Genomic DNA, 115,343 nt, shown 5'->3' with positions numbered 1-115,343 from the left:
ACTGGAATTTTAAGTCAAAAAGAAATTTCAATTTTAATGAAATCTTCACTGGCTTTTGTTCAGCATTCAATTACAGCTCCAAATGGGGACATGGAAGGTTCTCCTGTCAGTATTATGGAAGCTGCATCTTCCGGTCTACCAATAGTAAGCACAAAACACGCAGGCATCAAAGAACTTGTTGTTCATAATAAAACTGGTTTTTTGGTCGATGAAAAAGACATAAATAAAATGGCAGAATACATGACCGAATTATGTAATAATTTTCAGTTAGCTAAATCTATGGGGATGGCAGGAAGAAACCATATGGAACAGCATTATGAACAAAAAAGACAAATAGGCAAGCTTTACGATTTAGCCAAGGATATAGTTTCATCTAAAAAATAAAACATTTTAAACGCTGATTATACCATATGACCGAAGAAATCAATAATTGTAACCGAGTTCTGCAAGAAGGCGGGCTCATCCTCTACCCTACCGATACGGTTTGGGGCATAGGTTGCGATGCCACCAATCCCGAGGCCGTAAAAAAGGTATACGCCCTAAAAAAAAGAGAGGACTCCAAAGCACTGATATGTTTGGTTGCCAACCAAGCCATGCTGGAACGACATGTAAAACAGGTGCCCGAGGTCGCGTACGATATTATGGATCTGGCCACAAAACCCACCACCATAGTTTTTGACGACCCTATAGGCATTGCCGACAACCTGGTTGCTGCGGACAACACCCTGGCCATTCGGGTTGCATCGGACAAATTTTGCCAATACCTCATCAATAAATTCAGAAAACCCATTGTGTCAACTTCGGCCAATATTTCTGGTAATCCTACCCCAAAACAATTCAAGGATATTGATCAAGAAATTTTAAAAGGAGTGGACTATGTGGTAAATTTGCAGAACGAAAACAAAAACCCTTCTCCTTCTTCCATAATTAAGTTAAGTAACAACGGTAAGGTGAAGGTCATCCGGGAATAAGAATGACGAAGGAATTCCATACAGCCGCAATACAGCACCCTATTTTTAAACTTATTGGCGAAGCTTCTGATGAGCTCGGAACAGATTCCTATGTGATCGGTGGGTATGTCCGTGACTATTTTTTAGAACGAAATACCCCAAAAGATATCGATATTGTTGCCATTGGCAGCGGCATTGAATTGGCCAAAAAAGTGGCTTCCAAATTAAAGGGCAAACCGGATATTTCCGTTTTTAAAAATTTCGGTACGGCCATGATAAAATACAAAGACCTGGAACTGGAATTTGTGGGCGCCCGAAAAGAAAGCTACAACCGAGACAGCCGTAAACCCATTGTCGAAGATGGCACGCTCGAAGATGACCAAAACCGTCGCGACTTTACCATAAACGCCATGGCATTGGCACTGAACCAATCCAATTTTGGTCAACTTTTAGATCCTTTTGATGGTTTGGCGGATTTGGCCAAACAACTTATCCGCACGCCCTTGGAGCCGGGCATCACATACTCGGACGATCCATTGAGGATGATGCGAGCCATACGATTTGCCTCACAATTGCGCTTTACCATCGAATTGCCATCTCTCCAGGCCATTGCAGAGCACAAGGATCGAATAAAAATTGTATCCAAGGAACGTATTGTGGACGAACTCAACAAAATATTGATGAGTTCCCAACCGTCGCTAGGCTTTACACTGATGCACAAAACCGGACTTCTTCCTTTAATTCTACCTGAACTAACGGCCTTACAAGGCATCGAAGAAATAGAGGGACAACGCCATAAGGACAATTTTTGGCACACATTGGAGGTAGTGGACAATATTGCACAAACAACGGACAATCTTTGGCTGCGTTGGGCGGCACTGCTTCACGATATTGGAAAGGCACCTACCAAGAAATTCCATAAAAAAATAGGTTGGACCTTCCATGCCCATGAGTTTGTCGGTGCTAAAATGGTCTATAAACTTTTTAAAAGACTACGAATGCCATTGAACGATAAAATGAAATTCGTTCAAAAAATGGTATTGATGAGCTCACGGCCCATTATACTGTCCGAAGACCATGTAACCGATTCTGCGGTAAGGCGATTGGTGTTCGATGCCGGTGATCACGTCGAAGACCTAATGACCCTTTGCGAAGCGGACATTACCACCAAGAACCCCAAAAAACAAAAAAAATACAAGAACAATTTTAAGATCGTTCGCCAAAAAATAGTCGAAGTCGAAGAACGGGATCACATCCGAAACTTTCAACCTCCGGTTTCCGGCGAAGAGATCATGAAAACCTTCAACCTAAAACCATCCAAAGAAATAGGCATTATTAAAGACGCGATCAAAGAAGCAATCTTAGAGGGAGAAATCCCCAACGAATATGAAGCGGCCTACAACTTTATGTTAAAAAAGGGCGAAAAAATGAATCTAAAAGTCCATTCCGAATGAAAAAGAACAAATATGTAGTGTATTGGTTGTTAACTGGATGTTTTCTCATTTTTGTCATGGTTTTGGTGGGAGGCATCACCCGACTTACCCACTCGGGGCTGTCCATTTCCGATTATAAACTTATTCAAGGTACAATCCCCCCCATGAACGAACAAGAATGGGAAGAAGCCTTTGAACTCTACAAGCAATATCCCGAGTACCAAAAACTCAACTATCATTTTGGAATCGAGGAATTCAAGGACATTTACTTTTGGGAATGGCTGCACAGGGTCATTGGACGATTTATCGGAATCGTTTTTATTTTACCGTTTATTTACTTTTTGATAGCCAAGAAGCTGGATAGACCTACCATTAAAAAAAGTTTGATTCTGCTCTTTATGGGCGGGTTTCAAGGTTTTTTGGGCTGGTATATGGTAAAAAGCGGCCTTGTGGACCGTCCGGATGTATCGCACTACAGGTTGGCAGCCCATTTGACCACTGCATTCTTAACGTTCGCTTATAGTTTTTGGGTGGCCTTGGACCTAATCTATCCAAATCGAAAAGAAGTCGACACCAAAATAAGGAACTTGATCCGCGTAGGCCTGGTGGTCTTGTTGCTTCAAATAGTATGGGGTGCCTTTGTTGCAGGTTTGGATGCCGGCTTTATTCACAACCACTGGCCTCTGATGAACGAGGGCAAACTAATGCACGAAACCGTTTATATAGAACAACAGCCCGTAATAAAGAACTTTTACGAAGGAAAAAGCGGCGTACAGTTTGTACATCGGTACCTGGCTTACATTGTGGTCGCTTTGATTGGGGTGATTTGGTACCGAACACGAAAAATATCCAAAACCGCCCTCCAGGAAAAAGGACTAAAAACTTTGTTGGCCCTAGTTTTTGTTCAATTTATATTGGGTGTGCTCACATTGATTTATGCCGTGCCACTTTGGCTGGGCATCGTGCATCAAATTGGCGCTTTTTTCCTTTTGGCCGCGATGACGTTTACCTTGCACAGGTTCACCAAATAACTGCTATTTATTGTACCTTTGTGCCCACTCTAAAATTTGATGGATGATTTATAAAATCAGGATAATACTTGATGCTGAGGAAGATATCTTTCGGGATATCGAAATTGAGGACCAAAGTAACTTGGAGGATTTCCACAACGCCATTACCCAAGCTTTTGGCTTTGAGGGAAGTGAAATGGCCTCATTTTATACTTGTGACGAAGAATGGAATCAAGATGAAGAAATCGCTCTTTTTGATATGAGTGAAAATGGCTCCGATATTCGCCTGATGAACGAAACCTCGTTGGACGATATTCTGACCAAGGACAGCCCCAAACTGATTTACGTGTACGACTTTTTTAGCATGTGGACCTTTTTTGTGGAGCTTGCCGATATTGTGGAAAAAGAAGATGGCCGTGTTTATCCCAATGTATTGTTCACCTTTGGCGAATTACCGGATGCCCCACCGGAAAAACAATTCGAAGCAAAGCCCAACGATGATGGAGGAAATTTTGACGACCTTCTGGACAGTTACGACGATATGGACTTTGACGAAAACTGGAACTAAAATAGCACCGCCTAAATTTTAACCAATAATCCCCGATCCAAATAATGCTGAACTTATATTCCGCCCAAATTGAAAGTATATCGCTTCACCGAGTTGGCAACAAGAGCAAAAACGAATCTGCTTTTTTATCCGCAGAGCCTTTTTCCCTGAACGATGAAATGGCAGGCTTATTAAAGGAATACTTTTTTAAGCCCTTTCGCGAAAAGGAAGAAAACTATTATAAGTTTAGCCACGAAGTGGATTTGGAATTCAATGAGGTGTGTACGGCGGTTACCGAGATTTTCGACAACCCCTCCGATAACCATCGATTATCCAAAAAAATAACCACGCATCTGTTTGAGCAATCCAACCACCCTCACATTAAAAGCGGGGAGGTTTATGTGGTGCATTTCTCCGATATGGTAATCGACAATAAAAAAACGGATGCCGTAGGTATTTTTAAGAGTGAGCTAAAGCACGACTTTCTTCAGTTCGAGGAAAACGAACGCAACTTGGAAATTTTAATACGCCAGGGAATCAATATCAATAAATTGGATAAGGGGTGCATAGTTTTTAACGTGGACCGAGAAGAAGGTTTTAGGATATTATCTGTGGACAGCAACCGATATGACGCCAAATATTGGCTGGAAAACTTTTTGGGAGTTTCGCCTTTAACGGATGAGAACTTTTACACAAAAAACTACCTTAAGTTCTGCCAGAACTTTGCCAAGGATGTTGTTTTGCCCGCAGAGGACAAACAGCAAGAGGTATTGTTCATGAACCGCGCTGTAAACCACTTTGCCAAAAACGACAACTTTGAGGAGACCTCCTTTTTGAACGAGGTAATGGAAAATCCCGACTTAATTCCAGAGTTTAAGCATTATAAAGTAGAAAAAGGACCCAAGTACAGCATTGAGGACGTTTCTAATTTTGACATTGCCAACAAAGCGGTGAGCGATGCCCGTAAAAAAATCAAGAACGTAATCAATCTGGACACCAATATTCAGATCAAGATGGATTTCATCAACCCTGATTCGGCAGAGAAGTTTGTGGAAAAAGGTTGGGACGAGGAACGACAGATGTACTATTACCTCGTGTATTTTAACAAGGAACAGAAAAGTTAGAATTTTTTTTCAATAATCTGTTTCATACTCACATCCTCATAGTTACGTTTCACAAAATCCAAGGCGTGGGTCAAAATTTCGCCCATGTTCTTGCTGTCCCTAAAATTAATATCGCCCGTAAGGTCCTGCAATTGGTTTTTTAGCATTTCTATGTTTTCCGGTGGAGCAATGGTATCCAATGCGCAAACATCCAACAAGCGTTTAAGGCGGCGCCCCCAACTAAGTATCCGTTTTGCGATTATGGAACGCTCCTCTACAATATATTGGTTAACGGAATCTATGGTCAATTTACCTTGCACCAAATCCACCATGGTCTTGTTCTCTTTAAAAAACTGGGGGCGATATACCTTTATATTGCCTTCATAGCATTGTTGATCAAAATCTATGGCCCTTATTTTATAGACTACACTATCAAAATCGTGAGTGGGAACAATTACGTAATTATAAGAACGCATGTCCCCTAAGAGCCGGATCATGCTCCTTTCGTTGAACTTAACAAACTCCTTGGCAATCTGCGATTTTTCGAATTCGGTACATTCGGGCAGGTTGTTCTTCATAAAAACATCTCCGGGAATACCAACAATATGCTCTTCGATAAGTGTATTCTCATAGATCACAAAGTTTAAATTATAAGGGGAGAGCATATGCTCCAATTCCAAACCATATACTCTAGAAGCGTCTGTTTTTTTAACATAGAACAAGGTATAGTTATCGTTAAGGATGTTCCGGACCTTGATTCGAAAAGGCTTGGAGTTTCCAAAAGTGCAATAGTCCACATAATCCACGTTCAAATATTGAAAAATGGAATCACTGCCATCGGAAACAAAACTGGAATACACTCTTTTTAGGGCCAGGTCTATTTCATCCCTATCGAACTCCGGATAAAACACGCGCACCCAAAGTGTATCCTCATCCTTGGCATCGTAAACGGCAACGCTTCCTGAAAAGCGCAACAAGTCATCATAATGGATCGGAATTTCGATTTTTCTATTGTAATAATCCAAATATTCATCCAGCTCCTTACTTATGGGATAGGCAGGTTTCTTTTTCGACATTAATTTTTCTTCCGACATTGTGTTCGATTATTTTGTAACAATTTGCAAATAATATCGTCAAGTTAGTATAAACCATTCAAAAAACGATAGCATCTTTTGGAAACAATACTTACCGTAAACCATCTTACAAAAAAATTTGGTTACCTAACAGCCGTAAAAGATCTTTCTTTTACAATAGAAAAAGGTAACGTTTATGGCATTTTAGGACCCAATGGGAGTGGCAAATCCACCACATTGGGAATTATCCTGAACGTTGTGAACCGAACCTCGGGCGATTTTAATTGGTTCGATGGCAACACCACCACCCATGACGCCCTAAAAAAGGTCGGGGCCATAATTGAACGTCCCAACTTTTATCCGTACATGAACGCGATTCAAAATTTAAGGTTGGTCTGTAAGATCAAAGATGTACCCGAATCCAAAATTCAGGAAAAACTGGAATTGGTAGGTCTGTGGGACCGCAGGAACAGTAAGTTCAAAACCTATTCGCTGGGGATGAAACAGCGCATGGCCATTGCCTCTGCCCTGCTCAACGACCCCGAAATACTCATCTTGGACGAACCTACCAATGGCCTGGACCCCCAAGGAATCCATCAAATACGGGAGATCATCAAAAAAATTGCGAGCCAAGGCACAACCATTTTATTGGCTTCTCATTTATTGGACGAAGTTGAAAAAGTATGTTCCCATGTCATCATTCTTAGAAAAGGAGAGAATTTATATTCCGGGCCGGTAGATAGTATGCTGGCCAGTCATGGTTTTTTTGAATTGAAGTGCGAAAATCTAGAGCAATTGCAAGAGCTGCTCGAAAAAAGTGCCAGCTTCGGGAAAATCGAAAACTTTAACGGTACGCTTACGGCCTATTTAAAGGAAGAAATGGATGCCGAAAGCTTAAACAAAATGCTGTTTGACCAGGGTATTGTCCTATCTCACCTCGTAAAACGGAAAGAAAGTCTCGAAGAACAATTTTTAACCTTGACCAAAAATCAATAAACGAATGTTACGTCTCCTACAAATAGAATTTATAAAATTATGGAACAATAGGGCCAGCAAGGTGCTTATTATCTCCTATTTTGTGCTTTTAACTTCCATTGCGCTCATCGCGGCCATTAAATTTGATATTGGCCCGGTACAATTTCATCTGGCGGATCAAGGGATATTCAATTTTCCCTATATCTGGCACTTTAACACCTTTGTCACCGCCCTTTTTAAACTATTTTTGGCCATTGTAATCGTTTCCATGATGTCCAACGAATACAGCAACAAGACCATAAAACAAAACCTGATAGATGGCCTTTCCAAAAAAGAGTTTATCCTTTCCAAAGTCCTTACCGTAATCAGTTTTGCGCTTATTTCCACCATATTTGTGTTTGTGGTTTCCATGGTCCTTGGCCTGATCTATTCCGATTACGACGAAATGTCCATTATTTTTTCGGACATGGAGTTTTTACCAGCGTTCTTCTTTAAACTGGTCGGCTTTTTCTCTTTTTGCCTGTTCTTGGGAATATTGGTCAAGCGTTCGGCCTTTGCACTGGGGTTCTTAATTTTATGGACTATTTTGGAGCAAGTAGTTTTTGGTTTGCTCGGTTGGAAAGTTATGAGCTGGGAAGCGGCCAAGACCATAAAACAATTTTTTCCATTGCAATCCATGTCCAATTTAATAAAAGAACCCTTCACAAGGTTATCGGCCGTACAGAATATTGGTCAACAGATAGGAGAGGATATGAGATTCGATTACCATGTATATTGGTATGAGTTTTTGGTAGTCATCCTTTGGACAGTGATTTTTATCTACTTATCCTACGCATTATTAAAAAAACGTGATTTGTAGTATCTTGTAGGATGCACAGAATCATGTAATGCTGAACAGAATATTAATTTTATGGGCACTCCTGGCCAACCATTCCTTTTGGGCCCAGGATTGCCCTAATCCGGTTTACCCTGCCAATGGAGCTACAAATGTTCCTTTGGACGCCACAATTGATTGGGAATCGGTAGATGGAGTTCCCTCCTACAATATAACCATGGGAACAACACCCGGGGGCGACGACATCCTGAGCACACAATTTGCCAGTGGATCTTCCTATGTACCGCCACTTGGACTACCTGCCAATACCACTATTTATGTAACGATAACCCTTTTCTTTTTTGACCAGCCCAATATTACCTGTCCAAGCTACAGTTTTACCACAGAACCCATTTCCACAGTTCCAGAATGTACCGAAATAACCAATCCATTGAACAACGCTGTGGACATAAATCCAAATACCAACATATCCTGGTCCTATGTGTACGCTGCAACGGGCTACAATCTTAGTTTGGGCACAACACCTGGAGGCACGGAACTTCTGAATAATTTTGATGTTGGCAACACCCTTACCTATAACCCAATAACCGATCTACCCCCGGAGACCCCTATTTACGCATCAATTGTACCATACAACGCATTGGGAACGGCAATGGGCTGTACCTATCAACAATTTACAACACGGGCCGAATCCGAAATACCCGATTGCACCAATATTATTTATCCGCTGAACGGAGAAACCAATGTACCGCTATCTCCTGTATTGGAATGGCATGCCGTACCCGATGCAACAGGATACATCGTTACCATTGGCACAACACCTACGGGCACGGACATTCTTGACGGCTCCACATTTTATAGCAATTCCACCCCGGTCGTTAATTTTGAATCAAATAAAACTTTTTTTATCACAATTGTTCCTTTTAACGATGCAGGGGCAGCAGAAGGGTGCACCCAGACCAGTTTTACCACCTTGTTGGGATGTGGCCCCTTTTTGGATTTTGATACTGGGGAATACGTTATTGTAAACCCGGAAATAGATTTTCCCGCTACCATATCCTCTTGCGATAACAATGGCCCACTAATCATCAATTCAACCGACATTGCAGAAGGTTACCGGTGGTTTCGGATAGATCAATTTGAAAATGAGTCCCTAATCTCGGACACCAGTGACGTTACCATCACTGAAAACGGCAGGTACAGGTACGAAGCCTACAATACGATCAATCAAAATGGCAATACCATTGAATGTCCCTCGAGTCAAGTATTCGAGGTCGTTTCATCGGAAATGGCAACCATAGAAAATATAATGGCCGAGACTCTGGTCTCCTCACTTCGAATAACCGTAGTTGCATCAGGTAACGGAGATTACGAATATGCCATAGATGATATAGATGGCCCATATTTGGACAGCAATGTTTTTAACAATGTGGCACCCGGAAGCCACATCTTCTATGTTAGGGACAAGAACGGTTGTGGCATTGCCCAGCAAAAATTCGCCCAGGACTTGACCGTGGAGGGATTTCCAAAATTCTTTACGCCCAATGGGGACAACATAAACGATTATTGGCAGTTTATACAGCCAACAGGGACGCAAGAAATTGTTTTTAAAAGTATCCGAATCTTTGATCGCTACGGTACATTTATAAAACAAATTTCGCAATATTCCCTGGGTTGGGACGGAAATTTGGCCGGGCGCAGCTTACCCGCCGGAGATTATTGGTACATGGCCATTGATGATTCGGACCGGGAGTTCAAAGGGCATTTTTCCTTAAAAAGATAATATCCCTTTTTACTTCCTTTTAGGAACATCCTTTAGTATTTTTACAGCATGAAATTTCAGGTAGTTTCCGATTTTAAACCTACCGGCGATCAGCCGCAGGCGATAAAACAATTGGTCGAGGGCATTGAGTCCAAAACAGCACACCAAACCTTGCTCGGCGTAACCGGATCGGGAAAAACATTTACCGTGGCCAACGTTGTGGAATCCGTTCAACGGCCTACTCTGGTTTTGGCACACAACAAAACTTTGGCGGCACAACTATATTCAGAGTTCAAACAATTTTTTCCGAACAATGCGGTCGAATATTTCGTGTCCTACTATGATTATTATCAACCTGAAGCCTATATCCCGACCAGTGGACTTTATATAGAAAAAGACCTTTCCATAAACGAGGATATCGAGAAATTGCGTTTAAGTGCCACCTCCTCTCTCTTATCCGGAAGAAGGGACGTCCTGGTTGTAGCGTCGGTATCCTGTTTGTACGGTATCGGAAATCCGATAGAATTTCAAAAAAACGTTATCACCATTCATAGGGATCAAGTTATTTCTAGGACCAAGTTTTTAAAACAGTTGGTACAGAGCCTGTACGCAAGGACCACTGCAGATTTCAGAAATGGAAATTTTAGGGTAAAAGGAGATGTGGTCGATGTTTTTCCAGGATATGCCGACCATGCGTTCCGTATCCATTTTTTTGGTGATGAAATTGAGGAAATCGAAGCATTGGACCCGTACAACAATAACGTTATAGAGGTTTACGACACCTTGAACATTTATCCCGCAAATATGTTTGTTACCTCCCCGGATGTATTACAAAATGCAATTCGCGAGATTCAGGACGATTTGGTAAAACAAGTGGATTATTTTAAGGAAATCGGCAGGCCTTTAGAGGCCAAACGTTTGGAGGAACGCACCAATTTTGATTTGGAAATGATTCGCGAACTAGGCTATTGTTCAGGAATCGAGAACTACTCTCGGTACCTTGACGGCAGAAAACCGGGCACCAGACCTTTCTGTTTGCTGGATTATTTTCCAGATGATTATTTAATGGTGATCGATGAAAGCCATGTTACCATACCGCAAGTACATGCCATGTATGGCGGCGACCGATCTAGAAAGGAAAACTTGGTGGAATATGGATTCCGGTTACCGGCGGCAATGGACAACCGTCCGTTAAAGTTTGAAGAATTTGAAGCCCTACAAAATCAAGTACTATACGTTAGTGCCACTCCCGCTGACTACGAACTGGAATTGAGCGAAGGTATTTATGTGGAACAGATTATCCGACCAACGGGGTTGCTGGACCCTATAATCGAAGTTCGCCCCAGCGAAAACCAGATCGATGACCTTGTTGAAGAAATCCAACAACGTGTAGAATTGGATGAACGTACCTTGGTCACGACACTGACCAAGCGTATGGCCGAGGAGCTCACCAAATATTTAACCAGAATTGATGTTCGCTGTCGATACATTCACAGTGATGTGGACACTTTGGAAAGGGTGGAGATCATTCAAGACCTGCGCAAGGGACTTTTTGATGTCTTGATCGGAGTAAACCTTTTGCGAGAAGGATTGGATCTACCGGAAGTTTCCCTAGTTGCCATACTGGATGCCGATAAGGAAGGTTTTTTAAGAAGTAACCGCTCGCTCACCCAAACCGTAGGGCGTGCTGCAAGAAACTTGAACGGGAAAGCCATTATGTATGCCGACAAGATTACGGAAAGCATGCAAAAAACCATAGACGAAACCAATTATCGCAGGGAAAAGCAAATTACCTACAATAAAGAAAATAACATAACCCCTACCGCACTCAAGAAAAACCTGGACAGTGCACTTGCCAAAAACTCGGTATCCACCTACCACTTTCAAAAAGAAGAGTTACGTGCCGCCGAGCCAGATCTAAACTATATTACGGAAGATCAAAAAGAAAAACTGATTCGCGAAAAAAGAAAGGCCATGGAAAAAGCTGCCAAAGAACTCAACTTTATGGAAGCCGCCAAATTAAGGGACGAAATAAAAATGTTGCAAGAAAAAAAATAAAAAACGCGCTCCAGCAAATGCCGGAGCGCGCCTCAACTAACCAACTAATCCAACCATCATGAAACACCTTTAGTTGGTGTTCTAGTGCCTTATCCTATTTCAATCAGTCTTTTGGGTTTTGGCAATGCCTCTTGCTTTTTGGGCAACATCAGTTTTAGTATCCCATCTTCGTACTTCGCATCTATTTTAGATCCATCTACGGTTTCCGGCAATGTGAATGCCCTTTTGAACGATGTGAACGAGAACTCCTTTCTTGTGTAGTTGTCCTTATTTTCTTCATTTTCAGTTTTTACTTCACTGGCAATGGTAAGTACATCGTTATCGATTTCTACGGTAAAGTCTTCTTTTTTCATACCAGGAACAGCAAGTTCCAATTCAAAACCTTCTGTATTGTCCTTTATATTTACTGCAGGTACGGAAGTATTCCACTTCTCTGTTCCACCGAACCAATCAGGACCCATAAAATCATTCATCAATGATGGAAAAAACAGGTTATTTCTTTTTACTATACTCATGGCGATTCAATTTTAGTTAAACATCTAAATCAACCAGTAAAAAGCAAAACCTGTACCAACACAAAATCTATGTCATTTTGACGTGTTTGAGGGTGAAAAAAATGTCATTTTGACATTAATTATAATACGCCTTAAAGATATTGATCAGCACATCGGGCGGTACAATATTGTCCGGATAACGGTGCATAACCTCCAAAACCTGACTGATAGCCGCCGGCGGGAGCCCCATTTTTAGTCCGATATTATAGAGTTTGTCTATTTCCTTCCTATGTTGTTCCTTGTCGATATTCATAAGAAGGATAAGTCTATGGAATTGTACTATGCGCTCTGCTTGGGTCTTTAAGCGGACCTTAGGGGATTTTTCCTTAAGAAGCCCTTCGAAGATATCTTTACCAATGCCGAGGGTATGTGCCACCTGAAGCAAAAAATCGTACTCTGACTGCTTTATCGAATGATCTACCCTGGCAAAGGCGATCATTTGCGAAAGAATGCTCAATTTTTCTTTGTGAGTACCCATAAAGCTTGGTTTTGGTTATCGATCCTACTGTAGATAACTTCAAAACCATACTTTTTAGTACAAAAAAGCCCTGAAATTCAGGGCTTTTTTCTAACTAACTCAAACAATTCCCGTGTATTACGCGGTAATTTTTACTGGAAGCTCATATACTCTTCCGGGAGCAACATTTGTTAATTCCACCTTTTGGTAATTTAAACGACTCTTAACAAAGCCCTCCAAAACATCGTTTTTGGTTTCAACAGAGAGAACCAACAATTCGCCTTTTTCTGTTACGATAAAACGAACCTCGGCAGTCAAATCCTTATGATCTGCGTTGAATTGATTATCCTTCAACATTTCATAAATCTGACCGGAAAGATTGTTCTCCTTGGTCGCTTTTTTTCCTTTTGTTGCAAATGCGCTCATGGTTGCCATAAGTGCCAACGCTACTGAAACAGTTCTTAATTTTTTCATGATTTTTGTTTTTTGATTAAAATTGAATGATTAATGATTTGCTAAAAACAAGTCCCGATTAAGGTCCTTTTTTTAAGACACCACAAAAATAAGACGATTTAAAAAGTAAATTATTACACTTTTTATCGATTTAACAAATGTTTAATGTCCTTAACGTTGGGCAAATACTCTTTATAAACCCAAAAATGAACTTTAAAAAATCGTTCTAAATCAAAACAGGCTCATAATTAATGAGATAAGAATTTCGGGCAAAAACGACACTGATGCATCGGATATCCACTACAAAAAACAAAAAGGGCAATGTTTTGTTAACATTGCCCTTTTTGGATATTTTTAAATGGTCAAGACTAGCTCAGAACCTCCTCGACCTTATCTGCCGCTTCTTTAAACTGTACCGCGGAATGCACGGCCAACCCTGAGTTGTCTATAATTTCTTTGGCCAACTCTGCATTGGTCCCTTGCAATCTTACAATAATCGGCACTTGAATGGCATCACCCATGTTCTTGTACGCATCAACCACACCTTGGGCAACACGGTCACAACGAACAATACCACCAAAAATATTGATCAAGATAGCTTTTACGTTAGGATCCTTCAGGATAATACGGAAAGCTTCTTCCACCCTTTTGGCATCGGCGGTCCCACCTACATCCAAAAAGTTCGCCGGTTCTCCTCCGGCCATTTTGATCAAATCCATAGTGGCCATGGCCAAACCGGCCCCATTTACCATACAGCCTACATTACCATCCAAATCCACATAATTCAAACCAACTTCACGAGCTTCTACTTCGATCGGATTCTCTTCGCGCAGATCACGCATCTCTGCGTAAGCCTTTCTTCTGTACAGCGCATTATCGTCTATGGTAACTTTGGCATCTACCGCCATAATCTTATCGTCCGATGTTTTCAAAACCGGATTGATCTCAAAAAGACTGGAATCACTTTCCACATATGCCTTATAGAGCGACATCACGAACTTTACCATTTCTTTGAACGCAGTACCGGACAGGCCAAGGTTAAAGGCAATTCTTCTCGCCTGGAACGGCAACAGGCCCAAACCAGGATCAACTTCTTCGGTAAAAATAAGGTGCGGCGTTTTTTCCGCCACTTCTTCTATATCCATCCCACCTTCAGTGGAATACATGATCATGTTTCTACCCGTACCTCTATTTAAAAGAACGGACATATAAAACTCGCTGGTCTCACTATCGCCGGGATAATACACATCCTCAGCTACCAAAACCTGATGTACTTTTTTCCCTTCTGCCGATGTTTGCGGGGTAACCAGGTTCATCCCGATAATACTTCCTGCCAATTCTTCTACTTCTTTCAAGTTTTTGGCCAGTTTAACTCCTCCGCCCTTTCCACGGCCACCTGCATGAACCTGCGCTTTGATAACGTGCCATCCGGTTCCGGTTTCCTGTGTAAGTTGTTTTGCGGCATCTACCGCTTCCTTGGCGTTGTGAGCAACTATCCCTCTTTGGATCCTAACACCAAAACTGGCTAAAATCTCTTTTCCTTGATATTCGTGAAGATTCATCTGTGAATTTACTTTTGTTTGCTGACAAAAATAGAAAACAACGCTGACAAATTGAAGTTGTTAAATGAATAATTGATACCCAAGTATAAATTATGGGCTTTTTATTGATTCCACGGATGGCTACAATGTAAAATCTTGAAAATCGAGCGGATCAAAGTTTTTGAAGTGCCCGTTCATCTCGATAACCTCTTTGGCACGGTTCACTTCGGTAAGTATACTGGTCGCAGCCTCCAAATGTGTTTTTATAAAGTTTAATCGATCGGTTTCCTTCTTAATAAGCAATAACTCATATTCTTGCTCAAAAGAAAGCCCCATTTTATGGGCTAGGGAGTAGCTGTTGAATTGTTTGGGCGATGTTTTGGTAAAGGGAACGTCCATAATATCGTAGAGCGCCTCAACCTTTTGAATCACTTCCTCCCTTAGACGATCATTTGCGTCATTTTCCGTTTCCAAAAACTCCACTTCGCCTCCAGCGTATAGCTTTCCTTCCAATTGTTTTTCAAAACTCAACACTTTAAAAACCTGACGCGCCACACATACCACGTCCATTTCACCGGATTCATAGGTATTTACAACTTCCACCAATTGCACTTCAGTTCCATAGTTGATGGCATTGTTGATATAGACCGGGATACCAAAAGTGAGCGCCTCATTCCTACAATCGTTGATCAATTGCTTATAACGATCCTCAAAAATGTGAAGTGGCACTGTTTCTCCAGGAAAAAAAACGGATTGTAGTGGAAATAAGGGTAGCTTCATAATTCCAATTTCCTCTAAAAATACAGATCAGAATCCAAAAGAACAACCTTATTTAAGTTTTGATGTTTTATTTAAAACATTTTGTTATATATTTATATTTTGAAATTTCTTTTTTGCGTAACCCACCTACAAAACCTAGTTTTGCTCAAAATATGTAATTAACATGAACTCTAAGGAATTACTTCAACTTACCGAACAATTTGGTGCACCATTATACGTGTACGATGCCGATAAAATCACATCGCAATATAAAAAGCTGACCAACGCTTTTAAAGGAGTGCCAAAGCTAAAGTTGAACTATGCTGCGAAAGCCCTTTCCAATATAAGCGTCCTTAGATTATTAAATAGTTTGGGTAGCGGTTTGGACACCGTATCCATACAAGAGGTCAATTTGGGCCTTTTGGCAGGCTTTAAACCAGAGTCCATTATTTTTACGCCAAACGGGGTTTCCCTGGAGGAAATAGAGGAAGCGGCCGCCCTTGGCGTTCAAATCAATATAGACAACCTCTCCATTTTGGAGCAATTCGGCAGCAAGCATCCAGACATTCCTGTATGTATCCGAATAAATCCGCACGTAATGGCTGGAGGAAATTCCAAGATTTCTGTTGGCCATATCGATTCAAAATTTGGCATCAGTATCCACCAAATACCGCATCTATTGCGTATTGTGGAGGTTACCAACATGAACATCAATGGCATACACATGCACACGGGAAGCGATATTTTGGATATTGATGTATTCCTCTATGCCTCTGAAATTTTGTTCGAAACGGCTAAAAATTTCAAAGATTTAGAGTTTATCGATTTTGGCAGTGGATTTAAAGTGCCATATAAAGCAGGGGACATTGAGACCAACGTTGATGAGTTGGGCAAAAAACTGACCAAAAAGTTCAATGCATTTTGCAAGGATTATGGCCGCGAACTGACACTTGCCTTTGAACCAGGAAAATTTTTGGTAAGCGAAGCCGGCTATTTCTTGGCCAAAGTGAATGTAGTGAAGCAAACCACTTCAACCGTTTTTGCAAGTGTCGATTCTGGTTTCAATCACTTGATTCGTCCAATGCTATATGGATCTAATCACGAAATAATCAACATATCCAATCCAAAAGGCAGGGAACGCTACTATTCTGTGGTAGGTTACATTTGTGAAACGGATACTTTTGGGAGTAACCGCAGGATCAACGAAATCTCGGAGGGCGATATACTTTGCTTTAGAAATGCCGGTGCGTATTGCTTTACCATGGCAAGCAACTACAACTCCAGATACCGCCCCGCTGAAGTACTTTGGTACCAAGGCAAGGCACATTTAATACGAAAAAGAGAAACTTTTGATGATATCCTGCGCAACCAAGTGGACATCAAGGATGTTTTTAATGTTCCGCAAGAGCAACCGGTAAAATAGAAGTAAGCCCTATCAAGCTGTTAAAATCAATACTTTTTTGGCATAATTTTCGTTAGTTTTGTAGAGATAAGACGACAATTGCGTCAAAAATAACGACTATGCGCTCAATTTTTACCCAAATCAGTTTACTTTTTATAGTATTGATAGGCTTTAACGCCCAAGCTCAAGAAATTAATTGGATTTCTTGGGATGAAGCCGTCCAGTTATCCAAAACGGATGCAAGCCCTAAAAAAATCTTTGTTGATGTGTATACCGATTGGTGTGGATGGTGCAAGAAAATGGACAAGAATACATTTCAAAACCCTGAGGTTTCCAAATATATGCAGGATAATTTCTATATGGTAAAAATGGATGCTGAAGGCAAAGACCCTATTGAATATCAGGGAAAAACCTTTAAGTACATACCTTCGGGCAGAAGAGGCTATCACGAGTTGGCAGCGGCGCTGTTGCAAGGGCGCATGAGCTACCCCACTGTAGTCTTCTTGGACGAAAAACTAAATATGCTTTCACCCGTGCCCGGTTATCAACAAGTGGAACCTTTTATGCAGATCGCCAAGTATTTTGGCGAGAACATCTATAAAGATCAAGACTGGAAAAGCTACGCTGGGAAGTAATTGCCCCCCAGCGTTTCAATATTTATCTACTATAATTTGGACTTTCTTTCGTAATAGTCACATCGTGCGGATGACTTTCGTGAATGCCGCTCGAAGTAATTTTTACAAATCGACCACTCTCTTTTAAAGTTTCGATATCTTTTGCGCCACAATACCCCATTCCAGCGCGCAGACCACCAATAAATTGGTGCATACTTTCCATTAACTCACCTTTGTAAGGTACGCGACCTACAATTCCTTCGGGAACCAGTTTTTTAATATCGTCCTCCACATCTTGAAAGTATCGGTCCTTGCTACCTTGCTTCATTGCCTCAACAGAGCCCATGCCACGGTAAGATTTAAATTTACGTCCCTCGTAAATTATCGTCTCGCCAGGCGATTCTTTTGTTCCTGCCAACAACGAACCCAACATTACTGTATCTGCTCCAGCTGCTATAGCCTTGGGAATGTCTCCGGTATACCGAATTCCACCATCGGCAATTACCGGAACCCCGGTTCCTTTTAGTGCAGCGGCAACCTCTAAAACTGCTGAAAACTGTGGGAAACCGACACCTGCCACCACGCGTGTGGTACAGATAGATCCTGGTCCAATACCTACCTTAACAGCATCCGCACCCGCTTCCACCAAATATCTTGCAGCTTCGGCCGTAGCAATATTACCTACCACGACATCCAATTCGGGGAAGGATTTCTTGACTTCCTTAAGTATACCCACCACACCTTTGGTATGCCCATGTGCCGTATCTATAATAATAGCATCGACCCCGGCTTTTACCAATGCACCGGCACGATCAACAGCATCTCCCGTTACTCCAATGGCAGCGGCTACGCGTAAACGCCCATATTGGTCCTTGTTCGCAATGGGTTTTTGGGTAAGTTTGGTAATGTCCCTAAAAGTGATCAGACCGACCAGTTCCTCCTTTTGATTGACCACAGGAAGTTTTTCGATCTTGTTTTCCTGAAGAATTACTTCGGCCTGTTGTAAAGAGGTGCCCTCTCCCACGGTCACCAAATTTTCAGAGGTCATTACCTCTGAAATAGGGCGACCATCGTTCTTTTCGAATCGGAGATCACGATTGGTTACGATACCGATCAATTTTTTTTCTGCGTCAACAATGGGAATACCACCAATACTATGCTCTTTCATGCTGGCTTTAGCGTCTCGTACAGTTGAATCCAACGGAAGTGTAACTGGATCCATGATCATTCCACTTTCCGCACGTTTCACTTTTCTGACCTTTAGCGCCTGGTCTTCTATGGTCATGTTTTTGTGAAGAACGCCAATACCACCCTCCCTTGCCATGGCAATTGCCATTCGGGATTCGGTCACAGTATCCATGGCCGCAGAAACAATGGGCACATTTATGGTAATGTTTTTGGTAAATCTTGATTGAATGTTGACTTCTCGGGGAAGTATTTCGGAATATGCCGGCACAAGAAGAACGTCATCATAAGTAAGTCCTTCGCCAACAATTTTGTTTAGGTGAGCTTCCATTGCAATTACGGATTAATTGCGTGCAAATATACCACTATTTTAAACAACGTCGAACCTACTAACACTTTATGTTTTTACATTTTTGATTTGGTCTTGCAGTATGTTGGTAGACTACCCAAAAATGTTAAATGCTCTGTCGTTAAATTTATTTATTCCAAATAAGCTTTGCTTTACCTAAAGTTAGTAGTAATTTTGCGCCGATTTTTTTATTTAAACTCAGTCTTAATTAACACAATGTATCGACTAACTACAATCATCGCATTTTTTTGTATCCTGCTTGTTTCCGGGCAACAGGCATCCAACAGTGATTCCACACTAATAGAATTGAACGAAGTGGTGCTATCCGCCAAAGTTATTTTTGGGAGCAAATTTGTCGCAAAAAACAGAACGGGTTCATCATACTACGTTTCTCCCGAGGAAATCAAAAAGTTTAATTATACCGATGTAAACCGAGTACTGCGTGCAGTTCCCGGCGTAAATATTTATGAAGAAGATGGCTTTGGGCTACGTCCCAACATCAGTTTAAGAGGAACTTCTCCCGAACGAAGCTCTAAAATAACCTTAATGGAAGATGGTGTCCTTATAGCTCCGGCACCCTACAGCGCACCCTCTGCCTATTATTTCCCCACCATTGCAAGGATGCAGGCCGTTGAAATTTTAAAGGGAAGCAGTCAGGTTCAATTTGGACCCTACACCACTGGAGGTGCCATAAATATGATCTCTACAGAAATTCCCGATAACTTCGGAATTTTTCTGAACAGTAGCTACGGAAGCTTTGATACTGGTAGAGTACATGCTCAACTTGGTGATAGTTACAAAAATTTTGGGTACTCTGTTGAATACCTCAACTACAATTCAAATGGATTTAAAAACCTTCGGAATGATGATAATACAGGGTTTGACAAGAATGATCTAGTTGCCAAGGTTAGGCTCAATACCAATGCAGAAGCTAAGCTTGGACAAGAGTTTGAGCTCAAATTTCAATACTCTGATGAAACTTCCCATGAGACTTACCTAGGACTTACTCAAGAAGATTTTAACGCCAATCCTTTCGACCGTTATGCTGGCTCCCAAAATGATGAAATGAATGCGGAACATTTTCAGGTAATGGGAACATACGCTTTAAAGTTCAATAATCAATTCAGGATTACCACAACCGGTTATTACAACGATTTTAGCAGAAACTGGTATAAGGTAGATTACGTTACCATTGATGGTGAACGGGAAGGTATCGGTACTATTTTTAACGACCCCAATACCTACGAACCCTACCTCGACCTGGTTAAAGGTTCATCAAACAGCGGTGCGAACGATTTCCTTAACTCCAGAAACAACAACCGTGATTATTTATCCACCGGTGTTCAAACCAAATTGGACTATCACTGGAGCGGAGCAAACACCTACCATGATCTGGAAATTGGATTGCGCTACCATTACGACGAAGAAGATCGCTTTCAATGGATAGACGATTACGCCATGGTAAACGGAAACATGGAATTGGTAAATGCCGGTATTCCCGGAACCAATGCCAACCGCATCAGCAGTGCCAAGGCTTTCGCATCATACGCCATGTACAAACTAAAAATAAACAACTTGACCTTGACCCCTGGTCTTCGTTACGAGAACATTTCATTGGAAAGATTGAATTACGGTACAGACGATGTACAACGTGCCGGCACCGATATTTCTGAAAGACGCAACAATGTTGATGTATTTATTCCCGGTATTGGTTTCAACTATAACTTTAATGACCTATCCGTTTTTGGTGGTATCCACAAAGGATTTTCCCCTCCAAGCAACCAACCCGGTGAAGACCCGGAAGAGAGCGTAAATTCTGAGCTGGGAACCCGATTCTCATTCTTAGGGATTTCTGGAGAAATTGTTGGTTTTTATAACGATTACAGTAACCTTTTGGGAAGTGATCTGGCCGCCACGGGCGGAACTGGTTCACTAGATCAGTTTAATGCCGGTGAGGTAAATGTACAAGGTGTGGAACTTTTGCTCAACTACAACATCTTGGAGAACAACCCAAATTTTCAATTGCCCCTCACGTTTGGATACACGTTCACCGATACAGAATTCATGAACGATTTTGGAAGCAATAACGACATTTGGGGTGAGGTTTCTTCAGGGGATGAGCTACCTTATATTTCCAAGCATCAGTTCAACACCTCTTTATCATTGGAGCACGATAAATTTGAGATAAACCTTAGCGGCAGATACAACGGAGCATTCCGAACTTTGGCGGGCTCAGGTCCCATACCTGCCAACGAGAAGGTAAGTTCAAATTTTATTATGGACTTTGGAGGCCGGTATAAATTCAACGACCACATAGCCCTTACTGCCAACATGATCAATCTATTGGATGAAAAATATGCAGTTGCCAGAGTTCCTGCCGGACTACGGCCTGGACATCCATTTGGGATCTATGCAGGAATAGAGCTCAAATATTAATTAATAGTTTGCTCAAAAGAAATAGAAGGCAATCCTTATGGGTTGCCTTTTTTAATGATATTCGGAAAACAATTCTGTCGCCTTATTGTAAGCAGCCTCAAAGACCATCCAGTTAACACCCGTATCAGCCTTTTCCGTCGTAAAATAGGAAAGCATTTTTTCCGTGGGCATGTTTCCGGTAAGCTCGTCCTTGGCCATGGGGCAACCACCAAAACCTTGAACGGCCCCATCAAAACGACGACAGCCTGCTTTGTAGGCTGCATCCACTTTCTCGTGCCATTTGGTCGGTGTGGTGTGCAAATGGGCCCCGAATTCGATTTCCGGGAATTTTGGAATCAGGTTGGAAAACAAATAGTCGATTACTTCGGGCGTGGAACTCCCAATGGTATCCGATAACGAAAGTATGCGGGCTCCCATTGCTGCTAATTTTTCCGTCCACTCGCCTACAATATCCACATCCCAAGGATCACCATAAGGATTCCCGAATCCCATAGAAATATAGGTGACCACTTCTTTATTGTGGGTGTCGGCCAATTCCAATATCCCTTTTAGGGTTTCCACGGACTGATCGATCGTCTTGTGGGTATTACGCATTTGAAAGTTTTCCGAAATAGAGAATGGAAAACCCAAATAATCAATGGCTGCGTGCTTACAGGCATCTTCCGCCCCTCTCACATTGGCAACGATCGATAGGAGCTTACTCTGTGTCCGCGACAAATCCAAACTGGCCAAAACCTCAGCAGTATCCCTCATCTGCGGAATAGCTTTTGGGGATACAAAACTTCCAAAATCGATGGTATCAAAACCACAACCCAACAAGGACTGGATGTATTTTACCTTTTCCTGCGTTGGAATAAAGGTTTTTATCCCCTGCATGGCATCCCGTGGACATTCTATGAGTTTTACTTTTGACATATGTATCCGTAAAAATACTACTTATTTATCCGATAGAAATAGATAAACCGCAATACCCATAAACACAATTATCTGCACCCATTTTAGGTATATCCCCGCTTTTTTATTCCCGGTCAAATAATTGGAAATACTACCGGCCAAAAAAGCTATTGTACCAAAGACCAATAAGGCCGAAAGCATGAAAAGTAGTCCAAGAGCGTAAAACTGAATCACGGTATCAAGTATATCACTGAATAAAAAACCTGGAAAAAATGCCAAGAAGAAAATGGTGACCTTAGGATTCAGGACATTCATGGTAAATCCCGTCCAAAAAAGATTCCTTGGTGATTTAGCAGGCTGCCCTTCTTTGTCGAGCATAATAGAGGCATCACTTTGATACACTTTATAGGCCAGAAACAACAGATACACGGCACCGAACAGCTTAATGGCAAAAAACAATGCATCGCTCCGTTTTATGATTTCAGAAACCCCAAATGCCAACAAGGTAGTGTGCACCAAACAACCGGACACCAAACCAAAAACTGTGGCCATTCCCGCTTTTGTACCGTTGCTGATACTTTGTGCCAACACAAAAATATTATCTGGACCCGGCGACAGGGCAAGGGCAATTGAGGACACCAAAAAACCGATCAATATGGGATAATTGATAGTTTCCAGAAACAAAACGAGACTTTGCATATAATTTTAGCCCATTTTTTCCAAAATGGCCTTGTTTATTTTTTTGATAAGCCCAGGACCCTCATAAATAAATCCGGTGTACAACTGTACCAAATCCGCTCCCGCCTCCAATTTTTCCATTGCATCTTCCGGGGAGTGGATACCGCCCACGCCAATAATCGGGAATGCCTTATTGCTTTTTTCCGACAAAAAGCGAATAACCGCTGTACTCCTTTGAGTCAAAGGTTTGCCACTCAGGCCACCTTTTTCTTCGGTTAAAATAAGGTGCGACTTCAACCCCTTTCTTTCTATGGTCGTATTGGTGGCGATCACCCCTTCTATTTGTGTATCCGTTACGATCGAAATAATATCCAGCAGTTGGTCATCTGTTAAATCCGGCGCAATTTTTAATAAAATTGGCTTTTCTTTCTTATTCAACTTTTTGGCCAGTTTACCATTGTGGATCTTTAGTTTTTTCAACAATTTGGTCAACGGTTCCTTATCCTGTAGCTCTCTGAGCCCGGGCGTGTTGGGTGAACTTACATTGACCACAAAATAATCCACATGTTCGAACAGGGCTTCAAAACATATCAGATAATCCTTGATCGCATCTTGGTTCGCAGTAATTTTGTTCTTCCCAATATTTCCCCCAACAATTACGCGATGTTTTTTCTTTAATTGTTCGACCGCTTCGAAAACCCCATTATTATTAAAACCCATTCGGTTAATAATGGCTTTGTCATCGAGCAGACGGAACAAGCGCTTTTTAGGATTTCCCGGCTGCGGTTTTGGTGTTACCGTTCCAATTTCCACAAAGCCAAAACCAAAATCGGAGAATTCGTTGTACAATTTGGCATCCTTATCAAAGCCAGCTGCCAATCCTACCGGATTTTTAAACTTGACCCCAAAAACCTCGCGCTCCAACCTAGGATCGTCCATGGCAAAAACACTCCTAAAAAGCCCGCCAAAACCAAGTTTGGAGAATAACTTAATTGCCGAAAAGGAAAAATGGTGCGCAGCCTCAGCATCAAGCAAAAAAAGTACCGGGCGGATCAAAAATTTATACATGCAAAATGGGATTTTGGACAAAAATAAAAACTCTTAAAACAGTTCTGGACAAATCGATCAATTTTCGTTGACCGACCTATTTATGTAGATAGGGCGTAAAGTTAGTTGATCGCACATTTTTACATATTTGTCATACTGGGATTCGGTAAACGTACTGAGCAGCCGTTTATCCATCATTCGAATATTCTGCCGCATGCTGTCCATTATCGTTGCATATTTTTTACTGACCGCCAGCAACACCTCCGGAGAGCTTTCTTCGTTCTTTTTCATTAAGAACTTAGCCTTGTCCTCCAAAATATCGTTACGCACTTTTAGCTCGGCACTCCAGTTTTTCAGGTTTTCACGCTGGACTTCCGTTAGCTCAAAAACTTTGGCAATGGTCTCATTATCACGCCCTCCAACACCCAAAATACAGTCCATTTGGGCAAAGCTGAAAACGCCGTAAAGTAAAAAAAGAGATGCTATTACAAATTTCAATGGTGGGTGCAATTATTTGGTTTCTGAAAGATAGGCATTAATGCCGATGATTTCTAAAATTGCATTTGAATAAGCATTATTTTTGATGAAAATGCCCAACGAACATGGATAAATTATTAGCTCGATTCTTGGAATATGTGACCACGGATACCCAAAGTGACCCCTACTCCAAAACCACCCCTAGCACCGAAAAACAATGGGACCTCGCCAAAAAACTGGTGATGGAGCTCCATCAAATTGGTATGCAAGAGGTGTCTATTGATGAGAATGCCTACATCATGGCCACCCTGCCGAGCAATGTTGAAAAAAAAGTACCGACCATTGGTTTTATTTCACATTTTGATACCTCTCCCGATTTTTCTGGAAGGAATGTGAAGCCACAGATCATTGAGAATTACGATGGGAAGGACATTGTATTGAACAAATTAAAAAATATTGTTTTATCTCCCGATTATTTTGAGGACCTAAAAGCATACGAAGGTCAAACTTTGATTACCACGGACGGAACCACATTGCTTGGAGCGGACGATAAAGCCGGTATTGCTGAAATAATCACGGCTATGGAATACCTGATCCAACACCCCGAAATAAAACACGGCACTATCCGGATAGCTTTCACGCCCGACGAAGAAATAGGTCGCGGAGCCCATAAATTCGATGTGGAAAAATTTGGTGCCGAATGGGCCTACACTATGGACGGCAGTCAAGTAGGTGAACTGGAATACGAGAACTTTAATGCGGCCAAAGCAAAAATTTTGATTACCGGGAAGAGTGTGCATCCTGGGTATGCCAAGAACAAAATGATTAATGCCATTGGCATTGCCAACGACTTTTTAACGCACTTACCACCGAGCGAAGTGCCGGAACACACTACAGGTCGGGAAGGTTTTTTTCATGTACATAAAATTAAGGGTGAAATTGAGAAAGCAGAAATAGAGCTGATAATCCGGGATCACGATGCAGTTCATTTTCAGGCAAGAAAAGACCTCCTAGTGGATATACAGGCCAAACTCAACAAAAAACATGGGGAATACATAGAATTGAGCATAGAAGACCAATACAAAAACATGAGGGAGAAAGTAGAGCCTGTCTTCCATATTGTGGAAATCGCCGAAGAGGCCATGAAATCACTACAAATAGAACCGATCATAAAACCGATTCGAGGGGGAACGGACGGTTCCCAACTAAGCTTTATGGGACTACCCTGCCCCAATATTTTTGCTGGCGGCCATAATTTTCATGGCAAGTACGAGTACGTTCCATTGGAAAGCATGGAAAAAGCGGTAAAGGTCATCGTAAAAATTTGCGAACTTACAGCAAGTCAAATCAAGTGAGAATGGACAAATCCGAAAAAATAAAAGGTTATTATGAGAAGGAGCATCCCTTTAGGGATGGTATTGCCCTATTAAGGGAATTGGCCTTAAAATCTGGCGCTGAGGAGGATTTTAAATGGAGTATTCCCGTGTATACTTGTAAGGGTAAAAATGTTTTCGGCATCAGCAAGTTCAAGAACTATTTTGGGGTATGGTTCTTTAACGGAGCATACTTAAAAGACCCAAAAAATGTACTGGAAAATGCACAGGAAGGCAAAACCAAAGGCATGCGCCATTGGAAGTTCCACGATTTAGATGAAGTGGACAAAAAAACCGTGTTGGATTACATGAAAGAGGCCTTGGAAAACCAAAAAAAAGGTTTAGAGATCAAACCTGAAAAATCCAAAAAGGTTGTTATTCCCGAGTTATTGTTATCCGAATTGACCAAAAATCCACAATTACAGGTTGATTTTGAGAAGTTTACGCCCTACAAGCAAAAGGAATTCTGTGAATATATTGCCGAGGCCAAACAGGAGAAAACGAAACTACGAAGATTGGAAAAGATTATCCCTATGATCAAGGACGGGGTCGGGCTGAACGACAAATACCGCTAAGCAACATCCCGGTTATTTAAATTCTGTTTTTCGGTACCAACCATTTACCTACCCCATAGTTCACTTTTAATCTTTCTTCGGGAAGGGTCCTAGTACATCCATAGCAAAAAAAAACGTCCCTTGAAATTTTAACTTCCAAGGGACGCCTTAATATGTATATCTTAAAAATACGCTTACTTTTTTTCTGCGGGTTTGTTCAACTTTTGGCTCATTTCCATGGAAATGGCGGAACGGTCGAATTTTAATCGGCCAGCCATGGTTTCGATAACACAGGAAAAATCCTTGTCGTTCAGTTCCACTATTTTGCCGTGCAATCCACTTTTAGTGATAATTTTATCACCCTTTTTCAATTCTGAAGCGAATTTTTTCTCATCCTTCTGACGCTTGATCTGTGGGCGAATCATAAAAAAATAGGCCACTGCAAAAATCAATATCAGAGGTAAAAATTGTCCTAGGTTTTCCATTGAGGTCTTTTAATTATTTAACAGGACCCGCTGGAACTGCTCCAGGCGCCTGTACAAAAGCTTTGATTCTTAATAGCTCCGAACCTTTGGCCGTATTTGCTGTTACCGTAATGGTCTTTGTAACCTGATTTTGACCAGAACCATTGAACCTTACAGTAAGCTCACCGGTCTCTCCCGGTGCAATAGGTTCTTTTGGCGGATTTGGAACTGTACAACCGCAGCTACTCTTGGCATCGGTAATAATTAGTGGGGCATTACCCGTGTTGGTGAAAGTAAAAACAGTTTCTTGAGCTGCACCCCTTTCTATGGTACCAAAATCGTGCTCGGTCTTTTCAAAAGTCATTACCGGCACCATTTTATCTGCTTCATCTCTGTTAACGGCGCTTTCAACATTGTCAGCAACTATTTTTTCAGATGCTTTGTCCTTGCATGATACGCTGGTTAGGGCAACCACCATGATCAAACTAAAAATTGTTGTTATTTTTTTCATGATTAAAATTTGTTTTTCCAAAATTAAGGAATAATTGTTTACTGTAGACCCCTTCCTATTTTTTGCAGTCTTCCATCGGTTTTGTATTCCTTGGCCAATTTATCCAAAACCCCATTTATAAATATGCTGCTCTTGGGAGTGGAATACTCCTTGGCTATCTCCAAGTACTCGTTCAGGGTTACTTTTTCGGGAATCGATGGGAAATTGAGCAGCTCGCAAATTGCCATTTTTAGGATGATGGAGTCAATCTCCGCGATTCTGTCGTTGTCCCAGTTCGGTGTTTTTCCCTCGATTTCTTTTTCCCATTTGGCATCGTTGAGCAAGGTCTTGGTCAACAGGTCGTTTGCAAAGTCCATATCCTGTTGATCTTTTAACAATGCCGGTAAAAAGAAACGGTCACCGGAATCTGGTTTGGCCTTCTTTAAACGTTTTACCAAAAATGTATTTACAATTGGAAAATCGTCTACCCAGGTCAATTTATCATCTTCAAAATAATCGTAGATTTTTTCGTTAGGGGCAATAATTTCCTTGAACAGTTGTATCACCAACTTACGGTCGTCCGAATAACTGTCGTCTCCGCTCAACATGTATTCCTTGTAAATGTCACTGGTCACGATCGCTTTGTGTATGATCTTCACATACTCATCGTTCAAATACCAATTGTTCAATTTGCGATCGGACAGTTCGCTCTTCAATGCTTCGTTGTTCACCAATTGCAACAACAGTCGGTTTTTTACAAATTTTCGGGGATCGGGGTATGTATCTTCTTCCGTGGCCACATATTTTTTGGATGCATGGTTCACATGTTTTTCCGCCAAACGGTGAAGTTCGGCCAAGAGGCTTAAAATCAAAAGATACAGAACGTACATATTGTCTATACTTACTCGCAGGAACTTTTCTTGTTTTTGCAAAGAATCGTCCTTGGATTGCACCAATGCATATATGCACTGCATAACTTTTACTCTAATGTGCCTTCTGGTGAGCATGTTTAAAGAACTTTTAAAGTGATTGTTCGGCTTTCACACGGCAAAAGTAATCTTATATTTGAATCTTACCTACCAAAGTTGTTTTCTTATCAGTTTTATAACATTTACTTTGTACGGTATGGTATATCTTTGCGGGATTGTCCGCAAATTTGGAAGCTAAAATTGCCTTTCTCCAATATGAAGGAACTTAAACACCTAAATAAATACTTTAAAAAATACTGGCTCAAATTGTTACTGGGGATTTTGATCACCATTATTGCCCGTGTTTTTTCCCTCATCATGCCATCGTATGTGAACAAATCCATACAGGCTGTCGAGGATTTTGCCTCAAACGCAATCAACTTATCGGAAGCAAAAGGATTGTTGTTGCAATATATTTTGGTTATCGTCGGAGCCGCAATTTTATCAGGTCTCTTTACTTTTTTAATGAGACAGACCATTATAAATGTATCCCGATATATCGAATACGATCTTAAAAATGAGGTTTTTGATCATTACCAACTGCTCAGCCTTAACTTTTATAAAAAAAATAGGATCGGGGATTTAATGAACCGGATAAGCGAAGATATCAACCAGGTTCGATTATATGGTGGCCCTGCCATAATGTACGGCATCCAAACCCTAACACTATTTGTCTGTTTGATACCCTTAATGTTTATAAAAGCACCCACGCTTGCAGCATACACCTTACTGCCACTCCCCATTCTATCCGTTCTGATCTACCAGATCAGTAAAATAATACACAAAAGGAGCACCAAGGTACAAGAGTATCTTTCCACACTTTCCACGTTTACCCAGGAATCGTTTTCAGGAATATCCGTGATCAAGGCCTACAGTATTGAGCCAAGGATAAATAGCGAATTAAGGGAGCTGGCACAAGAAGGCAAGGATACCAGTATGGCACTTGCAAAGGTAAATGCCTGGTTTTTTCCTTTAATGATCCTATTGATCGGAATAAGCAATGTTTTTGTAATCTATATTGGCGGGCAACAGTACATAAATGGCGAAATTGAAACCATAGGGATCATCGCAGAATTTATTCTTTACGTTAACATGCTTACGTGGCCCGTTGCCATAGTAGGTTGGCTTACTTCTATAGTACAAAGGGCTGAAGCCTCTCAAAAGCGTATCAACGAGTTTTTAAAGGAAGAACCCTCCATTCTGAACAAAGTGAAGTCCCCGACCCCGATTGTGGGCAATATCGAATTCAAAAATGTAACCTTTACCTACGAGGATACAAATATTACTGCATTGAAAAATGTATCCTTCTCCATAAAAGCAGGAGAAACTGTTGCTATTTTAGGCAAAACAGGCTCGGGAAAATCCACCATATTGGATTTGGTCGCACGTTTGTACGATACTTCCTCCGGTGAGGTGTTGATCGATGGAGTTCCCGTCCAAGACCTTAATTTGGACAGCCTTCGCAGTTCCATTGGTGCCGTGCCACAGGATGCATTCCTGTTTTCGGATACTATTGAGAACAATATCCGTTTTGGTAACGAAAATGCATCACACAACGACATTGTGGAGGTTGCAAAAAAAGCTGTGGTACACAAAAATATTGAAGGATTTGCCAAAAAGTACCATACAATTTTAGGGGAACGTGGAATTACATTGAGCGGTGGTCAAAAACAACGGGTATCCATTGCCCGGGCATTGTTAAAAGACCCCAAGATCTATCTTTTTGATGACTGCCTCTCCGCAGTGGATACCGAAACCGAAGAAGAAATCTTGAACAACCTAAAAAGGGTTTCCGAGAGCAAAACTACGCTGATCGTTAGCCATAGGGTATCTTCTGCCAAGAACGCCGACAAGATCATTGTGCTCGACAAAGGAAAGATTATTCAACAGGGCACCCACGAGGAACTGAACAATACCGAAGGGTATTATAAAGAGCTCTATATTGACCAACTCTCTGGTAAAGAATCATAAAAAAGTTGCTGAATTAGCTTTTTTTTCACATTTTTGGTACTAGAATTCAACATAGTACCAAATACACTATACCATATGGGCCAGAAAGATACAATGGATCAGGAAGAGATTTATTCGAAAGTCTTAAGAGCAGGGAGAAGAACCTACTTTTTTGATGTAAGAAGTACCAAGGCCGGAGATTATTACCTTACCATCACAGAAAGTAAAAAGTTTACGCACGATGATGGTTCTTTCCATTACAAAAAGCACAAAATCTATCTTTATAAAGAAGATTTTAGCGCTTTTCGGGAAATAATGGAAGAGATGATGGATTACATTATCGATGAAAAAGGTACCGAAGTAATTTCCGAACGCCACCAGAAAGATTTTAAAAAGGAGGAAGAAAGCTTCAGCGAAAACGGAAGCCCTTCCGAGAACAACTTTACCGATGTAAGTTTCGACGACATCTAAAAAAGTTATTCCCTTTAAAATTAAAACGACCTGTTTTTCTGCAGGTCGTTTTTTATTTTTGTACTGCTCGTAATTTTTGCAACATAAAACCCAGGAAACATGGCACGCACTCCTAGCAATATGCTTCCCCTAGGCACACAAGCCCCCGATTTTGAACTGTGGGACACCGTATCGGCACAAACCCTTTCTTTAGTAGATATGAAAGGGGAAAAAGGCACTGTGGTCATGTTTATATGCAACCACTGTCCTTTTGTGGTCCATGTAAATTCCATGCTGGTCAAACTGGCCCAAACATATCAGCAAAAAGGCATTAACTTTATTGCCATCTCCAGCAACGATGTGGAAAACTATCCGCAAGATGCCCCCCATTTAATGACGGTGAAAGCCAAGGAAGAAGGCTATCCTTTTCCATATCTGTACGACAAGACCCAGCAGGTCGCCAAGGCATATGATGCTGCCTGCACACCCGATTTTTATCTTTTTAATTCGGATATGAGACTAGTTTATAGAGGTCAGTTAGATGATTCCAGACCTGGAAACAACATACCCTTGTCCGGTACCGACCTAAAAAATGCAATGGATGCCGTTCTGGAAAACAAGGAGGTATTTCGGGATCAAAAACCCAGTTTGGGCTGTAATATTAAATGGTCGACCTACTAAATTGCGTTATGGATTCCGCTGCTCTAACCATACAACCAACAGACAGCTATAATCTTGGCACTTATTTAGAGGTTGCAATAGCATCCTACAGTGAGCATTATTGTCATTTATGGCAGCACAACGACCCTTCACCTTATATTTCGAAATGGTTAACGAAAGAAGTGGTCTTTGAAGAACTACAGGACCCCGATACATTGAATTACATCGTATACCATAATACTGTAGCTGTCGGTATCCTAAAATTGATAATAAACTGCGGAATCGATGAAATTCCTGATACGGACGCCATAAAAGCGGAAAAAATCTATCTACTCAAAAAACACTCAGGTAAGGGAATTGGCAAACAATTGCTTCTTATTATTGAGGAGATGGCTGTAAAATTAAATAAAAAAGTGGTTTGGTTGGATACCATGAAAAAGGGAAATCCTATTCATTTTTATAAAAACAATGGCTACTCCATTAAAAGAGAAAGCGAAGTTGTGCTTCCGAATGTAAAGCCCTCGGAAAAGCACATGTGGATTTTGACCAAAACCCTTTAGCCTACCAACCCTCCCGTTCAATTAAATTTTTTATTTGGGTATAATGATGCGTTCCATGCCATGCATATCGTCCAATATTTTCCTTGAGGGTGGATTGCAGGTTTCCATCGGGGTGAACAAATGATCGCTGTAGATCCTCCTCGGACAAACCCTTTATCAAAAAAACTAGTTTTGCGTGTACTGCTTTTAAATGATCCAACGACATTTGAACCGGAGCGGTACGGCTATCAAAAAGTTCTGCCCACTCTTTTTCATTGTATGGCTTTATAACAGGCGTATTTTCCGTTAAGGCCCATTTAAACCGAATATAGCTATTGTGGTGGCTATCGGAAATATGATGCACCAGTTGCCTAACCGTCCATCCTCCGGGGCGGTAAGGAGTTTCCAATTGATCGGTCGAAAGTGCGGAGACCAAATCGCTCAACTTCCCCGGTAATTCTTCCAAAACGGCTATCCATCCCTCCAAATGGCTACTCGAAATGGTTTTCGGCACTTCGAATTTACCAATCGGATATTTTAATTGTTCCAAAGTTTCTTTTTCCATGCCTTAAAAATAAGAATCTTCGTTTAGCTAAAGCTAGCATCCCAAGGGATTCTTTCTAAGATTTTAATACAGTTTTAACTGATACATAATAATTTGACCAAATAATCTAGTAATTTTGTAGAGTACTTTTTATAAACTTTAAAATCTAAAATATATGGCAACTTTAAGATTAGGGGATACCGCTCCGGATTTTACCGCGGTTACCTCCCAAGGAACACTTAATTTTTATGAATATTTAGGAGATAGCTGGGGCATCCTGTTTTCGCACCCTGCGGATTTTACCCCTGTCTGCACCACGGAATTAGGCACTGCCGCCAAGTTTAAGGACGAATTCGACAAAAGAAACGTAAAAATGATGGCCCTAAGTGTAGATGGTGCCGCATCGCACATGGATTGGATAAAGGACATAAACGAAACCCAGAATACCGAAGTCAACTTTCCCATAGTGGCCGATGTGGAAAGAAAAGTATCCGACTTGTACGACATGATTCACCCAAATGCTGATGACACCCTTACTGTTCGCTCCGTATTTATTATAGATCCCGATAAAAAAATTAAACTTACCCTAACCTATCCGGCCTCCACAGGACGTAATTTTTACGAACTGTTGCGAGTAATCGATTCTTTGCAATTGACCGCAAACCACAAAGTAGCCACTCCTGCCAACTGGAAAAATGGCGAAAAAGTGGTGGTAAGCCCAGCAATTCCAACGGAAGAGGCCAAGGGAATCTTTACCAAAGGGGTCGAGGAAATTAAGCCATATTTACGATTGACGCCGGACCCTACAAATTAATTTTAATTAATATTTGAAAAAAAACCTGATACCCAATAAATTAAACGTACCTTTGGAGCCAATTAATTTTTTTCAATTTATATTATGAGTAAAGGAACAGTAAAATTCTTCAATGATTCTAAAGGTTACGGATTTATCACTGAAGATGGTTCAAACACAGATCACTTCGTACACATTTCAGGTTTGATCGATGAAATTAGAGAAGGTGATGTTGTAGAATTCGAACTACAACAAGGTAAAAAAGGATTAAACGCCGTTAATGTACAAGTTGCGGAATAAGTTATAGCATACTTTTTTATAGTTAAGGCCCGAGCAATGCTCGGGCCTTTTTTATTTTTTTAAATCCCTACGCAACCATTTTCTTTTTTGCTATCTATTGGGTAAACAAGCTTTGTTCCCCACAACCATTAAACCTATAGCAATGAACACCTTTTTTGGAGTACTCACCTTCCTTTTGATCGTAAATGCGTTACTATTGGCCTGGAGTGTAAACGGTTCTAAAAAGTAGCTTAATTTTTAACACGGACAATAGGTAGGGTTTTTTAACGTTGAATTGTTACGGAATAAACACTTACAACCATGACCACTTTTTTTAGCGTACTATTAGTTCTGCTTGCCCTTAATTTTTGTTTATTGCTATTGAGCGTAAACCGGGCCAAATAAAAAAGCTTCCATTTCTGGAAGCTTCACCTATATAATCTAAGAAGGATTATTTTATTTTACATTCATTAACTCCACGTCAAAAATCAGTGTAGCATTGGGAGGAATTACCCCTCCGGCTCCTGCGCTACCATAAGCCAAATGGGATGGAATCACAAATCTGGCCTTATCCCCTACTTGCAATAGTCCAATACCCTCGTCCCATCCGGGAATTACTTGCCCTACACCAAGAGCAAAATCTATGGGTTGATTTCTTTTGTAGGATGAATCAAAAACCTGACCGTTGGCCAATGCACCTTCATAATGTACGGACACGGTTTTACCTTTTTCCGCTTTAGAACCGCTTCCCTTTTGGATAATTTGGTAACGTAGTCCACTATCGGTCTTTCCAAAACCTGCAGCCAATTTTTCCATTTCCGCCTCGGCTTGAGCCTTTTGCTCGGCTATACGTTTTTCCCTGGCTCCCTCGAACGTTCGAAAAGCCTCAATGGCATTCCATTTTTTGGCCTCTTCACCAACTCGTACAATTTCCAAAGTTTCTATAGCGTCCCCTTGTGCAATGGCATCTACAATATCCTGACCTTCCGCCACCTTTCCAAACACTGTGTGCTTGTTGTCCAACCAAGGTGTGGCCACATGGGTAATAAAAAACTGGCTTCCATTGGTTCCGGGTCCGGCATTGGCCATTGAAAGTACACCGGGACCATCATGTATAAGGTCGGGATGGAACTCATCATCAAACTTATAACCAGGGTCCCCGGTCCCTGTTCCTGTTGGGCATCCGCCCTGTATCATAAAATCGGCGATTACTCTATGGAACTTTAAGCCATCGTAATATGGTTTGCCCTGTGGTTTTACGCTGTTCTCCATATTTCCTTCTGCCAGTGCAACAAAATTGCCCACGGTCCCCGGTGTTTTATCGTGAGTAAGTTTTACCAAAATTTCACCTTTGGTGGTATTGAATTTTGCGTAGATTCCGTCTTGCATTGTATCTTGATTAATAGATTATTAGAATACGTGGTTCTCGGATTTTTCCAAGGCTGCAAAGATAGGGCTTTATGCTTTAGGTCAAAAAACGGGAGTGTAGATTCAATGTACCATCGACCATTACAATAAAAGCTTTTGGGATGTCACATTGACCATTTTATGCTCTATTGATCGGTGAATCCATACAAAATATTTTTTTTTGAAATGAGAAAGTAAATTGAAACAACCAATATTCTCAATTAGGCGCTTACCTTCCGGCAAAAGAAAAAAGGTATATCTTTGACCCACAATTAACTGGTTGCCATTACAGTTAATTCTATATCTGGTAACATAAAAAATTTACGCAATACCAGATAAAACAAATACTGGTTCAACCTCAGCATGTTTGTGAGTATCCCAATTGCACTCCAAGCTAAACTTTATACTTTAATTAAATCAAAAATGAGGAAAACAGGTATTGTTCTATTGTATGTTTCGAGCATTTTAATGTTTATTGGAGGTCTAGGAGATCAGTTTATTACCCATTATTTGGATGTCCATCTAAATTATCTTGGAAATCCAGAGGACTCCGAACTATTTAGAAAAGCAGAAAGTTTATCAATGCTAATGCTACATTCCGCAGGTGGAGGATTAATGTCTGCGGGAACATCCATGTTCGCTTTAACGCACTTTGGAATCAGAAAAAATTTATCCTGGTCCACTTGGACCTACCTTTTTGTGGCTCTAATTGCGCAGGGCATAAATGGTTATGGAATGTATTCGGCCGGATCTCATTTTTGGTATCCTATAATTGTCTTGTTTTTAGCTATTTTGGGGATACTTTTAACACTATTATTTTCTACCACCAATGGATAAGGTAAAAATTGAATTCGAAATGGAGCCGTTAAACGGCGAACTCCCCTACAGATTACTGTTGTTGGCCGACGAATCGAAAGCGGTAATTGACACCTACATAAACCATTGTGAAGTTTTTATCCTTGAACAAAACCATAAAACCATAGCAGTAGTCGCCATTGAACAACTTAATAAATCGGTGATCGAGATAAAAAATATTGCTGTTGACAAAGCATATCAAAATAAAGGCATTGGCAAAAACATTATAAATTGGGTAAAGCGATATTATCAAAAAACGGGGAAGCAGGAAATTTTGGTAGGCACAGGAGATGCATCTGTTTTACAACTATTATTTTACCTAAAATGTGGTTTCGAAATGGACTCAATTAGGAAGTCGTTCTTTTTAAAAAATTACGATATGCCCATTTACGAAAACGGAATTCGATTAAAAGATATGATAGTGCTCAAATTAGTCCTTTAAAACACTACGCGACAATTAAACTGTAATTTTTGCACATCTTTTTGTTGGATATAACACAAATCCGATAAGCCTTCTTTCTCCTCATCCCATAAAATTTGTGGAACTTTGCATTTAAAACCATAGCAACATGAAAGAGAATACATATCCCAAGTCCTTTTCCCATATCGGAATAACGGTTCCAGACATTAAAAAAGCTGTTGAATTTTACGAAAACGTTATGGGTTGGTATGTTATAATGCCTCCATCCACAGTAAAGAAAGAGACCGACACCGCCATTGGACAAATGTGCATAGATGTTTTTGGAGAGGATTGGGAAGAATTTGAAATTGCCCACATGTCCACTTCGGATGGTATTGGAATTGAACTGTTCGCCTTTTCACACGGAAAAAAAGAAGCTCCCGAGTTTAATCCATTCAATACTGGACTTTTTCACTTTTGCGTGCAAGATCCGGATATTGAAAATTTAACCAAAAAAATAGTCGAGGCCGGCGGTAAACAGAGAATGCCCATTAGGGAATATTATCCCAATGAAAAACCGTATAAAATGGTCTATGTGGAAGATCCTTTTGGGATTGTCTTTGAAATCTACACCCATAGCTACGAATTGACCTATTCTTCTGGGGCTTATCAAAAATAAGGTTCGGTAATTCGTTATATTTATGGTAAAATAATCGGGACAAACCATTTTTGCCATAATCAAAATGCGCCAATTAATCGACAAACCTTATCTCTATTTTTTGCTCGCCATACCCTTATTCTTGGTAATTGGGTTATGGCATGGGGATGATGTTTTGGATGTAGGCCTTTACGACACTTATTACGTTGCCTCCTTTTGGGACCTTGCCATTCTTGCCTGCATACTTTTTGGAATTATGGGCTTGGGGTATGCATTGATGAAAGAGGCCGTAAGGAAACAATTAAATCGTTTGATTTGGATCCATGTAGGCTTCACTTTTGGAGGGATTCTACTGGTCTGGATATTGAGCGGATTTTATCGGACCGATATTATGGAATATAAATTCAATAACTATCTAAGTGCCGTCATATCGGTCCTGGTCTTGCTAATACTTTTAGTTCAATTCATATTTCCGATCAATATAGTTTATGGGTTAACGAGAGCTAAATCAAAATAAAGGCTTCCAATATGGATTCAAAAACAAGTATAAACACATCATTGCGCTAACGTGCAGTATCCGGAACACAAGACATGTGGTCTTTACGAGTGCCCAACAATTATATTTCCATTTAGCAACACACAAGAACCTGATTTTTTACTACTTTTAATGTAAGCACCTCCAAAATTGAAGATAAAATACAGAAATAGACACTTGAACATAAACCTAGCTTTGGGCATGTTGTGGTTATTGTGGTTTATCACTAATTACTTTTCTTCCGAAGGAACTGATTGGCATGATTACGGTTTAGGCTTATTTTCCATGATCTATTTTGGTTTGTATTTGTATCAAAGACAAAACAAATACCTCACCATCTCGGACGGTTGGATCAAAAAGAATTCACCTTTTGGAAAAAAAGTAAAGCTTGGGGAGGTTGATCGTATCAGAAAATTTGCGGGCGACTATATCCTAAAAACAGATTCGAAAGAATTTGTAATAAACACTTTGATCATAGCTCCCGAATCCATCAAAGATTTGGATGGAGAACTACAAAAACTGGATGTTGTATGGTACTAAATACTGTTTACAATGGTACATTCCTCTAAACTTCCATTTCCACCATGTTAATCAGCAAAAGACAGATTTTTATTCTTTTTTCGATTGCAGTTTTGTTGGCCGTACCCTTTGTGGCCATGCAGTTCTCATCCGAAGTAAATTGGTCGTTATTCGATTTTATCGGCGCCGGCATTCTACTTTCGATCATAGGTTTTACCATTGATTTTGTACACCGCAAAACCCGATCTCGCAATAAAAGGTCCCTTATTCTTTTAGCCATATTTATTTTGTTTTTATTGGTTTGGATCGAATTGGCCGTAGGTCTATTTAACACTCCCTTTGCCGGCAATTGATGTCCTGTGCCATATACTTTCCATAGCGAGCGCAACATTCTAAAATTTTTGTTAAATGCACTCTTTTTGGTTAAATCGGAGACAGAACCGCTCTCGGATTTGATAAATTTTGTAGATATTTAAGGTTTTTAATAGGCAGGAATGGGCAAAAGGAAGAAGCAGGCCAAAGTATTACGAATCTTTCGAAAAGTACATAGAACCACAGGAGCTTTACTATTTATATTTTTCTTTATTATCTCGATCTCTGGACTTCTTTTAGGGTGGAAGAAGAATTCCAACGGTTATATTCTCCCGGAAACACAAGAAGGAACCTCCACCAATTTAAAGGAATGGCTTTCCATGGACAGCCTGCACACCATTGCATGCAACACCCTACATAGCAAGGTCTCCAAAGATTTAGATTTGGCTTTGGACCGAATAGATCTTAGACAGGAAAAAGGCTCCGTTAAATTTGTTTTTATTGATTCTTTTTACGAAATCCAATTGGACGGGGCAAACGGGAACGTTCTTTCCATCGGCCAAAGAAGATCCGACTTTTTAGAAGCCGTACACGATGGGTCTTTACTAGACGATTACCTATCCACCGATGGCTATATTAAACTCGGGTATACCACTGTAATGGGAACCTCACTCTTGGTTTTTACCATAACTGGATTTTGGTTGTGGTATGGCCCAAAGCGGATGAGAAAAGAAAAAAAATCTTAATTCCATAAAAAAACCGTCCCTATTTTGGGTAAGGACGGCATCTACCTGTTAATTTTAATAGATTACCCTTTGATTTTCGTGGGGGGAACAGTACCGTATTTGTCTATAAGATAAACCAAACTTGCCATTGTTGCCGCGCCAAGTTCCAACTCTCGTTTATTTACATGTTCAAAAGTGTCGGTTTCTGCGTGGTGATGATCAAAATAACGTTGCGAATCGGGTCGTAAACCTGCAAGTACAATTCCATCGTTTTTTAAAGGGCCAATATCGGCACCACTGCCTCCTTCTTGAAAGAGATGAATCAAATATGGTTCAAACAAACTTCTCCAGCCCTGGATCTGTTTAAGGTTTTCCGGGTCGGCATCTATGGAAAAACCCCGTGGCGTAAATCCTCCGGAATCACTCTCAAGTGCAAAAATATGCTTCTCCTTTTTACTCTGGGCCACTTTGGCATATTCCTTACCGCCTCGCAAGCCGTTCTCTTCATTCATAAACAATACAACACGTAGGGTTCGTTTGGGTTTATAACCGGTTTCCTTCAACAGCCGTAACACATCCATACTTTGTACGCATCCGGCCCCATCATCATGTGAGCCATCCCCCAAATCCCAGGAATCCAGATGCCCACCAACCAGCATAATTTCATCGGGATAAATACTGCCCGTTATTTCTCCTATCACGTTATAGGACATAACATCGTCCAATTGCTTGCAATTTTGTTTAAAATAAAATTTTGCATCCGGATTTAGCTTTAGAGTGGTACTTAAAAGCTCGGCTCCCTTGGTGCTTATGGCCGCCGCTGGAATCCTCTGGTTTACCGGAATATTTCCATAGGCCATAGATCCTGTGTGCGGGTAATCGTCCAATCTAAGGTTCAAGGAGCGTACAATAACTCCCACTGCCCCATATTTAGATGCTTCTGCTGCTCCAGAATAGCGTTGGTCCGCACAACTGGCATACGCAGAAAAGGTGTTTATTTTAGTTGGATCCATGGGGCGGTTGTAAAAGACTATTTTGCCCTGTATGGCTTCTTTGCCCAATTTCTCAAGGTCTTCTATCCCCTGTACTTCGACCACGCTGGCCTTTAAACCTCCATCCGGTGTAGCAACCGAACCACCGAGCGCACAAATGGGTACATTGGTGGTTAAGCCTGGCTTGGTCTCCAAATAAGCAAATTCAGGTATGCCCCTAACCCATTTTGGCACCATTACAGGTTGCAACCAAACTTTGTCCAATCCGAGCAGTTCTAGTTGGGCCTTGGTGTAATCTACAGCTTGTTGTGCCTGCACGGACCCGGATAACCTCCCTCCTATTTGATTGGACAAGTGATTGAGCCAATCATAAGCTTTACCGTTGGTCAAGGCTTTGTCATAGATTGCCTTGATTTGTTTTTCATCTTCGTTCTGAGAAAAAAATGGTGTACTGACGAGAAAAATGGTCAAAAATAAGATTGTTCTCATGGGGTTTCTTTTTCCAGTTGTTGTTTAAACATTTCCAAGTTAGCTTTTATTTCATCGTCAAGCTCGGGTTCGCGAATATCTTTGTACTTTTTTAACGCTTCCAACATAATGGTGGCCACTATTAACCTTGCCGCTTTTTTATTGTCCGCAGGAATTACATACCAAGGTGCGTGTTCTTTAGCTGTTTTGTTCAGAGCCTCTTCGTAGCATGCCTCGTACGTGTCCCAAAGCTTTCTTTCCTCAAGATCGGCAGGGGAAAATTTCCAATTTTTTCGCTTAAGCTCCAATCTTCTCAACAAACGTTGGCGCTGTTCTTCTTTGGACAGGTGCAGGAAAAATTTAAAAATAATGGTTCCGTTCTCCGCAATGTGCCTTTCAAAATCATTGATTTGCCTGTAGCGTTTGGCCCAAAACTCATCGTCAATATCATTCACGGTTTGAACGTTGGGTAGATTTTCGCCCAAAATATATTCTGGATGCACCTTTGTGACCAACACATTCTCGTAATGTGTCCTATTAAAGACCGAGAACTTTCCCCTTTCGGGCAGTGCAATATAATGTCGCCAAATATAGTCGTGCTTTTTTTCTTTTGCAGAGGGCACCTTAAAACTGTGAACTACAACGCCACGAGCATTAAAATCCTTAAATACTTCGCGAATTAGACTATCCTTCCCTGCTGTATCTATTCCCTGTAAACAAACCAGCACCCCATATTTGCCGTGGGCATATAACGTATCCTGGAACTCTCCCAAGTCTTTACGGACTTCCCCCAGTTTCTCCTTTAACTCTTTGTCGGATAGGTCGAAATCTTCATGGGTCGCTAATTCAGAGAGTTTAATAGTATCCTTTATCCTATATTCTTCTGTTCTGATTTTTTTCATGGGAATGAATATAATTCTTTTTGCTTATACCTTCAACTGTAACCCAATCAGTGTATTTCATCGATATTTTGACCTCTTGTACCCAAAGTTGGTTATTTAATCGATCTAATTCCCCGTTTAGGTGCTGTGCATGTAACTTTAGAAAAATCAGTGACGCAAAGTCCCAAATCTAAAAGCGTTATGAAAAGGAAGAACCTACTTCTACTAATAGTCTTTGCTATTGGTTTAATAGTTCTTTTACTATTGAGCTCCTTTAGCAAACCCACCAATGCTTGCCAGTATGCAAGTTCCAATCTGGAATACATCAAAAGTAAAATAGAAGATGCTGCAATGTCCAAGAACCTGAACATGGCCAGGTACCACGCTTACAAGGCATTGAACGGAATCGAGAAGACCAAGGATAATTTTTTGGATTGTGGTTGTGAAGGTGCCATTGAAAGTCTTGAAACCACACTTTCCATGTTAAAATCGGCGACCAAGGCCAGTGATCTTAACAACTCAAAATTGGAATTGCACAAAGCTTTAGAGACTACGATCATCGGCATTAAAGTCCTAAAGGATTTCGAAAAAGAAACCTCCAGTGAGTACGGAAGCAACGTATTGGTAATGAACACTTCGGATGTCCTGGATTTTGACGATGGCATGATGTTGACACAAGGCTCCACGGTAAAAAAACAGGTCCACCAATGTCTTTTGGGCTTTGAGTCTTCATTGAACAAAGTGGTGTCCGATGTAGATTGTGAAGATGCCCGAAGGTTTATTACGAATATTTATGAGGAATCACGGTTAATATTGCTCAATACCAAACTATCCCAACATAAAAAAGAATACCACCAACGCGTAAAAACTTTAACAAAAGAGGCCCTAGCGGAATTGGAGAATTGCCAGTAAATTACTTGCTGGCAAATAACTTCACATCCTCTTCGGATACCTCCTTACCACCTAAAATGATCAAACGCTCCACTACATTTCTGAGTTCCCGCACATTGCCCGTCCAGTCATAACTTTTGAGCAGGTCTATCGCCTTTTTGGAGAACGTTTTTTGCCCGGTTCCTTGTTCGGATGCTATTTTATTGGAAAAATGCTCTATGAGCAATGGTATATCATCACGCCTATCATTAAGGGCCGGTACTTTGATCAAGATTACCGCTAAACGATGATAAAGATCTTCCCGGAATTTTCCTTCCTCGATCTCTTTTTTTAAATCTTTATTGGTAGCCGCCAGCACGCGAACATCCACCTTTATATCCTTATCGGAACCTACACGGCTTATCTTGTTCTCTTGGAGGGCACGCAAGACTTTTGCCTGTGCGGAAAGGCTCATATCCCCGATTTCGTCCAAAAAAATGGTCCCCTTGTTGGCTGCTTCAAATTTTCCTGCCCTGTCCTTTACCGCAGAGGTAAATGCACCTTTCACGTGCCCAAAGAGTTCACTCTCTATCAATTCGGACGGAATCGCCGCACAATTGACCTCTACAAATGGCGAAGAAGAACGCGGGCTTTTTTCGTGCAGCCAGTGTGCCACCAATTCCTTTCCGGTACCATTGGAGCCCGTAATAAGCACTCTTGCATCGGTCGGGGCCACTTTTTCGATCATCTCCTTTATTGATCCAATTTCATTGCTCTCACCGATCATTTCATAATTTTTGGATATTTTTTTCTTGAGCACTTTGTTCTCGACCACCAGCTCTTTTCTATCCAAGGCATTCCTAACCGTAGTAAGCAATCGATTAAGGTCCGGTGGTTTGGAAATATAATCATAGGCACCCAATCTCATGGTATTCACGGCGGTATCCAGATCACCGTGGCCGGAAATCATTATAAATGGTATTTCGGGCTTAATTTTTTTAGCGGCCTCCAAAACTTCGACACCGTCCATTTTTGGCATTTTAATATCGCAAAGTACAAGGTCGAAATCTTCTTTTTTAATCAGATCGATCCCTGCTTTGCCATCCTCGGCCTCCACTACATTATAATCATCGCTCTCTTCTGCCAATATTTTCACCAGTACTCTTCTAATTGCCGATTCATCTTCGATCACCAAAATTTTAGACATATGCTACGTTTTAAAAAATTCCAATTTTGAAACCAGTCCTAATATAAAAATTTGACTCGTCATTCAATAAATAAACCTTGCCTTGATCATCATTTCTTAACATTCCTTCTTGAACAATGGTTTTCCCCAACATGGCAAAAATGGACATCCGCTTGGAAATATTGTACTGATACACCAAAGTTCCCAGTAAAGAGGTCAACGATATTTTTGAAGCCACCTGACCATTCTCCAGTTCAATTCCGTTCTGAAGATTTATGAAGTAACCATCCAATAATAATGCCATTTCCAAAGAGTGCCTGTTGTTGATGTGATGCTTAATACTGGATTTAGGTATCCCGAAGGTAAACGACCAATTAGGATGAAATTTTCTATAGTAATTCACCAATGGCAATGGTACCGGCAATCCTGTTGTGCTGTTGTAGGTTAAACCAAGTACAATACGGTAAGGTTTATCCGCATCGGCCCGTTCCTTCCAAAAAGTAGCGGTTGCGTTCATAAAAAAATCGTCTGTAATGGTACCGCTAACAAAATTAGAGGCAAATCGAGGTGTAAGTATGGTCACCAAGTTCCAATTTTCGTTCCATTTGGTTATAAACCCCAGGTTCAAATCAAGAACATGAAATCGAATCAACTCGCTTTTATCGAACGGCAGATCGGCGGAATATCCCATATCGAAACGGTTATATTCCAATCCTGTGATCAGGTAATCTTTTTTCTCGTTGAGTTTTATGGGCAAATTTATCAACGCTTTGTACCGCTGTGTCTTTATCCCTGTATCATTTTCAGGAATATTCAGATACTCCACCCTCAAAATATCCGTGCTCTGCGCGCAAAGATTGGAACTGCTTAGTGTTACAATGAAAGCGAACCACTTCCAGATTGTACTATGATGAACTATGGTTTTTATGTCTATTTATTGTTTAGGCTGAATAATATGTATATCGCGCTGCGGAAAAGGAATACTAATGTTGCTCTCCTTGAACTTGGCATTGATCTTATATCTCATCTCACTTTTTATCCGTGGATCCCTAAAGGTATCATTGGTAAAGAAATACACGGAGAACATAAGTGCGGAATCCCCAAAATCCTCGAATAAAACAAAGGGTTTGGGGTTTTTGAGTACCTGTCGTTGATTATGGGCCACTTCTTCCAATATTTTGGTCACCAAATCCACATCGCTCCCATATGCCACACCCACACTAACCTTTTCGCGAGTGGTTTTATGGTTTTGGGTGTAGTTGTAGACAATATCACTTATAAACTTATGGTTGGGGAGAATAAGAACTTTGTCGTCGCGGGTAATGGCCCTAGTGGTTCTTAATTTGATCTCGAACACCTTTCCCACTTTACCGTCCACCTCTACTACATCGCCTACTTGGAGCGATTTGTCCACGATTATAAATATTCCGCCAAGGATATCCTTGAACAACTCCTGCAATGCAAGGCCAAGCCCTACAAAAAGTGCCGCCGATGCCGTAATGATCAGGGTGATATCCACCCCGGCCGCGCTCAATGTTACAAGCACGGCCACCAGATAAATCACATAATTGATAAATTTAAAAACGCTGGAGAATTTTTGTTTGTCCTCTTGTTCCATCTTCCTGGTAAAGATGTTGCGCAACCATTTAAGGATAAACTTTGTGGCGATCAATGTCACCGTTAACAGTAGGAGCAGACCTATGGTAAGGTCAATGGATTTTTCACCTTCACCAAGATGGAACCCCAAGTCGAGGAAATCCTTAATGGTCCCCCAAACATCCTCCTTAATAATTTCTTTTATGTCCTCTGCGCCTTCTTGCATAAGATCCTAATATCTTAACCATTTAATCAATTCCTTGTAGGTAGGTTTTTTACCGTACATTAAAATACCTGTTCTATAAATCTTGGCCGCCAACGATACAATACCAAAAAAGGTAATGACCAACAACAAAATCGAGGTGATAAACTGCCATAAAGGTACGCCGCCCTCACCAATCCCGCCCGGTAATCGCATCAACATTACAATGGGCGATGTTAATGGAAACAATGAAAACCCAACTGCAATGGGCCCGTGAGGATTGCTAAAAACAGAAAAGAATCCCACATAAATAGCCAACATTAAAGGTAATATAATAGGAAAGATAAATTGCTGTGTATCCGTCTCATTATCCACTGCTGCACCGATCGCCGCATAAATGGAACTATATATAAGGTAACCGAGAATAAAGTAGATAAAAAAGGACACAATGAGCAACCCCCAAGGAATATCGTAGATTTCCTTGGCATACAGCATCATTTCGGTATCCATTGCCCCCAATTGCGACATGCTTCCCATCGGCCCTGTAGGCATTGCCGATTCCCCGGAAAGTGCCGAGAGATCTATCCCAAAAATTAGAACAGCGACAAACATTAATGCCGATGCAGAGACGATCCAAATGGAAAACTGTGTAATCCCTGCCAAAGAATTGCCTATTATTTTTCCCAGCATCAACTGAAATGGTTTTACCGAAGATATGATCACTTCTATGATCCGGCTGGTTTTCTCTTCGATCACGCTCCGCATAACGAACCCACCGTAAATGATAATGAACATCATAATCGCATAACCAAAACCACCTCCTATAAATGCCTTGATCTCATTGATTCCCTTGATACTTTTTTCGCCTTCAAATGTTGACAGGTTGATCTCAAAGGATTTTTCCACGCTCGAGAACTGTTCTGCCGATACCCCGAGCTTTTGCAAACGATCTTGTCTTAATTTTTTTTGAAAAACGGCTTCCAATTCTTTTGTTATGGATGTATTGGGATTGTCCTTGGTAAACAGATAACTATTTTTGGCAGCTTCTTCCACCGAAGGCAGATTGGGTATGTACAACAATCCATAATACTCCAAAGTATTGGTAGAATCTTTGGCTTGCTGCAAGGTTAAATCATCAAAATAAACGTAGGAGGTACTTTTTGAAGGCTTTAATTCATCCAGAAAAAATGCACTTTCGTTAAGAACCGACACGACCCTTGTTTCATCATCATTGATCTTTGCCAAATAAGCGATTAGCACGATCATCCCAACAATTAGAAGTGGACTCAATATCGTCATCACTATAAAGGAACGATTTCGGACCTTGGCCAAATATTCCCGTTTTATGATCAGTCCAAGCTTACTTGCCATTATCCTTGCTATTTACGGTTTGTATAAAAATATCGTTGGCCGAAGGAATGGTTTCTTCAAACCTATTTATGTTCGTAGTTTTGGAAAGTTCTGTCAAAATTTCGCCTGTTTGGGACGACGGTAACTGCACCTTAAAATTAACCTGTTGCTCAACCTCATCAATATCCGAGGAAAGTATATTGAATTTTTCCTTTAGTGTTTGCAGGAATATAACAACGTCCGATTCCAATTGTACGCCCACATTAAAAATATTGTTCTTGTATGCCTTTTTGATGTCGGATAGCTTCCCATCCAATATTTTCTCGGATTTATGGATCAAGGCAATGTGCTCGCAAAGTTCTTCGACCGATTCCATCCGGTGCGTAGAGAAAATGATCGAAGTTCCATTTTCCTTTAATTGCAGAATTTCGTCTTTTATGATGTTTGCGTTTATTGGATCGAAACCACTAAAAGGTTCATCAAAAATCAACAACTTTGGCTCGTGCAATACCGTTACAATAAATTGAATCTTCTGGGCCATGCCTTTAGAGAGTTCCTGAATCTTTTTATCCCACCAATCCCCAATATCCAATCTATCGAACCAATATTTTAATCGAGTCTTGGCCTCGCTCTTGGACAGCCCTTTTAACTGTGCCAAATAAAGGGCCTGCTCCCCTACCTTCATGCTTTTGTACAAGCCTCTTTCCTCGGGCAAGTACCCTATGGAAGCGATATGCTTTGGCGCCAACGGCTCTCCATTTAAAAAAATTTCTCCGGAATCTTGGTGCGTAATCTGATTAATAATTCTTATGAACGAGGTTTTGCCCGCACCATTGGGACCCAATAGTCCGTATATGCAGTTCTTGGGTATTTGAAGAGATATGTTGCTCAAGGCAGTATAGTTGCCGTACGATTTGGTCACATTTTCGGCAACAAGGATATGATCCATGTATAGTATTTTTTCAAAGATATGTATTTGCAGATAACCTGCATTTTCTATAAAAACAAAAACCCACCCTTAAAAAAATCAAGGATGGGAAAAAAATTGCTATGAAAAAGAAAATTAGATATCGGTCACCCAACATCAGTTTCAAATATACGTTTTTTATTTAAACAGAAGGTTTTTATTCTTAAGAGAACATGTCTTTTACCTTTTCAAAAAAGGATTTATCCGATTTTTCGGGACTTGGGGCAAAGTTGTCGTCGCCCTGCATACGTTCAAAAAACTCCTTCTGCTCTTTATTTATGTTTTTAGGGGTCCAAACGTTTACATGCACCAGCAAATCACCACTGCCATAGCCATTTAGGCTATTGATTCCCTTTCCTCGGAGTCTCAAAATTTTTCCCGACTGAATACCGGATTCCAATTTTATACGAACCTTTCCGCCAATGGCATCTATTTCTTTGGAACTTCCAAGAACTGCTTCTGGCATACTTATATAAAGGTCGTAATGTAAATTGTCTCCTTCGCGCTTTAGCGTTTCGTGTTCAAGGGTTTCAATGGCTACCAAGAGGTCACCTGCGATTCCGTTTCCGGGAGTATCATTACCCTTGCCGGATACTTTTAATTGCATACCGTCCTCTACACCTGGTGGAATTTTAATGGAAACTGTTTCTTCTTCCACAATTAATCCCTGTGCATCTGCTCCTGCAGGCTTTTTATCAATAGTTTGTCCGGCGCCGCCACAAGTGGTACATGTGGTCGCCGTTTGCATTCTACCCAATATCGTATTGGTGATCTTGGTAATCTGTCCGGTTCCATTACAAGTGGGGCAGGTTTTATAGGTAACTCCCTCTGCTTGTCGCTTGCGTCTTACTTTTACCTTTTTCTCTACTCCATTGGCAACTTCCTCTAGGGTGAGTTTTACACGGATGCGCAAATTGCTCCCTTTGGTTCTTCGCTGTCCACCGCCAAAACCGCCAAAACCACTGAATCCACCTCCACCAAAAGCACCGCCAAAAATATCACCGAACTGACTGAAGATATCGTCCATGTTCATACCTCCGCCACCAAAGCCTCCACTGCCATCGAACGCGGCATGGCCAAACTGGTCGTATTTTGCCCTTTTGTCCGGATTTCCCAATACCTCGTATGCTTCGGCAGATTTTTTGAACATTTCTTCTGCTTTGGCATCGCCTGGGTTTTTATCCGGGTGGTACTCGATTGCCTTTTTCCTGTAGGCTTTTTTTATTTCTGCGGCCGAAGCTCCTTTGGATACTCCTAATATTTCGTAATAATCCTCCTTCATACACTCTTAGTTTCCTACTACTACTTTTGGGTGTCTAATGATACGATCTCCGAGCTTGAACCCTTTTTCGACCACATCGATTATTTTCCCTTTCATTTTTTTGTCCGGTGCAGGAATTTGGGTTATGGCATCGTGCACTTCCGCATCAAAAGTATCCCCAGGTTCGGCCTGTACAGGCTCCAATCCTTTGTTTTTCAGGGTCTCTTTAAATTTATTGCTGATAAGTTCCACACCTTTGAACATTTCCTTGTCCTGGGATTTGGAGAGTTCTTTCAAAGCTCGATCAAAGTCGTCCAAAATGGGCAACAATGCCACCATGACTTCTTGTCCTGCCGTTTTGAAAAGATCCATACGTTCTTTGGACGTCCTGCGCTTGTAATTTTCAAATTCGGCAAAGAGTCTTAAAAATTTTTCCTTCTCTTTGGCCAAATCTTCACGTAGTTTTTCTTCCTCGGACAATTCTTCATTGTTTTCTTCCGTGTCGCTGGTTTCTATATGATCATCGTTCAGCTCAGTACTCTCTTCGGTTTGCCCTTTTTTAGGCTCATCTTCTATTTCCTCAACCTTACTTTTATTGCTCATGTTCAATTGTTTTATTCGAATTTGAAGTGGCAAAAGTACTGCCAATTGTCCAAAAATGTCAAAATGTCACCGCAAATCATAAAAAAAGCCGCCTAAGCGGACTTTTCTAATCAATATCGTCATAAAATTAAATATGTCTATGCCTCTACAGAAGCTGGAACATCCGAGGCTTCTGAACTGTACAAGCTCCTTAATGCTTGGCAAATGTTCACGTATTGAAATGTGAAACCTTCTTCCTCGATTTTTTTACTGCTCACCCTTTGGCTGGACAATACCAAGGCGGACATTTTACCCAAAATTGCCTTCAATAAAAATGCCGGTATGTTTGGCAACCATAAAGGCCTGTCCAATATTTTTGCCAATTCCTTGGTCATTTTGGTATTGGTAACCGGATTTGGTGCAACCCCGTTATAAATTCCTTTGAGGTTGTTCTCCACGGCAAACACGAACATTTGTGCCAAATCTTCGATATGGATCCAAGATTGCCATTGATCACCACTGCCCAAGGGCGCCCCAACAAAGTTCTTGACCGGTTGCGACATTTTGGGCAAAGCTCCTTCATCTTTGTCCAATACGATTCCAATTCTTATTTTGGCCACATCTATGTCCAACTGTTGAAACGAGTCGGCCTCCGCCTCCCACTTTTGGACCACATCGCCCAAAAAACCGTCGTCAACTTTGGTCTCGGTCTCGTCGTAAAAGTCACTTATGGAATCTGGGTATATCCCGACCGCCGATGCAGAAATTAGGCATTCAACTTCCTTATTATTGGATTGCTCCAATCCATTTTTTAAGGTTTGCAGACTATTAATTCGGCTTAGGAGAACTTTTTTTCTGTGATTTGGCGTCCAACGTTTAGCAATGGTGGTACCTGCCAAGTTTATTATTGCTTGAACATTTTTAAAGCAATCCAAATCTATTTCTCCCTTGGAAGGATTCCAATAATAACCTTGAAAATCCTCTTGGGAGGTAATCTTGTTTTTACTTGTGGTCAAATAATTTACGGGTATTCCTTTATCGTGAAGTACCTTAACAATGGCCTGCCCGACCAAACCCGTAGCTCCTGTTATCAACACCTTCATAGCAACATTTTGTACAAATTTACAGGTTTAATCGTCTGTTGATCAGACCTTAATTTAGGTTTAACATATTTGTTTAAACTTTAGTGCCAAACAGCCCTGTAAAGCACCATGGGTTAACAAATTGTTAGGAATCACATCTTTATAGCCCTTAACATTTCTCTTTTTCCGGGTGGTCCAGGCAACCTTTCCACGGTAAATCCAACAGCCTGCATCGCCCTTCTTACACTACCTTTTGCCGCATACGTGACCAATACGCCCTCTTTCTTGAGTGCATTGTGCATGATCGAGAAAATTTCTTCGGTCCACAGGTCGGGTTGCACACGTGCCCCGAATGCATCAAAATAAACAAGATCGACAAGGTTTTCCTCGTCGATCTGCCTAAAATCCTTTTTTTGTTTGAGCAACGAAAAATCCGGTGTTATAGCTACCTCTTCTTCCCAGTTGGAACTATGCATTTTATTAAAAGATGCTTCAACATTATCTGCACCCAACTGCCTACAATAATCCAGAACGCATATTTCATCCACAGAAACAGGAAATGCCTCTACTCCAATATAATCGACCGTTAGTTGTTGTTTGGCAGCCTCCAATAATGTAATAAGAGCATTAAGCCCTGTACCGAAACCAACTTCCAGTATGGTAATGGATCTATTGTTGAACAACCGTAGCCCGTGTTCAATAAATACATGGTAAGCTTCTTGCACCGCACCATGTTTGGAATGGTATTGTTCGTTCCAATCCTCTATTTGAATGGTCTTGGAACCATCCCCTGTCGTGATTATTCTTCGTTTCAAGGCTGGTTTGCAATCAAAACACCATCAGCTTCGAACCTAAGTGTTCTTTTCGGGGCGGTGATCTGGGCCAATTCTTCTTCAGAAGCACCCTCATCCTCAGCATAGTGTTTTTGGTCTTCTACGGACATTTCTTCTAAAAATGCGGCGCCGTTCATCACAACTTTCTTACCCGCAGCATCCTTGGGCACAAAAAAGCCATAATCCTTAAACCGGACAAACACTTCTTCATCGGATTCAAGTTTAACCTTCATCCAACATCCTTTTGCCTGGCAAACTTCTTTGATTTCACCGATCATTTGGGTCTGAAGCGAATCTTTCTCTGAAATTTGATCAAAAGGTGCAGCGGTTTTGGACGCTTTTCCAGAAACCTGGAATTCCTGACCGAAATAATCCCCTTGTATCGTTTCTTGTTTACAGGAGACAAAAAGAACTCCTACTAAAAATACAGTAGCAATTGTGTTAAAATATCTCATTTTTGATAACATTTAAGTAAATGTAGATTAAGTATAACATTTAGATTTGTGAATCGTCCAAAACTAACAATAAATAGCTAATTTTAACACTGTAAATGTAAGTGATATGGAAACAATGGCTAACAAAATTGCTATAGAAAAGACTAAATCTTCAAAAATCCAAGATATTGATTTTGACAATCTTTCCTTTGGAAGTGTCTATTCGGACCATATGTTGGTTTGCGACTATAAAAATGGCGAGTGGAACACTCCAAAAGTGGTTCCTTACCAACCTATTACGCTGGATCCTTCGGCCAAAATCTTCCATTACGGACAGTCCATTTTTGAGGGAATGAAAGCCTACAAGGATGAGAACGGGAAGGTTTGGCTCTTTAGACCTTTGGACAATTGCAAAAGATTGAACAAATCAGCACAACGTTTGGCGATTCCGGAAATACCGGAAGCCTATTTTATGGAAGGACTACAAACCTTGATCCAATTGGAAAAAGATTGGATTCCTCAAAATCCCGGAAGCTCTTTATACATTAGACCGTTCGTTTTTGCATCTGGCAATGGTTTCCATGCATCTCCTGCGGACGAGTACAAATTTATAATTGCCTGTGCGCCTTCTGGATCTTATTTTTCAGGTAAAGTAAAAGTATTGATCGAGGAGACCTATTCCAGGGCAGCAAACGGCGGTGTTGGCTACGCCAAGGCGGGCGGCAACTATGCCGGGCAGTTTTACCCTACCAAACTTGCGGCCGACAAGGGTTACCAGCAAGTAATCTGGACAGACGACAATACCCATGAATTTATTGAAGAAGCGGGAGCTATGAATGTTTTTGTGCGGATCAACGATACATTGATGACAGCACCTACAAGTGATCGTATTTTGGATGGTATCACAAGAAAGAGCATTTTAAAAATTGCAGAGGATGAAGGTATAAAAACCGAAGTCCGCAAAATCTCGGTACATGAACTTGTTGAAGCTGCAGAGAACGGATCCCTAAAAGAAATGTTCGGAGCAGGTACCGCAGCTGTAGTATCTCCTATTTCTGGATTCGGTTACCATGGAAAGGATTACGAACTTCCCGAAGTGGATAACAGCTACGCGTCCTTGTTGAAAAAAAGAATCACGGATATTCAATATAACCGATCAGAAGATAAATTTGGATGGCGACACGAAGTCATCTAACAAAAAAGGCGCCGTTTCGGCGCCTTTTTTATTTATCCATTATCGTTTGAATATCCGGTCTGGTATAGTTTGGCCCTTTGAGCACTTTCCCATCTTCCCTATAAATAGGTTTACCATCCGCACCAAGCTTGCTCATATTGCTTCGCTGTATTTCCTCGAACACCTCTTCAATTTTGTATTGCATGCCATGTTCCAAGATCGTCCCACATAAAATATACAACATATCCCCCAAGGCATCGGCCACTTCCACCAAATCGTTATTATTGGCCGCTTCCAAGTATTCCCGATTCTCTTCGTCCATTAAACTAAATCGCAGTAGATTTTTTTCTTCTCCCAAATTGGCTTTTGGCTGTTGGGAAACTCCAAGCCCAAAAGAATTGTGGAATAATTCCACGGCTTTTATTTTACTTTCCATTATCTAATTTTGATTTAGCTTTGCATAAAAATATAAAATATGTTCAGTACAGGACAGATTGTTTTTGCAGCTTTGTTTTTTATTGCTTTTGTGGCAATTATCTCCCTTTCTTATCGAAAAGACAAAAAATTACACAAAAAAAATTATAAAGGTGTTATCTGGATTCTTGTTTCTTTTCTGATTTTCATAGTTACACTGTTCCTTATTAAATTTTTTCTCAAAAATTAACAGATTAATTGCAATCGCAACAAAAATCCTCATTTTCACAACATTAACAGCCCTTGGATTTCGTTCTTATAGGAAAACCCGTACTTTTGTTTAACAATATTTTAGCACCTAACCTAAATGACTGTTTTTCTTAGTATACTTTTCGTATTGCTTACCATTAACGCCATTCTTTTGATTTTCAGCGTAAATGGCGCCAAGGAGACATTTACAAAACCGATTCGTAAAATTTCCGAATCTACCACTACCAAGCTTTTTCCTCGGGAGTCTTTAGAAACCGAATACAAAAAAGCGGTTTAGTTTGTAACTTTGAGGCATGAAACAGGCCTTACTTGTTTTTTTAGGAGGAGGATTTGGCAGCGTATTGCGCTATCTAGTATCAAAACCCCTCAATTCCATTTCGCAGAATTTCTTTATCGGTACTTTTACAGTTAATATTTTGGGCTGTCTTATCATCGGGCTTGTTTTAGGTTTTTCCGCTAAAGGCGATATACTCTCCGAGAACAACAGCCTATTATTGGCCACAGGTTTTTGTGGTGGCTTTACCACTTTCTCCGCATTCGCTTTTGAAAAGCATACATTTTTAAAAAGTGGCGATTACCTTAATTTCGCTATTTATATGATGGCCAGTATAATCCTTGGTATCTTGTCGGTTGTTTTAGGTTTATGGTTAGCCAAACAAACCTAGCCGTTACAAACCAAATCATATTAGTTAATTTTTGTTAAATATTGAACATTTTATGGGTTGAATCAGCTTTTTTATGAAAAAAATCAAAGTTTTAACACCATATGTTAACATAAGATCAACAAATAATTGATAAAAGTTTATTATAAATTGGATACCCCTAAATTATTAGGGGTATTTTTTTTATAGTAACAAAAATCACTACAACCACCCCTCTTTTTATAGCCCCTTTGTTTAATTAAGATATATTTGAAACAACAATTAACTACTTAATTATGAAAAAAGTCGAGGCAATTATTCGAAAATCCAAATTTGATGAGGTTAAAAAAGCCTTACATCAAATTGAGGTCAACTTCTTCAGTTACTGGGATGTAACAGGAGTTGGAAATGAAAAACTTGGACACGTCTATCGTGGTATATCGTACAGCACTAGCGAAATACAACGAAGGTATTTGGTTATCGTGGTCAGCGATGACTTTCTGGAAAAAACCGTGAATGTTTTATTGGATACGGCAAGCACTGGTAATGTTGGTGACGGAAAAATATTTGTCTCCGATGTGATCGAAGCCTATCGAATAAGGACCAAAGAAAGCGGAAGCGCAGGAATCAACTAACACTAATAGCCAAAAACTTAAAAACTTAGATTATGATTGTACAAGAACAAGAAGCAATAGACAAAGCCGTGGAAGCCATTACAGGCGATATGGGAGCTTTATGGATAACCCTTGCGGCCATTTTGGTATTTTTTATGCAGGCAGGGTTCACCTTATTGGAAATTGGTTTTACACGCAGTAAGAACACCGGCAACATCATCATGAAAAACATAATGGACCTGGCCGCTGGCTCCGTTATGTTCTGGGCCGTAGGTTATGCCATTATGTATGGCAGCGACCTTGTAGGTGGCGGTTTTTTTAGATCCAGCCCGTCAGATCAGGGGTACTTCTTTTTTAGTGCCGACGATTGGTACAACCTTTTCTTCCAAACAGTTTTCTGCGCGACCGCAGCAACCATTGTATCGGGTGCTATTGCGGGTCGGACCAAATTTTCCACGTATCTAATTTTTTCTGTTATCCTTACCACACTTATCTATCCTATCTCCGGTAGCTGGTACTGGCCTTTCGACGACGATGCCTGGCTCAACACTGCAGGATTTGTTGATTTTGCAGGTTCTTCGGTAGTACACGCCGTTGGTGGTGCGGCAGCCTTGGTGGCAGCGATACTAGTAGGGCCCAGAATCGGAAAATATGTAGATGGCAAGGCACAAGCAATTCCCGGTCACAACATGGCGTTCGGTGCATTGGGTGTTTTCATCCTCTGGTTAGGATGGTTCGGGTTCAACGGAGGTTCACAATTGGCCTGGGGCGGAGATGATACCATTGGAGCCACTAGTGTAATCATCAACACCAACCTGGCTGCTGCAATAGGAGCCATAGCCGCCTTGTTTTTTACATGGGCAAGGTATGGGAAAGCCGACATTTCCATGACACTCAATGGAGCTTTGGCCGGTTTGGTAGGAATTACCGCCGGATGTGGCTCAGTAAATGCATGGGGAGCTCTTGCCATTGGTTTGATCTGCGGTCTAGTAGTGGTAGTGTCCATCGAACTTATTGATAAAAAACTTAAGATAGATGATCCCGTGGGCGCGATTTCAGTTCACGGAGTATGCGGTTTCCTTGGAACTGTTTTAATCGGCCTATTTGCACTTGACGGCGGATTGTTCTACGGAGGAAGCGGAAAACTTTTATGGGTACAGACCTACGGGTCATTGGCCTATATTATTTGGGCTGCCGTTGCATCTTTTATAGTTCTCTTTATTTTAAAGAAAACCATTGGGCTACGAGTGTCCGAACAAGAAGAAATTGACGGCTTGGACATTCACGAACATGGCGTGGAAGCCTACCCGGAACACATTTCTCAAGATAAATAGCCCTACAAATAACAAAAGATTGCCAAAGGAAACGGAGCGTTCTGCCAAACGCTCCGTTAAATAACCTTTTCAAACACAACTCACTATAAAACAACTAACGGTCCTTAATAAAAAGGACAACTTAAAATGATCATGATATGAAAACGATTATGAATACAAATTTCGGAAAAATTATGGCGATTGCCATAATTTCAACACTATCATTTTCTGTCTCTGCACAGGAAGAAGAAACCACCTCCAAGTTTAGCCTTAGCGGGTCTGTTGATGCTTATTACAGAACTACCTTTAAGGATGCTGGAGAAGCGGATACCGCAACTTTTACATCCTTTGCCAACCAAACTGGTTTTGCACTGGGCATGGCCAATCTGATAGGCACCTATGACATGGGAGACACTGGTGTCGTAGTTGACTTGGTTTTTGGACCTAGAGGTACCGAGGCCACTTTTGAAAATGATGTACTTAACGGCATCATCAACCAGGCCTATGTGTATTGGAATGTCTCCGAAGGTACGACCTTGACCATGGGTCGTTTCAACACCTTTTTAGGGTATGAGGTTATCGCCCCACAGGCAAACTTTAACTATAGTGTTTCTTACCTGTTCTCCAACGGACCATTTTCGCACTTGGGCATAAAAGCAGATTTTGCCCTATCGGACGATGTAAGCTTAATGCTTGCGGTAATGAATCCATGGGATACCAATGATATTAGTGATTCTGGTGAATACTCCTTGGGTGGCCAACTAGGTTTTTATGATCAATTCCTGAACCTATATTACGATAGTGGAAAAAGTGGCGGCCTTGGTTTTGAAATTGATTATACCGGTGGATTTGATGTGACCGAGGATTTCTTCTTCGGCATCAATGCAGCCTATAACGACAATTCCGAAACAGGAACTGGTTTTTATGGAGCTGCGATCTACCCACAATTGACGACTTCCGATAGTTTTGCCATTGGGCTTCGCGGTGAATACATGACCTTCACTGATGATGCCCTTGAGGACGACTCCCCAGTACTTGGTTTAACGTTGACCGGAAGTTTTACAAAGGAAAATCTAATAATAAAACCTGAGGTACGCTTGGATACTTGGGGCAATGACCTTGAGCCCTATGCGGATGGCGACGGAGGTTTTACCAGTAATCAATCTTCATTTTTGATCGCTGCGATCTATTCCTTCTAACCTCAATGCTTGTTAAAAAACCAACGAAAGCCTTATTCCATTGGGATTAAGGCTTTTTTTAATCCTTTATAAAGTTTTTCACTCCTGCTCTCACATTAGTTCTCAAATAATTTTGCCTTGGCACTAGAGGGCAGGAGTACTTTTTATTATAAACACAATAAGGGTTGTATGATTTATTAAAATCGATTACCAATATATCCCCCTCTGGGATGGTCAAATCAATATACCTGCCCCCTGCATAGGTTTCCTCTCCGTTGGTTTCGTCCATAAACGGTAAAAACAGGTAATCTTCATAACCTCCTTCCCCCATCAAATCCAGACTTTGGTACACTTCCAATTTATGTTCCTTTCCGTTGAGCCTAAAGTGGGCAATACCGTAAACTACTTCTTGGGACTGCAAGTCGGTCGTACTGGGCATCATAAAAGGAGTGGCATCAGGGGTACGTTCAAAACGTGCCTTGACCAGGTAGGCCGTATCCGGCTCAAAAAAATCCAAACCCTCAAAATTCTTCCTGTATTTGTCCGGTAAGGGAGATGTATCCGGATCTTTCAGACTTTCATTTTGCTCCTTTTGATACTTTAAAATATCCGCTACCAAATCCGATGTAGCGGGCTCGACTTTATCATTGTCGTGATACTTTTTACCTTGTCCGCAGGAAATCAAAAAAATAACCGAAAGTAATATGGTATATTTCATTCAGAAAGTATTTGTACAAAAATACGGTTCTAAACCAAATCAAGATAACTGAATTATGCGGACATTTAGTTTTCTTCTATCTTAATGTGGTATCTGGCATCATCCAAATACTTTGAGACCATTTCGTTGAACTCGGGCATAATCCGGAAGAGTGCGGTATGCTCTATATTATAAAGTTTTTCTTTATCCTTAAACCCTTTTTTTAAAAGCTCTTCCAAATAGAACAAGGAGGTTCCAAAATCATCGTTCTTTGCGCTCAACGATATGGTTTTTAGGTAGTATTCGTAATTACCAGGTTCTAAAATTGTTTTGAGCATGTACAAAAATGCCAAAGCATTTTCATCGACGACCTCCTCAGCCATTTCTATGCTTATATTATCTTCGGCAAGGGCATTTACAAAACCTTTTAACCTATGCCCCATTTGTTTTTCGAACGGTTTGCTCCCATCGATAAACTTTTCGATCTCTGTTTTTTGATATTTCCACCACCCCAAATTATTGTAATTGTGGGTATAAAGGTCTTCATCCATATAATATTGATAATCTTCCTTTAGCATGTTCTCTTGTAAAAAAGCGGCGTTTTCCGCCCGTTTCATTACTTTGTACTCCTTGCTTCTTCTTAAATCACGCTGCACAGATCTAAGTGAGTCCATATTTTTCATGGCGCGGTACATGGACATCATTTCGGTTATATATTGCTCTTTCCAGAGCAAATCCCCGATTTTACCGAGTTGATTTAAGTGGGCGATATCTTTTTTAAAAGCTTTTTCCATATATAGGGTATCCTTTGGAATTCTATTTCGGCCCATGGCATCCAAAGTAAAGAGTTGCATTGCTTTCTCCAGATATGCAACACCTGGCCACTCCCCATCTCCATCGTACAACAACACTTGATTTGGGAATTTAAATTGATCCAATAGTTTAGCATCGGTTAGCGTATAGGGGTACCGGTAATTTTCTTTGTTTACAATAGCGATAAAATGAAACGGTTCTTTCATATTAATCAGTTCCCTGTTGGCAAGGGATGCATTTATGGAGATAGCGCCATTTACAGCTTTAATGAGTATTGGCACCAAGCTGGCCAACTGCCCGCCGGAATCCTGACCTGCAGCGTAAATTCGGTCTGTATGTATGGGCAACATTTCGGTTATTCTTTTTATAGTGCCACTTGTAACCAGCATATTTTTTGTCAGTGATAAAGTGTCCGATAACTTTGGTGCCGCCAAAACATAACCTTCTTTCTCCGCTGCCATAACAAACATGGAAAGTGCACTTTTTTCTTCGCCTTTGGTATCGGTGACCAAAAGCAAAGGCCACTTCTTATCCATGGAAAATTTTTTCGGAATAAATAAGGAATACGTGTTTTCGGTAGTATCGTTCAGTGGAAGGTTTTCAATTATTTCCCCCTTTTTTAAAACCATTTGTTGCGAAAAGACAGAAAGTGTGCAAAAAACAGTCAGAATTGGTAACAAAATCGTTTTTTTCATAACTCAATTTTATCAAAAATCTAGCCAAAGTCTGTTTCGAAATCATCAAATTAACAATTCGTTACTTACTCCCCCTGCTTTTTTTGATAGGGGCGTTGCTTACCACACTGGATAGCACAATATGGGTTCTACACTCTCCATATACGATGAGTTCGTCTATAAATTTCTCCAAATGGGACTGATCTTTTAGAATTACTTCCATAATTATATTCTCGTTGCCCGTGATCCGATAACAATTCACCACTTCTTGATAAGTTTTTACCTTATCCAAAAACGGTTTTAATTTACCCATAAATGCACGGAGCATTATTATGGCCTTTAATTGATAACCTGCTTCTACATAGGAAATATTGGCGCCATAATTTTCAATAATTCCGAGGTCTTCCATTTTCTTTACACGTTCGGCCACAGCAGGTGGTGTCAGCCCAATTTTCCTTCCAATATTGGCAAATGATTCCCTTGCATTTTGTTGTAAATGATTTAGTATTTGCCAATTCAAATCATCTATCTTCATATGTAAAGTAGATTAGTTATATTTTTTTGTAATCGAAAGTAAAATCGACCAATTGCTTTTATAACAAAAGTAAAAAAATTCTAATCGTGTGTAATTTTATGTTTCAAAATTGCTGTGAAATCATGGAGAGAAATTCTCTTAACTCCCTTAGTATCTACCGTAAATCTTTGGCACTACGCGACATGAGCGAAGCTGTGGCCTCGTATTTTGCGCAGAACAGAGAAATTTTATCATTTCGCAAAATCGATTCTTTTAGGGACGACATCTCCAAATCCCTTATGGCAGATGCGGATCTGATCACCAAAGAGGTCGAGCAAGCCGCTTTGAGCAGCTGTCCATCGGTCAGAATGAAGAGCCTATCCTACGTCAACATTATGACCCGCAATATTCTCGCCTACTGCAATGGTTTGGAAAGAGATGGGGTAAAAGAAAAAGAATACCTGAACCTCCTTCGAAAAGAAATCCGAATCTTTCGGATTTCCTTTAAAAAATGGAGAAAGTCCTTGATTTCCAAGAACGATTAAGCATTCCTACATATTTCTGCGATACTGTCCGCCCACTTGAAAAAGGGCTTCGGTAATTTGACCCAGCGAACAGTATTTGGACGCTTCCATCAGTTTTTCGAAAATGTTCTCGTTATGGGTTGCTACTTGCTGCAATTCGCTTAACTGTGTTTTTGCTTTTTGCGCCTCTCTTTTATGGAGGTTTTCCAAGGTTTTAATTTGATTCTCCTTTTCTGTTTCGGTAGCTCGGATAACCTCGGCGGGCAAAATAGTAGGGGAACCCTTGGAACTCAAAAAGGTATTTACTCCGATTATAGGGTATTCACCGGAGTGCTTCAAGGTCTCGTAATGCAAGCTCTCTTCCTGAATTTTTGAGCGTTGGTACATGGTTTCCATAGCTCCCAGAACGCCGCCCCGCTCCGTAATCCTGTCAAATTCCATTAAAACTGCCTCTTCCACCAAGTCGGTTAATTCTTCAATTATAAAAGAGCCTTGAATTGGGTTTTCATTTTTTGCGAGGCCCAATTCCTTATTAATGATCAATTGAATGGCCATGGCCCTGCGCACAGACTCTTCGGTAGGTGTGGTAATGGCCTCATCATACGCGTTGGTATGCAGTGAGTTACAATTATCGTAAATGGCATACAAAGCTTGGAGGGTGGTACGGATATCGTTGAAATCGATTTCTTGGGCGTGCAAGCTCCTTCCCGAAGTCTGAATATGATATTTAAGCATTTGTGCCCTTGGATCGGCCCCATATTTTTCCTTTAATGCCTTGGACCAAATACGTCTTGCCACCCTTCCGATTACGGCATATTCCGGGTCCACCCCGTTGGAAAAGAAAAATGAAAGGTTAGGTCCAAATTTATTGATATCCATTCCACGGCTCAGGTAGTATTCCACATAAGTAAAACCATTGGAAAGAGTAAATGCCAATTGCGTAATAGGATTGGCACCTGCCTCCGCAATATGGTATCCCGAAATGGAAACCGAATAAAAATTTCGGACTTGCTGCTCAATAAAATACTCCTGCACATCGCCCATTAAGCGCAATGCAAATTCGGTTGAAAAAATACAGGTGTTCTGCGCTTGATCTTCTTTTAAGATATCTGCTTGTACCGTACCCCTAACCTGGTTCAAAGTTTTTTGTTTAATAGCTTCATAAACCGCTTTCGGGAGCACCTGGTCTCCGGTTACCCCCAAAAGCATTAACCCCAATCCATTATTTCCCTCGGGCAAATCGCCATAATATTGGGGCTGTTCTACACCCTTGGCCTTGAATATGGATTGCAGTTTGTTCTTCACTTCTTGCTCCAAGTTATTTTCCTTGATGTACTTCTCACAGTTTTGATCTATGGCGGCATTCATAAAAAATGCCAAAAGCATAGGGGCGGGACCATTAATGGTCATGCTCACCGAGGTCATTGGACTACTCAGGTCAAAGCCGGAATACAGTTTTTTGGCATCGTCCAAACAACAAATGGAAACTCCGGCATTGCCTATTTTGCCATAAATATCGGGTCTGTGATCGGGGTCATTACCGTACAGGGTAACGGAATCAAAGGCCGTGGACAACCGTTTTGCGGGCATATCCATGCTCACATAATGAAAACGGCGATTGGTCCGTTCGGGTCCACCTTCACCGGCAAACATTCTTGTTGGATCCTCCCCTTCTCTTTTAAACGGGTACAAACCAGCTGTGTACGGAAACTCACCGGGTACGTTTTCTTGTAAAATCCATTGTAAAATATCTCCCCAAGCCTTGTATTTGGGCAGAGCTACTTTTGGAATCTGACTATGGGATAGTGACTCGGTATGGGTTTTTATTTTTACTTCTTTATCCCTTACTTTAAATGAGTAAACTTCGGATTTATAGCGTTCTACTTTTTCTCTCCATCTTATAATGGCATCCCAATGCAAGGGATTCAAGTGCATTTTTATCCGATCAAACTCTTTGATCAGCAGCTCGACCAATTCGCCCGAAGCTTCATTTTTGATGTTCGACCGAATTTCATCTTCGTTCAGCCCGGATTTATCCAAAAACAATTCTTCGGCACGTTCTTGATCTATTTCCAAGGTAGATGTGATGGTCAAAAAGACCCCATAGAGTTTTTGGGCTATCTTGGCTTCGTACTTGGCCTTTTCATCATAACTCCTATTGTTCTCGGCAATTTCAGATAAATATCGGATACGTGCCGGTGGGATCACATAGATTTTTTCGGCCATTTCTTGTGTGATCTCCATCTGAGATTTTAGGTTGGAATCTGCTTTTTCTTGCAGTGTATCCATCACCATTTTATACAAGCTGTTCATCCCAGGATCATTGAACTGCGAAGCAATGGTTCCAAAAATAGGAAGTTCATCTTCATTGGCATGCCACAGTCCGTGGTTGCGGGCGTATTGCTTTTTTACATCGCGGATAGCATCGAGGGCTCCCCTTTTATCAAACTTATTTATGGCCACGATATCCGCAAAATCCAGCATATCTATTTTCTCCAATTGTGTGGCGGCTCCAAATTCCGGGGTCATCACATATAGGGAGACATCGCTATGTTCCAATATTTCGGTGTCCGACTGACCTATCCCAGAGGTCTCCAACACAATTAGGTCATATTTTGCCGCCTTGAGCACATCAACAGCTTCCGCTACGTATTTGGACAAGGCCAAATTGGATTGCCGAGTGGCCAAAGACCTCATATAAACCCTTTCGTTGTTGATAGCGTTCATACGGATCCTGTCCCCCAAAAGCGCACCCCCGGTTTTTCGCTTAGATGGATCTACGGAAATAAGCCCAATGTGTTTATCGGGGAAATCCATTAAAAATCTGCGCACGAGTTCATCCACCAGGCTGGATTTACCAGCTCCTCCTGTACCGGTAATTCCCAAAACTGGAACGTTTCCTTTTTCCTTGGCAATAATGGCTTCAAATTTTTCGAATTCTTCATGACGATTTTCTGCCAAAGAAATTAAACGGGCCAATGTATTTGAATCCTTTTCTGCCAATTTGTTTTCCAAGGACTCTCCTTTGGAGAGAGGCATATCGGGGACTGCTGTATCACATCTTTGAATCAGGTCGTTGATCATGCCCTGAAGTCCGAGTTCACGTCCGTCATCCGGAGAATAGATACGTTCGATCCCGTATTCCATCAGTTCTTTTATTTCATCGGGCAAGATTACACCGCCACCGCCGCCAAAAATTTTGATATGTCCAGCACCTCTTTCCTTCAACAAATCGAACATATACCTAAAATATTCGTTGTGCCCTCCTTGGTAAGAGGTCATCGCAATGGCGTTGGCATCCTCTTGAATGGCGCAATCTACCACCTCGGCCACACTCCTATCGTGTCCCAAATGAATTACCTCCACTCCTGTAGCCTGGATAATTCGCCTCATTATATTAATGGCCGCATCATGGCCATCGAACAAGGAAGCTGCCGTTACAATTCTGATTTTATGTTTGGGTTTATAAGGTTCTATTTGTTCCATCTGTAATAAAAGCTGAAAATTTGCTCTGCAATTTACGGAAAATGCAATTGAAAATTGATTTTGATTAAGATTATACAAAAAATATTGTAAGTCTGGGCTTGCTATTCTGAATATCATAATTTTACCCACTTAATTATACCGCATGAAACTTACCGTTCTCATTAATTGCCCTGACCAATCGGGGATTATTAGATCCGTAACCACTTTTATCCATAAACAAAAAGGCAATGTTGTTTACTTGGACCAGCATGTGGACAAACAGGCTGGGGTATTTTTTATGCGCTTACAAAGCGAGTTCGAAAATACGGTCTCCTTGGACCATTTTAAACATGATTTTGAAAAGGAAGTCGCCCATGGATTCAATATGGAATGGGATGCTTATACTGATGGCCATCAACCAAAAATGGCTGTGTTCGTTTCCAAGTACAATCATTGTTTATATGATCTATTGAGCCGATATAATTCGGGCGAGCTATCGGTCGAAATTCCTTTTATACTGAGCAACCATAAAGATTTGGAATACGTCGCGGAACAATTCAACATACCCTATTTCCATATTCCCGTGACCAAGGAAAACAAAGCAGAAGCCGAGGACAAACAACTTGATCTTTTGAAAAAGTTTGATGTAGATTTTATTGTGCTGGCAAGATATATGCAAATTGTATCCCCAAAGGTGATCAATGTTTTTCCACAACGAATCATTAACATTCACCATTCCTTTTTACCAGCTTTTGCGGGGGCAAAGCCATACCATGCGGCTTTTAACCGAGGTGTAAAAATTATTGGGGCCACGAGTCATTATGTTACAGAGGACCTGGATGCCGGACCCATTATTGAACAAGATGTGACCACAGTTTCGCATACCCACTCGGTTAAGGATTTTATTGCCAAGGGAAGAGACTTGGAGCGCATTGTACTATCGCGTGCAGTTCAACTCCATGTAGCCCGAAAAACTATGGTGTACAATAATAAAACTGTTATCTTTTCCTAACATCTGAGATTAAAATACGAGCTGTCCCATAAGCTTGTTTTCATCAATCTGCACCTATGATCATCGTCGGTTTTTCGGATTCTTACGACCATTTGAGGTGAATCCACTAAGATTCTGAATTTAAATCAGGATCATATTTATATACTTGTTGGACTGCCCTATCAACAAAACCCGATAACTCAGCAGACCGTTTACGGTTTGGTCCTGAACTCAAAAATTTCTGACCGGGTATTGTTTCCTGCCCCATCAGCGACAACCACTTGCCAATAATAAATGGTATTGGAATCTAAAGTAGCATTAAAACTATTGGAATCCGTTTCTCCCAAAATCGTGGTCGGCGGACTAATGGTATCCAAATACAGTGTAAAGGTCAGTACATCTCCATCCAGATCGGCACTATTCCATTTTAAGGTAATGTTCCCAGCGTTAACGGCAAGTCCCATTTGCGGAAAAGGTTCATAGGGTGGAAATGGAGCATGATTGACAACCGGTACACCGGCATTGTAAAAACGCCATGTAGTACTTAAAGCTGTTTCATTGGTGCCATTGGCCCTTGAAATTACATACCATGAATATGCGGTTCCCCTCTCCAGAGTTACCTCAAGTTCACTATTGGTTGTAATGGATGAACGTTCTTCACCAGACTCAAGATTGGTCAGTATTAACATATAGGTATCGGTATTTTCAGCTGCAGTCCACTCAAAAGTGACCAGGCTTTCCGTATCCGAAACCAAAACACCTTCGGTACATTCTTCGTTATTATCAGGAAAAACCAATGTGGCCGCCTTAGGTGCCGGCACATCCGGGTCTGGATCGGGCGCTGGGTCATCTCCACTACCTCCACACGAAAACAGTGACAGTACCATAGTAAACAGAAAGTATTTATAAACTATTTTCATTGTTTTATAATTTTAAATTCGTGTGTAGTTTCCTTGCCTGCCACTTTAATAAGGTACATCCCATTGGCATATCCGGAGAGATCAATATCCAGTTTACCAAAATTGGTTTCCATTGTTCTGGATAGATATAATTTCCCATTGAGATCGAATACCTGAACATTCAATTTTTCATTCGTATCAAAGCCCAAATCTACAGATACCGAGCTTGCATCTACCATTGGGTTGGGATAGGCCATGGCCTTATCTGTTAGGATAAAGGTTTCCTCAAACAATCCCTGACAATCTTTATTTGTAAGGACTTTTAATTTGTTTACCGATTGATTCAATTTAAGTTTAAATGATTCCTGTGTGGTAAGATGGACTTCATCATTGATTTGTATGTTGTAAAAATCGGCGCCTTTTAACTCCAAGGAAAGTATATTATCGTTCTTGTTCAAACTTGAATATACTTCCAAGGATTGTGGTTCTGTGACTGTCAAGGTGTAGCATTGCTGGTAATCAGATTGGCCTGCAACAGTAATGCACAGTTGATAGTTACCTGCGGATAAATTCTCAAAATCGACTTCGTTTTCAAAATTGATGGTGGCCTCACTGTTCCCGGACAATGTAGCTGTATAGGCAAGTGTTTGCAAAGCAGATACGGATATGCTTCCATTATCACTGCCACGACAAGTTTCACTTTGCGTCAGAACTGTGAAATTGTCCTCTGGGAGAGAAAAAACCTCACAGCCGTCCACATTCACAACAGCTCCCAATGTTGTATTCGGGCAAAGGTCGTTCGCATCCAATACCCCATCGGAATCTGCATCGGGAGGGTTGTCGTTCGGAAAAAGCCCACTTGGGTTATTTCCAAAAATACGGTACTCCCCTGGTGCCAGAACCATTGGTTCGTTTACATTTACCACAACATGCTTTAAGTTATTCTCCAAAAACTCGTACCAAACTCCAGTTTCTTGAAATTTGGGATCTATTGCTTGTTCCTGCACATCAAAATTCCCTACAATGACCACATACCCGATCTCGCCCTCACCGGCTGAGGCATTGGTTAAATGAATCGTTTTTAATCCGGATTCATTGTCCGCATCCAAGGCAAAATCCATAGTTTCAAATATGGGCTCCTCTACTGCCAACAAGTTTAATTTGGACCATGTATCGTAAACATTCTTTCTATCCGGGTCATTAAAATACTCCCACAAAATGGGCTTGTTCCCAGTTCTTCCGTTATAATCGATGGAATAATCGTATCCCAACTCACCGAATTGCCAAATCATTTTTGGTCCGGGGACAGTAAAGAAAAAAGCTCCCGCCAGCTCCAAACGGTCCAAGCCCGTGGATATTTGCTGTATATTGTAGTCTCCGGATGCGTTTCCAAAATTCAGGTTGCGGTACATCATGCGTTCTTCATCATGACTTTCCATGTACGAAATATTGGATGGCGCGCTCCAGTTGCGATTTAAATAGGACACCCAAGAGAAGTCGGAATTATTGTTCCAACCCATCGAAGCTTCGCTGTAGGAAACATTTAGATTGCTCCACAGCATAATACCTTTACCTTCTTCCAAGCGATATTCTGCCCACTCGGTCTCTTCTTCATTTGTTCCCAAATGTTCAAAAATGACCAAAAAATCCTCTTTGATTTCCCATTGATAATCTGCATATTCCTTGAGTACGGCAACCCTATCCGCTTGATAAGCTCCTGTACAAGCTTCGTCGGATGCTGAGCAATTCTGGGTAAAACCCTTGGTCAGGTCCCACCGAAAACCGTCCAAATTATACTCCGATATCCAGTATTGGGATACACGTTTTACGTAGTCCTTGGTTGCTTGTTGGCCGTGGTCAAAATCGTTAAATACACTGTAAGCATGTGTTGCCTCTTCATTAAAGAACGGATTGTCCCCTGCGGCGGAACCCCCATAGCCTCCGTTATCGGTGTTCCAAAGTCGGTAAAACGGGTTTTGCCCGGATGCATGGTTAAAAACCACATCCACGATTACCGCCATACCCCTTCCATGGCATTCATCGACCAATTGTTTAAAAGCATTGGCCGTTCCATAATATTTGTCCAACGCCATATGGAATGATGGATTGTACCCCCAACTCTCGTTGCCATCGAATTCGGAAACAGGCATCAGCTCAATGGCGTTTACACCCAGTCCTTGAAGATAATCCAACCTATTCCGTACGGCATCAAAGCTGTGCAGTTGATCAAAATCCCTTATCAGCAGCTCATAAACCACCAAATCCGTTTTACTGGGTAGTTCCACTCCATCATTTTGCCAACTAAATGTAGGCTGACCTGTTTTTAGTACAGTTACAGCGTGTTCTGTTTGACCGGAAGGGTAGGCAGGTAAATCCGGATAGGTAATATTATCGATATAGGAATCGTTGTTCTCATCCAAAATAAGGGTGGAGTAAGGGTCTGCAATTGTAATCTCCCCATCCACCAAGTATTGATACATATGATCAAATTGAGGAGTCAATCCGGTCAACTCGATCCAGAATCGATCTTGATCGCTATCCTTTTTCAGTAAATATGCATCATTGGGTGTCCAATTATTGAAATCTCCGACCACATGCACCACCTCTTTCCCCGGAGCATATAAAACGAGTGTTGCCGAAGTATCGTCATTGGGATCAAAGTTGATGCCGTCCTGCATACCGTTGGGCACTGCTTGTTCTTCAATATTAACCACGACCATAAAATTTTCCGTACGCGTTTCGCCTTCGCTTTCGGCTTCTAAAACATACTGTGAATTTTCGGTGATATTGGTATGATCAAAATTGTATTCCACGCCATTAAAGGAATCGGTTAAGTTTCCGTTGATGGTCAATGTGAATTCTGCCTCTACGGAACTTGTGGCGGAAATTACCAAATTCTCACCCGGATTTAACACGGTTAGACTTGTGGTAGGATTGGTCAGTTCCATTTGAAAGCTGCCAACATCAAAAAAGAAATCGTTGCAGCCATTGGCCTTAAGCTCTTGACTGCCCAATGCATTCCGGAAAACCATTCCCATTCGGGTTGCATTGTCAGCTTGCTCAGGGGTTAATCCATAGTAATCTTCTGGAACAAATGTGATGCTCCATGTTCCATTACCGTTATCGGACATTTCTCCAACACCGTCATCTTGCCCCCAATTTCCAACAACTGTTGCCCATGGGTCGATGTTCGTCCCTATACCGGAATGAAGATATACTTTGTTCGGATCGGCAAGTCCATTGCAGTCGGTCGCATTGCTGTTAAGATCTACGGTTATGGTTATTTGCTCATCCACCGCAAAAGGAAAAGGCTCAATGGTAACTTGGGCCCAGGACGTTGTGATGGATAGCAAAAACCCTAAAAGTAAAAGTTTTTTCATAGTGGCTATTTAGAAAAAAAGGGGCTAAAAAGCCCCCTTTCAATTCTCTAAAATTTATTGTAAATCTATTATAAGATTTACAGTATCGATAGTTATAAAATACCTTCCTGTACTTCCGGTAAAAGCAAAATTGCTATCATCGTCTTCGGCATTCACCAAACTATCAACGATAGTATATCCAGCATCTGCAAAATATGGGAAATTCTGACCTGACCCCCAATCTCCCTCTATGGTAAAGAACCTAAAGTTATTGTCTGCTCCATCTAAATTTTGAAGATTGATATAACCAGAATAAACACCTTCGCCTGAACACATAATCTGGACAGGAGAATCCCAACCCCATCCAGCATCTACAGCACCTGCTCCAACAACCCATAATTGATTGTTTTCGCAATCTCCTGTTGCTACCGGCTCACTGAGTGTAATTGTCATGTTATTAGTGTCCACTTCCAAATAGAAGAACCCACTAGTTCCCGTATATGCGAAGTTGTTATCATCATCCTCTGCGTTTACAAGATTCTCATCAAATGTATATCCAGCATCGTTATAGTAAGGGTAGTTTTGTCCAGAACCCCAATCTCCTTCAATTGTAAAAAACCTGAAGTTGTTGTCTGCCCCATCCAAGTTTTGGAGATAAATATTTCCACCATACACACCATTACCCAGACAATTTAGGGCTATTGGACTATCCCATCCCCATCCTGCATCAGTGGCTCCTGCTCCTACTACCCAAAGTTGGTCGTTATCACAAACAAATCCTTCTTGAATGGCTTCTACCAAGGTAATAGTCAAAGCCGCCGCTTCTGATTCCGTTGAAACTGCGTCTGTTCCTTCTCCACTTCCTACAAATGCGGTTACTTTAAAGTAAACAGTTCCCGAATTGTTTGGTTCTCCTTCTTCGTCAGTGGTAGATGGGTCGTCGTCCAATCCAAGACCTTCCGCCATGGACAGCAACTGGTTTACGGTAACACTTGCATTGGTGGTCGTCAGTGTTCCCGAATCGAACTGGTATGCTCCGTCTGCATCAAAATTCTCCGAGATAGAGCCTTCCAACCTATAAGAGATTTCTGTTGGCACTCCAAAATCCACTGGGTTCCATACAAATCGTTCGGCTATGTTATCCGGTGTCTCGTCCGAAAGAAGATATTCGACCAAAAATTCATTTTGGAATGCAACATTTTCCGATGCTGTCTGCAATGTGAATTCTGGCACGTGATCATCGTTTTCACACCCGGTAAATAGGGCCAGGGCCGTTACAACCCCCAAAATTTGTGCTATAAATAATTTTATGTTTTTCATGAGAATGGTTTTTATTAGTATCCAGGATTTTGAGTCAGATTTGGGTTGGCTTCCAATGCAGTCAATGGAATTGGGAAAAGTTTGTAGGTTTCTGGAATGGAAGTTCCATTCAATGTATTTCCTTTCCATGGCCACACGTAACTGTTGCCCGTAAACTTACCAAACCGAATTAGATCACTTCTGCGATGTCCTTCGAGATTGAGTTCCCTTGCCCTTTCATCCAAAATAAAATCCAATGTAAGGGCCGATTGACCTATGGAGCTTGCATTAGAGCGGTTTCTAACAGCATTTACGTAGCCCACCGCGGTCGCCATATCGGCACCGGTAGCTCCGCGTACTGCCAGCTCGGTATACATTAAGTAGGCATCTGCCAAACGGAACAAGGGGAAATCGGTACTGGAAAAACTTGTTGGATTCGAGTCGCCGTAATAAAATGTATTTCTAAACTTTATGGAGGGGTACCCATCGGTCCATGCCTTATAGTCTGTCATTTCATAATTATGGCCTTCTGTCCAGAAAAGAGCTGCCCGATCATCCGTGCTGTTTTCCAAATCGCCATCGTTAAAGAGACCGTACCATGCTTTGGTCGCCCTGTGCCCACTCCAGCCTTCTTCTGCGCCAAAATCGCTAAGGGTCATGGTCTCTGTACTAAGGTTACCATTTACTATATATGTAGTATTCCCATAGCTTTGGCTTATATCGGCATCTGCAATCAATGGAAAAATAATTTCCGATGATAAGTTATTATCTCCTGAGAAGACGCTCACAAAGTTTTCGTCCAAGGAGTAACCACCTTCATTGATCACTTGTGATATAATCGGCACTGCCTCATTGTACATTGCAGTTCCTGTATACACCTCGGCGTTCATATATAGTTTTGCCAAAAGCATTCGGGCCACACTTTTATTGGCCCTACCATACTCGTTTGTATCCGGCAATAAGTCCACGGCCGCCAAGAGTTCGTTCTCTACATAGGAAAACAATTCCAAACGGTCTACCTCCGGTAGTGGATCGGATGTACCGTAATTTTCCTCTGTTGCCAGCACACCTTTACCAAAACAATCTATTAGGTAGTAGTAGGCCAAAGCTCTAATAAACCGAACTTCTCCCTCGATCTCTCCTTTGTTTTCGAAATCTACGGCACTCAATACCAAAAGCAGGTTATTTGCTTGTGGGATGGTGTAGTAAATACGATTGTAGAGGTAACGGAAAAATTTATTGTTCTCGTCCCAGTCGGAAGTGGTGGTCAATTGGTCCAAACCATCGTCCCCCCATCGGTTTTTCATGCCATCTGCGGTAAAATCCTGAAGATTGACAATTCCTCTCAAGAATGGGGATTCCCCGGCATCATCATCAATGTCGGAACTACCTGGTCCATCTGGGCCAGAAAGAGCAAATGAAGCATACAGTCTGGACAGAATACCGCTAACGGCATCCGGATCTTCCTGGAGTAGCTCATCCAAAGTGAGCTCTACTTCTGGTTCGGTATCCAGGTCTTTGGTACACCCTTGGATCATAAAGGTCAAGGGAATTACTAGAAATATTATTGATTTTAATTTTTTCATGTCAGCTATATCTTAAAAGTCCACATTTACCCCAACTGTAAAAGACCGAGGCCTTGGGTAGAAATTATTGTCTATTGCATTGAAGTTTTCAGGATCCTGTCCATCATATTTGGTAATAATGAACGGATTGTTCAAGGCTCCATAAAATCGCATGGAAACGTTTGGCAGTGCATCGTCCAAACGGTAGCCCAACACTATATTCTCACACCTTAGAAAAGTTGCATCTTCCAAAAAGTAATCGGAGAATGGCACATTTCCCTGTACATTTACAAAGTTTGTATTTGCTGCACCGCCATAAAAATCGAGCACATTGGATAGACTATTGGAATTATTGGGGATTGCATTGTCCACCCAGCCCGATGTAAGCCTTCGGGAATTATAGACCTGTCCACCAAATTGCCCTCTAAAACTTGAGCTCAGGTCAAACTTGCCGTAGTTAAAGCTAAAACCGAAACCAAATGTCCAATTTGGGCGCAAAGAACGATAATATCTGTCGTCGTTATCTACCGTACCGTCACCATTAAAATCGGCAAATGCACCATGTATTGGATTGCCAGCTTCGTCGTACAATTGTCGGAAGACCCATGCTGAATAGGGTTGGAAGCCAACTGCATGGTATGCCAGGTTTACTCCAGTACCTGTAGGCAGTCCTGATTCACTTGCTGTAATACGGGTCACATCTTCCAAGTCGGTTACTTCCGCACGACTGTAAGAGGTATTTCCGTAAAATTCCAGTGACATATCATTGTTCTGAAGAGCTTTTACATTGAAATTAAGTTCAAAACCCTTGCTCTCGGTTTCACCAACATTTTTTACAAAAGAAGAGGTAAGTGCCTGTCCTGGAGCTACAGGAACCGTTGCCAACAAATCCTTGGTGGTTCGGTAGTACACATCAAAAGAACCACTTAAAACATTGTTGTTGAACAATCCAAAATCGATTCCTGCATTATAGGTCTCCGCTTTCTCCCAAGTTAGATCGGAGTTAAATGGTTTTGCCGAGTAAAGCGCATATCCTTGAAGGTATTGGCTGGTTACCGATCCTGGTTCAAAAAGTGGAAGTGATGGGTAAAAACCTACTGCCCCGGTAATGTCCTGTTGCCCAGTTCTACCCCAACCCAATCTTAATTTAAGATTGTTCACGAAATCCACACTTTCCATAAAGTCTTCTTCGTAAACTTTCCAGGCCAATGCGGCTGCAGGGAAATATCCCCATCGATTTTCCTTGGCAAATAGCGAGGATGCATCTGCTCGGAAAGACAGTGTAATCAAATATTTATCGTAAAAATTAATGTTTCCACGACCAAAAAACGATTGCAAGTTGAGTTCGTTGTAATATCTGTTGGTTGGGTTTTGCGGATCGAACACTAGAAAACGCTCACCGGTGGAAGTATCGTAATTGTACTCCTCTTTGGTACCATCGTTCTTAAAATTTTGATACGAGTAACCGGCCTGTACATCAAAATTTGATATAGCGCCCCCCAATTCCTTATCGTAGGCCAGATAGGCCTCCAGGGTACGGTTCACAATATCTTGATTTTCCCTATAATTAACCCCCGGGTTAAATCGATAATTGTTAGCTATTTCTGTTGCGGTATCATCTTGTTTGTAGGTCGCCAGTGAATTATCGGTGTAGACCTCCTTGATTTTTGCTTTTGAAGCCTCAATACCCAAATTGGCAACAGCTCTCAGTTCTGGCATAAAATGCATTTTATAATCCAATTCCATATTGGCCAAGATTCTATTGACCCGTTCTGGTCGATAACGCTGCATTAATATGGCAACAGGGTTCCACTGTCCGTCCAAACTAACAAAATCCCCATCTAGAACCGTATTTTGGTAATATCCACCAAATCGATTGTTGGGTGAGTCATCAAAAATAGGTTTTGTGGGATCCATGTTAACGGCTCCTCCCAAAGCACCACCTTCATCGATGGAATTCTTTTTGGAGATGATGCCCTTGGCGTTGAAATCCACTTTCAAATGATCGTCGAAAAATCGTGGTGTTACCTTTACGGAGCTCGTAATCCTTTCGTAATCACTTGTTTTCACCAAGCCTTGATTTTCCGTATAACCCAATGACAATCTAATGGGAACGGATTTAAAAATACTTCCCCTGGCACTAAAATTATGATCAAAGGAAATTGCTGTTCTGTAAATGGCATCTTGCCAGTCAGTATCCGCCAGTATCCTTCCTTCGATGTTTTCGGTGCTCAAATCGTCAACCGCTTCGGTAGATGGATCATCCACCCCAAGAAAATTGGTGAAATCCGGATGATACTCTTGAATAAATCTGGTAAACGAGCTCGAATTCATCATATCGATTTCCTTACCCACCTTGCTAATGGTAGTATTTGTAGAGAAATTGAATTTAAATTCCCCGGTCAATCCCTTTTTGGTAGTGATAATGATAACCCCGTTAGATGCCCTGGAACCATAAATAGCGGTCGCCGAAGCATCCTTTAATATGGAAAAACTCTCCACATCGTTTGGATTGATCAATGTTAGTGGATTGCTTACCCCGGCTGGGTTCGTATTGTCCACCGGAATTCCATCGATTACGATCAAAGGGTTGTTGTTTGCGGTCAATGAAGATCCACCGCGAATTCGGATATTCGGTGCGGCATCGGGTTGTCCACCACTGCTTGTGATCCTCACACCGGCAGTTTTACCCGTAAGGAGTTGATCCGTGGATACAATGGCCCCCTTGTTAAAGTCCTCCGAAGTTACCGACGCTACCGATCCTGTAGCATCCTCTACCGTCGTGGTACCGTACCCGATTACCACAACCTCGTCCAATAAAGTGGTATCTTCATTTAGGGTTACATTCAGTTCGTTACCCGAAACCACCATTTCTTTTGGCTGAAAACCAATATAGGAGAACACAAGTGTATCGCCCATATTGGCCTGCAGCAAATAATTCCCGTCAAAGTCAGTGGCTGTTCCCTGACTTGTTCCCTTAATGATGATACTAACTCCAGGCAATGGCACCTGGGCCGCGTCTGTTACCGTTCCTTGCACCGTAATTTGGGCATATTGTACAAAAGGAATCAGAAACATGCACCATAAAAGGTACATCCGTTTAATTCTCATATTGATGTTAGTTAAAGTTAATTTTACGATTATGCTAAATTTTACTTCCCGTAGGCGAAAATATGTAATTACCAACCTCATTTTTTTGACAATTATCAGGTTTTGACACTTACAACGTTTTCTGGTTGACAAAAAATTACCTAACGATTCCCATTCCCCTTATCTTTGGTAGAAAATTGAATCAGATTGCCGGATTCAATGAAAGATCATGTAGAATGAAACCTAAAATGACGCTTAAAAAGATTGCCGCGGAATTGGGACTTTCCATCTCAACGGTATCCAAGGCACTCAAGAACAATAAGGATATAAGTAAGGAGAACCGGGAAAAAGTACAGGCCTTTGCCAAATTCTACAATTATCGACCCAACAGTATTGCGCTGAGCCTCAAAAACAAAAAAACCAAGACCATTGGTGTTATTATCCCAGAAATTGTACATCACTTTTTTGCCAAGGTAATTTCTGGTATTGAAGAGGTGGCCAACTCAAAAGAGTACAACGTTATCATCGGGGTAACCAACGAGTCATTTGACAAAGAAGTCATAAATATGGAAATGTTGGTGGATGGCAGTATCGATGGCTTTATAATATCACTATCCAAAGAGACCTTATTAAAAAAAGACTTCCATCACCTGCAAGAAACCATCAACAGAAACATTCCGGTAGTGATGTTCGACCGTGTAGTGGACGAAATTCCCAGCGATAAAATAATTATAAACGACCGTGAAGCGGGGCGAACGGCCGTTCAAAAACTGATAAATGAAGGCCGGAGAAAAATTTTATTGCTTACCACCAAGGATTATTTGGACATTGGCCGCTTGAGGACCGAGGGATATAGAGATGCCCTTTCTGCCAACAATATTCCCTACAATAAGGATTTGATCATTAGGATCGGAGAAGTCGGTGATTCCGACGATGACCAGAAGATATTGGAAGATAGAATTCATAAAGTATTCGAAAATCACCCAGATATTGACGGCATTTTCGGTGTGAACGAAATTTATGCGATCACTGCGTTGAATGTAGCTCGGGCCAGAGGCATTGAGATACCGGAACAGATTTCGGTCATCGGTTTTTCGGATGGAATTTTATCCAAATGTTCCAGACCGCACCTGACCACGATTAGTCAACACGGTATTCAAATGGGCAGGCTTGCTGCAGAGACCCTAATCAATAGACTGGAAAAAATGGAAGAAGACCATCAAGAACCACAATACACCACACATATAGTTCATACCGACCTTGTTCTTCGTGACTCGACGCTGAATTAAGGATCTGTAAAAAAGGTTGCACAACTTGTAATAATTAAAAAAAACGTACCTTTGACCCCAGTCAACGCTTAAATTTTACTTCCCGGTAAATATTGGTTGGTCAGACGAACTGTTCCAACTTTGAAATAAATATCAACTACAATGTTTCAAAAGCGTCGATTAAGCTTCTGGGAAATCTGGAACCTAAGTTTTGGATTTCTAGGAATACAAATGGGATTTGCCCTTCAAAATGCCAACGCCAGTAGAATACTCCAAAGTTTTGGTGCCGATGTGCACGAACTTTCCTGGTTCTGGATCGTTGCCCCACTAACAGGATTAATAGTACAACCCATTGTCGGTCATTATAGCGATCAGACTTGGACACGCCTTGGGCGTCGCCGCCCCTACTTTCTAACAGGTGCATTGTTGGCTTCGTTGGGGCTTGTGCTAATGCCCAACGCAGATATGTTTACGGCCATTATGCCATCGCTTTGGGTCGGAGCAGGTATGCTTATGATCATGGATGCCTCATTCAATATTGCAATGGAGCCTTTTAGGGCATTGATTGCGGATATGTTGCCCTCCGATCAGCGCACCCTGGGCTATAGTGTCCAAACAGTTTTGATCGGGATTGGTGCAGTAATAGGTTCTTGGTTGCCCTATGTTCTGACCAACTGGGTCGGTATAAGCAACACTGCAACTGCAGGGGAAGTCCCATTGAATTTATTGATTTCCTTTGTAATAGGTGCCTTGGTACTTGTTACCAGTGTTGCCATAACCGTATTCACCACAAAGGAATATACACCAGCCGAAATGGCCCTGCTGAACAAACAAGAAAACAACAAAGAGACTATTGACGAAAAGAGCAGTCTGTTGGATATTTTTTCTGATTTTGCAAAAATGCCCGTTACCATGCGGCAATTGAGCTGGGTGCAGTTCTTTTCCTGGTTCGGCTTGTTTGGGCTTTGGGTGTTCGCCACACCGGCCATCGCCGAACATATCTATGGTTTGGACCCCAACAATAGCCAAAGTTCTGCCTATCAAAATGCCGGGGATTGGGTCGGCATTTTATTCGGAGTATATAATGGGGTCTCAGCAATTTTTGCCTTTTTTCTACCGGCTATTGCCAAAAAGGTAGGACGTAAAAAAACCCATAGCATTTCTTTGATCATTGGTGCGCTCGGGTTTTTATCCATTTATATTATGCCCAACGAAAATTGGCTCATTTTGTCCATGTTCGGTATTGGAATTGCTTGGGCCAGTATTTTGGCAATGCCCTATGCAATATTGGCCGGGGCCATTCCCCCGCAAAAAATGGGCGTATATATGGGCATTTTCAATTTTTTTATTGTAATACCACAAATTATAAATGCATTGATCGGCGGCCCCATTGTAAAGTACTTTTATAATGGCCAGCCCATTTATGCATTGGTAACAAGTGGTGTTGCTTTTCTGATCGCTGCACTACTTGTTTTAAAAGTAGAGGATACGGACGATAAAGCACTAGAGTTATAATTGATTTTCCTATATTCCCGATTGAGCTAACACTCAGATAAAGAACACTTAATATTCAAAATACTATAAACATCAATCAACAGCAAAAATGAATCAAGACTATATACAACCAAATGCATGGAGCATAATTGAAGAAGGATTCGACAAGGATCGTGTTAAATCTTCCGAAAGCCTTTTTAGTATAGGAAATGGTGCCATGGGGCAACGCGCAAATTTTGAAGAGACCTATTCTGGGCCCACTTTTCAAGGTAGTTATATTGCCGGGGTATATTATCCCGATAAAACCCGTGTTGGTTGGTGGAAAAATGGCTACCCGGAATATTTCGCCAAGGTATTGAACGCACCCAATTGGATCGGTATCGATATGGAAATCGATGGAATACCTTTGGATTTGGCCACGTGCTCCCATATCAAAAATTTTAAACGAGAGCTCAACATGAAAGAAGGATGGTACCGACGAAATTTTGTCGCGACCACCCCAAACAATGTGGAAATCGAAGTGATTGCCACCCGTTTTTTAAGTTTAGTACAGGATGAAGTTGGTGCCATTAAATTTGAGATCAAACCCATTAATACGGATGCCGAAGTTGTTTTAAAACCCTATCTCGATGCAGGTATAACCAACGAAGATAGTAACTGGGACGACAAGTTTTGGAACACTACCAAAATTAGCTCGGAAAAGAACAGGGCATTCATCGAATCCCAAACCATGAAAACCAACTTTAAGGTCTGCACTTTTATGCAGGCAAAAATGGTGTATGGCAATACTACCAAGGAAGCACCCGATTCGATCAATGAAAGTGAATTGTCCGTCGGATTTGAATTCTCTCAAAAAGTAAAAAAGGGCGAACAGGTCGCTTTAATAAAATTTGGAGGCTACACTGTAGACAGAAACCACGAAGCAGATCAATTAAAAAAAGTATCCAACACCTTATTGGACCAAGTTTTTTCCTTAGGGTTTGATGCGCTCTTGGACGAACAAAAAAAAGCCTGGGCGAGCGTTTGGGAAATGAGCGATATCCACATCGAAGGCGATGTGAAGGCACAGCAGGGCATACGTTTTAACATCTTCCAATTGAACCAAACCTATACGGGCACAGATTCTCGATTAAACATTGGTCCCAAAGGATTCACTGGAGAAAAATATGGAGGGAGTACCTACTGGGACACCGAAGCTTACTGCATACCGTTCTACATGGCGACCAAAAACCAAGACGTAGCGCGAAAACTATTGAAATATCGTTACAACCATTTGGAAAGGGCCATAGAAAACGCGGAAAAACTGGGTTTTAAAAACGGTGCCGCACTTTACCCTATGGTTACCATGAACGGTGAAGAATGCCATAATGAATGGGAAATTACTTTTGAAGAAATCCACAGAAACGGCGCTATTGCATTTGCCATTTTTAACTACACCCGTTACACTCAAGACCATACCTATATTCCAGAAATGGGGTTGGAAGTACTGATCGGTATTGCCCGTTTTTGGCAACAAAGGGTCAACTGGTCCACCAATCGTAACAAATACGTAATGCTTGGGGTAACCGGGCCTAACGAATACGAAAACAATGTAAACAACAACTGGTACACCAACTACATTGCCAAATGGTGTTTGGAGTATGCCTTGGAACAGTTGGATCATGTACAACAAAACTACACGAGCGACTATAAAAGGATTTTGGACAAAACCAAGTTGACCAACGATGAAACAGGGTTGTGGAAAAAAGTGGCCGACCAAATGTACCTCCCTTATTCCGAGCAACACGGCGTCTATTTGCAACAAGATGGATTTTTGGATAAGGATTTGGTACCCGTAGAGGATCTGAACAGAAAAGAACGTCCTATCAATCAACATTGGAGTTGGGACCGTATTCTAAGATCGCCCTACATTAAACAGGCGGATACATTACAAGGTTTCTATTTTTTTGAGGACCACTTTACCGATGTCGAGCTGGAAAAACATTTTGATTTCTATGAACCATATACGGTCCATGAATCTTCCTTATCACCGTGCGTACACTCGGTACAGGCAGCTAAATTGGACCGCATGGACCAAGCTTACACCTTTTATTTGAGAACCTCTCGCTTAGATTTGGACGATTACAATAAAGAAGTTGAAGAAGGTTTGCATATTACCTCCATGGCCGGTACTTGGATGAGCATTGTAGAAGGTTTTGGTGGGATGCGCATAAAAAATGGAAAACTTTCTTTTGCACCCAAAATTCCAAAACAATGGGAGAAATATTCCTTTAAGATCAACTTTAGGGAAAGAATTTTAAAAGTAACCGTGGCACAAGATGGCACCACATTCGATATAGATTCTGGAGAAACCCTGGAAATATTGGTCAATGGTGAATCTGTAAAACTGGGGTGAACACATATTTACATACAATCTAACTTCGGATCAAAACAAAACTCATGAAAAAGTGGATGATTGTGTTGTATTTGGCTTTTTGCAACGCTGTAATCGGTCAAATAGAACGTATAGAGCCCCCCTACTGGTGGACGGGCATGAAACATACCAAATTGGAGTTATTGGTGTACGGTAAAAACATCAATAATCTAGAACCCGTATTTTCCGATGATATAAAAATCAAAAAAGTGGTAAAGGTTGAAAATCCCAATTATCTTTTTATCACCATCGACACAAAAGCCATATCGCCGGGAACAGCTACGTTATCTTTTAAAAAAGGACGTAGAACTGTAGAATCGCACCCCTACCAATTCAAGTCTCGAAAAGAGAATTCAGAAAACAGAAAAGGCTTCGATTCTTCTGATGTCATCTATCTTTTAATGCCGGACAGATTTGCCAATGGCGACCCTTCCAACGATAGCACGTCAAACACTATTGAAAAAGCCGATAGAAGCCACAAAGGAGGCAGACACGGCGGCGATATAAAGGGAATAATAGATCATTTGGACTACATCCACAATTTGGGAGCAACCGCTATCTGGAGCACTCCCCTTACCCTGGATAACGAAAAAGTTTACTCCTATCATGGATATGCCAGTAGCGACCTGTACAAAATCGACCCCCGTTACGGTACCAACCAAGATTTTGCAAAACTCTCTGCTGAACTGCACAAGAGAAACATGAAACATATTATGGATTTTGTACCTAACCACTGGGGACTGAGCCATTGGTTGATCCAAGATTTACCTTCTGATGATTGGATCCATTACTGGGAAGGTGGGGAAAATGGATTTAAACGAAGTAATTATATACAGACCACCCAGTTTGACCCCTATGCCTCTAAAATTGATGCAAAAGGAAACATGGATGGTTGGTTTGATTATACCATGCCGGACATGAACGAAAGCAATCCCATGTTGATCACTTACCTTGTTCAAAACGCTATATGGTGGATCGAGCATGGGGATTTGGATGGGCTTCGCGTGGACACTTATCCCTATAACGACAAGCAAGGCATTACCGATTGGGTGACCCGGGTTATGGAGGAGTACCCCGATTTTAATATTATGGGAGAAATTTTTATGCACGATACCGCACATATTGCCTATTGGCAAAAAGACAGTAAAGTTGGTGCAATACAAGGATTTAATTCCAATTTGCCCACTGTAATGGATTTCCCCCTGCACGACATCCTATCCCAGGTTTTTAATGAGGACGAACAAAATTGGGGAAACGGGGTATTTCGGGTATATGACCACCTAACCAAGGATTTTCTTTACCCCAACATCAATAATCTTCTAATTAAAATGGGGAACCACGATGTAAACCGGATCAACGAGGAATTGAATGGAGATGTGGATAAATACAAATTGGCCCTTACTTTAATATTGACCCTACGCGGTATTCCCCAAATCTATTATGGGGATGAAATTGGAATGATGGGCAGTAAAAGTGAAGGTGATGGAGATATTCGACGGGATTTTCCCGGAGGATGGCCCGGTGATGAACAAAATGCCTTTACAGTACACGGCAGAACAGCATTGCAAAATGAATATTTCGATTTTACCAAGAAATTATTGAACTGGAGAAAAGGCAAAAGATCGATCCACTTTGGAAAAACACTCCATTATTCACCAGTGGACAATGTTTATGTATACTTTAGATATTTGCCCGGTCAGCCCAAACAAACCGTTATGGTGGTACTGAACAATTCCACCAAAATACAGACCATAGAACTGGATAGGTTTTCAGAAGGACTACTGGGAAGCAAAACGGCCAGGGAAGTTATTTCAGGAAAAACATACGAAATCGGAAAAAGCTTGGAAATTAGGGCAAAATCAGGTTTGGTTTTAGAATTATACTAAGTCCGTTTCTATTTTCGTTAGCAAACTACAATTCAGAATTTTATCCAAAATGGATAAAGCACTGCAAATCAACAGATATTAGAATTAAATTAGGTCAATTAAAATCATCGAAATGAAAAAATTACTGCTCTGTTTTTTGGTATTGCAACTGGCTGGGTGTGCAGAACTCCAGCAAGTCGTAAACCAATTGCCACAAGGAACAACCGGAATCGGAAACGAACAAATTGCCCAAGGATTACGAGAGGCCCTTAATATGGGAATCGATAAACAAGTGAACAAACTAGCGTTGGAAAACGGCTTTTTTCGCAACGAACTGGTTAAGATCCTTTTGCCCGAAGAGTTACAAAAAGTAGATAAGACCCTTCGCGACATAGGATTGTCCAGCCTAGCGGACGAAGGATTAAAAATAATCAACCGGGCGGCAGAAGATGCCGTTAGCGAAGCAACACCCATTTTTGTTGATGCTGTTAAGGGAATCACCTTCAATGATGCCAAACAAATTCTTTTAGGTAATGATAACGCTGCCACACAATATTTACAGCAAGCCACAAAGACCCAGCTATACAATAAATTCAATCCCATTATTAAAAACTCATTTAAAAAAGTTGGTGCAGACCAAATTTGGAGCAACATTATTACCAAATACAATAATCTGCCCTTGACAAACGATGTAAATCCAGATTTAACGGATTACACCACAAATGAAGCTCTGGAAGGTGTGTACACCATGATATCGATAGAAGAAAAGGAAATTAGGACAAAAGTTTCGTCCAGAACAACAGATTTGTTAAAAAAAGTGTTCGCTCTTCAAGATAAATCATAATTTTTTGAAAAAAATATAATAACTTTAAAAAGAATACGTTCTAATTTCAATAATTGAGTTTAATTATAACAAATTCCTAAAGTTAAATTAACCTACACCTGAAGGTTAAAATGGAATTTTGTATCAGTTATCTGAGTTAGCATTTTTTTGAGTTAGTTAGTTTAAAAACCGGTGAAGTTCACCGGTTTTTTGTTTTTTCTACTTTGGTATATATGCCATCAAAAGCAACCGAAGTTACCCGACCATCACGGAGTACCTCCCAGAGTTGCCGTACCGTTCCGTTCGTATTATTGGTCCATGTAATTTGGTTTATGTAAGTTTTGCCATCCGCACCCTTAAATGGGTCGGAAATTAGAATCATTCGATTACCCTTTCGTCCACCCTTTAATTTTAAAACAGCCCCTGCATTGTCTATCCACAACTGCTCCCATTGACCAGTGGTTGTATTAAAGAAGTTTAAACTGGTCCCGGTATATCCCGCTTGTTCGCTCGTCCAATATTCCCGTATCGCACAACCATCTTCCACCTTCTCTATTATACTAGTTCCTGCCGGCGTTCCATTTATGGAATTGATCACATTCCATTCCCCGACCCAAAAATCGAAAGCACTATGGTTCTGGGTACAACAATTACAGTTATTTGCTACTTGGGCAAACAGCTTCACCTGAATTAAAACGATAAGAATAAAAAATGTTTTTCGCATCAAGGAAAAATCGAGTTCTATTAAAGGTACGTTAATTTTATTCCAACCCAATGTAAGCAAAAGCGCCGCTTTAATTAAGATACGTTAAATTTTAGATAAATTACCTGATTTTTAGACGTGTACCCCTTTTCACAATAGTCCAAAAGGCTGTTTTGAACGTATCTTTGTAAGTAACAAATCTGAATCGCTATGAATAATCAGTATTGCAAAGTTGGAACGGTAACCCCTATCACAGGTTTAAGCCAGGCCGCATCGGTTTTGGAAGTAATGCACAATAATTTTATAGAAAAGGCCGCCAGTGTTTCTGGAAAGGATTCCCAATTGGGTGATTTTTTCAGAAACAAGGCTCAAAGCATTAAAAAGGTATTGGAAAGCTTATAGGCAATTCCACTTAATTGATCTTAGCTAGCTCTATTTCCATTTCCTCTTGGATTTGTTGTGCCTTTTTTTCTGCACTTTCGGCAAAATCAGTCTCTGCCGAAGCATAGATAATTCCACGGGAAGAATTCACCAATAAGCCCACATCCTTGGTAATTCCATACTTGCAAACCTCTTGCAAGCTTCCGCCTTGAGCACCTACACCTGGCACCAATAAAAAGCTTTCCGGAACAAGCTTTCGAACATCGGCCAAATATGTGGCTTTTGTAGCACCCACAACATACATCAACCTTTCTGCTCCTTTATAGGTCTTGGAAACGGACAATACTTCTTTGTACAATTCCCTACCGGACACATTTTTGGTCTGAAAATCAAAAGCACCCTGATTGGAAGTGAGCGCCAATAATATGGTATGCCTATCCTTAAATTCCAAAAAAGGCTCTACCGAATCCTTTCCCATATACGGTGCAATGGTAATCGAATCAAATTTCATGGTTTCAAAGAATGCTTTTGCATAACGGGTAGATGTATTCCCGATATCGCCGCGTTTGGCATCTGCAATCGTAAATATTTCCGGATGCTTTTCGTTCAAATATACCATGGTCCGTTCCAAAGATCTCCAACCATTCAGCCCATAGGCTTCATAAAAAGCAATATTGGGCTTGTATGCCACACAATAAGGGTGCGTAGCATCGATTATTGCCTTGTTGAAAGCAAAAATTGGATCTTCTTCTTCCAAAAGATGCCTTGGAATTTTATCCAGGTCGGTATCAAGACCAACACAGAGAAATGATTTTTTTTGACGAATTTGTGAGATTAAGTCCTCTATCTTCATGCTGGTGGGTTGTTTCCGATACAGAATTTGGATTAAAAATTTTATTAAAATATCTCTGAAGCTTCCTTGAGTTTTTCGGTGTTCTCTACCAACATAAGCTCATCAATGATTTTTTGTATATCACCATTCATAATATTTTGAAGGTCATATAATGTTAATCCGATTCTGTGATCGGTAACCCTCCCTTGGGGGTAATTATAGGTACGGATCTTCGCCGAGCGGTCGCCACTACTCACCTGTGAATTACGTTTAGCGGCATCTTCTGCCTGCTTTTTGGCCAATTCCATATCGTACAAACGTGCACGAAGTACCTTAAAAGCCTTATCCTTGTTTTTGTGCTGCGATTTTTCGTCTTGACATTGTGCCACGATACCTGTTGGAACGTGGGTCAACCGTACTGCAGAATAGGTAGTGTTCACGGATTGCCCACCTGGTCCAGAGGAACAGAAGTAATCGATACGAACATCCTTTGGATCTATCTGCACATCAAATTCCTCTGCTTCGGGAATTACCATTACGGTTGCGGCACTGGTGTGCACACGACCTTGGGTTTCCGTCTGTGGCACACGTTGTACACGGTGCACGCCGGCTTCGAACTTTAGCGTTCCGTACACATCTTCCCCGTTAACTTCAAAATGGATTTCCTTGAATCCGCCACTGGTCCCCTCGCTCAAATCGATAACATTGGTCTTCCAACCTTTGGATTCGCAATATTTAGTGTACATCCGAAAGAGGTCTCCTGCAAAAATACTCGCCTCGTCACCTCCGGTTCCGGCCCGAATTTCCATCACCACGTTCTTCTCGTCCTCAGGGTCCTTTGGAATCAACAAATACTTGATTTCCTCTTCCAACTTGGGCAATGCGCCTTTGGCCTCGTCCAACTGCATTTTGGCCATTTCCACCATTTCCGCATCACTGCCATCGGCGATTATCTCCTCGGCTTCTTGGATATTGTTGGCAAGGGTAATATACTCGTCGCGTTTATCGCTAAGCACTTTAAGGTCCTTGTACTCTTTATTGAGCTTAACGTACCTTTTTTGGTCCGCAATAATATCTGGTTGTATGATCAGGTCCGAAACCTCATCAAAACGTTGTTTTACAATGTTGAGTTTGTCTAGCATAAATAGATCCTCGTATAGGAATTGCGAATTTACGATTAATTTGTACATTTAGTAAATACCATGGTTCCAATATTCCGTCATAAAACATACCTACTGGTTTTCCTCTTCTACAAAACCATTCTTTTGGCATCCAATTTGATAGCTGTTTTATTGATGTTTTTCAAAGCTCCTTTTTCAGTAATAATTGCATTAAAGCTATTCTTTATCAGTTTATTTATCCTGAAGTTTTCAGATTCAAGAAATTCAAAAGATTTAGTTTTATATCAAAACTTTGGGTTGTCCAAAATAGGCCTGTTGTCACTCTCTTTCGCTTTAGATCTATTCCTATCAGGTATCATCTATCTAATTTTTTTCTTTTGATTCTTGAAATTGACAACATAGAACTCTCCTTTAATAACAAAAAAATACTGAGAGGGGTTTACGTAAAGGCCGAAAGCGGAAAGGTTACTGGTATTCTAGGGAGAAATGGGGCTGGAAAAACATCCTTGCTCAATATTTTGTTCGGAAGTTTAAAACCCAAATATAAATCCATCAGGATTGATGGAAAGTTTATCAAGACACCTTTATTCAAAAGTAATCAAGTAGCCTATCTACCGCAGCACAGGCTTCTATCAAAAAGTATAAAGATATATTCCTGCTTTAAATTGTTCAATGTTGATTGGGAAACTTTCATTGAAACTTTTGTGCATTTCAAGCCATTGAAAAACCACAGCACTTCAGAGCTTTCAGGTGGGGAACGAAGGTTACTTGAAACCTATTTAATTTTGAACACCGACAAAAACACAATCCTACTGGATGAACCTTTTTCAAATTTAGCCCCATTATATGTTTCTAAAATCAAAGAAATCATCCAGAAGAGAAAGAACCATAAAATCATATTACTTACAGACCATTACTACGATGAAATTGTATCGTTGAGTGATGAATTATATTTCTTGAAAAATGGATGTTCAAAATTAATCGACAATATCCAAGACCTTGAAGACGAAGGTTATTTACCCACTAATTTCCAACAAAAGTAGTTCCCAAGGTAATAATGAATGCATTTAAGCCATCACTACGTTCGTATTGACCAAACCGAAGGTCAATGGCTTTTAGACCAAAATTAAAAACGCGGGCACTTGTAAAAATGTCCTTGTACCGCACTCCAACCCCATATTGATGGGCATTGTATTTGGACAGGTCGTAATCCGATGTATAATGTACAAAAGTAGAAAGGGCTTGCTCCTTGGCATAAAAATAATCCGCTGCCGTTTGGGTATAGTAGCGGTAAGTGGGATATAAAGTAAACTTATCGGTGAGTTTAATCGGCACTTCCAAACTAGCCGTATGCGAACGTATTCCCCAATTGTCCCAATAGAATCGATAGTAAGATCGCAAAACGATCAAATCGTTCAAATAATAATTTAACCGTCCCCCCACAGGAATCTTAAAACGGCTATCGGGCAGCTGTTCTACATTATCCGCCAATTGGAAGTCATCGATATAAAAATCTTCGAAATCAGAAAAATATACACGCTGGAAAGGGGTACTCAACAATCCATTCTGCGAAACCAGGTCCATAAACAAAGCTCCTTGTAGTTTTCGGCTCAAAATCTGGGAAAACCCAAGGGAAATTGAATAGGAATTTCTGTTTTCATCTTCAAACTCGGAAAAAATAGGGCTGTATGCTCCATTACCAGAAATTCGATCATCAAAAAAACCTTCACGAAGCTCAATCGGATATTGCGAGTTCCATTTGTCCAAGAACACATTGGCACTCAAGGTCACTTCGGTATTTCTCTCATTGAACAACTTGGTAAAACTGCCTCCAAATCCTATGGAAAAATAATCATATTCCGACGATACGTACCCATTAACGCTCCAAATGGAATTCCGATTCTCGGAGCTATGCTGATAACTAGGGTTAATGTAAACCAGGACATCTTTACGGGATTCACCCGATGAGGCATCGAACGGGCTCACAAGCAGTCCGCCATCCAAGGGGTTTACATTACTCGATGATGCGGAGGTGTAAGCGGAAAGCCCCACATCCACAGTCAAAATATCATCTTCGTTCATGGGCATGCGAAGCACTATACTCGATGTTGCATCCGTTAATTCCTCGGTACCTTCCCCTCCGGTTACAGCTGCATTTTGCCCATCTTGATCATAATAACTGAAGAGAATATCCACCTCACTGGCTTCCAATACTCTTTTTTTATAGGACGTATCGCTTTGTTGCGACCACATTATGGACACCATCAAAAATGATAGAAGGAAAATGGAATGCTTTAGGTTTTGAGCTTGGAAGTACATTGGCTTTATATCAAAAAACGAGTAATGTTATCAATTACAACCACAGCCACCTCCAGTTTTTCCGCCGTTGGCACCTGAAGATGCTTCTCGGTACACTTGAAAATTATTCTCAAAACGTTCGCTGGGCCTGGCACTTAATTGCATATCCTCATCGTTCAGGTATGCCTTTTCATATTCACGAACGGTTACGCATGAACTTGCCAAAATCAAAAGTAATACGAAAGCTAAGGTTTTAACCATACTTCAAATGTACTAATTCGTATCGAACACAATACCGGAACTCCTATGAACTTTGTTCTCACCATCCACAACAACGGCTTCCACCCCATCTATCTGGTTGATCATATGGAGCCCTACGTCCCTTCCCAAAATAAACACTGCGGTTGCAAGTGCATCGCACAATTCGGCCTGTTTGGCAAAAATGGATACGCTATTGATTCCTCTTGTGGGGTATCCCGTTCGTGGGTCGATGATGTGAGAGTATTTTTCACCGTTCAACACGATGTATTTTTCGTAATTGCCGGAGGTGGCCACAGACGATTCCACAACGGGCAACCAACTAAAAACCCTGTCCTTGCTCAAGGGGTTGGCTATGCCCACCAACCATTTTTCTCCGGTTACCTTGGTACCCCAGGTTGTAAGATCTCCGGATGCGTTGATTATACCCCCTTTGACATCTTTGGAGACCAAAAGTTCCTTGGCCTTGTCCGCAGCGTACCCCTTACCGATTGCGCCAAAACCGATTCGCATACCTTTAACCGGCAAATAGACGGTTCTGTTTTCAGCGTCCAGCACTATTTTTTTATACCCGATCTTAGATACCGACTTTTTGATTTCCGCTTCGGTCGGGGCTTTATCCATTGTTCCATCAAATTTCCAAATATGATCCATAGAAGCATAGGTGATGTCGAAGGCACCATCCGTAAGTTCCGATATTTTAATGGACCTCTCAATAATATCGAACAACTCCTTGCCTACCTTTACCGGTTTTATACCTGCATTCTTATTGATTAAAGAGGTTTGGGAGTCTTTGTCCCATGATGAAATAATTTTCTCTATCCGCTCTATTTCCGAAACGGCTTCATGAATGTTGATGTAGCCTATCTCCTCGTTTGGTGCCACCACGGTAATCTCGAAACGGGTTCCCATCAATTTAAGGGTCTTTTTTACGGTAACCAAATTTTGCCTTGCCTGCCCATAGGTAAGCAAGGAGAAGAAAATGCAAAAAAGGGCCGTAAAAATTCTCATTTTAGGAACTTGTTGATCGTCTTAATATATTTTTCGGGTTTGGTGCGGGCCACAAAGCCTGTGGTGCCCAAAACATTTTCATTTTTATCCAAAACCACGACCAAGGGAAAATAACCCTTTGGGTTATAATTTTCGGCCAAGGATTTGTTCCGGTTGAGTTTATCTTGCGGCAGTTGATTTTTCTTTTTTCTGGGAAAATCGGCATTATATAACACATAATGTTCGGCAGCAAACGTCTTAAATGTATCGCTATCAAAAATATGTTTCTTCAGCCTGATACAGGGTGCGCACCAATCCGATCCAGAAAACACCAAAATAATGGGCTTGTCCTCACCCGCGGCTTGGGCCAGGGCTTCATCGTAGTTTTCGTGCCATTGTTGCGCATGGAGCATGCCTCCCCAGACAAAGAGCAAAATGTAGATTATATTCTTCATAAAATTTGGGTTTCAAAAACTATTCGAACACCCTAAGCGCAGTGCCGTCGAGTTCGGTATTATAGACCTTGAGCGCCTTTGCCGCCGTATTATCCACTTGGTTCAGAGGTGTCCCATCCTGATCAAAACGGGAACCATGCACATCGCAATAGAAAATTCCTCCATTTTGATCCACAAACCGCACTTGATCATAGGATTGATGACTGCAAACTTGGCTGGCCGCCACATATTCTCCTTGCAAGTTCCTAGCAACTACGACCAAATTCTTTAAAATAAACCCGCCATTCTCGGAGAGATTGGCTGCTTCGGCAGAATTAAGGTCGATAATAAAATCGACTCCGGTAGGTTCTTCTACCAAATTACCGTCCACTTCATCACTGGAGCAACCGTGCAGACATGGGAAGGTTAGGGCAAAAGCAGCACCCGCTCCCAAACTTTTCAAAAACTCTTTTCTTTCCATAGCGTGAGGTTTATATACTCAAACGCTATTTCCGAGCAAATCGTATGCTAATATTCAAACTTCCCGTAGGGACTCCGAATGGTCAATTTTTTAGTGTCGGATGCTTCCACGCGCCCAATTATCTGAGCATCCACATCAAAACTATTGGAAATGGACACAATATCTTCCGCCACTCCTTCATCCACATACAACTCCATTCGATGTCCACAGTTAAAAACCTGGTACATTTCTTTCCAATCGGTTCCGGATTGTTCCTGGATCAATTTAAACAAAGGTGGAATGGAAAACATATTATCCTTTACTATATGGAGATTCTCCACAAAATGAAGAATTTTGGTCTGAGCACCTCCACTACAATGCACCATACCATGAATTTGTTGTGAGGTGTATTTGTCCAATATTTTTTTAATGATCGGTGCATAGGTTCTGGTTGGCGACAAAACCAATTTACCAGCATCAAGCGGTGAATCGGATACAGCGTCCGTTAAACCTGTATTCCCGGAATACACCAATTCTTCAGGCACTGAAGCATCAAAACTTTCAGGGTATTTATCCGCAAGATACTTAGAGAACACATCATGCCTGGCCGATGTCAGCCCGTTACTGCCCATTCCCCCATTGTACTCGGTTTCGTAAGACGCTTTTCCGAACGATGCCAAACCGACAATCACATCCCCCGCCTTTATATTGGCATTGTCTATAACGTTTTTACGTTCCATACGAGCCGTTACCGTGGAGTCTACGATAATGGTACGAACCAGGTCACCGACATCCGCGGTCTCACCTCCGGTGGAACGTATGGTAATCCCGTGTTTGCCCAAATCTAAAATAAGCTCCTCCGTACCATTGATGATGGCAGAAATCACCTCGCCAGGAATCAAGTTCTTGTTTCGCCCAATGGTGGATGACAGCATTATATTATCGGTAGCGCCTACACAAATAAGATCGTCCACGTTCATAATTAGGGCGTCTTGGGCTATACCTTTCCACACCGAAATATCCCCAGTTTCTTTCCAGTACATATATGCCAAAGAGGATTTTGTCCCAGCACCGTCGGCATGCATTACCAAACAATGTTCGTGGCTCCCGGTGAGATAATCGGGCACTATTTTACAAAATGCCTTGGGAAAAAGTCCTTTGTCTATATTTTTGATGGCGTTGTGCACGTCTTCTTTGGAGGCAGAAACTCCTCGTTGTGCATATCTTTTACTGGTATCGGATGACATATGAATACTTTGCGCAAAAATAACGGAAAGCCATCAAACTATTGACATGCTTTCCGTCTTTTCCTCTTTGGCACCAAACTACTTGGAGAACAATATTTCCCGATACTTGGTCAAAGGCCAAAACTCGTCGGCAATCAATTTTTCCAATTTATCGGAATGCTCCCGGATCTTTTCAAAATATGGCCTCACATTATCGCAATACGCCTTGGCCTTTCTATCCACCATGGACATGCCATTGGCACGTTTGCGTGCATCTGCCATCTCGTCGGTAAGTTTTTTTATACTAAGGATGTGTTCTCCGACCTGTTCCAAAATATTCAATTGGCTTTCTGCGACTTTTTTGTGTGCCGCCCCATATACTTCTTTTAACCCTCGAATGTTCTTTAACAACACATTTTGGTATTTTACGGCTGCAGGAATAATATGGTTGTACACCATTTCTCCCAATACCCTTCCCTCTATCTGGATATGGAAAATATAGGCACCCAACTCTACTTCCTTATGTGCTTTAAGCTCCACTTCGCTCAGTACTTTCATCTGTTTGAACAGCGAAATACTTTCTTTGGAAGTAATTACCTGTAGTGCTTCGGGAGTATTTTTGTTGATGCTCAATTTGCGCCTGCGCGCCTCTTCTTGCCACTCCAGTCCATATCCATCTCCTTCGAAACGGATACGCTTGGAGGTTTTGATATATTCTCGCAATACGTTAAAGACCGCCTCGTCCTTTTTCAGGTTTTTCTTGTCGATCAGGGTATCGACCTCCTTTTTAAAATCTGTAAGTTGCTTGGCCACAATAGTGTTGAGCAAGGTCATGGGCTTGGCACAGTTGGTTTTGGCCCCAACCCCCCTCATTTCAAATTTGTTCCCAGTAAAGGCAAACGGAGAAGTTCGGTTCCTATCCGTATTGTCCAGCAGTATCTCTGGTATTTTACCTACCACATTAAGTTTGAGCTCGGTTTTTTCTTTAGGAGACAGCTTTCCCTTGGAAACCCCTTCGAGTTCGTCGAGCACATCGCTCAACTGTTTACCTATAAATATGGAAATTATTGGTGGAGGCGCTTCGTTAGCCCCCAACCTATGATCATTGCTCGCAGATGCAATGGAAGACCTCAACAATTCCTCATAGGCATCCACCGCCTTTATGGTGTTTACAAAAAATGTAAGGAATTGAAGGTTTTTCATTGGTGTGGTTCCAGGACTCAACAGGTTTACTCCCGTATCGGTGGCCAAGGACCAGTTGTTGTGTTTTCCGGACCCATTTATTCCCGCAAATGGTTTTTCGTGGAAGAGCACTGTGAAATTGAATTTATCGGCAATTTCCTCCATAACATCCATTAGTAATAGATTATGGTCTACGGAGAGATTGGCTTCTTCAAAAACCGAGGCCAATTCAAATTGGTTCGGCGCCACCTCATTATGACGGGTTTTGACGGGGATTCCCAATTTGGTGCATTCTTTTTCGAGTTCGCTCATAAATGCCAAAGCCCGGGCAGGAATCACCCCAAAATAATGATCGTCCAACTGTTGTCCTTTGGCAGAAAAACTCCCCACTAAAGTTCGTCCGGTAACCGAAAGGTCTATCCGGGATTTGGCCAAAGATTTATCGATTAAAAAATACTCTTGTTCCCAACCCAAGGTAGCATGTACTTTTCTAACATTTTTATCAAAATACTGTGCTACGGAGGTCGCCGCTTCATCCACAGCGCTCAACGCCCGCAGCAATGGCGCTTTATTATCCAACGCCTCGCCGGTATACGCCACGAATATGGTAGGTATACAAAGAGTGGTCTTATAAATAAATGCAGGAGATGTTGGGTCCCAAGCCGTATATCCTCGGGCTTCGAACGTATTTCGGATACCGCCACTGGGAAAACTGGATGCATCCGGTTCTTGCTGCACCAACTGGGCCCCTCCAAACTTCTCCATGGCCCTACCATCTGGAAGCAGATCAAAAAATGCATCCTGTTTTTCAGCTGTAGAACCTGTGAGCGGTTGAAACCAATGGGTATAATGGGTCGCTCCGACCGATAATGCCCACGCTTTCATCCCCTCTGCTACCTGATTGGCGATTTTACGATCGATTTTGGTTCCTTGAAATATTGCCGATTTTACGTTATCCAATGCTTCTGCAGTTAAAAACTGAAGCATTTTCTCTTCATTGAAAACATTTTTCCCAAAGAGTTCGGACCTTTTGCCCGTTTCGTTGATATTGGTATATGTTCGATTGCGGCTTTCGGTCAGTGCTTGAAATCTTGTTTGCGGCATATTGAAGTATTTTTAATTTTCAAATCTACAATTAAGAATTTAATAATTAATAATCAAAAAATTACTTTTTTGATATTTGACCCCACCTTTAAAAGGGGTATTTTAAACATTAAACGAAAATTTGTGATTTTACCCCCTCAAAATACAGATATTCCATCGAAACAATTATTTTTGTGAATCATAAAATATAAAACGATTAACTACCGGAATTATGAGCAAATCTAAATTAGAGTATCTATGGTTGGATGGATATGACCCAACAGCCAACATCAGAAGTAAGACCAGAATAGAAGAAAACTTCAGCGGCAAACTAGAAGATTGCCCCATGTGGTCTTTTGACGGTTCATCCACAAAACAGGCAGAAGGTGGTAATTCCGACTGTTTATTGAAACCCGTTGCCATTTATCCAGATCCAGCCAGAAGAAATGGTTTTTTGGTAATGACAGAGGTTTTAAATCCGGATGGAACGCCTCATGCCAGTAATTCGAGGGCGACCATAGACGATGCCGATCACGATTTCTGGTTTGGTTTTGAACAAGAGTACTTTATAATGGATACGGCCACCCAGCTGCCGTTAGGCTTCCCCGTTGGCGGTTATCCGGGTCCACAAGGATTATACTATTGTTCCGTAGGTGGTAAAAATACTTGGGGCAGGGATCTTGTTGAGGAACACGCCGACCTTTGTTTGGATGCTGGTCTTCAGTTCGAAGGTATTAACCAAGAGGTTGCTGCCGGGCAGTGGGAGTTCCAATTGTTCGCCAAAGGCGCCAAAAAGGCCGGAGACGAGATTTGGGTCGCACGTTACCTATTACAGAGATTGACAGAAAGTTACGGATACTATATTGAGTACCACCCAAAACCGATCAAAGGGGATTGGAACGGTTCCGGTATGCACGCCAACTTCTCCAATACGTTGTTGAGGACCTGTGGATCTAAAGAAACATATGAAAAAGTATGTGAAGCTTTCCGCCCGGTTACCAAAGAGCATATTGCCGTTTATGGTGAATTTAACGATGAAAGATTGACCGGACAGCACGAAACAGCTTCCATTAAGGACTTTAGTTACGGTGTTTCCGATAGAGGTGCCTCTATCAGGATTCCGATTATGACCGTGGAAAAGGGCTGGAAAGGATGGTTGGAAGACAGAAGACCTGCTTCCAATGCCGACCCTTATAAGGTAGCTGCCAGAATTATTAAAACGGTTAAATCCGCGGATATATAAGTACACATATTAATTAGTTGTTGATTATATATGAAAACCGTCCCAGATTTGGGGCGGTTTTTATTTTATGGTCATATATATAAATACCACATAGAAGGTTAAAAGAATTAAACCATCTCTCCAGCCCAACCGTAATCCTTTTGGAAAAAACACCAATGGAAAAATAAGAAAAGATATCCCAAGCATCCAAAAGATATCGCTGGACAACAACCCCTCGTCCATTACGGTTATCGGGGTAATTATCGAAGTTATTCCCAATACTGCGAGCAGATTAAAAATATTGGACCCGATCAAATTCCCTAAAGAAATCGCTTTTTCCTGTTTGATCACCGCGATTACCGATGCTGCCAACTCCGGAATACTGGTTCCTACGGACACTATGGTTATCCCAATTACACGATCACTTACTCCAAAGGAGGATGCCAGACCCACTGCACCATCAATAAGCAGCTCGGAACCTCCCCAAAGTGCAGTTCCCCCTATTCCCAGAAACAGGACTATTTTATACAATGGCAAAGGAACATCGTCCTCCGGCATTTCGTCCACTACCGCTGTTTTTTGAAACCTCAGCAAGTAAACAAGGAACACAAATAGCAAGGATACCATTATGATCCCTTCATATTGTTCCAGAACCCCATCAAAATAAATAAAGCCACAAAACAACAACGAAGCAACTATCATAACCGGCCAATCGGTAGTGTAAAAACTTTTACGCACATCTATACTTCCCATTATTACGGTAATGGCCAAAACCAGTCCCAGATTTGCGATATTGGACCCCACAACATTGCCCAGGGAAAGGTCCGGAAACCCATCCAAAGCAGCCTTTATGCTTACAATAAGCTCTGGGGCAGAGGTGGCAAAGGAAACCACCGTCATACCAATAACAATTTTAGGGATATAAAGCCGCAAGGACAGGGCTACCGCCGATTTTAACAACCAATTTCCACCTGCTATAAGCAGAACCAATCCTAAAACAATAAAAAGTAGATTTCCCAAAAATGTATGATTTGCATGCAAATATAATGGAAGAATAACTCACCCAAGAAGGTTATAACAAAAATAAAAACTGCTTTTTTAGTTAATAAACTATAAAAATAGTTGTTTAACTATAAGATTAGTATTAAGTTTGGGCAACAAATACAGTATTATGCAAAAATTGACCAACAAGGAAGAGGAAATCATGAAAATTCTCTGGGAGCTCAAAAAAGCGTTTGTAAAAGAAATTCTTGAGGAAATTAGAGGTGAAAAACCGCATTACAACACCTTGTCCACCATAGTTAGAAACCTACAGGAAAAAGGATTCGTAGACCACGAAGCGTTCGGTAACACCCATCGGTATTTCCCTTTGATCACCAAAGAACAGTACCGCAAAAAATATGTGAATGCCGCAATTGCCGATTACTATAACGACTCTTTTAAGAGTTTGGTCTCACATTTTGCACAAGAAGAAAAGATATCGGTTTCCGAGCTAAAAGAGATTATTGACCTAATTGAAAAGAAAAAGTAATGGAAACCATTCTACTATATATTTTACAATCCTTTCTTGTGGCCGGTGGTTTTTTGGCGGTGTACCATATTTTTCTAAAAAAGGAGACCCTTTTTATGGAGAATCGGCTGTTTTTGGTTGCAGGCCTGGTGCTGTCCTTTATCTTTCCATTACTTAAAATTCAGCAAACCGTTGTTGCGTCCCAACCTATTTTAGTGCAAGTTGGCGAAACCTCCTCTCAAGTTCCCGCCACAACAGGTCAAAATGGCTTTATTGTCCCAGAGGGTTTAATCATAGCCTTATATTTATCGGTCGCCATTTTATTATTTATAAAATTCATTACAAGGTTGCTTTCGCTAAGAAAGCTATCCAGAACCGCAAATATTAAAAAGGAAAGTCCGTATGTTCATATGATTACGGAAAAGCGGATTTCCCCCTTCTCGTTCTTCAATTATATTTTTTATAATCCGCGATTGTTCGAACCAAACGAACTACGCTCGGTTTTGGAGCACGAAAAGGTCCATGCAAGACAATATCACACCTTGGATATTCTATTATTGGAAGTTTTAAAAATAGTTTTCTGGTTCAATCCAATTCTATGGTTGTATCAAAGTGCAATAAAACAGAACCTAGAGTATTTGGCGGATCATTACGCCGTGGAAGAAACGGACAACAAAAAATCCTACCAGTACCTTATGCTTAAACAGGCGGTCGATCAAAAAGAATACACATTGGCCAACTCATTTTATAATTCATTAATCAAAAAACGAATAGTCATGTTAAATCAAAATCAATCGAAAAAAATCAACATTCTTAAAACATTGGCCGTAATGCCTCTATTGGGATTACTGCTTGTGAGTTTCAATATTGAGAAAAAATATCTTTATAAAGATTCCGTCACCCTCGATAACGTTATGGTAAAAGAAACACCAAAAGACAACAAGATGGTAGAGCTAACCATTGACAAGAACACCACAGATGCGGATTTGGACAACATTAAAAAAGATTTGGCCAAAGAGGGTGTGGACTTTAGCTATACCACAGTAAGGAACGACGACGGCGAAATTATTTCCATCTCGTTGAACCTAAGCGGAAAAAACGCAAACGGTAAAGACTTTAGTGGGAATTACAACTCAAATTCCGACAGTCCGATCAACCCTATAACCGTACTATACGATGATACGAACAATGCGGTCTCCTTTTGGAACGCAAAAAAGAAAAGTAAGGTTAAAATCCATAGAACGGATGATAGTGACGTCTCATGGAGTACGGATGACGAAAAAGAAATTATCGTAAAAAAAGTAGATGGTAAAAAGAAGGTATTCGTCAATGGTGAGGAGGTCAATGAAGATAAGCTACATACCATGGATATACATTTAGATGAGGATAGTGATGAAGAAAGTGTTTTTATAGTCAAACAAAAAGGTAACGGAAAGAAGAATGTAAAAATTGAGAAAATTGGAAAAAAGAAAGACGGTGCATTTGTAATGAAAATGATTGACGACAAGGATGTGAACATTGAGAATAAAACAAATGTAATGGTCATTAGGGATTCCGATGATGACGAGGATATCGAAGTCAGCGGTGATGACTCGAACTTCCTTTTTATAAGTTCTGATGATAAAGGTCGACCACTGTATATTGTGGATGGTAAAAAAACAAAACAAAAAATGGTCAATAAAATATCACCATCCGATATTGAAAATGTAACCGTTTTAAAGGGAGACCCTGCTATTGAAAAATATGGTAAAAAAGGTACAAATGGAGTGATTGAGATAACCACCAAAAAAAATAAATAATTCCTTTTTAAACCATAAAAACTTAATGTTGAATGAGTCGCTTTTTTTAGCGGCTCTTTTTTTTATCGAGAAACGAAACAGCTAAAAATAGCGCTTTTTTAAACGAAACCTCCCTAGGTTTTGGTAAACCTATTAAAAGACCCCCTACAATTCTAACATTATTTAACCACACAAACACTTATAGGTTGCATATATTAATTATCACCAAGTACCAAGATTACACTTATAGCAGCTTACCGTTTTAAAAGATTCAATCTCGTATTCAATTGCATAGATTTTTACTCAATTGCTTGGAAGCATGACTTTTATCATTCTATATTCGAAAAACATACAAGCAAAATAGTTGTTTGTTCAACATTTAAACCAATCTAAAAAATGATCGCAATCGTAAAGTTTTTCATCGCTCTTTTAATGCAACTCCTGACTCTAATTTTTATTTAAAAAACACCGAGCTACCTGCAACCTTATAAGATATAACCTATAAGTTGCTTTGCCTATATTTGTCCTAAACCCAATTAATTTATGTTTTACAAGGTTTTGGCCAAAATAAACAAGGTTATTCTCCCGTCATATTCAAAAAAGGGACTGAATCTATCCAAGGCAAGTAAATTGCAGCTAGCGATAATCGGGTGGCGCTATTTTGTAACCACCAAGGCTTTGGACAATAATTAATATCTCAAGAGAGCTTTTACAGGATAACCGTTGAGCTTATCGCCCCCCTTTAAAAAGGAAAGTTCGATTAGAAAATTGCACTGGACCACCTCTCCCCCTAGCTTCTCCACTAATTTACATACGGCTTCGGCAGTCCCGCCAGTTGCCAGTACATCGTCGTGCACCAACACCTTGTCACCTTCCTCAATGGCGTCCGTGTGGATTTCCAAGATCCCCTTTCCATATTCCAGATCATAGGACTCAGAAATAGTCGTATAAGGCAGCTTTCCTGATTTTCGGACAGTTACAAAACCAGCACCTAGTTTTTCGGCCAACATGGGAGCAAAAATAAAACCTCGGCTGTCCACCCCTACTACTTTATCAATTTTCGTATTGCCAATAAACCCCACCAAAGCATTGGCCGCCTTTTGCAGCGCTGTGGCATTTTTTAATAGGGGCGTTATATCCTTAAAAGTCACTCCCGGTTTTGGGAAGTCCTTAATATCACGAATGTAGGGTTCAAAATCCATTTTTGTTCGCTAGGGTTTTGTGGTAAAGTTAAAAAGAAATATATTTGCAGCCCTTAAATAAGGCCGCGTGGCGCAACTGAATAGCGCATCTGATTACGGCTCAGAAGGTTGCAGGTTTGAATCCTGCCGCGGTCACTGGGCAGCAATGCCAAACAAACAGAAAACCTTACAGAATCTATAACTGTAAGGTTTTCAGCGTTTTTAGGGCATCATTTAATTTGTTTTGATTTCATATCAATCGGTAACAAATCGGTCAACAAAATCAAATCGTCAACACTGTTGACCGAATGAAACCCTAAAACACTGGTACATAGTTGATTTGACTTTCATCTTAACGTTTAACCCTAAGATGACAACTATGAAAACATCACACACCTTTTCAATCCTATTCTGGATCAACAAATCACGAGCTATTAAAAATAAAGCGGAAATCTTTGTAAGAGTAACCGCAAATGGGAAAAGAGCCAATATTGGTATTAAGAGAAAGATCGATATTGATCTTTGGGACAACCAAAACAAAAAAGTAAAAGGAAAAACAAAAGAGTCACAAGAAATCAATCGACATTTAAATCTAGTTCAAGCTAGATTATTGAATATTTACCAAGATTTAAAATACAAGGGAGACTTAATAACTCCGCAATTGGTCAAATCACTTTACAACGGAGAAAACATCAACTCCAAAACTCTTTTGGATTTACTGGAACACCATAATAGAAAAATCGAAAACACTCTAGCCCCAGGTACCATTAGAAATTTTGGAATCACCGAGAATTACATTAACAGATTTCTGAAAAACAATTTAAAAACAACTGATGTTTATCTACGTCAACTTAACTACAAGTTCATTTCAGACCTTGAAAGGTTTTTGGTTAATTACTATCCAAAGGGTCATCCCAAGGCTATGAGCCATAATACAGTAATGAAGCATCTTCAAAGGCTTAGAAAAATCATCAATCTTGCTTATCAATTGGAATGGATTGATAGAGATCCCTTTTTGCGTTGGAAACCGACATTTGAACAAAAACAAAGAGAATTCTTAACTGCAAACGAACTAAACAATTTAGAAACCTATAACTTCCTAATTGAGCGATTAGATCGGGTTAGGGACCTTTTCGTTTTCAGCTGTTATACTGGAATCAGTTATTCAGACCTTATGAAGTTGACAAAAATCAATCTAATTGTTGGAACAGATGGTAATAACTGGATTGCTACAAAAAGACTAAAAACGAAAACTTCTGTCAGAGTCCCTCTATTAGGACCAGCCATTAATATTTTGGATAAATACAAAAACCACCCTGTTACATCATACTCAAGAACACTTTTACCAAAAATCAGCAACGAAAAAACCAATCTATATTTAAAAGAGATTGCAGATGCAGTTGGAATTAAAAAGAATTTAACTTTTCATATGGCGCGCCATACATTCGCCACAACAGTGACTTTATCAAATGGTGTACCAATAGAAACGGTATCCAAAATGTTGGGACATACCAAATTGGCCACTACTCAAATTTATGCTCGTGTTTTGGATAAAAAAATATCTGAAGATATGTTGGCTTTACAAAAGAAGCTTAAAATCAAACCAATATTATAACGTTTATTTGAACTTTATCTGTTTCTCAGCAATCTTTCTAGCACAAGCAAAATAACTGTGCCAGAAAAAAAGATAATCGTGGTCCTATTGATATTTTCCATCTTCAAAGGTTCTCCATAATCTTTCAAGGCGTACTGGAGCAAGATTACAATGTCTGCCATTACGAAGATAACTAGGAAATAGGTTACTATTTTGTAAACGTAAGATAAGAACATTGATTGATCGTTTATTTGAACTTTAATTTTATTGTGCCAATCTATTCGTGTTTGGAAGTCTAAAAATCCAAACACCAATTACTATGATTAGTGAATAAATTAATGGCCAAACTGTTTGATCTGTCCATCCCGTTATAAACCCTTCATCAACAATATAAAAAGTAATCCAAACGGATAAAAAGGAATAGATTGAAAGTATCAACTTCCTTCTCCATATTGGTATAGAGGATTTTAAACTTCTCTGTAATAATCCAAAAACAACCATTGCAGGAATTGAAAACAAGGAACCAACCAAGAACATTAAAATAAAAAACTCATAAGATTCAAATATCTCGGAAAGGCTCGAATTATTAATTATAATTCCCAAAACAAGTGCCAACACCAGTGGAGAGGTTATAATTGTTAGAATCCATATTTGAGCAATGTATTTCACCAATAATTTGAATCGTTTATTTGAACTATTGATTGCTTCTATTTAAAACGCTGATCACCAAACGCTTTACTGTTTCCATTTCCTCAGGTTTGCTAGATGCTATAAATAAGGTTAAGCTAGCTAGTGTTTCGTTATTGATTATTGGTTGTTGTTTACTATTAAAAAGCATATTGTTATGTTGCAAGAATTTTAGAAAACATGCTGCCGCAATTCGTTTATTACCATCTACAAATGAATGGTTTTTCACAATCAAGTATAAAAGCATTGCAGCCTTTTCTTCTAATGTCGGATAAAAATCCTTTTCGCCAAAACCCTTTGCGACTTGGCTTAGAGAGCTTTGAAAACTGTTGTCCTTTTCCTTTCCAAATACAGCACTGTCAAATTCAGATTTCATTTGATCCACTACCTCAAAATAAGCCTCTATAGTCGGATAGCTTGCCGCTCTTGCAGTTAATCCTTTGGCATCTAATTGCTCATGGTCGTAATCGTCTAATAAACTTAAACCTTTAGCATAAACTTTAAGCCATTCATTATCTTCTACTTTTTCTTCAATGGCCCTGCTTAATATTTGTATGCCTCCTTTTAAAAGTTGTACTTCTTGCTCCTTTTGGGCCAAACGTTTTTCATTTACAGCGTACCCTTGTATAAGATATTCCTTTAGAATATTGGAAGCCCATATTCTAAATTGTGTACCTCTTTGAGATTTTACCCTATAACCTACAGAAATTATAACATCTAGATTGTACAAGTTAACGTTGGAGGTTTGTGTTTTCCCTGCAATGGCACCGTGTTGAGTGGTTGTCCGGGATTTCCGGACAACCAGTTTTTCATCCAGTTCACCTTCTTTAAAAATGTTTCGTATATGCTCTGAAATCGTACGCTTGTTTTTTTCAAATAGTTGACCCATTTGCGCTTGGGTTAACCAAACGGTATCTTGTTCAAATTGAACATTAATTTGAGTGGAACCGTCATTGGCCTGATAAATCTCTATTTGCTTATCCGTATTCATATAGTTATGAACTGAAACCTTCTGTTTGAGATAATTTTTGTTTAATCACTTTCAGTCGTTAGTTATCGTTTATTTGAACTTTGATTTGCCCCCACTACCTCTTAATAAGTTAGTGAGAAATGTCCAGAAAAGATTCGGCCATTTCCCAGATCTGCCTTAAACCAATAATCACTGGGCATCATCTTTTCGTTATTATAAAAGCCATCCCATCCTAAATCAAAAGATGATAATTGGGTCAATAATTTACCATATCTATCAAAAATAAATACTTTCAGGTCAGGGAAAGCCTCAATTCCATGGATATGCCAAAAGTCATTGTAGCCATCATTATTTGGTGTGAAAAATTTTGGATAGTCAATTAGGGTTATTTCATCTGAATCTTCTCCGCAACCTTCTTTGTCTCGAACGAAAACGGTATGTGAACCACCATGAACATTTGAAAAATAATTACTGTCCTGATAATTTATGCCATCAATGGAGTATTCGAAATCACCATCACCAGAAGCGATAATTTCAATGAAATTATTTCCAAGTTCGCCATGATTTACTTTTTCAATTACAGGTGGAACAGAACGTACAAGCTTAAAATTGAAGACATTTTCACATACAATTCCATTCTCATCCTGATTGACAGTTAGCGTATAGCTTCCTTCTTCCACAATTTCCGCATTGTTTGTATCTGAAATCTGCGTGCCACCTTCAGAAGTCCAACGATAAGAGTCAAACCCAGGATTAACATTTAAAGATATTGATGGTTCCAAATTGCAAATGAAATATTCATCTTCCAAGTCGATTTCGGGTAGGGCCGTTACGATCAAATCAAAAGATGTTTCTGAATAACAAATAGAGTTAGTTGCATTTTCGACCCTTACACCGATAGTTTGTGAAAATGGTTCTGTATTTTGGAACAGTATAGGCAATGGACTTGGAAGCAAGTTTTTGTCCGAATCATAAAAGGTTACCTCCAAACCGGATTGATTTCCAATGAGTTGTTGTTCTATATTAGAAGTGTCAAATTCACTATATCCATTCCCTAAATCGCAGCTATATAAGTTATCGGGTTGGTTTATTTTTGGTTGTGCCGAGGTTTTTAACTCCAGTATGGTCTCGGCAAAACAAGTTGTAACATTGTCGGTAACCCTCACCGTTATATGTTCATTGTACATAATGGTGTTTGTGTAAGGATTTGGTAGAGGGCTTGGCAATTGATTTCCATCTTGGTCAAAATAAGTAACCCTTTTTCCGGTTTGCCCATTGAGCACTTGGGTTTCTATGTTGGATGTGTCAAAATACTCCGAGATGCCATCATCGTTGTCATCACATCCATTTAAAATCTCTAATGGGTTGGCTACGGGCAAAGGATGTACCACCAAATCAAAAGTGGTTTCCAGAAAGCAGTTTGTACTTAGATCGGTTATTTTTGCCATAATTGTCTCTTGATGAGATACCGTATTAAATATGGTATTTGGTAATGGATTGGGCAATTGTTGTCCATCTTCATGGAAAAATTCAACTAACATTCCTGTTTGTCCATTTAACAAATCATCCGTTACATTACTGAGGTCAAACTCGGAAATTCCGTCATAGTCATCATCGCAGACATATAGATTGCCAATTGTGGTTATTTCTGGAATTGAATTGACAATTAGGTCAAACTGTACCTCTGTAAAACAAGTCAAGTTATCAGTATATGCCACTCTAGCGATAATTGTTTCTTGCCCAAGAAGCGTATTGGACATGGGATTGGGAAGGGGACTTGGCAATTCAACACCATTGCCATCAAAGTACTTTATGGTAACCCCCAACTGGTTTCCTATCAAATCATTTTCTATTGAAGATGTGTCAAATGAGTTTGAAATTTGTCCGCCAAAAACGTCCTCACAAGCATAAATATCCGGAATTTGACGTGCCATTGGGGTATCTGTAATAACAACTTCAACATGAATAATTTCTGACTCCGTTCCACAGGTCACCTCGGCAGTGACACTATAGGTTCCTTTAGTGGTGAATATATGACTTGGATTATTTAGGGTTGAGGTATTATCGGTTCCTGACGTAGGATCATCAAAGTCCCAAATGATGGAATCAAAATCACCGTTGATTTCAAACTCAGTTACGTCTGAAACGCACGTGTTTTCAATGGATATTACACCCTCAGCATCAGTTTTGTCTAAAATATGTTTATAATATAAAACGTCCCTTGCATTGTTTCCACTGTTGTTATCTATGATATTTCCATTGATTGTCATTGGAAAACTCATAAAAGAAGATGACATATGAATACTTCCATTGTGAGCAACTATGGGTCCTGCAAGATCATAATATGGTGATGAGTCATAATATTGCTCACCAGTTGATCTGAGAATTAATTCTGAAGAAAAATTCGTTAAATCTATCTTGTGCAAAATCAAATCCACATTGTAATCATTGTGAATTGTTTGAGAAGTACTTAAGGTTTGATCACCAATTTCAATTTCATTTCTAAAACTTGATAAAATATATAGATTGGAACCTTCGTGTGCCAGAAAGCTTCTCTGTTCAACACTGCCAATGCCATTCCCCACCGATTGTAAAAATCCACAATTGTCAATGACCGTATAATTATCCAAATCACCGTTAATTTTGGAAATTTCCATTATTACACTTCCAATAGTACAGTCATTACTGACCGTTATTGAGTTATTGTAAAAGTTTGCGGCCATTTTGTACTTGGCCCATACATACAATTTTTGATTCGATGTATTATAGTAAATGGTCATGGGTTGAAATGACCTTTCAGCTGGATTATTTGATAATTCTTGCGACCAAACTAAGTCAAGAGAAGAATTAATTTTGTACAAGTGCGAAATATGATTGGTATAATCCGTGAAGAACCCGGTTAAATAAATATTTCCGTTTTCATCAATTTGCGAATCAAAAAATGTTTCATTGTAATTTCCACCAAAATGTTCCGAATCTATTAGGTTACCTGCAAGGTCGTATTTTGCTGCAAAATATTGACTTCCATATCCATTGGGAATTGTCAATCCTATATTTGTGTTTATTGATTGGTCAATTTGTCCGACAACAAAAAGATTGTTCATCCAAATGTGGATTTTGCGATTTAAGTGCTTTTCATCACTGAACTTTTTTGCCCATTCAACATCTCCATTTGCGTTCAGCCTTACTAAGCTGCTTCCTTGCTCGATAACTACCCCGTTAATGTTGCGATTGTTTCCATAATTTGAAACAACTGTATAAATATTGTCATTGTTATCTATTGTCGCATCTCGGATAAACATTCCACTTGGAGCAAGTACATTATTAGTCCATATAACATTGCAGTCAAAATCATATTTACGAATGGTGCTATTACTAGACTGATCAGTATATATTAATATAATTCCATCGGAAGCCTTGTCGATATCTAAAACAACATCTTCAACATGACCTCCAATACTTTGTCCGCAATCAAAACATTGTGAGTATGAAGAAATTGAGTATACCAATAAAAGTAAAAATAAGTTAAGTTTCATTTGGTTTTTTAGCTTGTTGCCTACTTACTTATATGGGCAAGTACATCCTATCTGCCCAAATTGGAATAAAATTGATGTGTGATCAGCTAATACTGGAATCGTTCAATAGGATTTTTATAAATGTAGGAAAATTCCATTTATAAAAAATTGGGTTTTCGATGAAAAGAGGTTAAAACAGTCAATCTGTATTGAGAAATAGAACTTTATTATAGGGGTAATAAAGGGTCTAAATGGGAAACCAATTAAGTGTACCGAAAAAGTAAACTCCTTAGAATCAATGAACTTGTTTAAGAGTGAAAGTTCAATAAAACGGTGCCTAAAAAACCTGGTCTTGAAATAGAAATCGATATAAAAGCGAACGAAACGGAGTGAAGTGCTGCAAGCCCCAAATCTTGCCAAACTAATTTACTGAGCGAGGCAACTTTTTCTATTCATAGGATATGTTCTTCTCATCGCGTTTTGGAATCCAAAAATCTATGCCTTTAAGTTTATATCTTTCCAACCTTCCCTCCCGTTATTTTAAGCTTTAGATTGCTTTTCCATAGGCCCAATTTTGATTTTTCGTCAAATTGCGTCAATTTTTTCGTCAAAAATTTCCAATGTTTATAGGGCTTCCCAAAGGATTTACTGTAGATTTCGGAAAAATCTACTGTAACCCCGGTTTGGGTATAGTATTCCAAAATCATTTCAATTAACTGGTTTTCAATGTGTTGAAAACCCTAAAACAACTGTGATAGCGCAAATTGCGCATCACCCTCTTGCTATTCGTTTTTTCACGCGAGCGTGAAAACCCAAATACCTTTCTTTGGTGTGCCAAGCCATCAATAAATTCAGTTTTTTTATTAGGAGATGTTGATTGAACTTATCTTTCCAAACACTACAAAAAACCGATAGAGACCAATTGCAAAAGTTGAAGGTAAGACTCAGGGCTTCAAAACTGACCAATGACTTATCAGGATTCTAATTATTTCAAAATGGGCTTACTCTTGTTTGAGGTTATTTCAAACATTTAAAATTATTATCTTTATATCGAAAGTTGAATCATCAAGAATTACGACCAAATTAAAAGACAGTAATTCGGTCAACAGTTTTTGTAAGGTCTTAAAATCCTTTAAATATAGGGCTTGCGGAATGAGGTTTGAATCCTGCCGCGGTCACAGAAAAGGAGCTATTAAAAATAGCTCCTTTTTATTTTTGGCACCCCTGTATATTGATCACCTACATTTCCAATCGTATTACTTATCTATCCTTAACGGTATTTCAATATAACCATCCCCATACCATTTAATGATCAAAGGCTCTTTCGCATCATTGATGGTTTCTTCGCTGACATTTTTTCCCGTTCCATAATTTATTTCCGTAAAGGGTTCTTTGTTTCCGTTGACGACCACTACCAAACGACTGCCCTTGCTTATCTTTTTACTGGTGATCCGCACAATGCCAAAAGGAAGTTTTGTTTTCTTGTTGGGTATCAACAACTGCCGTTTCTCAAGACTATGCGCAAAACTGGCTCTAGCCTTATAGGGCAAGGTCAAGGCAAAGAATTTACCATCTGGGGTCTGTTCAAACAAGACTACCGTATAATCAAAATCTTTTTTGTTAATGGACACCGAAATTTCGCCACCAAAGGATCCGTTCAATTCAACATCGGATTCAAAAGGTTGGGTGATAAAAGAAAAACCACCGCCAACCATAAGGCTATCCGCAACAATTGCCCGCCATCCACTCGAATTCCAAGTTCGATTGCTACGGTCTGTGAAATCTATGACCTGTTCCAAATATTCGCTGGAATCCAAGGGTTGCTGGGAGAGAGTGTAATGTTCATCCTTGTCATTGTTTCCCGTTCCAAACAAAGATGCGAAAGTTACACCCGAACGCCCATTGCCCACATAATACTTTAAAGTATCAGTTGCCATGGCCTGCAAAGAAGGGGCATGACCCCATTTGTTCGCTCCCATTACCTGATAATTGATTTTATCCTGTAACAATGCTGGTTTGGCTTTTCCTTTTAAAATATGATCAAACCACTCAAAGATCAAGCTTGTGATATCAATTTGGGCCACTGGATCAATATCGTATCCCATAATATGACTATTAGGTTTCTCCTGGGCCCCAAAATGGGTGTAGGGTCCAATCACTAGATAATGTGCTGCATTTGTATTGAATTTGGTATGTTCTTTTAAATAATACTGTGTTCCCACTTGCCCCCCATCATAATATCCAGTCGTGGCCAAAACAGGAATATTGATATGGGCAAATTCTTCTTTGTAGGGCATCATGTTTTGCCAATAATCATCATATGTTGGGTGTAATAAGCGCTCTCGAAACTGTGGATTGGGCAATCCATCCAAGCTATCCATTGCTTTGTAAGCTACGCCGGTTTCAAACCATTTCATGTTCAAATTGTTCCAACGTTGCCAATTGTTATACAATGTGGTGTCCAAATACTTGTTGTTGGACACATAATGGTTCCAAGGATAATGAAAGTTCCAATGAATGCCATTCTCCATAGGTTCGGCTATACCGGGTGCTGCCGAAACGGAGGGCACAATAGTTTTAAGCGCTGGATGCACCTTGTGCTTTACCGCGGCCCATTGGGTAAACCCGACGTAACTTCCACCGTACATCCCCACCTTTTGATTGCTCCAATCCTGTTTGCTGATCCAGTCGATTACTTCATACGCATCTTTTGCCTCATATTTATAGGGTACAATCGAATCCGGGCTCAATCCTTTGCCTCGGGTGTACGAAACCACACCTATATACCCATGGTCGGCCGCCATCTTTGCCCTGTCCAGGTCATTTTTACGGGCATAAATGGTGTGGAACAAAATAGTTGGGGCTGGCTCCTCCAATTCGGAATTTCGAACGATGACTGCGTGGATATTTGCGCCATCGGCTGTTGGGATCAAAATACTATCCTGAACCAGATAGGATAAATTATTTTCGGTAATGATTCTAGGGGGCCGAACTTGATTTTGCTCCTTGCAAGAAGCGAAAAAAACAAGGACTATTGCAATACCAAAAGCTATTAAACTGATTGATTTTTTCATTTTGATTGATGTTAGGATTGGGACATAGATGTCCTACTGCTGTATGCTTTTTTTGTTCGTTTTTGAATGTAATTGTTTGTAAATGGCTACAAACTATTTCGTTTTTTGAAGCTTACGGATTGCCTACTCGATAGATCAACAATTTCCCCCGTGGTCAATACAAGTCGTAGTTTGTGATTAAAATAGGGCTGAATTTCCTTAATGTACTCGGTGTTGATGATCTGACTTCTATTTGCCCTAAAAAAAATATCGGGGTCCAATCTCTTCTCCAATTGGTTCAACGAGCGTTTGATCATAGGTTTTTCATCACCAAAATATAGCCGCGCATAGTTGTCCATGGACTCGATTAAACTAACCTCCGCCAATGCAATAAAGTACACCTTTTCGCCATCTTTAATAAAGATTTTTTGATGGCTCGCCAAGGGTACCTTCTGCTCTTCTTCCTGCTTTTTAAACTCAAGCTTTACTTTTTCGATGGTTTTGGCAAAACGTTCTTCCCGAAGCGGTTTTACCAAATAATCCAGTGCATTTACTTCAAAGGCCTGAACCGCATATTGATCATAGGCAGTCGTGAACACCACTTCTGGGACAGTTCCCAACTCCTCCAATAAATCAAAACCTGATTTTCCGGGCATGTGGATGTCCAAAAAAATGAGGTCCGGCTGTTCCTTTTCCACCAATACTTTGGCTACTTCCACATTGTTTGCCTCCCCAATTATGGTAAATTCCGGATAGTGTTCCAGTGCTCTTCGTACCTCTTCACGAGCCAAGCGTTCATCATCTATGATCAATGTTCTATAGTTGCCCATTATTTTTCAATTGGAATTAGTAAAGTGGCCAGAACCACATTTTCCGAAGGGGTTTCAATCTCGATCTTCGCTAGACCATCATATTGCAACAAAAGGCGTTCACTTAGATTTTTAAGCCCTACTCCCGCATCTTCTCCTTTTAAGAAGACCCCAGGATTCTTTACCTGAACCACGACATAACCCTCCTTTTTTTGAACTGAAATATCTACCGTACCTCCTTGTATTTGTTTGTCCACCCCATGCTTTATGGCGTTCTCCACCAATAGTTGGATACTCAAAGGTGGAATTTTTACTTTATCGAGGGATTTGTCAAGGTTCATATTAATGGTCAATCGTTCTTCAAACCGAAGCTTTTCCAACTCCACATAATCGTTTACCAAAGCCATTTCTTCGGCTATGGAAATGGTCAAGTGCTCCTTATCGTAGAGCGATGTACGCAATAGATCGGACAACAAATCGATGGCCCTTCTTGCTCCAGTCGGGTTCTCAACAACCAGCGCCTTGATCGAGTTCAAAGAATTGAACAAGAAATGAGGATTGAGCTGCGCCGATAAATTATCCAACTGAGTTTGCTTTGCTTTGATGGTAAGTTGGGCATTTACTTTTGTCGTATTTACTTCTCTCATATAAAAATGATACGCGTGATAGGCCAGTACCCAAATTGCCATATGCCTCAAACCTGTGATCAAAACTGGGTTCCAAACCAAGATATTTTCCACAAAGACATTTACCTCATTGACCAAATAGATATATGCCGATGTTTTTAAATTCATGAGCTGCATAAACAAAACGGCCAAAACGAATATGGATGGTATGAGCTTTTTCAACAATGGTCTAATGCCCATTTGATACCATTTAAAATGCAATGCTATGATCCTATATGCGTGGGTAAGCCCAATGCAGATGGAAACATCGAGCACATAGTTGATCATGGCATGGGAAACGGTAAATTGGTCTCTGTCCAGTGCAATATAAAGCCACAACAAGGATACCACGCCCCAACCTATAAGTTGGCATTTCCAATAAAGTGATAATCCCATATGTGTGTCTTTATTTTCCAATGCTCGTATTTGAAATGTACTTTATCCTAAAAAAAATATTACTCCCCGGCTTTTGAATAACTGGTCAATTCATTGGTATACAAACCATAACCATCATCATTTATATGTTTGATGTATGTTTTCAATGCTGGGGCATACCACCAAATATCGGTCATCTCACCCTTAAAACCTCTTGAATTTGTCACAATCCCTTTATATTCAATTTTATAGGCCTCGAATTTCCCTGCTTCTACATTCAGTTCTTCAAAAGAAACAACTTCAACATCCTGACTGGTCTTTCCGGTGGTTCCCTCGTTGTTCGCCCATTCCGAAACATACTTCCACTTTTTTCCTACTTGCAAAGGCCAACTCCTAAATGGTGTACTGCTCTGGTTTTTATTTATTTCAGTTGGAATTTGAAGGGTATCCGTTCCGTTCCAAAGCCCCAAAGTACTCTTGTATTTAACAACTTCTTGTACATCCTCGCCTTCTGCCCGAACTTCACCATCTACTTTTCGTTCCCATTTCCAAGTCCATTTTTCTCCCATTTGGTAATCTTTCACAATGGGTTCATTGGTCTTTTTTGATGCACAGCTAGTGAAAATCAATACCAATACAAGTTTTACAATTACTCCTTTTCTCATTTGTTCGTTTTTTGATTGATGAATAACTTGATACAAAGCAATGAAAATCACCCTGCTCTGTATAGTAAAAGTACAGGAGTGCAGGTTTATGGGGTTAAATGGCAGAAAATAGTTGGTAACCCGACGTACCAATAATGAAAATGGGAAATATATTATTGCGATTATGTTGCATTTAAATTGTAATTACCTATTTTTGCGACTGTGTTGCGTTATTTTAATGTGAGCATACTTTCCCTATCAAAATAGGTATATGAAAAAAAATAAAACAGCGCTTATAGAGGAAATTGGCGACATGCACCGATCCTCTTCTGTAGAAACTCCTTTACGAGATGATGCTTTTATCAAAAGTGATGAGGAAAAAATAAAAAACATCCAAGCACATTTTAAACAGATAATGGAAGAGTTAGGGCTGGATCTGACCGACGACAGTCTTTCCGGAACACCGTACCGTGTTGCCAAAATGTACGTTAAGGAACTCTTTTATGGTCTTAACCCTATAAACAAACCAAAACTTTCCACATTCCAGAACAAGTATGGGTATAAAAAAATGCTGATAGAACAAAATATCACCATTGATTCTGCCTGTGAACACCATTTTTTACCCATTACCGGTCATGCGCATGTGGCGTACATTCCCAACGAAAGGGTAATAGGCCTATCCAAAATAAATAGGTTGGTGAACTATTATGCACATAGACCTCAAGTACAGGAGCGATTGTGCAAGCAAATCTTGGAAGATTTACAAATAACATTGAACACCCGTAGTGTAATTGTAATGATAACGGCCAAGCACCTTTGCGTCTCTTCCCGTGGTATAAAGGATATATCCAGTTCAACCATTACCATCGAATATGGTGGGGACTTTGAAAAACCAGCAACCAGGAATGAATTCCTTAATGCGCTCAACAAAGAAAACGGAGAATAAAATTGTTATCGGTAAAGTTTGAACGCAGAAAAGGAAATGAGAAACATGGCCTACCCTAGTAGTCATAGTCTAAAAAATACCCACAATAAAACATGAACAAAACCAACAAATTGCCCGTAACCATATTAAGTGGATTTCTTGGGGCCGGTAAAACAACATTGCTCAACCACATTTTACACAATAAGGCCGGCCTAAAGGTAGCTGTGATCGTAAACGATATGAGCGAGGTTAATGTTGACGCTGAATTAGTTAAAAACGAAAACACCTTATCCAGAACAGAAGAAAAACTTGTAGAAATGAGCAATGGCTGTATTTGCTGTACATTGCGCGAAGATCTAATGATCGAGGTAGAACGCTTGGCCAAGGAAAACCGGTTCGATTATCTATTGATCGAAAGTACAGGTATCAGCGAACCTGTGCCTGTTGCGCAGACCTTCTCATTTGTGGACGAGGAACAGGGAATAGATCTTTCCCGTTTTAGTTATATAGATACCATGGTCACCGTTGTGGATGCCTTCAACTTTTTCAAGGATTTTGGAAGTCCCGAAACCCTTATGGACAGGAGCCTTACGGATATTGAAGGTGATTATCGAACCATCGTAAACCTACTGACCGATCAAATAGAGTTTGCCAATGTAATCGTTTTGAACAAAACAGACCTGGTCTCCGAAGAGCATTTGGGAGTCCTAAAAGCATCCATTCAAAAATTGAATCCTTCCGCATGTATTATCGAATCCAGTTTTAGCAAAGTTGATCCAAATAAAATCTTGAATACAGGACTCTTCAATTTTGAAGAAGCTGAACAAAGCGCCGGATGGATAGAAGAATTAAATAAGGAAGAACACACCCCGGAAACCGAGGAGTATGGGATAGGTTCTTTTGTTTATAGAAGTAAAAAGCCCTTCGATCCCATAAGATTTTGGGACTATGTTTCACAAAAATTCCCCCATACCATAATAAGGAGCAAGGGTTTGTTCTGGGTTGCCTCAAGACCGGAACAAGCTCTGGTATGGAGTCAGGCCGGAGGTTCGTTAAGAGCCGACAGCGCAGGGCTTTGGTGGAGCAGTATACCTTTCAACAAAAGGATACAGTTTATGTCCTTTGCACAAAATCAACAGCAAATAGAAGCAGAATGGGACCCAAAATTCGGTGACAGAAAAAATGAAATTGTTTTTATAGGGCAAAACATGGACCAACAGTTGATTGCACAGAGCCTGAACGCATGCTTGGCTACAGACGAGGAGCTTTCTACCAAAAAATGGCAAAGTGGCTATGATGACGAATGGCCCGTCCAAAGAGTCCATCTTATGGAATAATTGATTCCAAAACCTTATTGACCTTTGACCATATCCGTGGTATAATTTCTAAACCATCGCATTAAACCTTTGTATTCAAATGAAAAACTTATTTCCCCTCCTATTGTTGTTCACATCGATGTTAACGGCCCAAAACCAAAGGATAAAAATATCCGGCTCTGTTACGTCGCATGGCAATCCAATACCCTTTGCTACAGTTTATATGGAGGGCGATACCCAAGGTGCGAGTGCAGATTTTGACGGATATTACGAACTGGAAGTCCCAACCACCTCTGGCATAATCGTAGTTCAGGCCCAAGGATACAGAACCTTACGGCAAGAAGTGAATCCAGTTCAAAAACAACAATTCAATTTTGAAATGATCGAGGACGCGCTGGGACTCGAGGAAGTAGTGGTAAGTGCCACAAGAAACCGAGTAGAAAGAAAAAGCACTCCCGTTGTTGTTTCTTCCATTAAACCCCGCTTATTGGCGGCGACCCAGTCTCCTACCCTCGCAGAAGGATTGAACTTTGCCCCCGGTGTTAGAGTGGAGACCAATTGCCAAAACTGTGGTTTTACCCAAGTTAGATTAAACGGCCTCGAAGGTGGATATACGCAAATATTGCTCAATAGCAGGCCCATATTCTCATCCTTATTGGGGGTGTATGGACTAGAACAGATTCCTACGAATATAATCGAAAGGATAGAAGTCGTAAGAAGCGGAGGTTCCGCTCTCTATGGCTCCAATGCAATTGCCGGAACCGTAAATGTTATAACCAAAGACCCTGTTTTGAATACTTGGGAAATTGGCAGCAATTTGGCGTTGGTAGACAGGGACGCAGTTGACCGTAATGTAAACTTTAATGCCTCTATTATATCCGATGACCTATATAGTGGTATAACACTCTTTGGCGCGTATCGTAACCGAGATGCCTACGATGCCAATGATGATGGCTTTACCGAAATGGTGGAACTACGGAACACCACCGTTGGCGCAAAAGCA

108 protein-coding genes and 1 tRNA gene (2 of these 109 running past the window's edge) are annotated in these 115,343 nt (G+C 40.6%); 52 read left to right on the top strand and 57 right to left on the bottom strand.

What is annotated here, in order from left to right:
- The 6 genes in view from MJO53_RS11565 to MJO53_RS11540 are tightly spaced (at most 44 nt apart) and all read left to right on the top strand, a layout consistent with a single transcriptional unit that may run on beyond the window.
- Positions 1–384, top strand: the final stretch of a protein-coding gene (locus tag MJO53_RS11565; protein ID WP_252079181.1) for a glycosyltransferase family 4 protein. Its footprint begins 738 nt before the window's first position; only the last 384 of its 1,122 coding nucleotides appear in the window; its start codon lies beyond the left edge, outside the window; its stop codon occupies positions 382–384.
- 26 nt (positions 385–410) lie between these two features.
- The gene (locus tag MJO53_RS11560; protein ID WP_252079180.1) at positions 411–971 is read left to right on the top strand and encodes an L-threonylcarbamoyladenylate synthase; all 561 of its coding nucleotides are present in this window, start codon (positions 411–413) and stop codon (positions 969–971) included.
- A gap of 2 nt (positions 972–973) precedes the next feature.
- Positions 974–2,404: a CCA tRNA nucleotidyltransferase gene (locus MJO53_RS11555; protein ID WP_224835176.1), complete on the top strand. Its 1,431-nt coding sequence runs from the start codon at positions 974–976 to the stop codon at positions 2,402–2,404.
- On the top strand, positions 2,401–3,414 hold the full coding sequence (locus tag MJO53_RS11550; protein ID WP_252079179.1) for a COX15/CtaA family protein: 1,014 nt from the start codon (positions 2,401–2,403) through the stop codon (positions 3,412–3,414). Before MJO53_RS11555 ends, MJO53_RS11550 begins: the two co-directional genes overlap by 4 nt.
- Positions 3,415–3,457: 43 nt before the next feature.
- Complete coding sequence (locus tag MJO53_RS11545; protein ID WP_252079178.1) at positions 3,458–3,961, top strand: plasmid pRiA4b ORF-3 family protein; 504 nt, start codon at positions 3,458–3,460, stop codon at positions 3,959–3,961.
- A 44-nt stretch (positions 3,962–4,005) separates the two neighbouring features.
- Positions 4,006–5,064, top strand: coding sequence for a nucleoid-associated protein (locus MJO53_RS11540; RefSeq protein ID WP_224835179.1), 1,059 nt, complete (start codon positions 4,006–4,008; stop codon positions 5,062–5,064).
- Here MJO53_RS11540 and MJO53_RS11535 read toward each other — a convergent pair.
- Entirely contained in the window at positions 5,061–6,137 is a 1,077-nt protein-coding gene (locus MJO53_RS11535; RefSeq protein WP_252079177.1) for a hypothetical protein, read from the bottom strand. The genes MJO53_RS11540 and MJO53_RS11535 overlap by 4 nt on opposite strands.
- 78 nt (positions 6,138–6,215) lie before the next feature.
- On the opposite strand from MJO53_RS11535, the gene MJO53_RS11530 reads away from it, so the two are divergent.
- The 4 genes from MJO53_RS11530 to uvrB are packed head-to-tail and all read left to right on the top strand — an operon-like array spanning position 6,216 to position 11,746.
- On the top strand, positions 6,216–7,112 hold the full coding sequence (locus tag MJO53_RS11530) for an ABC transporter ATP-binding protein (RefSeq protein ID WP_224835181.1): 897 nt from the start codon (positions 6,216–6,218) through the stop codon (positions 7,110–7,112).
- 4 nt (positions 7,113–7,116) lie between these two features.
- Complete coding sequence (locus MJO53_RS11525; RefSeq protein WP_224835182.1) at positions 7,117–7,950, top strand: ABC transporter permease; 834 nt, start codon at positions 7,117–7,119, stop codon at positions 7,948–7,950.
- Between the two features lie 28 nt (positions 7,951–7,978).
- Entirely contained in the window at positions 7,979–9,709 is a 1,731-nt protein-coding gene (locus MJO53_RS11520) for a T9SS type B sorting domain-containing protein (protein WP_252079176.1), read from the top strand.
- A gap of 48 nt (positions 9,710–9,757) precedes the next feature.
- Positions 9,758–11,746: an excinuclease ABC subunit UvrB gene (gene uvrB, locus MJO53_RS11515; protein WP_252079175.1), complete on the top strand. Its 1,989-nt coding sequence runs from the start codon at positions 9,758–9,760 to the stop codon at positions 11,744–11,746.
- Positions 11,747–11,835: 89 nt separating this feature from the next.
- Here the strand turns inward: uvrB and MJO53_RS11510 are convergent, their stop codons facing one another.
- From MJO53_RS11510 to MJO53_RS11490, 5 genes are all read right to left on the bottom strand, one after another.
- The gene (locus tag MJO53_RS11510) at positions 11,836–12,261 is read right to left on the bottom strand and encodes an Hsp20/alpha crystallin family protein (RefSeq protein WP_224835185.1); all 426 of its coding nucleotides are present in this window, start codon (positions 12,259–12,261) and stop codon (positions 11,836–11,838) included.
- A gap of 115 nt (positions 12,262–12,376) precedes the next feature.
- Entirely contained in the window at positions 12,377–12,778 is a 402-nt protein-coding gene (locus MJO53_RS11505) for a TerB family tellurite resistance protein (protein ID WP_252079174.1), read from the bottom strand.
- 117 nt (positions 12,779–12,895) lie between these two features.
- Positions 12,896–13,231 carry a hypothetical protein gene (locus MJO53_RS11500; RefSeq protein ID WP_252079173.1) on the bottom strand — a complete coding sequence of 112 codons (336 nt, stop codon included), beginning with the start codon at positions 13,229–13,231 and terminating at the stop codon, positions 12,896–12,898.
- Between the two features lie 347 nt (positions 13,232–13,578).
- Positions 13,579–14,772, bottom strand: coding sequence for an ADP-forming succinate--CoA ligase subunit beta (gene sucC, locus MJO53_RS11495; RefSeq protein ID WP_224835188.1), 1,194 nt, complete (start codon positions 14,770–14,772; stop codon positions 13,579–13,581).
- A gap of 120 nt (positions 14,773–14,892) precedes the next feature.
- Entirely contained in the window at positions 14,893–15,531 is a 639-nt protein-coding gene (locus MJO53_RS11490; protein WP_224835189.1) for an LON peptidase substrate-binding domain-containing protein, read from the bottom strand.
- A 163-nt stretch (positions 15,532–15,694) separates the two neighbouring features.
- On the opposite strand from MJO53_RS11490, the gene lysA reads away from it, so the two are divergent.
- Together lysA and MJO53_RS11480 are read left to right on the top strand one after the other, a co-directional pair.
- Positions 15,695–16,933, top strand: coding sequence for a diaminopimelate decarboxylase (gene lysA, locus MJO53_RS11485; protein ID WP_224835190.1), 1,239 nt, complete (start codon positions 15,695–15,697; stop codon positions 16,931–16,933).
- A gap of 98 nt (positions 16,934–17,031) precedes the next feature.
- Positions 17,032–17,547, top strand: a complete 516-nt coding sequence (locus MJO53_RS11480) for a thioredoxin family protein (protein ID WP_252079172.1) — start codon at positions 17,032–17,034, stop codon at positions 17,545–17,547.
- Positions 17,548–17,569: 22 nt separating this feature from the next.
- Here MJO53_RS11480 and guaB read toward each other — a convergent pair whose 3' ends face one another.
- On the bottom strand, positions 17,570–19,042 hold the full coding sequence (gene guaB, locus MJO53_RS11475) for an IMP dehydrogenase (RefSeq protein ID WP_252079171.1): 1,473 nt from the start codon (positions 19,040–19,042) through the stop codon (positions 17,570–17,572).
- A gap of 234 nt (positions 19,043–19,276) precedes the next feature.
- Here guaB and MJO53_RS11470 point away from each other — a divergent pair, with 234 nt between their 5' ends.
- Positions 19,277–21,496, top strand: a complete 2,220-nt coding sequence (locus MJO53_RS11470; RefSeq protein ID WP_252079170.1) for a TonB-dependent receptor family protein — start codon at positions 19,277–19,279, stop codon at positions 21,494–21,496.
- Positions 21,497–21,547: 51 nt separating this feature from the next.
- Here MJO53_RS11470 and MJO53_RS11465 read toward each other — a convergent pair whose 3' ends face one another.
- From MJO53_RS11465 to MJO53_RS11450, 4 genes are read right to left on the bottom strand one after another with little or no spacing between them, the layout of a single operon-like run.
- Complete coding sequence (locus MJO53_RS11465) at positions 21,548–22,411, bottom strand: hydroxymethylglutaryl-CoA lyase (protein WP_252079169.1); 864 nt, start codon at positions 22,409–22,411, stop codon at positions 21,548–21,550.
- Positions 22,412–22,432: 21 nt separating this feature from the next.
- The gene (locus MJO53_RS11460) at positions 22,433–23,089 is read right to left on the bottom strand and encodes a LysE family translocator (protein ID WP_252079168.1); all 657 of its coding nucleotides are present in this window, start codon (positions 23,087–23,089) and stop codon (positions 22,433–22,435) included.
- A gap of 6 nt (positions 23,090–23,095) precedes the next feature.
- Complete coding sequence (locus MJO53_RS11455) at positions 23,096–24,136, bottom strand: quinone-dependent dihydroorotate dehydrogenase (RefSeq protein ID WP_252079167.1); 1,041 nt, start codon at positions 24,134–24,136, stop codon at positions 23,096–23,098.
- 57 nt (positions 24,137–24,193) lie between these two features.
- A complete protein-coding gene (locus MJO53_RS11450; RefSeq protein WP_252079166.1) occupies positions 24,194–24,556 on the bottom strand; it encodes a hypothetical protein in 363 nt (120 codons plus the stop codon).
- A 161-nt stretch (positions 24,557–24,717) separates the two neighbouring features.
- On the opposite strand from MJO53_RS11450, the gene pepT reads away from it, so the two are divergent.
- Together pepT and MJO53_RS11440 are read left to right on the top strand one after the other, a co-directional pair.
- A complete protein-coding gene (gene pepT, locus MJO53_RS11445; RefSeq protein ID WP_252079165.1) occupies positions 24,718–25,947 on the top strand; it encodes a peptidase T in 1,230 nt (409 codons plus the stop codon).
- A gap of 2 nt (positions 25,948–25,949) precedes the next feature.
- Positions 25,950–26,540, top strand: a complete 591-nt coding sequence (locus MJO53_RS11440) for a YdeI/OmpD-associated family protein (RefSeq protein WP_252079164.1) — start codon at positions 25,950–25,952, stop codon at positions 26,538–26,540.
- 173 nt (positions 26,541–26,713) lie between these two features.
- On the opposite strand, the gene yajC is transcribed toward MJO53_RS11440, so the two are convergent.
- The 3 genes from yajC to nusB are packed head-to-tail and all read right to left on the bottom strand — an operon-like array spanning position 26,714 to position 28,480.
- The gene (yajC, locus tag MJO53_RS11435; RefSeq protein ID WP_252079163.1) at positions 26,714–27,004 is read right to left on the bottom strand and encodes a preprotein translocase subunit YajC; all 291 of its coding nucleotides are present in this window, start codon (positions 27,002–27,004) and stop codon (positions 26,714–26,716) included.
- A gap of 13 nt (positions 27,005–27,017) precedes the next feature.
- Positions 27,018–27,494, bottom strand: a complete 477-nt coding sequence (locus tag MJO53_RS11430; RefSeq protein WP_224835201.1) for a DUF1573 domain-containing protein — start codon at positions 27,492–27,494, stop codon at positions 27,018–27,020.
- Positions 27,495–27,532: 38 nt separating this feature from the next.
- Entirely contained in the window at positions 27,533–28,480 is a 948-nt protein-coding gene (gene nusB, locus MJO53_RS11425) for a transcription antitermination factor NusB (protein ID WP_224835202.1), read from the bottom strand.
- Between the two features lie 177 nt (positions 28,481–28,657).
- Between nusB and MJO53_RS11420 the strand changes: the two genes are divergently transcribed.
- The 4 genes from MJO53_RS11420 (at position 28,658) to MJO53_RS11405 (ending at position 32,061) form a co-directional block, all read left to right on the top strand.
- Complete coding sequence (locus tag MJO53_RS11420) at positions 28,658–30,412, top strand: ABC transporter ATP-binding protein (protein ID WP_252079162.1); 1,755 nt, start codon at positions 28,658–28,660, stop codon at positions 30,410–30,412.
- Positions 30,413–30,487: 75 nt separating this feature from the next.
- Complete coding sequence (locus tag MJO53_RS11415; RefSeq protein ID WP_224835204.1) at positions 30,488–30,862, top strand: PUR family DNA/RNA-binding protein; 375 nt, start codon at positions 30,488–30,490, stop codon at positions 30,860–30,862.
- A 99-nt stretch (positions 30,863–30,961) separates the two neighbouring features.
- Positions 30,962–31,522: a thioredoxin family protein gene (locus MJO53_RS11410; protein WP_224835205.1), complete on the top strand. Its 561-nt coding sequence runs from the start codon at positions 30,962–30,964 to the stop codon at positions 31,520–31,522.
- 8 nt (positions 31,523–31,530) lie between these two features.
- A complete protein-coding gene (locus tag MJO53_RS11405; protein ID WP_252079161.1) occupies positions 31,531–32,061 on the top strand; it encodes a GNAT family N-acetyltransferase in 531 nt (176 codons plus the stop codon).
- A gap of 1 nt (position 32,062) precedes the next feature.
- On the opposite strand, the gene MJO53_RS11400 is transcribed toward MJO53_RS11405, so the two are convergent.
- On the bottom strand, positions 32,063–32,605 hold the full coding sequence (locus tag MJO53_RS11400) for a YfiT family bacillithiol transferase (protein WP_252079160.1): 543 nt from the start codon (positions 32,603–32,605) through the stop codon (positions 32,063–32,065).
- Between the two features lie 154 nt (positions 32,606–32,759).
- Here MJO53_RS11400 and MJO53_RS11395 point away from each other — a divergent pair, with 154 nt between their 5' ends.
- On the top strand, positions 32,760–33,398 hold the full coding sequence (locus MJO53_RS11395; RefSeq protein WP_224835208.1) for a peroxiredoxin: 639 nt from the start codon (positions 32,760–32,762) through the stop codon (positions 33,396–33,398).
- Positions 33,399–33,482: 84 nt separating this feature from the next.
- Complete coding sequence (locus MJO53_RS11390; protein WP_127142008.1) at positions 33,483–33,677, top strand: cold-shock protein; 195 nt, start codon at positions 33,483–33,485, stop codon at positions 33,675–33,677.
- Positions 33,678–34,112: 435 nt separating this feature from the next.
- On the opposite strand, the gene MJO53_RS11385 is transcribed toward MJO53_RS11390, so the two are convergent.
- The gene (locus MJO53_RS11385; protein WP_252079159.1) at positions 34,113–35,045 is read right to left on the bottom strand and encodes a peptidylprolyl isomerase; all 933 of its coding nucleotides are present in this window, start codon (positions 35,043–35,045) and stop codon (positions 34,113–34,115) included.
- A gap of 441 nt (positions 35,046–35,486) precedes the next feature.
- Between MJO53_RS11385 and MJO53_RS11380 the strand changes: the two genes are divergently transcribed.
- From MJO53_RS11380 to MJO53_RS11350, 7 genes are all read left to right on the top strand, one after another.
- A complete protein-coding gene (locus tag MJO53_RS11380; protein ID WP_252079158.1) occupies positions 35,487–35,900 on the top strand; it encodes a hypothetical protein in 414 nt (137 codons plus the stop codon).
- Positions 35,893–36,360, top strand: coding sequence for a GNAT family N-acetyltransferase (locus MJO53_RS11375; protein WP_252079157.1), 468 nt, complete (start codon positions 35,893–35,895; stop codon positions 36,358–36,360). Before MJO53_RS11380 ends, MJO53_RS11375 begins: the two co-directional genes overlap by 8 nt.
- A 127-nt stretch (positions 36,361–36,487) precedes the next feature.
- Positions 36,488–36,997, top strand: a complete 510-nt coding sequence (locus MJO53_RS11370; protein WP_224835212.1) for a lactoylglutathione lyase family protein — start codon at positions 36,488–36,490, stop codon at positions 36,995–36,997.
- Positions 36,998–37,061: 64 nt separating this feature from the next.
- Positions 37,062–37,493 carry a hypothetical protein gene (locus MJO53_RS11365; RefSeq protein WP_252079156.1) on the top strand — a complete coding sequence of 144 codons (432 nt, stop codon included), beginning with the start codon at positions 37,062–37,064 and terminating at the stop codon, positions 37,491–37,493.
- A gap of 195 nt (positions 37,494–37,688) precedes the next feature.
- Complete coding sequence (locus MJO53_RS11360; RefSeq protein ID WP_252079155.1) at positions 37,689–38,051, top strand: hypothetical protein; 363 nt, start codon at positions 37,689–37,691, stop codon at positions 38,049–38,051.
- Between the two features lie 44 nt (positions 38,052–38,095).
- Positions 38,096–38,383, top strand: coding sequence for a hypothetical protein (locus MJO53_RS11355; RefSeq protein WP_252079154.1), 288 nt, complete (start codon positions 38,096–38,098; stop codon positions 38,381–38,383).
- A gap of 141 nt (positions 38,384–38,524) precedes the next feature.
- Positions 38,525–39,088 (top strand): PepSY domain-containing protein, encoded by a 564-nt coding sequence (locus MJO53_RS11350; protein WP_224835216.1) that lies wholly within the window; start codon positions 38,525–38,527, stop codon positions 39,086–39,088.
- A gap of 62 nt (positions 39,089–39,150) precedes the next feature.
- On the opposite strand, the gene MJO53_RS11345 is transcribed toward MJO53_RS11350, so the two are convergent.
- Both MJO53_RS11345 and MJO53_RS11340 read right to left on the bottom strand, forming a co-directional pair.
- The gene (locus tag MJO53_RS11345; RefSeq protein WP_252079153.1) at positions 39,151–40,548 is read right to left on the bottom strand and encodes a M20/M25/M40 family metallo-hydrolase; all 1,398 of its coding nucleotides are present in this window, start codon (positions 40,546–40,548) and stop codon (positions 39,151–39,153) included.
- The gene (locus MJO53_RS11340; RefSeq protein WP_224835218.1) at positions 40,545–41,429 is read right to left on the bottom strand and encodes a PPK2 family polyphosphate kinase; all 885 of its coding nucleotides are present in this window, start codon (positions 41,427–41,429) and stop codon (positions 40,545–40,547) included. The genes MJO53_RS11345 and MJO53_RS11340 overlap by 4 nt, the downstream gene beginning before the upstream one ends.
- Before the next feature lie 180 nt (positions 41,430–41,609).
- Between MJO53_RS11340 and MJO53_RS11335 the strand changes: the two genes are divergently transcribed.
- Complete coding sequence (locus MJO53_RS11335; protein ID WP_252079152.1) at positions 41,610–42,320, top strand: hypothetical protein; 711 nt, start codon at positions 41,610–41,612, stop codon at positions 42,318–42,320.
- A 1-nt stretch (position 42,321) separates the two neighbouring features.
- Here the strand turns inward: MJO53_RS11335 and MJO53_RS11330 are convergent, their stop codons facing one another.
- The 10 genes from MJO53_RS11330 to MJO53_RS11285 form a co-directional block, all read right to left on the bottom strand.
- Entirely contained in the window at positions 42,322–43,485 is a 1,164-nt protein-coding gene (locus tag MJO53_RS11330; protein WP_252079151.1) for a sigma-54-dependent transcriptional regulator, read from the bottom strand.
- A 10-nt stretch (positions 43,486–43,495) separates the two neighbouring features.
- Positions 43,496–44,290 carry a DUF6268 family outer membrane beta-barrel protein gene (locus MJO53_RS11325; RefSeq protein WP_252079150.1) on the bottom strand — a complete coding sequence of 265 codons (795 nt, stop codon included), beginning with the start codon at positions 44,288–44,290 and terminating at the stop codon, positions 43,496–43,498.
- Positions 44,291–44,398: 108 nt separating this feature from the next.
- A complete protein-coding gene (locus tag MJO53_RS11320) occupies positions 44,399–45,286 on the bottom strand; it encodes a mechanosensitive ion channel family protein (RefSeq protein ID WP_252079149.1) in 888 nt (295 codons plus the stop codon).
- Between the two features lie 6 nt (positions 45,287–45,292).
- Positions 45,293–46,633, bottom strand: coding sequence for an ABC transporter permease (locus MJO53_RS11315; protein ID WP_252079148.1), 1,341 nt, complete (start codon positions 46,631–46,633; stop codon positions 45,293–45,295).
- Entirely contained in the window at positions 46,623–47,561 is a 939-nt protein-coding gene (locus MJO53_RS11310; RefSeq protein ID WP_252079147.1) for an ABC transporter ATP-binding protein, read from the bottom strand. The genes MJO53_RS11315 and MJO53_RS11310 overlap by 11 nt, the downstream gene beginning before the upstream one ends.
- Before the next feature lie 181 nt (positions 47,562–47,742).
- Positions 47,743–48,861, bottom strand: coding sequence for a molecular chaperone DnaJ (gene dnaJ, locus MJO53_RS11305; protein ID WP_252079146.1), 1,119 nt, complete (start codon positions 48,859–48,861; stop codon positions 47,743–47,745).
- 6 nt (positions 48,862–48,867) lie between these two features.
- Positions 48,868–49,443 (bottom strand): nucleotide exchange factor GrpE, encoded by a 576-nt coding sequence (locus tag MJO53_RS11300; protein ID WP_252079145.1) that lies wholly within the window; start codon positions 49,441–49,443, stop codon positions 48,868–48,870.
- 137 nt (positions 49,444–49,580) lie between these two features.
- Entirely contained in the window at positions 49,581–50,525 is a 945-nt protein-coding gene (locus MJO53_RS11295; RefSeq protein WP_252079144.1) for a TIGR01777 family oxidoreductase, read from the bottom strand.
- A 131-nt stretch (positions 50,526–50,656) separates the two neighbouring features.
- Positions 50,657–51,319, bottom strand: a complete 663-nt coding sequence (gene mnmD / locus MJO53_RS11290; protein ID WP_252079143.1) for a tRNA (5-methylaminomethyl-2-thiouridine)(34)-methyltransferase MnmD — start codon at positions 51,317–51,319, stop codon at positions 50,657–50,659.
- The gene (locus MJO53_RS11285; RefSeq protein ID WP_252079142.1) at positions 51,316–51,792 is read right to left on the bottom strand and encodes a DUF4920 domain-containing protein; all 477 of its coding nucleotides are present in this window, start codon (positions 51,790–51,792) and stop codon (positions 51,316–51,318) included. The genes mnmD and MJO53_RS11285 overlap by 4 nt, the downstream gene beginning before the upstream one ends.
- A gap of 106 nt (positions 51,793–51,898) precedes the next feature.
- Between MJO53_RS11285 and MJO53_RS11280 the strand changes: the two genes are divergently transcribed.
- Entirely contained in the window at positions 51,899–52,966 is a 1,068-nt protein-coding gene (locus tag MJO53_RS11280; RefSeq protein ID WP_224835230.1) for a branched-chain amino acid aminotransferase, read from the top strand.
- Between the two features lie 28 nt (positions 52,967–52,994).
- Here MJO53_RS11280 and MJO53_RS11275 read toward each other — a convergent pair whose 3' ends face one another.
- Positions 52,995–53,381 carry a nucleoside triphosphate pyrophosphohydrolase family protein gene (locus tag MJO53_RS11275; RefSeq protein WP_252079141.1) on the bottom strand — a complete coding sequence of 129 codons (387 nt, stop codon included), beginning with the start codon at positions 53,379–53,381 and terminating at the stop codon, positions 52,995–52,997.
- A gap of 541 nt (positions 53,382–53,922) precedes the next feature.
- Between MJO53_RS11275 and crcB the strand changes: the two genes are divergently transcribed.
- The 4 genes from crcB to MJO53_RS11250 all read left to right on the top strand — a co-directional run bounded on the left by crcB (position 53,923) and on the right by MJO53_RS11250 (position 57,396).
- Entirely contained in the window at positions 53,923–54,294 is a 372-nt protein-coding gene (gene crcB / locus MJO53_RS11265) for a fluoride efflux transporter CrcB (RefSeq protein ID WP_224835234.1), read from the top strand.
- A gap of 272 nt (positions 54,295–54,566) precedes the next feature.
- Positions 54,567–54,905: a P-II family nitrogen regulator gene (locus MJO53_RS11260; protein WP_224835235.1), complete on the top strand. Its 339-nt coding sequence runs from the start codon at positions 54,567–54,569 to the stop codon at positions 54,903–54,905.
- Between the two features lie 32 nt (positions 54,906–54,937).
- Positions 54,938–56,218, top strand: a complete 1,281-nt coding sequence (locus MJO53_RS11255) for an ammonium transporter (RefSeq protein ID WP_224835236.1) — start codon at positions 54,938–54,940, stop codon at positions 56,216–56,218.
- Between the two features lie 137 nt (positions 56,219–56,355).
- Entirely contained in the window at positions 56,356–57,396 is a 1,041-nt protein-coding gene (locus MJO53_RS11250) for an outer membrane beta-barrel protein (RefSeq protein WP_252079140.1), read from the top strand.
- 58 nt (positions 57,397–57,454) lie between these two features.
- Here MJO53_RS11250 and MJO53_RS11245 read toward each other — a convergent pair whose 3' ends face one another.
- The 3 genes from MJO53_RS11245 to MJO53_RS11235 form a co-directional block, all read right to left on the bottom strand.
- Positions 57,455–58,093 carry a DUF1684 domain-containing protein gene (locus tag MJO53_RS11245; protein WP_252079139.1) on the bottom strand — a complete coding sequence of 213 codons (639 nt, stop codon included), beginning with the start codon at positions 58,091–58,093 and terminating at the stop codon, positions 57,455–57,457.
- Between the two features lie 65 nt (positions 58,094–58,158).
- Complete coding sequence (locus tag MJO53_RS11240) at positions 58,159–59,580, bottom strand: alpha/beta hydrolase (protein WP_252079138.1); 1,422 nt, start codon at positions 59,578–59,580, stop codon at positions 58,159–58,161.
- Positions 59,581–59,641: 61 nt separating this feature from the next.
- Entirely contained in the window at positions 59,642–60,094 is a 453-nt protein-coding gene (locus tag MJO53_RS11235) for an Lrp/AsnC family transcriptional regulator (protein WP_224835240.1), read from the bottom strand.
- Positions 60,095–60,216: 122 nt separating this feature from the next.
- Between MJO53_RS11235 and MJO53_RS11230 the strand changes: the two genes are divergently transcribed.
- The gene (locus tag MJO53_RS11230) at positions 60,217–60,618 is read left to right on the top strand and encodes a hypothetical protein (protein WP_224835241.1); all 402 of its coding nucleotides are present in this window, start codon (positions 60,217–60,219) and stop codon (positions 60,616–60,618) included.
- A gap of 6 nt (positions 60,619–60,624) precedes the next feature.
- On the opposite strand, the gene MJO53_RS11225 is transcribed toward MJO53_RS11230, so the two are convergent.
- Positions 60,625–64,083, bottom strand: a complete 3,459-nt coding sequence (locus tag MJO53_RS11225; RefSeq protein WP_252079137.1) for a methylmalonyl-CoA mutase family protein — start codon at positions 64,081–64,083, stop codon at positions 60,625–60,627.
- A gap of 142 nt (positions 64,084–64,225) precedes the next feature.
- Between MJO53_RS11225 and purU the strand changes: the two genes are divergently transcribed.
- On the top strand, positions 64,226–65,074 hold the full coding sequence (purU, locus tag MJO53_RS11220) for a formyltetrahydrofolate deformylase (RefSeq protein WP_224835243.1): 849 nt from the start codon (positions 64,226–64,228) through the stop codon (positions 65,072–65,074).
- 191 nt (positions 65,075–65,265) lie between these two features.
- Here the strand turns inward: purU and MJO53_RS11215 are convergent, their stop codons facing one another.
- From MJO53_RS11215 to MJO53_RS11195, 5 genes are read right to left on the bottom strand one after another with little or no spacing between them, the layout of a single operon-like run.
- A complete protein-coding gene (locus MJO53_RS11215) occupies positions 65,266–65,973 on the bottom strand; it encodes a hypothetical protein (protein WP_252079136.1) in 708 nt (235 codons plus the stop codon).
- Complete coding sequence (locus tag MJO53_RS11210; protein WP_252079135.1) at positions 65,970–69,332, bottom strand: alpha-amylase family glycosyl hydrolase; 3,363 nt, start codon at positions 69,330–69,332, stop codon at positions 65,970–65,972. The genes MJO53_RS11215 and MJO53_RS11210 overlap by 4 nt, the downstream gene beginning before the upstream one ends.
- A gap of 54 nt (positions 69,333–69,386) precedes the next feature.
- Positions 69,387–70,631 (bottom strand): SusE domain-containing protein, encoded by a 1,245-nt coding sequence (locus MJO53_RS11205; protein ID WP_252079134.1) that lies wholly within the window; start codon positions 70,629–70,631, stop codon positions 69,387–69,389.
- A gap of 14 nt (positions 70,632–70,645) precedes the next feature.
- The gene (locus MJO53_RS11200; RefSeq protein WP_252079133.1) at positions 70,646–72,196 is read right to left on the bottom strand and encodes a RagB/SusD family nutrient uptake outer membrane protein; all 1,551 of its coding nucleotides are present in this window, start codon (positions 72,194–72,196) and stop codon (positions 70,646–70,648) included.
- Positions 72,197–72,208: 12 nt separating this feature from the next.
- Entirely contained in the window at positions 72,209–75,286 is a 3,078-nt protein-coding gene (locus MJO53_RS11195; RefSeq protein WP_252079132.1) for a SusC/RagA family TonB-linked outer membrane protein, read from the bottom strand.
- 215 nt (positions 75,287–75,501) lie between these two features.
- Here MJO53_RS11195 and MJO53_RS11190 point away from each other — a divergent pair, with 215 nt between their 5' ends.
- The 5 genes from MJO53_RS11190 to MJO53_RS11170 all read left to right on the top strand — a co-directional run bounded on the left by MJO53_RS11190 (position 75,502) and on the right by MJO53_RS11170 (position 83,149).
- Positions 75,502–76,554: a LacI family DNA-binding transcriptional regulator gene (locus tag MJO53_RS11190; protein ID WP_252079131.1), complete on the top strand. Its 1,053-nt coding sequence runs from the start codon at positions 75,502–75,504 to the stop codon at positions 76,552–76,554.
- Between the two features lie 141 nt (positions 76,555–76,695).
- A complete protein-coding gene (locus MJO53_RS11185) occupies positions 76,696–78,048 on the top strand; it encodes an MFS transporter (protein WP_224835244.1) in 1,353 nt (450 codons plus the stop codon).
- 88 nt (positions 78,049–78,136) lie between these two features.
- Positions 78,137–80,422, top strand: a complete 2,286-nt coding sequence (locus tag MJO53_RS11180; RefSeq protein ID WP_252079130.1) for a glycoside hydrolase family 65 protein — start codon at positions 78,137–78,139, stop codon at positions 80,420–80,422.
- 44 nt (positions 80,423–80,466) lie between these two features.
- Positions 80,467–82,326 (top strand): glycoside hydrolase family 13 protein, encoded by a 1,860-nt coding sequence (locus MJO53_RS11175; RefSeq protein WP_252079129.1) that lies wholly within the window; start codon positions 80,467–80,469, stop codon positions 82,324–82,326.
- 112 nt (positions 82,327–82,438) lie between these two features.
- Positions 82,439–83,149, top strand: coding sequence for a DUF4197 domain-containing protein (locus tag MJO53_RS11170; protein WP_224835246.1), 711 nt, complete (start codon positions 82,439–82,441; stop codon positions 83,147–83,149).
- 178 nt (positions 83,150–83,327) lie between these two features.
- Here MJO53_RS11170 and MJO53_RS11165 read toward each other — a convergent pair whose 3' ends face one another.
- Positions 83,328–83,852 (bottom strand): hypothetical protein, encoded by a 525-nt coding sequence (locus MJO53_RS11165; RefSeq protein ID WP_224835247.1) that lies wholly within the window; start codon positions 83,850–83,852, stop codon positions 83,328–83,330.
- Positions 83,853–84,041: 189 nt separating this feature from the next.
- Between MJO53_RS11165 and MJO53_RS11160 the strand changes: the two genes are divergently transcribed.
- Positions 84,042–84,233 (top strand): hypothetical protein, encoded by a 192-nt coding sequence (locus MJO53_RS11160; protein WP_224835248.1) that lies wholly within the window; start codon positions 84,042–84,044, stop codon positions 84,231–84,233.
- A gap of 10 nt (positions 84,234–84,243) precedes the next feature.
- Here the strand turns inward: MJO53_RS11160 and pyrF are convergent, their stop codons facing one another.
- Positions 84,244–85,065 carry an orotidine-5'-phosphate decarboxylase gene (gene pyrF / locus MJO53_RS11155; protein WP_224835249.1) on the bottom strand — a complete coding sequence of 274 codons (822 nt, stop codon included), beginning with the start codon at positions 85,063–85,065 and terminating at the stop codon, positions 84,244–84,246.
- Positions 85,066–85,109: 44 nt separating this feature from the next.
- A complete protein-coding gene (gene prfA, locus MJO53_RS11150) occupies positions 85,110–86,186 on the bottom strand; it encodes a peptide chain release factor 1 (protein WP_224835250.1) in 1,077 nt (358 codons plus the stop codon).
- 356 nt (positions 86,187–86,542) lie between these two features.
- Here prfA and MJO53_RS11145 point away from each other — a divergent pair, with 356 nt between their 5' ends.
- Positions 86,543–87,208: an ATP-binding cassette domain-containing protein gene (locus tag MJO53_RS11145; RefSeq protein ID WP_252079128.1), complete on the top strand. Its 666-nt coding sequence runs from the start codon at positions 86,543–86,545 to the stop codon at positions 87,206–87,208.
- Here the strand turns inward: MJO53_RS11145 and MJO53_RS11140 are convergent.
- From MJO53_RS11140 to MJO53_RS11110, 7 genes are all read right to left on the bottom strand, one after another.
- A complete protein-coding gene (locus tag MJO53_RS11140; protein WP_252079127.1) occupies positions 87,189–88,484 on the bottom strand; it encodes a DUF3570 domain-containing protein in 1,296 nt (431 codons plus the stop codon). The two genes, MJO53_RS11145 and MJO53_RS11140, sit on opposite strands and share 20 nt — an antisense overlap.
- 30 nt (positions 88,485–88,514) lie before the next feature.
- Positions 88,515–88,724: a DUF4266 domain-containing protein gene (locus MJO53_RS11135; RefSeq protein WP_224835252.1), complete on the bottom strand. Its 210-nt coding sequence runs from the start codon at positions 88,722–88,724 to the stop codon at positions 88,515–88,517.
- 12 nt (positions 88,725–88,736) lie between these two features.
- Positions 88,737–89,732: an FAD:protein FMN transferase gene (locus MJO53_RS11130; RefSeq protein WP_224835253.1), complete on the bottom strand. Its 996-nt coding sequence runs from the start codon at positions 89,730–89,732 to the stop codon at positions 88,737–88,739.
- Positions 89,729–90,166 (bottom strand): thioredoxin family protein, encoded by a 438-nt coding sequence (locus MJO53_RS11125; RefSeq protein WP_252079126.1) that lies wholly within the window; start codon positions 90,164–90,166, stop codon positions 89,729–89,731. The genes MJO53_RS11130 and MJO53_RS11125 overlap by 4 nt, the downstream gene beginning before the upstream one ends.
- Positions 90,167–90,185: 19 nt before the next feature.
- Positions 90,186–90,626 (bottom strand): ubiquinol-cytochrome c reductase iron-sulfur subunit, encoded by a 441-nt coding sequence (locus MJO53_RS11120; RefSeq protein WP_252079125.1) that lies wholly within the window; start codon positions 90,624–90,626, stop codon positions 90,186–90,188.
- Positions 90,627–90,673: 47 nt separating this feature from the next.
- Positions 90,674–91,852 carry an AIR synthase related protein gene (locus tag MJO53_RS11115; protein WP_252079124.1) on the bottom strand — a complete coding sequence of 393 codons (1,179 nt, stop codon included), beginning with the start codon at positions 91,850–91,852 and terminating at the stop codon, positions 90,674–90,676.
- Positions 91,853–91,930: 78 nt separating this feature from the next.
- Positions 91,931–94,117: a glutamine synthetase III gene (locus tag MJO53_RS11110; RefSeq protein ID WP_224835257.1), complete on the bottom strand. Its 2,187-nt coding sequence runs from the start codon at positions 94,115–94,117 to the stop codon at positions 91,931–91,933.
- Between the two features lie 211 nt (positions 94,118–94,328).
- Between MJO53_RS11110 and MJO53_RS11105 the strand changes: the two genes are divergently transcribed.
- On the top strand, positions 94,329–95,339 hold the full coding sequence (locus MJO53_RS11105; RefSeq protein ID WP_224835258.1) for a glutamine synthetase beta-grasp domain-containing protein: 1,011 nt from the start codon (positions 94,329–94,331) through the stop codon (positions 95,337–95,339).
- Positions 95,340–95,399: 60 nt separating this feature from the next.
- Here the strand turns inward: MJO53_RS11105 and MJO53_RS11100 are convergent, their stop codons facing one another.
- Positions 95,400–96,338: a calcium/sodium antiporter gene (locus tag MJO53_RS11100; protein WP_224835259.1), complete on the bottom strand. Its 939-nt coding sequence runs from the start codon at positions 96,336–96,338 to the stop codon at positions 95,400–95,402.
- 151 nt (positions 96,339–96,489) lie between these two features.
- Here MJO53_RS11100 and MJO53_RS11095 point away from each other — a divergent pair, with 151 nt between their 5' ends.
- The 3 genes from MJO53_RS11095 to MJO53_RS11085 all read left to right on the top strand — a co-directional run bounded on the left by MJO53_RS11095 (position 96,490) and on the right by MJO53_RS11085 (position 99,299).
- Positions 96,490–96,849 carry a BlaI/MecI/CopY family transcriptional regulator gene (locus tag MJO53_RS11095; protein WP_224835260.1) on the top strand — a complete coding sequence of 120 codons (360 nt, stop codon included), beginning with the start codon at positions 96,490–96,492 and terminating at the stop codon, positions 96,847–96,849.
- Positions 96,849–98,627 carry a M56 family metallopeptidase gene (locus MJO53_RS11090; RefSeq protein ID WP_252079123.1) on the top strand — a complete coding sequence of 593 codons (1,779 nt, stop codon included), beginning with the start codon at positions 96,849–96,851 and terminating at the stop codon, positions 98,625–98,627. The genes MJO53_RS11095 and MJO53_RS11090 overlap by 1 nt, the downstream gene beginning before the upstream one ends.
- Before the next feature lie 522 nt (positions 98,628–99,149).
- The gene (locus tag MJO53_RS11085) at positions 99,150–99,299 is read left to right on the top strand and encodes an SsrA-binding protein (RefSeq protein ID WP_252079122.1); all 150 of its coding nucleotides are present in this window, start codon (positions 99,150–99,152) and stop codon (positions 99,297–99,299) included.
- Here MJO53_RS11085 and MJO53_RS11080 read toward each other — a convergent pair.
- On the bottom strand, positions 99,296–99,808 hold the full coding sequence (locus tag MJO53_RS11080) for an adenine phosphoribosyltransferase (RefSeq protein ID WP_252079121.1): 513 nt from the start codon (positions 99,806–99,808) through the stop codon (positions 99,296–99,298). The genes MJO53_RS11085 and MJO53_RS11080 overlap by 4 nt on opposite strands.
- A 61-nt stretch (positions 99,809–99,869) precedes the next feature.
- Between MJO53_RS11080 and MJO53_RS11075 the strand changes: the two genes are divergently transcribed.
- Both MJO53_RS11075 and MJO53_RS11070 read left to right on the top strand, forming a co-directional pair.
- Positions 99,870–99,943, top strand: a tRNA-Arg gene (locus MJO53_RS11075).
- A 223-nt stretch (positions 99,944–100,166) separates the two neighbouring features.
- A complete protein-coding gene (locus tag MJO53_RS11070) occupies positions 100,167–101,402 on the top strand; it encodes a site-specific integrase (RefSeq protein ID WP_252079120.1) in 1,236 nt (411 codons plus the stop codon).
- 243 nt (positions 101,403–101,645) lie between these two features.
- Here the strand turns inward: MJO53_RS11070 and MJO53_RS11065 are convergent, their stop codons facing one another.
- From MJO53_RS11065 to MJO53_RS11035, 7 genes are all read right to left on the bottom strand, one after another.
- Complete coding sequence (locus MJO53_RS11065) at positions 101,646–102,050, bottom strand: hypothetical protein (protein WP_252079119.1); 405 nt, start codon at positions 102,048–102,050, stop codon at positions 101,646–101,648.
- Between the two features lie 25 nt (positions 102,051–102,075).
- Positions 102,076–103,059: a virulence protein RhuM/Fic/DOC family protein gene (rhuM, locus tag MJO53_RS11060; protein ID WP_252079118.1), complete on the bottom strand. Its 984-nt coding sequence runs from the start codon at positions 103,057–103,059 to the stop codon at positions 102,076–102,078.
- A 101-nt stretch (positions 103,060–103,160) separates the two neighbouring features.
- Positions 103,161–106,574: a T9SS type B sorting domain-containing protein gene (locus MJO53_RS11055; RefSeq protein WP_252079117.1), complete on the bottom strand. Its 3,414-nt coding sequence runs from the start codon at positions 106,572–106,574 to the stop codon at positions 103,161–103,163.
- Between the two features lie 1,235 nt (positions 106,575–107,809).
- Positions 107,810–109,627: a CocE/NonD family hydrolase gene (locus MJO53_RS11050; RefSeq protein ID WP_252079116.1), complete on the bottom strand. Its 1,818-nt coding sequence runs from the start codon at positions 109,625–109,627 to the stop codon at positions 107,810–107,812.
- A gap of 86 nt (positions 109,628–109,713) precedes the next feature.
- The gene (locus MJO53_RS11045) at positions 109,714–110,436 is read right to left on the bottom strand and encodes a LytR/AlgR family response regulator transcription factor (protein ID WP_252079115.1); all 723 of its coding nucleotides are present in this window, start codon (positions 110,434–110,436) and stop codon (positions 109,714–109,716) included.
- A complete protein-coding gene (locus MJO53_RS11040; RefSeq protein ID WP_252079114.1) occupies positions 110,436–111,476 on the bottom strand; it encodes a sensor histidine kinase in 1,041 nt (346 codons plus the stop codon). The genes MJO53_RS11045 and MJO53_RS11040 overlap by 1 nt, the downstream gene beginning before the upstream one ends.
- Before the next feature lie 59 nt (positions 111,477–111,535).
- On the bottom strand, positions 111,536–112,120 hold the full coding sequence (locus MJO53_RS11035) for a hypothetical protein (protein ID WP_252079113.1): 585 nt from the start codon (positions 112,118–112,120) through the stop codon (positions 111,536–111,538).
- A 250-nt stretch (positions 112,121–112,370) separates the two neighbouring features.
- Here MJO53_RS11035 and folE point away from each other — a divergent pair, with 250 nt between their 5' ends.
- The 3 genes from folE to MJO53_RS11020 all read left to right on the top strand — a co-directional run.
- Positions 112,371–113,045, top strand: coding sequence for a GTP cyclohydrolase I FolE (gene folE / locus MJO53_RS11030; protein WP_252079112.1), 675 nt, complete (start codon positions 112,371–112,373; stop codon positions 113,043–113,045).
- A gap of 92 nt (positions 113,046–113,137) precedes the next feature.
- Positions 113,138–114,361 (top strand): GTP-binding protein, encoded by a 1,224-nt coding sequence (locus MJO53_RS11025; RefSeq protein WP_252079111.1) that lies wholly within the window; start codon positions 113,138–113,140, stop codon positions 114,359–114,361.
- A gap of 79 nt (positions 114,362–114,440) precedes the next feature.
- Positions 114,441–115,343, top strand: the start of a protein-coding gene (locus MJO53_RS11020) for a TonB-dependent receptor (RefSeq protein WP_252079110.1). Its footprint extends 1,446 nt past the window's final position; 903 of the gene's 2,349 nt are visible here — the first part of the coding sequence; the start codon lies at positions 114,441–114,443; its stop codon lies beyond the right edge, outside the window.

This window comes from Flagellimonas marinaquae, assembly GCF_023716465.1.
Taxonomy (GTDB): Bacteria; Bacteroidota; Bacteroidia; order Flavobacteriales; family Flavobacteriaceae; genus Flagellimonas; species Flagellimonas alginolytica.
The sequence above is the reverse complement of the archived record's forward strand: the minus strand, read 5'-3'. Positions and strand labels throughout refer to the sequence as shown.

Bases quoted from the DNA above. Each gene is read 5' to 3' on its own strand.
- MJO53_RS11315 (WP_252079148.1), bottom strand. From the start codon at position 46,633: ATGGCAAGTAAGCTTGGACTGATCATAAAACGGGAATATTTGGCCAAG.
- purU (WP_224835243.1), top strand. From the start codon at position 64,226: ATGAAACTTACCGTTCTCATTAATTGCCCTGACCAATCGGGGATTATT.
- MJO53_RS11510 (WP_224835185.1), bottom strand. From the start codon at position 12,261: ATGAGTATAGTAAAAAGAAATAACCTGTTTTTTCCATCATTGATGAAT.
- MJO53_RS11285 (WP_252079142.1), bottom strand. From the start codon at position 51,792: ATGAGATATTTTAACACAATTGCTACTGTATTTTTAGTAGGAGTTCTT.
- MJO53_RS11320 (WP_252079149.1), bottom strand. From the start codon at position 45,286: ATGCAAGAAGGCGCAGAGGACATAAAAGAAATTATTAAGGAGGATGTT.
- nusB (WP_224835202.1), bottom strand. From the start codon at position 28,480: ATGCTCACCAGAAGGCACATTAGAGTAAAAGTTATGCAGTGCATATAT.
- MJO53_RS11540 (WP_224835179.1), top strand. From the start codon at position 4,006: ATGCTGAACTTATATTCCGCCCAAATTGAAAGTATATCGCTTCACCGA.
- sucC (WP_224835188.1), bottom strand. From the start codon at position 14,772: ATGAATCTTCACGAATATCAAGGAAAAGAGATTTTAGCCAGTTTTGGT.
- MJO53_RS11280 (WP_224835230.1), top strand. From the start codon at position 51,899: ATGGAAACAATGGCTAACAAAATTGCTATAGAAAAGACTAAATCTTCA.
- rhuM (WP_252079118.1), bottom strand. From the start codon at position 103,059: ATGAATACGGATAAGCAAATAGAGATTTATCAGGCCAATGACGGTTCC.
- MJO53_RS11525 (WP_224835182.1), top strand. From the start codon at position 7,117: ATGTTACGTCTCCTACAAATAGAATTTATAAAATTATGGAACAATAGG.
- MJO53_RS11050 (WP_252079116.1), bottom strand. From the start codon at position 109,627: ATGAAAAAATCAATCAGTTTAATAGCTTTTGGTATTGCAATAGTCCTT.
- MJO53_RS11405 (WP_252079161.1), top strand. From the start codon at position 31,531: ATGGATTCCGCTGCTCTAACCATACAACCAACAGACAGCTATAATCTT.
- MJO53_RS11350 (WP_224835216.1), top strand. From the start codon at position 38,525: ATGGGCAAAAGGAAGAAGCAGGCCAAAGTATTACGAATCTTTCGAAAA.
- dnaJ (WP_252079146.1), bottom strand. From the start codon at position 48,861: ATGAAGGAGGATTATTACGAAATATTAGGAGTATCCAAAGGAGCTTCG.
- MJO53_RS11505 (WP_252079174.1), bottom strand. From the start codon at position 12,778: ATGGGTACTCACAAAGAAAAATTGAGCATTCTTTCGCAAATGATCGCC.
- MJO53_RS11125 (WP_252079126.1), bottom strand. From the start codon at position 90,166: ATGAAGAATATAATCTACATTTTGCTCTTTGTCTGGGGAGGCATGCTC.
- MJO53_RS11110 (WP_224835257.1), bottom strand. From the start codon at position 94,117: ATGCCGCAAACAAGATTTCAAGCACTGACCGAAAGCCGCAATCGAACA.
- crcB (WP_224835234.1), top strand. From the start codon at position 53,923: ATGAAACAGGCCTTACTTGTTTTTTTAGGAGGAGGATTTGGCAGCGTA.
- MJO53_RS11490 (WP_224835189.1), bottom strand. From the start codon at position 15,531: ATGAAGCTACCCTTATTTCCACTACAATCCGTTTTTTTTCCTGGAGAA.
- MJO53_RS11330 (WP_252079151.1), bottom strand. From the start codon at position 43,485: ATGTCTAAAATTTTGGTGATCGAAGATGAATCGGCAATTAGAAGAGTA.
- MJO53_RS11230 (WP_224835241.1), top strand. From the start codon at position 60,217: ATGGAGAGAAATTCTCTTAACTCCCTTAGTATCTACCGTAAATCTTTG.
- MJO53_RS11550 (WP_252079179.1), top strand. From the start codon at position 2,401: ATGAAAAAGAACAAATATGTAGTGTATTGGTTGTTAACTGGATGTTTT.
- MJO53_RS11225 (WP_252079137.1), bottom strand. From the start codon at position 64,083: ATGGAACAAATAGAACCTTATAAACCCAAACATAAAATCAGAATTGTA.
- lysA (WP_224835190.1), top strand. From the start codon at position 15,695: ATGAACTCTAAGGAATTACTTCAACTTACCGAACAATTTGGTGCACCA.
- MJO53_RS11520 (WP_252079176.1), top strand. From the start codon at position 7,979: ATGCTGAACAGAATATTAATTTTATGGGCACTCCTGGCCAACCATTCC.
- MJO53_RS11560 (WP_252079180.1), top strand. From the start codon at position 411: ATGACCGAAGAAATCAATAATTGTAACCGAGTTCTGCAAGAAGGCGGG.
- pyrF (WP_224835249.1), bottom strand. From the start codon at position 85,065: ATGAAGATAGAGGACTTAATCTCACAAATTCGTCAAAAAAAATCATTT.
- pepT (WP_252079165.1), top strand. From the start codon at position 24,718: ATGGATAAATTATTAGCTCGATTCTTGGAATATGTGACCACGGATACC.
- MJO53_RS11455 (WP_252079167.1), bottom strand. From the start codon at position 24,136: ATGTATAAATTTTTGATCCGCCCGGTACTTTTTTTGCTTGATGCTGAG.
- MJO53_RS11380 (WP_252079158.1), top strand. From the start codon at position 35,487: ATGAGGAAAACAGGTATTGTTCTATTGTATGTTTCGAGCATTTTAATG.
- MJO53_RS11025 (WP_252079111.1), top strand. From the start codon at position 113,138: ATGAACAAAACCAACAAATTGCCCGTAACCATATTAAGTGGATTTCTT.
- folE (WP_252079112.1), top strand. From the start codon at position 112,371: ATGAAAAAAAATAAAACAGCGCTTATAGAGGAAATTGGCGACATGCAC.
- MJO53_RS11140 (WP_252079127.1), bottom strand. From the start codon at position 88,484: ATGTACTTCCAAGCTCAAAACCTAAAGCATTCCATTTTCCTTCTATCA.
- MJO53_RS11250 (WP_252079140.1), top strand. From the start codon at position 56,356: ATGAAAACGATTATGAATACAAATTTCGGAAAAATTATGGCGATTGCC.
- MJO53_RS11045 (WP_252079115.1), bottom strand. From the start codon at position 110,436: ATGGGCAACTATAGAACATTGATCATAGATGATGAACGCTTGGCTCGT.
- MJO53_RS11160 (WP_224835248.1), top strand. From the start codon at position 84,042: ATGAATAATCAGTATTGCAAAGTTGGAACGGTAACCCCTATCACAGGT.
- MJO53_RS11085 (WP_252079122.1), top strand. From the start codon at position 99,150: ATGTTTTACAAGGTTTTGGCCAAAATAAACAAGGTTATTCTCCCGTCA.
- MJO53_RS11365 (WP_252079156.1), top strand. From the start codon at position 37,062: ATGCGCCAATTAATCGACAAACCTTATCTCTATTTTTTGCTCGCCATA.
- MJO53_RS11260 (WP_224835235.1), top strand. From the start codon at position 54,567: ATGAAAAAAGTCGAGGCAATTATTCGAAAATCCAAATTTGATGAGGTT.
- MJO53_RS11300 (WP_252079145.1), bottom strand. From the start codon at position 49,443: ATGAGCAATAAAAGTAAGGTTGAGGAAATAGAAGATGAGCCTAAAAAA.
- MJO53_RS11090 (WP_252079123.1), top strand. From the start codon at position 96,849: ATGGAAACCATTCTACTATATATTTTACAATCCTTTCTTGTGGCCGGT.
- MJO53_RS11460 (WP_252079168.1), bottom strand. From the start codon at position 23,089: ATGCAAAGTCTCGTTTTGTTTCTGGAAACTATCAATTATCCCATATTG.
- MJO53_RS11450 (WP_252079166.1), bottom strand. From the start codon at position 24,556: ATGGACTGTATTTTGGGTGTTGGAGGGCGTGATAATGAGACCATTGCC.
- MJO53_RS11535 (WP_252079177.1), bottom strand. From the start codon at position 6,137: ATGTCGGAAGAAAAATTAATGTCGAAAAAGAAACCTGCCTATCCCATA.
- MJO53_RS11370 (WP_224835212.1), top strand. From the start codon at position 36,488: ATGAAAGAGAATACATATCCCAAGTCCTTTTCCCATATCGGAATAACG.
- MJO53_RS11470 (WP_252079170.1), top strand. From the start codon at position 19,277: ATGTATCGACTAACTACAATCATCGCATTTTTTTGTATCCTGCTTGTT.
- MJO53_RS11340 (WP_224835218.1), bottom strand. From the start codon at position 41,429: ATGAAAAAAATCAGAACAGAAGAATATAGGATAAAGGATACTATTAAA.
- MJO53_RS11465 (WP_252079169.1), bottom strand. From the start codon at position 22,411: ATGTCAAAAGTAAAACTCATAGAATGTCCACGGGATGCCATGCAGGGG.
- MJO53_RS11170 (WP_224835246.1), top strand. From the start codon at position 82,439: ATGAAAAAATTACTGCTCTGTTTTTTGGTATTGCAACTGGCTGGGTGT.
- MJO53_RS11175 (WP_252079129.1), top strand. From the start codon at position 80,467: ATGAAAAAGTGGATGATTGTGTTGTATTTGGCTTTTTGCAACGCTGTA.
- MJO53_RS11185 (WP_224835244.1), top strand. From the start codon at position 76,696: ATGTTTCAAAAGCGTCGATTAAGCTTCTGGGAAATCTGGAACCTAAGT.
- MJO53_RS11115 (WP_252079124.1), bottom strand. From the start codon at position 91,852: ATGTCATCCGATACCAGTAAAAGATATGCACAACGAGGAGTTTCTGCC.
- MJO53_RS11130 (WP_224835253.1), bottom strand. From the start codon at position 89,732: ATGAGAATTTTTACGGCCCTTTTTTGCATTTTCTTCTCCTTGCTTACC.
- MJO53_RS11410 (WP_224835205.1), top strand. From the start codon at position 30,962: ATGGCACGCACTCCTAGCAATATGCTTCCCCTAGGCACACAAGCCCCC.
- MJO53_RS11355 (WP_252079154.1), top strand. From the start codon at position 38,096: ATGTTAATCAGCAAAAGACAGATTTTTATTCTTTTTTCGATTGCAGTT.
- MJO53_RS11420 (WP_252079162.1), top strand. From the start codon at position 28,658: ATGAAGGAACTTAAACACCTAAATAAATACTTTAAAAAATACTGGCTC.
- MJO53_RS11430 (WP_224835201.1), bottom strand. From the start codon at position 27,494: ATGAAAAAAATAACAACAATTTTTAGTTTGATCATGGTGGTTGCCCTA.
- MJO53_RS11395 (WP_224835208.1), top strand. From the start codon at position 32,760: ATGGCAACTTTAAGATTAGGGGATACCGCTCCGGATTTTACCGCGGTT.
- MJO53_RS11055 (WP_252079117.1), bottom strand. From the start codon at position 106,574: ATGAAACTTAACTTATTTTTACTTTTATTGGTATACTCAATTTCTTCA.
- prfA (WP_224835250.1), bottom strand. From the start codon at position 86,186: ATGCTAGACAAACTCAACATTGTAAAACAACGTTTTGATGAGGTTTCG.
- MJO53_RS11555 (WP_224835176.1), top strand. From the start codon at position 974: ATGACGAAGGAATTCCATACAGCCGCAATACAGCACCCTATTTTTAAA.
- MJO53_RS11335 (WP_252079152.1), top strand. From the start codon at position 41,610: ATGAAAAGGAAGAACCTACTTCTACTAATAGTCTTTGCTATTGGTTTA.
- MJO53_RS11200 (WP_252079133.1), bottom strand. From the start codon at position 72,196: ATGAAAAAATTAAAATCAATAATATTTCTAGTAATTCCCTTGACCTTT.
- MJO53_RS11205 (WP_252079134.1), bottom strand. From the start codon at position 70,631: ATGAAAAACATAAAATTATTTATAGCACAAATTTTGGGGGTTGTAACG.
- MJO53_RS11345 (WP_252079153.1), bottom strand. From the start codon at position 40,548: ATGAGAACAATCTTATTTTTGACCATTTTTCTCGTCAGTACACCATTT.
- uvrB (WP_252079175.1), top strand. From the start codon at position 9,758: ATGAAATTTCAGGTAGTTTCCGATTTTAAACCTACCGGCGATCAGCCG.
- MJO53_RS11035 (WP_252079113.1), bottom strand. From the start codon at position 112,120: ATGAGAAAAGGAGTAATTGTAAAACTTGTATTGGTATTGATTTTCACT.
- MJO53_RS11375 (WP_252079157.1), top strand. From the start codon at position 35,893: ATGGATAAGGTAAAAATTGAATTCGAAATGGAGCCGTTAAACGGCGAA.
- MJO53_RS11070 (WP_252079120.1), top strand. From the start codon at position 100,167: ATGAAAACATCACACACCTTTTCAATCCTATTCTGGATCAACAAATCA.
- MJO53_RS11480 (WP_252079172.1), top strand. From the start codon at position 17,032: ATGCGCTCAATTTTTACCCAAATCAGTTTACTTTTTATAGTATTGATA.
- MJO53_RS11165 (WP_224835247.1), bottom strand. From the start codon at position 83,852: ATGCGAAAAACATTTTTTATTCTTATCGTTTTAATTCAGGTGAAGCTG.
- MJO53_RS11120 (WP_252079125.1), bottom strand. From the start codon at position 90,626: ATGGAAAGAAAAGAGTTTTTGAAAAGTTTGGGAGCGGGTGCTGCTTTT.
- MJO53_RS11295 (WP_252079144.1), bottom strand. From the start codon at position 50,525: ATGAAGGTGTTGATAACAGGAGCTACGGGTTTGGTCGGGCAGGCCATT.
- guaB (WP_252079171.1), bottom strand. From the start codon at position 19,042: ATGGAAGCTCACCTAAACAAAATTGTTGGCGAAGGACTTACTTATGAT.
- yajC (WP_252079163.1), bottom strand. From the start codon at position 27,004: ATGGAAAACCTAGGACAATTTTTACCTCTGATATTGATTTTTGCAGTG.
- MJO53_RS11215 (WP_252079136.1), bottom strand. From the start codon at position 65,973: ATGAAAATAGTTTATAAATACTTTCTGTTTACTATGGTACTGTCACTG.
- MJO53_RS11440 (WP_252079164.1), top strand. From the start codon at position 25,950: ATGGACAAATCCGAAAAAATAAAAGGTTATTATGAGAAGGAGCATCCC.
- MJO53_RS11080 (WP_252079121.1), bottom strand. From the start codon at position 99,808: ATGGATTTTGAACCCTACATTCGTGATATTAAGGACTTCCCAAAACCG.
- MJO53_RS11195 (WP_252079132.1), bottom strand. From the start codon at position 75,286: ATGAGAATTAAACGGATGTACCTTTTATGGTGCATGTTTCTGATTCCT.
- MJO53_RS11105 (WP_224835258.1), top strand. From the start codon at position 94,329: ATGAGCAAATCTAAATTAGAGTATCTATGGTTGGATGGATATGACCCA.
- MJO53_RS11180 (WP_252079130.1), top strand. From the start codon at position 78,137: ATGAATCAAGACTATATACAACCAAATGCATGGAGCATAATTGAAGAA.
- MJO53_RS11255 (WP_224835236.1), top strand. From the start codon at position 54,938: ATGATTGTACAAGAACAAGAAGCAATAGACAAAGCCGTGGAAGCCATT.
- MJO53_RS11500 (WP_252079173.1), bottom strand. From the start codon at position 13,231: ATGAAAAAATTAAGAACTGTTTCAGTAGCGTTGGCACTTATGGCAACC.
- MJO53_RS11275 (WP_252079141.1), bottom strand. From the start codon at position 53,381: ATGGAAAGTAAAATAAAAGCCGTGGAATTATTCCACAATTCTTTTGGG.
- MJO53_RS11095 (WP_224835260.1), top strand. From the start codon at position 96,490: ATGCAAAAATTGACCAACAAGGAAGAGGAAATCATGAAAATTCTCTGG.
- MJO53_RS11310 (WP_252079147.1), bottom strand. From the start codon at position 47,561: ATGGATCATATCCTTGTTGCCGAAAATGTGACCAAATCGTACGGCAAC.
- MJO53_RS11415 (WP_224835204.1), top strand. From the start codon at position 30,488: ATGGGCCAGAAAGATACAATGGATCAGGAAGAGATTTATTCGAAAGTC.
- MJO53_RS11545 (WP_252079178.1), top strand. From the start codon at position 3,458: ATGATTTATAAAATCAGGATAATACTTGATGCTGAGGAAGATATCTTT.
- MJO53_RS11135 (WP_224835252.1), bottom strand. From the start codon at position 88,724: ATGGTTAAAACCTTAGCTTTCGTATTACTTTTGATTTTGGCAAGTTCA.
- MJO53_RS11190 (WP_252079131.1), top strand. From the start codon at position 75,502: ATGAAACCTAAAATGACGCTTAAAAAGATTGCCGCGGAATTGGGACTT.
- MJO53_RS11235 (WP_224835240.1), bottom strand. From the start codon at position 60,094: ATGAAGATAGATGATTTGAATTGGCAAATACTAAATCATTTACAACAA.
- MJO53_RS11040 (WP_252079114.1), bottom strand. From the start codon at position 111,476: ATGGGATTATCACTTTATTGGAAATGCCAACTTATAGGTTGGGGCGTG.
- MJO53_RS11240 (WP_252079138.1), bottom strand. From the start codon at position 59,580: ATGAAAAAAACGATTTTGTTACCAATTCTGACTGTTTTTTGCACACTT.
- MJO53_RS11385 (WP_252079159.1), bottom strand. From the start codon at position 35,045: ATGCAAGACGGAATCTACGCAAAATTCAATACCACCAAAGGTGAAATT.
- MJO53_RS11400 (WP_252079160.1), bottom strand. From the start codon at position 32,605: ATGGAAAAAGAAACTTTGGAACAATTAAAATATCCGATTGGTAAATTC.
- MJO53_RS11210 (WP_252079135.1), bottom strand. From the start codon at position 69,332: ATGAAAAAACTTTTACTTTTAGGGTTTTTGCTATCCATCACAACGTCC.
- MJO53_RS11245 (WP_252079139.1), bottom strand. From the start codon at position 58,093: ATGAAATATACCATATTACTTTCGGTTATTTTTTTGATTTCCTGCGGA.
- MJO53_RS11390 (WP_127142008.1), top strand. From the start codon at position 33,483: ATGAGTAAAGGAACAGTAAAATTCTTCAATGATTCTAAAGGTTACGGA.